This window comes from Plantactinospora sp. KLBMP9567, from assembly GCF_033446045.1.
GTDB lineage: Bacteria > Actinomycetota > Actinomycetes > Mycobacteriales > Micromonosporaceae > Plantactinospora.
Map to the genome: position 1 here is coordinate 1 of NZ_JAWQRR010000047.1, position 113,559 is coordinate 113,559.

The 113,559-nt window shown below is 71.7% G+C and carries 100 protein-coding genes, 2 pseudogenes and 1 riboswitch; of the genes and pseudogenes, 68 read left to right on the forward strand and 34 right to left on the reverse strand.

Going from position 1 to position 113,559, the window contains the following annotated elements; translation table 11 throughout:
- The first annotated feature begins 247 nt into the window (after positions 1 to 247).
- Together R6Y94_RS35380 and R6Y94_RS35385 are read left to right on the forward strand one after the other, a co-directional pair.
- Positions 248 to 1,030 carry a helix-turn-helix transcriptional regulator gene (locus R6Y94_RS35380; protein ID WP_318400831.1) on the forward strand — a complete coding sequence of 261 codons (783 nt, stop codon included), beginning with the start codon at positions 248 to 250 and terminating at the stop codon, positions 1,028 to 1,030.
- Positions 1,027 to 1,218: a DUF397 domain-containing protein gene (locus R6Y94_RS35385; RefSeq protein ID WP_318400833.1), complete on the forward strand. Its 192-nt coding sequence runs from the start codon at positions 1,027 to 1,029 to the stop codon at positions 1,216 to 1,218. The genes R6Y94_RS35380 and R6Y94_RS35385 overlap by 4 nt, the downstream gene beginning before the upstream one ends.
- On the opposite strand, the gene R6Y94_RS35390 is transcribed toward R6Y94_RS35385, so the two are convergent.
- Together R6Y94_RS35390 and R6Y94_RS35395 are read right to left on the reverse strand one after the other, a co-directional pair.
- Complete coding sequence (locus R6Y94_RS35390; RefSeq protein WP_318400834.1) at positions 1,215 to 1,508, reverse strand: nuclear transport factor 2 family protein; 294 nt, start codon at positions 1,506 to 1,508, stop codon at positions 1,215 to 1,217. The two genes, R6Y94_RS35385 and R6Y94_RS35390, sit on opposite strands and share 4 nt — an antisense overlap.
- Positions 1,509 to 1,656: 148 nt before the next feature.
- The gene (locus R6Y94_RS35395; protein ID WP_318400836.1) at positions 1,657 to 2,877 is read right to left on the reverse strand and encodes a family 16 glycosylhydrolase; all 1,221 of its coding nucleotides are present in this window, start codon (positions 2,875 to 2,877) and stop codon (positions 1,657 to 1,659) included.
- Between the two features lie 272 nt (positions 2,878 to 3,149).
- On the opposite strand from R6Y94_RS35395, the gene R6Y94_RS35400 reads away from it, so the two are divergent.
- Complete coding sequence (locus R6Y94_RS35400) at positions 3,150 to 3,350, forward strand: hypothetical protein (protein ID WP_318400838.1); 201 nt, start codon at positions 3,150 to 3,152, stop codon at positions 3,348 to 3,350.
- On the opposite strand, the gene R6Y94_RS35405 is transcribed toward R6Y94_RS35400, so the two are convergent.
- Positions 3,328 to 3,804: a DUF488 domain-containing protein gene (locus R6Y94_RS35405; RefSeq protein ID WP_318400840.1), complete on the reverse strand. Its 477-nt coding sequence runs from the start codon at positions 3,802 to 3,804 to the stop codon at positions 3,328 to 3,330. The genes R6Y94_RS35400 and R6Y94_RS35405 overlap by 23 nt on opposite strands.
- A gap of 28 nt (positions 3,805 to 3,832) precedes the next feature.
- Positions 3,833 to 5,920, reverse strand: coding sequence for a S9 family peptidase (locus R6Y94_RS35410; RefSeq protein WP_318400842.1), 2,088 nt, complete (start codon positions 5,918 to 5,920; stop codon positions 3,833 to 3,835).
- 81 nt (positions 5,921 to 6,001) lie between these two features.
- Between R6Y94_RS35410 and R6Y94_RS35415 the strand changes: the two genes are divergently transcribed.
- From R6Y94_RS35415 to R6Y94_RS35425, 3 genes are all read left to right on the forward strand, one after another.
- Positions 6,002 to 7,543: an FAD-binding oxidoreductase gene (locus tag R6Y94_RS35415; RefSeq protein ID WP_318400844.1), complete on the forward strand. Its 1,542-nt coding sequence runs from the start codon at positions 6,002 to 6,004 to the stop codon at positions 7,541 to 7,543.
- 102 nt (positions 7,544 to 7,645) lie between these two features.
- The gene (locus R6Y94_RS35420; protein ID WP_318400846.1) at positions 7,646 to 8,335 is read left to right on the forward strand and encodes a class I SAM-dependent methyltransferase; all 690 of its coding nucleotides are present in this window, start codon (positions 7,646 to 7,648) and stop codon (positions 8,333 to 8,335) included.
- 44 nt (positions 8,336 to 8,379) lie between these two features.
- Entirely contained in the window at positions 8,380 to 9,534 is a 1,155-nt protein-coding gene (locus tag R6Y94_RS35425; RefSeq protein WP_318400848.1) for a glycosyltransferase, read from the forward strand.
- A gap of 121 nt (positions 9,535 to 9,655) precedes the next feature.
- Here R6Y94_RS35425 and R6Y94_RS35430 read toward each other — a convergent pair whose 3' ends face one another.
- A complete protein-coding gene (locus R6Y94_RS35430) occupies positions 9,656 to 11,758 on the reverse strand; it encodes a SpoIIE family protein phosphatase (protein WP_318400850.1) in 2,103 nt (700 codons plus the stop codon).
- Between the two features lie 342 nt (positions 11,759 to 12,100).
- Between R6Y94_RS35430 and R6Y94_RS35435 the strand changes: the two genes are divergently transcribed.
- Together R6Y94_RS35435 and R6Y94_RS35440 are read left to right on the forward strand one after the other, a co-directional pair.
- Entirely contained in the window at positions 12,101 to 16,471 is a 4,371-nt protein-coding gene (locus tag R6Y94_RS35435) for a HAMP domain-containing protein (protein WP_318400851.1), read from the forward strand.
- Positions 16,472 to 16,514: 43 nt separating this feature from the next.
- On the forward strand, positions 16,515 to 17,069 hold the full coding sequence (locus R6Y94_RS35440; RefSeq protein ID WP_318400853.1) for a two-component system response regulator: 555 nt from the start codon (positions 16,515 to 16,517) through the stop codon (positions 17,067 to 17,069).
- Positions 17,070 to 17,294: 225 nt separating this feature from the next.
- Here the strand turns inward: R6Y94_RS35440 and R6Y94_RS35445 are convergent, their stop codons facing one another.
- Positions 17,295 to 17,630, reverse strand: a complete 336-nt coding sequence (locus R6Y94_RS35445) for an STAS domain-containing protein (protein WP_318400855.1) — start codon at positions 17,628 to 17,630, stop codon at positions 17,295 to 17,297.
- Positions 17,631 to 17,794: 164 nt separating this feature from the next.
- On the opposite strand from R6Y94_RS35445, the gene hemL reads away from it, so the two are divergent.
- The 7 genes from hemL (at position 17,795) to R6Y94_RS35480 (ending at position 24,673) form a co-directional block, all read left to right on the forward strand.
- Complete coding sequence (gene hemL, locus R6Y94_RS35450; protein ID WP_318400858.1) at positions 17,795 to 19,132, forward strand: glutamate-1-semialdehyde 2,1-aminomutase; 1,338 nt, start codon at positions 17,795 to 17,797, stop codon at positions 19,130 to 19,132.
- Between the two features lie 5 nt (positions 19,133 to 19,137).
- A complete protein-coding gene (locus R6Y94_RS35455) occupies positions 19,138 to 19,788 on the forward strand; it encodes a histidine phosphatase family protein (protein WP_318400859.1) in 651 nt (216 codons plus the stop codon).
- A 1-nt stretch (position 19,789) separates the two neighbouring features.
- Positions 19,790 to 20,386 (forward strand): TlpA disulfide reductase family protein, encoded by a 597-nt coding sequence (locus tag R6Y94_RS35460; protein WP_318400860.1) that lies wholly within the window; start codon positions 19,790 to 19,792, stop codon positions 20,384 to 20,386.
- Between the two features lie 94 nt (positions 20,387 to 20,480).
- Complete coding sequence (locus tag R6Y94_RS35465) at positions 20,481 to 21,323, forward strand: cytochrome c biogenesis CcdA family protein (RefSeq protein ID WP_318400861.1); 843 nt, start codon at positions 20,481 to 20,483, stop codon at positions 21,321 to 21,323.
- Positions 21,323 to 23,071, forward strand: coding sequence for a cytochrome c biogenesis protein ResB (locus tag R6Y94_RS35470; RefSeq protein ID WP_412102956.1), 1,749 nt, complete (start codon positions 21,323 to 21,325; stop codon positions 23,069 to 23,071). The genes R6Y94_RS35465 and R6Y94_RS35470 overlap by 1 nt, the downstream gene beginning before the upstream one ends.
- Entirely contained in the window at positions 23,071 to 24,111 is a 1,041-nt protein-coding gene (gene ccsB, locus R6Y94_RS35475) for a c-type cytochrome biogenesis protein CcsB (protein ID WP_318400862.1), read from the forward strand. Before R6Y94_RS35470 ends, ccsB begins: the two co-directional genes overlap by 1 nt.
- Before the next feature lie 139 nt (positions 24,112 to 24,250).
- On the forward strand, positions 24,251 to 24,673 hold the full coding sequence (locus R6Y94_RS35480) for a VOC family protein (protein ID WP_318400863.1): 423 nt from the start codon (positions 24,251 to 24,253) through the stop codon (positions 24,671 to 24,673).
- Here R6Y94_RS35480 and R6Y94_RS35485 read toward each other — a convergent pair.
- The 4 genes from R6Y94_RS35485 to R6Y94_RS35500 all read right to left on the reverse strand — a co-directional run bounded on the left by R6Y94_RS35485 (position 24,639) and on the right by R6Y94_RS35500 (position 27,493).
- Positions 24,639 to 24,821 (reverse strand): hypothetical protein, encoded by a 183-nt coding sequence (locus tag R6Y94_RS35485; protein ID WP_318400864.1) that lies wholly within the window; start codon positions 24,819 to 24,821, stop codon positions 24,639 to 24,641. The two genes, R6Y94_RS35480 and R6Y94_RS35485, sit on opposite strands and share 35 nt — an antisense overlap.
- A 102-nt stretch (positions 24,822 to 24,923) precedes the next feature.
- Entirely contained in the window at positions 24,924 to 26,216 is a 1,293-nt protein-coding gene (locus R6Y94_RS35490; RefSeq protein WP_318400866.1) for an RNA polymerase sigma factor, read from the reverse strand.
- Positions 26,217 to 26,347: 131 nt separating this feature from the next.
- Positions 26,348 to 26,719 (reverse strand): YciI family protein, encoded by a 372-nt coding sequence (locus tag R6Y94_RS35495; RefSeq protein WP_318400868.1) that lies wholly within the window; start codon positions 26,717 to 26,719, stop codon positions 26,348 to 26,350.
- Between the two features lie 30 nt (positions 26,720 to 26,749).
- Complete coding sequence (locus R6Y94_RS35500) at positions 26,750 to 27,493, reverse strand: DUF998 domain-containing protein (protein ID WP_318400870.1); 744 nt, start codon at positions 27,491 to 27,493, stop codon at positions 26,750 to 26,752.
- Between the two features lie 199 nt (positions 27,494 to 27,692).
- On the opposite strand from R6Y94_RS35500, the gene R6Y94_RS35505 reads away from it, so the two are divergent.
- The 4 genes from R6Y94_RS35505 (at position 27,693) to mqnP (ending at position 31,683) form a co-directional block, all read left to right on the forward strand.
- Positions 27,693 to 28,043: a LysE family transporter gene (locus R6Y94_RS35505; RefSeq protein ID WP_318400872.1), complete on the forward strand. Its 351-nt coding sequence runs from the start codon at positions 27,693 to 27,695 to the stop codon at positions 28,041 to 28,043.
- Positions 28,044 to 28,548: 505 nt separating this feature from the next.
- The gene (locus tag R6Y94_RS35510; protein WP_318400873.1) at positions 28,549 to 28,953 is read left to right on the forward strand and encodes a hypothetical protein; all 405 of its coding nucleotides are present in this window, start codon (positions 28,549 to 28,551) and stop codon (positions 28,951 to 28,953) included.
- A gap of 199 nt (positions 28,954 to 29,152) precedes the next feature.
- Positions 29,153 to 30,616: a menaquinone biosynthesis decarboxylase gene (locus R6Y94_RS35515; protein ID WP_318400875.1), complete on the forward strand. Its 1,464-nt coding sequence runs from the start codon at positions 29,153 to 29,155 to the stop codon at positions 30,614 to 30,616.
- A gap of 164 nt (positions 30,617 to 30,780) precedes the next feature.
- A complete protein-coding gene (gene mqnP, locus R6Y94_RS35520) occupies positions 30,781 to 31,683 on the forward strand; it encodes a menaquinone biosynthesis prenyltransferase MqnP (protein WP_412102957.1) in 903 nt (300 codons plus the stop codon).
- Positions 31,684 to 31,778: 95 nt separating this feature from the next.
- Here mqnP and R6Y94_RS35525 read toward each other — a convergent pair whose 3' ends face one another.
- On the reverse strand, positions 31,779 to 33,065 hold the full coding sequence (locus R6Y94_RS35525) for a terpene synthase family protein (protein WP_318400879.1): 1,287 nt from the start codon (positions 33,063 to 33,065) through the stop codon (positions 31,779 to 31,781).
- 189 nt (positions 33,066 to 33,254) lie between these two features.
- Here R6Y94_RS35525 and R6Y94_RS35530 point away from each other — a divergent pair, with 189 nt between their 5' ends.
- Entirely contained in the window at positions 33,255 to 33,884 is a 630-nt protein-coding gene (locus tag R6Y94_RS35530) for a UbiX family flavin prenyltransferase (protein ID WP_318400881.1), read from the forward strand.
- Positions 33,885 to 34,011: 127 nt separating this feature from the next.
- Here R6Y94_RS35530 and R6Y94_RS35535 read toward each other — a convergent pair whose 3' ends face one another.
- On the reverse strand, positions 34,012 to 34,293 hold the full coding sequence (locus R6Y94_RS35535; protein WP_318400883.1) for a BldC family transcriptional regulator: 282 nt from the start codon (positions 34,291 to 34,293) through the stop codon (positions 34,012 to 34,014).
- A 248-nt stretch (positions 34,294 to 34,541) separates the two neighbouring features.
- Between R6Y94_RS35535 and R6Y94_RS35540 the strand changes: the two genes are divergently transcribed.
- Both R6Y94_RS35540 and R6Y94_RS35545 read left to right on the forward strand, forming a co-directional pair.
- Positions 34,542 to 34,994 carry an Lrp/AsnC family transcriptional regulator gene (locus R6Y94_RS35540; RefSeq protein ID WP_318400885.1) on the forward strand — a complete coding sequence of 151 codons (453 nt, stop codon included), beginning with the start codon at positions 34,542 to 34,544 and terminating at the stop codon, positions 34,992 to 34,994.
- 38 nt (positions 34,995 to 35,032) lie between these two features.
- On the forward strand, positions 35,033 to 36,124 hold the full coding sequence (locus R6Y94_RS35545) for a PLP-dependent cysteine synthase family protein (RefSeq protein ID WP_318400887.1): 1,092 nt from the start codon (positions 35,033 to 35,035) through the stop codon (positions 36,122 to 36,124).
- Positions 36,125 to 36,145: 21 nt separating this feature from the next.
- Here R6Y94_RS35545 and R6Y94_RS35550 read toward each other — a convergent pair whose 3' ends face one another.
- The 4 genes from R6Y94_RS35550 to R6Y94_RS35565 form a co-directional block, all read right to left on the reverse strand.
- Positions 36,146 to 36,766: a putative glycolipid-binding domain-containing protein gene (locus R6Y94_RS35550; RefSeq protein WP_318400889.1), complete on the reverse strand. Its 621-nt coding sequence runs from the start codon at positions 36,764 to 36,766 to the stop codon at positions 36,146 to 36,148.
- Between the two features lie 333 nt (positions 36,767 to 37,099).
- Positions 37,100 to 39,046 carry a DEAD/DEAH box helicase gene (locus R6Y94_RS35555; protein WP_318400891.1) on the reverse strand — a complete coding sequence of 649 codons (1,947 nt, stop codon included), beginning with the start codon at positions 39,044 to 39,046 and terminating at the stop codon, positions 37,100 to 37,102.
- A 241-nt stretch (positions 39,047 to 39,287) separates the two neighbouring features.
- Complete coding sequence (locus tag R6Y94_RS35560; protein ID WP_318400892.1) at positions 39,288 to 41,654, reverse strand: hypothetical protein; 2,367 nt, start codon at positions 41,652 to 41,654, stop codon at positions 39,288 to 39,290.
- 199 nt (positions 41,655 to 41,853) lie between these two features.
- The gene (locus R6Y94_RS35565) at positions 41,854 to 43,368 is read right to left on the reverse strand and encodes a C40 family peptidase (protein ID WP_318400893.1); all 1,515 of its coding nucleotides are present in this window, start codon (positions 43,366 to 43,368) and stop codon (positions 41,854 to 41,856) included.
- A 252-nt stretch (positions 43,369 to 43,620) separates the two neighbouring features.
- On the opposite strand from R6Y94_RS35565, the gene R6Y94_RS35570 reads away from it, so the two are divergent.
- The gene (locus R6Y94_RS35570; protein ID WP_318400894.1) at positions 43,621 to 44,787 is read left to right on the forward strand and encodes a radical SAM protein; all 1,167 of its coding nucleotides are present in this window, start codon (positions 43,621 to 43,623) and stop codon (positions 44,785 to 44,787) included.
- Between the two features lie 21 nt (positions 44,788 to 44,808).
- On the opposite strand, the gene R6Y94_RS35575 is transcribed toward R6Y94_RS35570, so the two are convergent.
- Entirely contained in the window at positions 44,809 to 44,946 is a 138-nt protein-coding gene (locus R6Y94_RS35575; protein WP_318400895.1) for a hypothetical protein, read from the reverse strand.
- 82 nt (positions 44,947 to 45,028) lie between these two features.
- On the opposite strand from R6Y94_RS35575, the gene R6Y94_RS35580 reads away from it, so the two are divergent.
- Together R6Y94_RS35580 and R6Y94_RS35585 are read left to right on the forward strand one after the other, a co-directional pair.
- Positions 45,029 to 45,457, forward strand: coding sequence for a hypothetical protein (locus R6Y94_RS35580; protein ID WP_318400897.1), 429 nt, complete (start codon positions 45,029 to 45,031; stop codon positions 45,455 to 45,457).
- Positions 45,458 to 45,471: 14 nt separating this feature from the next.
- Complete coding sequence (locus R6Y94_RS35585; RefSeq protein WP_318400899.1) at positions 45,472 to 45,771, forward strand: DUF4229 domain-containing protein; 300 nt, start codon at positions 45,472 to 45,474, stop codon at positions 45,769 to 45,771.
- Between the two features lie 101 nt (positions 45,772 to 45,872).
- Here R6Y94_RS35585 and R6Y94_RS35590 read toward each other — a convergent pair whose 3' ends face one another.
- Complete coding sequence (locus tag R6Y94_RS35590; RefSeq protein WP_318400901.1) at positions 45,873 to 47,231, reverse strand: C39 family peptidase; 1,359 nt, start codon at positions 47,229 to 47,231, stop codon at positions 45,873 to 45,875.
- 211 nt (positions 47,232 to 47,442) lie between these two features.
- Here R6Y94_RS35590 and R6Y94_RS35595 point away from each other — a divergent pair, with 211 nt between their 5' ends.
- On the forward strand, positions 47,443 to 49,353 hold the full coding sequence (locus tag R6Y94_RS35595; protein WP_318400903.1) for a M14 family zinc carboxypeptidase: 1,911 nt from the start codon (positions 47,443 to 47,445) through the stop codon (positions 49,351 to 49,353).
- Between the two features lie 44 nt (positions 49,354 to 49,397).
- Here R6Y94_RS35595 and recQ read toward each other — a convergent pair whose 3' ends face one another.
- Positions 49,398 to 51,236, reverse strand: a complete 1,839-nt coding sequence (gene recQ, locus R6Y94_RS35600) for a DNA helicase RecQ (protein ID WP_318400905.1) — start codon at positions 51,234 to 51,236, stop codon at positions 49,398 to 49,400.
- A 188-nt stretch (positions 51,237 to 51,424) separates the two neighbouring features.
- Positions 51,425 to 51,522, forward strand: a riboswitch (cobalamin riboswitch).
- A gap of 108 nt (positions 51,523 to 51,630) precedes the next feature.
- On the opposite strand from recQ, the gene R6Y94_RS35605 reads away from it, so the two are divergent.
- The 3 genes from R6Y94_RS35605 (at position 51,631) to R6Y94_RS35615 (ending at position 54,502) form a co-directional block, all read left to right on the forward strand.
- A complete protein-coding gene (locus tag R6Y94_RS35605) occupies positions 51,631 to 52,563 on the forward strand; it encodes an ABC transporter substrate-binding protein (protein ID WP_318400907.1) in 933 nt (310 codons plus the stop codon).
- 86 nt (positions 52,564 to 52,649) lie between these two features.
- On the forward strand, positions 52,650 to 53,684 hold the full coding sequence (locus R6Y94_RS35610; protein WP_318400964.1) for an iron ABC transporter permease: 1,035 nt from the start codon (positions 52,650 to 52,652) through the stop codon (positions 53,682 to 53,684).
- Positions 53,681 to 54,502 carry an ABC transporter ATP-binding protein gene (locus tag R6Y94_RS35615; RefSeq protein WP_318400909.1) on the forward strand — a complete coding sequence of 274 codons (822 nt, stop codon included), beginning with the start codon at positions 53,681 to 53,683 and terminating at the stop codon, positions 54,500 to 54,502. Before R6Y94_RS35610 ends, R6Y94_RS35615 begins: the two co-directional genes overlap by 4 nt.
- A 123-nt stretch (positions 54,503 to 54,625) precedes the next feature.
- Here R6Y94_RS35615 and R6Y94_RS35620 read toward each other — a convergent pair whose 3' ends face one another.
- The 5 genes from R6Y94_RS35620 to R6Y94_RS35640 all read right to left on the reverse strand — a co-directional run bounded on the left by R6Y94_RS35620 (position 54,626) and on the right by R6Y94_RS35640 (position 59,544).
- Positions 54,626 to 55,363 (reverse strand): ABC transporter permease, encoded by a 738-nt coding sequence (locus tag R6Y94_RS35620; protein WP_318400911.1) that lies wholly within the window; start codon positions 55,361 to 55,363, stop codon positions 54,626 to 54,628.
- A 14-nt stretch (positions 55,364 to 55,377) separates the two neighbouring features.
- Positions 55,378 to 56,322: an ABC transporter ATP-binding protein gene (locus R6Y94_RS35625; RefSeq protein ID WP_318400912.1), complete on the reverse strand. Its 945-nt coding sequence runs from the start codon at positions 56,320 to 56,322 to the stop codon at positions 55,378 to 55,380.
- Complete coding sequence (locus tag R6Y94_RS35630; protein WP_318400914.1) at positions 56,319 to 56,639, reverse strand: transcriptional regulator; 321 nt, start codon at positions 56,637 to 56,639, stop codon at positions 56,319 to 56,321. Before R6Y94_RS35630 ends, R6Y94_RS35625 begins: the two co-directional genes overlap by 4 nt.
- Positions 56,636 to 57,370 (reverse strand): transporter, encoded by a 735-nt coding sequence (locus tag R6Y94_RS35635; RefSeq protein ID WP_318400915.1) that lies wholly within the window; start codon positions 57,368 to 57,370, stop codon positions 56,636 to 56,638. The genes R6Y94_RS35630 and R6Y94_RS35635 overlap by 4 nt, the downstream gene beginning before the upstream one ends.
- A 176-nt stretch (positions 57,371 to 57,546) precedes the next feature.
- Positions 57,547 to 59,544, reverse strand: a complete 1,998-nt coding sequence (locus R6Y94_RS35640) for a HelD family protein (protein ID WP_318400916.1) — start codon at positions 59,542 to 59,544, stop codon at positions 57,547 to 57,549.
- A gap of 401 nt (positions 59,545 to 59,945) precedes the next feature.
- Here R6Y94_RS35640 and R6Y94_RS35645 point away from each other — a divergent pair, with 401 nt between their 5' ends.
- The 3 genes from R6Y94_RS35645 to R6Y94_RS35655 all read left to right on the forward strand — a co-directional run bounded on the left by R6Y94_RS35645 (position 59,946) and on the right by R6Y94_RS35655 (position 62,758).
- The gene (locus tag R6Y94_RS35645) at positions 59,946 to 60,527 is read left to right on the forward strand and encodes an ArsR/SmtB family transcription factor (RefSeq protein ID WP_318400917.1); all 582 of its coding nucleotides are present in this window, start codon (positions 59,946 to 59,948) and stop codon (positions 60,525 to 60,527) included.
- Positions 60,528 to 60,590: 63 nt separating this feature from the next.
- Positions 60,591 to 61,913, forward strand: coding sequence for an MFS transporter (locus R6Y94_RS35650; RefSeq protein WP_318400918.1), 1,323 nt, complete (start codon positions 60,591 to 60,593; stop codon positions 61,911 to 61,913).
- Entirely contained in the window at positions 61,910 to 62,758 is an 849-nt protein-coding gene (locus R6Y94_RS35655) for a menaquinone biosynthetic enzyme MqnA/MqnD family protein (RefSeq protein WP_412102958.1), read from the forward strand. The genes R6Y94_RS35650 and R6Y94_RS35655 overlap by 4 nt, the downstream gene beginning before the upstream one ends.
- A 63-nt stretch (positions 62,759 to 62,821) precedes the next feature.
- Here the strand turns inward: R6Y94_RS35655 and R6Y94_RS35660 are convergent, their stop codons facing one another.
- On the reverse strand, positions 62,822 to 63,778 hold the full coding sequence (locus tag R6Y94_RS35660) for a serine hydrolase (protein ID WP_318400919.1): 957 nt from the start codon (positions 63,776 to 63,778) through the stop codon (positions 62,822 to 62,824).
- Positions 63,778 to 64,737, reverse strand: coding sequence for a hypothetical protein (locus R6Y94_RS35665; protein ID WP_318400921.1), 960 nt, complete (start codon positions 64,735 to 64,737; stop codon positions 63,778 to 63,780). Before R6Y94_RS35665 ends, R6Y94_RS35660 begins: the two co-directional genes overlap by 1 nt.
- Before the next feature lie 397 nt (positions 64,738 to 65,134).
- On the opposite strand from R6Y94_RS35665, the gene paaA reads away from it, so the two are divergent.
- From paaA to R6Y94_RS35795, 26 genes and pseudogenes are all read left to right on the forward strand, one after another.
- Positions 65,135 to 66,205, forward strand: coding sequence for a 1,2-phenylacetyl-CoA epoxidase subunit PaaA (paaA, locus tag R6Y94_RS35670; protein WP_318400923.1), 1,071 nt, complete (start codon positions 65,135 to 65,137; stop codon positions 66,203 to 66,205).
- Complete coding sequence (gene paaB / locus R6Y94_RS35675) at positions 66,202 to 66,504, forward strand: 1,2-phenylacetyl-CoA epoxidase subunit PaaB (RefSeq protein WP_318400924.1); 303 nt, start codon at positions 66,202 to 66,204, stop codon at positions 66,502 to 66,504. The genes paaA and paaB overlap by 4 nt, the downstream gene beginning before the upstream one ends.
- Positions 66,501 to 67,247 (forward strand): 1,2-phenylacetyl-CoA epoxidase subunit PaaC, encoded by a 747-nt coding sequence (gene paaC / locus R6Y94_RS35680; protein WP_412102959.1) that lies wholly within the window; start codon positions 66,501 to 66,503, stop codon positions 67,245 to 67,247. Before paaB ends, paaC begins: the two co-directional genes overlap by 4 nt.
- A complete protein-coding gene (paaD, locus tag R6Y94_RS35685; RefSeq protein WP_318400928.1) occupies positions 67,244 to 67,732 on the forward strand; it encodes a 1,2-phenylacetyl-CoA epoxidase subunit PaaD in 489 nt (162 codons plus the stop codon). Before paaC ends, paaD begins: the two co-directional genes overlap by 4 nt.
- Positions 67,729 to 68,841 (forward strand): 1,2-phenylacetyl-CoA epoxidase subunit PaaE, encoded by a 1,113-nt coding sequence (gene paaE, locus R6Y94_RS35690; protein ID WP_318400930.1) that lies wholly within the window; start codon positions 67,729 to 67,731, stop codon positions 68,839 to 68,841. Before paaD ends, paaE begins: the two co-directional genes overlap by 4 nt.
- Positions 68,842 to 69,022: 181 nt before the next feature.
- A complete protein-coding gene (locus tag R6Y94_RS35695) occupies positions 69,023 to 69,298 on the forward strand; it encodes a hypothetical protein (RefSeq protein WP_318400931.1) in 276 nt (91 codons plus the stop codon).
- A 61-nt stretch (positions 69,299 to 69,359) separates the two neighbouring features.
- On the forward strand, positions 69,360 to 70,625 hold the full coding sequence (locus R6Y94_RS35700; protein ID WP_318400933.1) for a phospholipase D-like domain-containing protein: 1,266 nt from the start codon (positions 69,360 to 69,362) through the stop codon (positions 70,623 to 70,625).
- A 128-nt stretch (positions 70,626 to 70,753) separates the two neighbouring features.
- Complete coding sequence (gene mqnC / locus R6Y94_RS35705) at positions 70,754 to 71,944, forward strand: cyclic dehypoxanthinyl futalosine synthase (protein ID WP_318400935.1); 1,191 nt, start codon at positions 70,754 to 70,756, stop codon at positions 71,942 to 71,944.
- A gap of 459 nt (positions 71,945 to 72,403) precedes the next feature.
- Positions 72,404 to 73,114 (forward strand): demethylmenaquinone methyltransferase, encoded by a 711-nt coding sequence (locus tag R6Y94_RS35710; RefSeq protein ID WP_318400936.1) that lies wholly within the window; start codon positions 72,404 to 72,406, stop codon positions 73,112 to 73,114.
- 67 nt (positions 73,115 to 73,181) lie between these two features.
- Positions 73,182 to 73,979 carry a hypothetical protein gene (locus R6Y94_RS35715; RefSeq protein ID WP_318400938.1) on the forward strand — a complete coding sequence of 266 codons (798 nt, stop codon included), beginning with the start codon at positions 73,182 to 73,184 and terminating at the stop codon, positions 73,977 to 73,979.
- 192 nt (positions 73,980 to 74,171) lie between these two features.
- The gene (locus tag R6Y94_RS35720; RefSeq protein WP_318400939.1) at positions 74,172 to 75,449 is read left to right on the forward strand and encodes a geranylgeranyl reductase family protein; all 1,278 of its coding nucleotides are present in this window, start codon (positions 74,172 to 74,174) and stop codon (positions 75,447 to 75,449) included.
- Positions 75,450 to 75,569: 120 nt separating this feature from the next.
- Positions 75,570 to 75,935, forward strand: coding sequence for an NADH-quinone oxidoreductase subunit A (locus R6Y94_RS35725; protein ID WP_318400941.1), 366 nt, complete (start codon positions 75,570 to 75,572; stop codon positions 75,933 to 75,935).
- A gap of 13 nt (positions 75,936 to 75,948) precedes the next feature.
- On the forward strand, positions 75,949 to 76,623 hold the full coding sequence (locus R6Y94_RS35730) for an NADH-quinone oxidoreductase subunit B family protein (RefSeq protein ID WP_318400942.1): 675 nt from the start codon (positions 75,949 to 75,951) through the stop codon (positions 76,621 to 76,623).
- Complete coding sequence (locus R6Y94_RS35735) at positions 76,620 to 77,378, forward strand: NADH-quinone oxidoreductase subunit C (RefSeq protein ID WP_318400943.1); 759 nt, start codon at positions 76,620 to 76,622, stop codon at positions 77,376 to 77,378. The genes R6Y94_RS35730 and R6Y94_RS35735 overlap by 4 nt, the downstream gene beginning before the upstream one ends.
- Positions 77,375 to 78,709 carry an NADH-quinone oxidoreductase subunit D gene (locus R6Y94_RS35740; protein ID WP_318400944.1) on the forward strand — a complete coding sequence of 445 codons (1,335 nt, stop codon included), beginning with the start codon at positions 77,375 to 77,377 and terminating at the stop codon, positions 78,707 to 78,709. Before R6Y94_RS35735 ends, R6Y94_RS35740 begins: the two co-directional genes overlap by 4 nt.
- Before the next feature lie 108 nt (positions 78,710 to 78,817).
- Positions 78,818 to 79,828 (forward strand): annotated as a pseudogene (gene nuoE, locus R6Y94_RS35745) (NADH-quinone oxidoreductase subunit NuoE); the annotation flags it as partial.
- 149 nt (positions 79,829 to 79,977) lie between these two features.
- Positions 79,978 to 81,297 carry an NADH-quinone oxidoreductase subunit NuoF gene (nuoF, locus tag R6Y94_RS35750; protein WP_318400946.1) on the forward strand — a complete coding sequence of 440 codons (1,320 nt, stop codon included), beginning with the start codon at positions 79,978 to 79,980 and terminating at the stop codon, positions 81,295 to 81,297.
- A 111-nt stretch (positions 81,298 to 81,408) separates the two neighbouring features.
- The gene (locus tag R6Y94_RS35755) at positions 81,409 to 83,907 is read left to right on the forward strand and encodes an NADH-quinone oxidoreductase subunit G (protein WP_318400948.1); all 2,499 of its coding nucleotides are present in this window, start codon (positions 81,409 to 81,411) and stop codon (positions 83,905 to 83,907) included.
- Positions 83,904 to 85,289 (forward strand): NADH-quinone oxidoreductase subunit NuoH, encoded by a 1,386-nt coding sequence (gene nuoH, locus R6Y94_RS35760; RefSeq protein WP_318400950.1) that lies wholly within the window; start codon positions 83,904 to 83,906, stop codon positions 85,287 to 85,289. The genes R6Y94_RS35755 and nuoH overlap by 4 nt, the downstream gene beginning before the upstream one ends.
- 1 nt (position 85,290) lies before the next feature.
- A complete protein-coding gene (gene nuoI, locus R6Y94_RS35765; RefSeq protein ID WP_318400951.1) occupies positions 85,291 to 85,884 on the forward strand; it encodes an NADH-quinone oxidoreductase subunit NuoI in 594 nt (197 codons plus the stop codon).
- 64 nt (positions 85,885 to 85,948) lie between these two features.
- Positions 85,949 to 86,719, forward strand: coding sequence for an NADH-quinone oxidoreductase subunit J (locus tag R6Y94_RS35770; RefSeq protein ID WP_318400953.1), 771 nt, complete (start codon positions 85,949 to 85,951; stop codon positions 86,717 to 86,719).
- Position 86,720: 1 nt separating this feature from the next.
- On the forward strand, positions 86,721 to 87,038 hold the full coding sequence (gene nuoK / locus R6Y94_RS35775; protein ID WP_199187664.1) for an NADH-quinone oxidoreductase subunit NuoK: 318 nt from the start codon (positions 86,721 to 86,723) through the stop codon (positions 87,036 to 87,038).
- Positions 87,039 to 87,051: 13 nt separating this feature from the next.
- Positions 87,052 to 88,968: an NADH-quinone oxidoreductase subunit L gene (nuoL, locus tag R6Y94_RS35780; protein WP_318400954.1), complete on the forward strand. Its 1,917-nt coding sequence runs from the start codon at positions 87,052 to 87,054 to the stop codon at positions 88,966 to 88,968.
- An 82-nt stretch (positions 88,969 to 89,050) separates the two neighbouring features.
- Entirely contained in the window at positions 89,051 to 90,586 is a 1,536-nt protein-coding gene (locus R6Y94_RS35785) for an NADH-quinone oxidoreductase subunit M (protein ID WP_318400956.1), read from the forward strand.
- A 34-nt stretch (positions 90,587 to 90,620) separates the two neighbouring features.
- A complete protein-coding gene (gene nuoN / locus R6Y94_RS35790; protein ID WP_318400966.1) occupies positions 90,621 to 92,180 on the forward strand; it encodes an NADH-quinone oxidoreductase subunit NuoN in 1,560 nt (519 codons plus the stop codon).
- A gap of 66 nt (positions 92,181 to 92,246) precedes the next feature.
- Positions 92,247 to 93,290, forward strand: a complete 1,044-nt coding sequence (locus R6Y94_RS35795; protein WP_412102960.1) for a polyprenyl synthetase family protein — start codon at positions 92,247 to 92,249, stop codon at positions 93,288 to 93,290.
- A 99-nt stretch (positions 93,291 to 93,389) separates the two neighbouring features.
- On the opposite strand, the gene R6Y94_RS35800 is transcribed toward R6Y94_RS35795, so the two are convergent.
- Entirely contained in the window at positions 93,390 to 94,685 is a 1,296-nt protein-coding gene (locus R6Y94_RS35800) for an MFS transporter (protein ID WP_318400957.1), read from the reverse strand.
- A 152-nt stretch (positions 94,686 to 94,837) separates the two neighbouring features.
- Between R6Y94_RS35800 and R6Y94_RS35805 the strand changes: the two genes are divergently transcribed.
- Positions 94,838 to 95,620, forward strand: a complete 783-nt coding sequence (locus R6Y94_RS35805; protein WP_318400959.1) for an IclR family transcriptional regulator — start codon at positions 94,838 to 94,840, stop codon at positions 95,618 to 95,620.
- Positions 95,621 to 95,738: 118 nt separating this feature from the next.
- On the opposite strand, the pseudogene R6Y94_RS35810 reads toward R6Y94_RS35805, so the two are convergent.
- Positions 95,739 to 97,850 (reverse strand): annotated as a pseudogene (locus R6Y94_RS35810) (PhoX family protein); the annotation flags it as partial.
- A gap of 306 nt (positions 97,851 to 98,156) precedes the next feature.
- Between R6Y94_RS35810 and R6Y94_RS35815 the strand changes: the two are divergent.
- From R6Y94_RS35815 to R6Y94_RS35825, 3 genes are all read left to right on the forward strand, one after another.
- Complete coding sequence (locus R6Y94_RS35815; protein WP_318398889.1) at positions 98,157 to 98,729, forward strand: sigma-70 family RNA polymerase sigma factor; 573 nt, start codon at positions 98,157 to 98,159, stop codon at positions 98,727 to 98,729.
- The gene (locus R6Y94_RS35820; RefSeq protein WP_318398888.1) at positions 98,726 to 99,421 is read left to right on the forward strand and encodes a zf-HC2 domain-containing protein; all 696 of its coding nucleotides are present in this window, start codon (positions 98,726 to 98,728) and stop codon (positions 99,419 to 99,421) included. Before R6Y94_RS35815 ends, R6Y94_RS35820 begins: the two co-directional genes overlap by 4 nt.
- Positions 99,422 to 99,578: 157 nt before the next feature.
- The gene (locus R6Y94_RS35825; RefSeq protein ID WP_318398887.1) at positions 99,579 to 100,169 is read left to right on the forward strand and encodes a DoxX family membrane protein; all 591 of its coding nucleotides are present in this window, start codon (positions 99,579 to 99,581) and stop codon (positions 100,167 to 100,169) included.
- A gap of 359 nt (positions 100,170 to 100,528) precedes the next feature.
- Here R6Y94_RS35825 and R6Y94_RS35830 read toward each other — a convergent pair whose 3' ends face one another.
- Complete coding sequence (locus R6Y94_RS35830) at positions 100,529 to 102,139, reverse strand: ABC-F family ATP-binding cassette domain-containing protein (RefSeq protein WP_318398886.1); 1,611 nt, start codon at positions 102,137 to 102,139, stop codon at positions 100,529 to 100,531.
- Between the two features lie 86 nt (positions 102,140 to 102,225).
- Between R6Y94_RS35830 and R6Y94_RS35835 the strand changes: the two genes are divergently transcribed.
- Positions 102,226 to 103,008 carry a TetR/AcrR family transcriptional regulator gene (locus R6Y94_RS35835; protein ID WP_318398885.1) on the forward strand — a complete coding sequence of 261 codons (783 nt, stop codon included), beginning with the start codon at positions 102,226 to 102,228 and terminating at the stop codon, positions 103,006 to 103,008.
- Here R6Y94_RS35835 and R6Y94_RS35840 read toward each other — a convergent pair.
- Entirely contained in the window at positions 102,971 to 104,569 is a 1,599-nt protein-coding gene (locus tag R6Y94_RS35840) for a glycosyltransferase family 2 protein (protein ID WP_318398884.1), read from the reverse strand. The two genes, R6Y94_RS35835 and R6Y94_RS35840, sit on opposite strands and share 38 nt — an antisense overlap.
- A gap of 316 nt (positions 104,570 to 104,885) precedes the next feature.
- Here R6Y94_RS35840 and R6Y94_RS35845 point away from each other — a divergent pair, with 316 nt between their 5' ends.
- A complete protein-coding gene (locus R6Y94_RS35845) occupies positions 104,886 to 105,944 on the forward strand; it encodes a glycosyltransferase family 2 protein (protein WP_412102903.1) in 1,059 nt (352 codons plus the stop codon).
- Complete coding sequence (locus R6Y94_RS35850; protein ID WP_318398882.1) at positions 105,941 to 107,116, forward strand: glycosyltransferase; 1,176 nt, start codon at positions 105,941 to 105,943, stop codon at positions 107,114 to 107,116. Before R6Y94_RS35845 ends, R6Y94_RS35850 begins: the two co-directional genes overlap by 4 nt.
- 60 nt (positions 107,117 to 107,176) lie before the next feature.
- Here the strand turns inward: R6Y94_RS35850 and rarD are convergent, their stop codons facing one another.
- The 4 genes from rarD to eccE form a co-directional block, all read right to left on the reverse strand.
- Positions 107,177 to 108,109, reverse strand: coding sequence for an EamA family transporter RarD (gene rarD / locus R6Y94_RS35855; RefSeq protein ID WP_318398881.1), 933 nt, complete (start codon positions 108,107 to 108,109; stop codon positions 107,177 to 107,179).
- Positions 108,106 to 108,660 carry a GNAT family N-acetyltransferase gene (locus R6Y94_RS35860; RefSeq protein WP_318398880.1) on the reverse strand — a complete coding sequence of 185 codons (555 nt, stop codon included), beginning with the start codon at positions 108,658 to 108,660 and terminating at the stop codon, positions 108,106 to 108,108. Before R6Y94_RS35860 ends, rarD begins: the two co-directional genes overlap by 4 nt.
- A 109-nt stretch (positions 108,661 to 108,769) precedes the next feature.
- Positions 108,770 to 109,156: a phage holin family protein gene (locus R6Y94_RS35865; protein WP_318398879.1), complete on the reverse strand. Its 387-nt coding sequence runs from the start codon at positions 109,154 to 109,156 to the stop codon at positions 108,770 to 108,772.
- Positions 109,157 to 109,241: 85 nt separating this feature from the next.
- Positions 109,242 to 111,116, reverse strand: coding sequence for a type VII secretion protein EccE (eccE, locus tag R6Y94_RS35870; protein WP_318398878.1), 1,875 nt, complete (start codon positions 111,114 to 111,116; stop codon positions 109,242 to 109,244).
- A 100-nt stretch (positions 111,117 to 111,216) separates the two neighbouring features.
- On the opposite strand from eccE, the gene eccB reads away from it, so the two are divergent.
- The 3 genes from eccB to R6Y94_RS35885 all read left to right on the forward strand — a co-directional run bounded on the left by eccB (position 111,217) and on the right by R6Y94_RS35885 (position 113,507).
- The gene (gene eccB, locus R6Y94_RS35875) at positions 111,217 to 112,614 is read left to right on the forward strand and encodes a type VII secretion protein EccB (protein ID WP_318398877.1); all 1,398 of its coding nucleotides are present in this window, start codon (positions 111,217 to 111,219) and stop codon (positions 112,612 to 112,614) included.
- A 254-nt stretch (positions 112,615 to 112,868) separates the two neighbouring features.
- Positions 112,869 to 113,189, forward strand: coding sequence for a WXG100 family type VII secretion target (locus tag R6Y94_RS35880; protein ID WP_318398876.1), 321 nt, complete (start codon positions 112,869 to 112,871; stop codon positions 113,187 to 113,189).
- 24 nt (positions 113,190 to 113,213) lie between these two features.
- Positions 113,214 to 113,507 carry a WXG100 family type VII secretion target gene (locus R6Y94_RS35885; RefSeq protein WP_318398875.1) on the forward strand — a complete coding sequence of 98 codons (294 nt, stop codon included), beginning with the start codon at positions 113,214 to 113,216 and terminating at the stop codon, positions 113,505 to 113,507.
- Positions 113,508 to 113,559: the final 52 nt, after the last annotated feature.

A 113,559-nucleotide genomic window follows, 5' to 3' on the forward strand; every position in this document is an offset into this window, starting at 1 on the left:
CCAAGCGCCGCTGCTGTCCTGGCTGGAAGCGGGGACCGTCCCCGAGGCGGGGGAGGCGTTCCGGGGACGGTCCCCGCGCGGTTCCGCCCGAGCCGGGCCAGCATCGAACGGTTCCGCTGCCGACACTCTGGACGGATGGTGCCTACGTTCGGTAGACATTGCGGGACACTGGGCGACCGTCCGACTTGTCGGGTGTGGTCGGGTAGCCCCGAGCCGGATGTGGAGGGAGCGTGGGCAGGTCATGGGCATGCTGGCAGACTTCTTGATCGCGGAGCTTCGGGCGGCTCGGGCGACCCGGAAGATGAACCAGGACGAGTTCGGCAAGATCGCGAACTACTCCGGCTCGCACGTGAGCGCGGTCGAGACCGGTGGCCGGCCACCGACCGAGGACTACGTCGCGGCGGTCGACGAAGGGCTCCAGACCGGCGGCATCTACACCCGGCTGCTCGCCAAGGTCACCGCCTTCGACGACGCACCCGTCTGGCTCCGCCCCTGGCTGGAGTACGAGCGCGAGGCGGTCGCCCTGCGCGCCTGCAACCCGCTGCTCGTCCCCGGCCTGCTCCAGACCGAGGCGTACGCGCGGGCCGTCATGTCCACCGGCCTGCACACCATCGAGGAGGTGGAGCGGATCGTCACAGGTCGGCTGGAGCGGCAGCGGGCGATCCTGGACCGCGACGACCCGCCACTGGCCACCTTCGTCATCCCCGAGGCAGTGCTCCGCAGCGGCGAGTCGAAGATGCTCCGGGAACAACTCGAAAATCTGCTCAACCTGAGTGAGCGTCCCCGGCTCTTCATACACGTGGTCCCGGCAACGGCCGGACTGTGGCTCGGCCAGTCAGGTCCGTTCATCATTGCCTCGTTCGACGGCAGCGACGACGTGGCATTCATGGACGACCAGTTGCAGGGGCGGGTCGTGACGGACCCGACGCAGGTTGCTCGGCTCAACCGGATATGGGAGGTTGTGAGGGCGGTTGCGCTGCCGCGTGACCTCTCGCGTGACCTGATTCTGAAGCTGGTGAACGAGTTGTGAGCACCGAGCCGCGCTGGAAGAAGTCGAGCCGAAGCAACGCTGGCTCGGCCGAGTGCGTGGAGGTTGCCGACGATCTGGGCGGGGCGGTCGGCGTACGGGACTCGAAGGATCCGGGCGGTCCGGTGCTGGCCTTCGCGCCTGAGGCGTGGCGCGCGTTCGTCGCTCAGGTACCGGACCGGCGGCCCTAGCTCCGTCCCGAGCCGGTACCTCGGCCGCGCAGGTGGTGGCTGGCGTCGCCGAGGAAGTCCGTGCTGACCCACCGCTCCACGAAGCGCCATCCGGCGTCGCGCCGCTCGAATCGGTCCCGGCACCGCCCACTCGCCACCGCCTGGAGCGGAAATTCGGGCAGCGCCTGGAAAACGGTGACGTAGCAGCGGGATTCGGCGGTACCGGCCGCCTCGTCGACCTCGACGGCGAGGTTGCTGGTGACATGCCTGGTACGCGGAGCCGGCGGTCCGGGTGGGACGGACCGGGCCATGCCTGCGGGCTAGCCATGCCTGCGAGCTGGCAATACCTGTGGACCGGGTCATGCCGGTGGACCGGGCGTACCAGCGACCGGCCCCGCACCGGGTTCGGTGCGGGGCCGGTGTCGCGGCGGGTCGGCGTGCCGCCGCGCGTCCGCCGGGTCAGGCGCGCCGCCACTTCTGGTTCGCGCCGCCCGTGCACTCCCAGAGCTGGAGTTTCGCGCCGTTGGCCGTGCTCCGGTCGCGTACGTCGACGCACTTGTTCGCCTGCGGGTTCACCAGGTCGCCGGCCGCACTCAGCACGAACTGCTGGGCCGGATTGCCGTTGCAGCCGACGATCTGGATATTGGCGCCGTTGGCCGTCGAGCCGTTCGCCACGTCCATGCACTTGCCCATCGCCCGGACCGTGCCGCCGGTGAAGGCCCAGCTCTGCGCGGCGGTACCGTTGCAGTCCCAGATCTGCAACTGGGTGCCGTCGGCCGGGTTCGCGCCCGGCACGTCGATGCACTTGTTGCCGATCCCGACGATCTGGTTGCCGGTGCCGGGGTTGCCGCCGCCACCGGTGTTCCAACCCCAGACCCGGACGTAGTCGACCAGCATCTGCTGCGGGAACGTGGTGCTGGCGTCGGGGTAGCCCGGCCAGTGGCCGCCGACCGCGATGTTCATGATCATGAAGAACGGGTGGTCGTAGACCCAGCGGTTGCCGTTCAGGTCCGCCGGGGTCTTGCGGCCGTACTGGATGCCGTCGACGTACCAGGTGATCGAGTCCGGCGCCCAGTCCACGGCGAAGGTGTGGAAGGCGTCGGCGAACGCCTGGCCGCCGGGGAGGGTGTAGCGGGAGCTGATCGCGCTGCCGCCGGAGTAGCCGGGGCCGTGCAGCGTGCCGTACAGGTTGCCGGGCTCGCGGCCGATGTTCTCCATGATGTCGATCTCGCCCATGTCCGGCCAGGGCATGCCGCCGAGCATCCAGAATGCCGGCCAGATGCCCTGGCCGCGCGGCAGCTTCATCCGGGCCTCGAACCGGCCGTACGTCTGGGTGAAGCGGTCCGCGGTGAGCAGCCGGGCCGAGGTGTACTGGCAGCGGCCGTAGTGGCACTGGTAGTTGGCCGGGTTCTCCCGGCGGGCGGTGATCACCAGGTTGCCGTTGCCGTCGTGCGCGGCGTTGCTGGTGCTGTTGGTGTAGTACTGCTGCTCGTTGTTGCCCCAGCCGCCGCCGCCGATGTCGTGCTTCCACTTGGTGCCGTCGGGGGCGGTGCCGGCTGGCGCGTTGAACTCGTCGCTCCAGGTGAGCGCGCCCGGCTCAGCGACGGCCGGGCTGGGTGGGGTGACCACCAGCGTTGCGGCCAGCAGGGCCAGGACGAGGGTGGCTCGGCGTGTACGCATGTCAATGTTTCTACGCCAGAGAGCGCTTTCTTGCAAGGTTGTTAACTAAAAAGAAAGTTGCGGAGCCGCAGTCTGTCGAGAGGATCGCCCCTGGATCGAATCGCCCTGCTGTGCGAGCGGGGTCCGTCGTAGACGGTGGCGCGCTTGTGGGGCATCGGCGATCGAAGCGTACGTCAGCCAACTCGACCTGCTCGATAGCCGCGACCGGACGCCACTTGAGGCACCCCGATTTCGAGCGGCCTACCACTACCACTGCCACGAACCGGGCTGCGGTGGGCACCGGCAAGGGCATCCTGGACTGGGAACTCGTCGCCCTGCAACGCAATCTGCGGGGCCGCTACGACGACGAGGTGCGGCGAGCCGTGGAACAGAAGTTCCTGCACGAACTCTGCGGGCCTGGTCGCGATGTCGCCTTCTACGTCGGCAACCAGGCCAAGCGGGTCAATACGTTCAGCGTCCTCGGGGTCTACTGACCGCCCCACCGATAGGACGCCGCTCGTGTGCCGCTTGGAGCACCAGGTCCCGGTGACACTGCCGCTGGTCAGCCTCGAAACAGAGCAGCGCGACGAGTTTCCGCTGGCTCGCGGCGGCGAGCGCGTCGAGTGCGTCGACGGCCTCCGGCCGGGCGAGCAGTCCGGCGTAGATCGCCCGGGCCTGGGCGATCGTTTCCGGAGAGCCGGTGAATCCAGGCCGGTTGTCCTTCGGATTTCCCAGCTCACGTCGGTGTTCGTAGGCGATCCCCGCGTCGCCGAGCGCCTGCCCGAGCGCTGACTTGCTGAACCCCCGCTTCCGGGAGATCGGGGTGAGCCGTACGTCCACCAGACGTGACACGCCCATCGTGACCAGGTCTGCCACGAAGTCCCCGATGTCCCGGCCCTCGTAACCCACGCCGACCAGTCCGGAGCGGTCGTCCGTCAGGACCGTCATGCGAGTCACCCTTCCACAACCTTGCGCTCTACGCGGCCACGCCCAGCCGGTCGAGGATCCAGGCGGCGACGAACGCCTCCTCCTTCCAGGAGTCGTAGCGCCCGCTCGGGCCGCCGTGCCCGGCACCCATCTCCGTCTTGAGCAGGTACGACCCCTGCGGTGCGACGGCCCGGAGCCGGGCGACCCACTTCGCCGGCTCGTGGTAGAGCACCCGGGTGTCGTTCAGGCTGGTGACGGCGAGGATCGGCGGGTAGTCCTGCGCGGTGACGTTCTCGTACGGCGAGTACGACTTCATGTACGCGTACACCTCGGGGTCGGCCAGCGGGTTGCCCCACTCCTCCCACTCGGTGACGGTGAGCGGCAGCGACGGGTCGAGGATCGAGTTGAGCGGGTCGACGAACGGCACCTGCGCGACGATCCCGGCGAAGGCGTCCGGGGCGATGTTCGCCACGGCGCCCATCAGCAGCCCACCGGCCGAGCCACCCCGGGCGACCAGCCGGTCCGCCGAGGTCCAACCGGTCTTGACCAGGTGCCGGGCGGTGGCCACGAAGTCGGTGAAGGTGTTCTTCTTGCTCAGCAGCTTGCCGGTCTCGTACCACCGGCGGCCCAGCTCGCCGCCGCCGCGCACGTGCGCCACGGCGAAGACGACGCCCCGGTCCAGCAGGGAGAGCCGAGGGATGGAGAACCACGGGTCCATGCTGGCCTCGTAGGAGCCGTAGCCGTAGAGCACGCACGGCGCCGAGCCGTCCCGGGGCGTGCCGGCCCGGCAGACCAGCGAGATCGGCACCCGGGTCCCGTCGTCAGCCAGCGCCCAGTCCCGGTGCTGCTCGTAGCCGGCCGGGTCGAAGTCGCCGAGCACCGGCTTCCGCTTGCGCAGCACCATCTCCCGGGTGACCAGGTCGTAGTCGTAGACCGAGTCGGGGGTGGTCAGCGAGGCGTAGTGCAGCCGGACGCTGGTGGTCTGGTATTCGGGGTTGCTGTCCAGCCCGACGTTGTAGAGCGGCTCCGGGAAGTCGATGTCGTACGACTCGGTGCTACCCACCGGCAGCACCCGGATCCCGGTCAGCCCGGCCGTACGCAGCGACACCACGAGGTGGTTGGCGAAGGCGTCGACCGCCTCCAGCCGGGTGCCGGGAGTGTGCTCGATCATCGGCACCCAGTCCCCGGGCGCGTCCGCCGAGGTGTACGCGAGCGCGAAGTCCTCCGCGCCGTCGTTGTGCAGGATCAGGAAGCGGTGCCCGTGGTGCTCGATGGAGTATTCGACGCCCTGCCGTCGGGGCGCGATCACCGCCGGGGCGCCGCTGGGATTGCTGGCCGGGATGACCCGTACCTCGCTGGTCACCTTGCTGTGCGAGTCGATGACGACGAAGTTCTCCGAGCGGGTCAGCCCGACGCCGACCCAGAACCGCTCGTCGTCCTCCTGGTAGACGATCTCGTCGGCGCCCGCCGCCGTGCCGACGGTGTGCCGCCACACCCGGTAGGGCCGCCAGCTCTCGTCCACGGTCAGGTAGAACAGCGTGGAGCCGTCGGCCGACCAGGCGCTGCCGTAGAAGGTGTCCGGTACCTCGTCGGCGAGCACCTCTCCGGTGGAGAGGTCCTTGACTCGCAGGGTGAACCGCTCGTCGCCGGCGAAGTCGGTGGAGTAGGCGAGCCAGCGCCCGTCCGGGCTGACGTCGAAGGTGCCGAGTGAGAAGAAGTCGTGCCCCTGCGCCAGCGCGTTGCCGTCGAGCAGGATCTCCTCGCCGTCGAGTGGTGCGCCGTCCTCCGGCATCGGCGGGGCCGTCCCGCCGTCCCGCACCGATCGGCGGCAGTGGATGCCGTACTGCTCGCCTTCGACCGTCCGGGTGTAGTACCAGTGGCCGTTCTTGCGGGTCGGCACTGATAGATCGGTTTCCTTCGTCCGCCGCTTCGTCTCGTTGAACAGCGTCTCCCGCAGCAGGCCGAGCCGGGCCGTGGTCTGCTCGGTGTAGGCGTTCTCGGCGGTCAGGTAGCCGATCGTGTCCGGGTCGTCCTTGTCGGCGAGCCAGGCGTACTCGTCGATCACCGTGTCGCCGTGGTGGGTGCGCTCGGTCGGCACCCGCTTGGCGACGGGGGCGGCGGTCGTCTCAGTGGTCACCCGGTCACGTTACCTGTCCGGCTGGCCGGTGGGCCGTCCGGTGCGGTCCGGGGCGTTGCCGAAAATTAGCACATGTGTACGATGACCAAGGTGGGGGAGATTTCGATAGAACGACGCGGGGGCGCTGACATCGCACGGCGACTGGCGGGCATCTGCGGTGCCCACTTCGCCCGGGCCGCGGGGGCGGCCGACGGGGTGGCCGGCGCGGCGGCCCGCTGGGTCGCGGCGCCGGGCAGTCCGGAGGCGGTCACCGAGGTGGTCCGGCTCGCCGCCGAACACGACCTCTCGGTGGTCGCCCGGGGGGCCGGCACCAAACTCGACTGGGGCATGCCCCCGTCGCAGGTCGACATCGTGCTGGACACCGGGCGGCTCGCCGGGGTCTGGCAGCAGCCGGAGGGCGAGCTGGTCGCCGAGATCGGGGCCGGGACACCGGTCCGGGCCGCCGAGGCGATCCTGGAACGGACCGGGCGCAGGCTGCCGATCGACGTGCCCTCGGTCGGCGCCACCGTCGGGGGCGTGGTCGCGGCCGACGAGAGCGGTCCGCTGCGGCACCTGCACGGCCGGCCCTGCGACCAGCTCGTCGGGGTGAGCTACGTGGACGCCTCGGGGGTGCTCGCGCACGCCCGGGCCGGCGCGACCGGCCGTCCCGGGGAGCGGCCCGATGCGGTGCCGGCCCATCCCGACGTCGCCCGGCTGCTCTGCGGGTCGCAGGGTGCGCTCGGCGTGCTGGTCTCGGCGACCCTGCGGGTGCAGCCGATTCCGGCGAGCCGGAGTTGGGTGGTCCGTTCGGTCTGGACCCCGCTGGAGGTGCACGACCTGGTCCTTGCCGTCCTCGACGCCGAGCTGCGGCCGACCGCGATCGAGGTCGACCTGCCCGGCGGTCGGGCGCCGACGACCGACCGCGGCGTCCGGCGCCTCGGCTCCGGTGGGCACCTTCCGCCGGACGGACCGGGTGCCACGGGGGCACCCGGCCCGTCCGGCCGGGCCGGTGGGCGAGGCTGGTTCGAGTCACCGGGCCGGCCCGGTGTGCCGAGCCGATCCGCGGGCGCAGGCGGATCCGGTGACCGGGGACAGCCCGGGCTCGGCGGTGGTCCCGGGTCGCGCGGCCGGTTCGGCGAGCCCGGTTCCGGCAGCCTGGCCGTGCTGCTCGAAGGCGGGCCGACCGAGGTGGCGCAACGGGCGGCCCGGTTGACCGCGCTGCTCGGCGGCGACGCCCAGGTGGTCGGGGCGGCACCGGGGTGGTGGCGCCGCTATCCGTTCCAGCCCGACCAGGTGGCGCTGCGCATCGAGGTGCCGATCGGTGACCTGCACGCCGCCGTCTACGCGCTGCGGGACGCGGCCGGGGCGCCGGTGCCGGTACGCGGCTCGGCCGGGCTCGGTGTCGTGCACGCCGCGCTGTCGGCCGACTCGTCACCGGAGCGGGTCGGCACCATCCTGAACGGGGTACGCGCGGTGCTGCGCGCCCGCTCCGGCCGCTGCGTGGTGGTCGCCGCTCCGGCCCGGATCCGGGAAGCCGTGGATGTCTGGGGCGAACTGCCCGACCTGCCGATGCTGCGCCGGGTCAAGGAGCACTTCGATCCGGCCCGACGACTCGCCCCCGGGCGCTATCCGGGCGGCATCTGACCCGACAGGAGAACCCGCACGTCAACGGTGTGCGGCGCGGACGCCGCCACGAGACGGTAAGTAGCCCTCGGCCGCGCCCCCTTGTGGTTACTATGCGTGCTTATGGGGCTAACCAACCTTTCAGTGATTCATGAGACGTTCTTCGGAAAACAGGCAGATATTCGCCTCAACCTGGGCTGCGGACTACGGGCTCCCGCCGGCTGGGTCAACATCGACAGGTCGCCAAGTTTGACTCTGGCCCGCGTACCGGGTGCCAGATCGCTCCTCCGCCGAGCCGGGGTGCTGAGCAAGGAACACATGGTCCCCTGGCCACGGTCCATCAAGCAGTTCGACGTAACCAAGTCGCTGCCGTATCCAAACAGCTCGGTCACCGCGATCTACTCGTCGCACACGTTGGAACATCTCTATTACGACCAGGCCCTCCTGCTCCTGCGTGAGTGCCATCGGACGCTGCGTCCGGGCGGGACGATCCGGCTCGCTCTGCCGGACGCCCAGGTACTGGCCCGCCGACTTCTCTCCGCCGCAGGCGACGAAGCCGCCGCTGCCGGCCTGGAGTTCACCAAGAACCTGCTGATGGGTCCACTCTCCCGGCCGACCCGCAGAGAGCGAGTGGTCACCCGGTTCTCCAGCTCGTCCCATCGTTGGCAGCCGACGCCAGCACTGGTGCACGAGATGCTGCGCCAGGCCGGCTTCCCGAACCCACAACCACGCGAGTACCTGGTCGGCGCCCTACCCGGGCTGGCCGAGGTGGAGCATCGACCGGACAGCCTGTTCGTGGAGGCCATCCGCTGATCCCGAAGACCCTGGCCGAGAAGGAACGGGGGAAAGGTCCGATCATGATCGTCTTCGTCGTCGAGTGTCCCAGCCCATACCACACGCCTGTGCTGAACCGGCTACAGGAGGAGCTGGGCGACCAGCTCTGCGTGTTCTACCTCTACGGCGCCGACACCTCCCACGGCTGGGGCCATGTCGTGGCGACGCACCGCTACATCGTGCTCGGCCACCTCCGCGGCCGGGTCGCACTCGCCAAGGCTCTCCTGTCGCCGAGGCTGCGGGCGGTAGGCGTGTACGGATACCGCGGCCTGGCCAGGCTGGTCTCGGCGAACGTCGCCCGGCTGCGCGGTCTCCCGCTCGTGTTGCGGGGTGCGGCCAACGTCCGCGACGAATCGTCTCGCCCGGCGTTCCGCCGACTACTCAAACGCTGGTACCTCAGGATGCTGGTGGGGCAACCGGAGGTGTGGACGAACGGGTCGGCCAACACCGCATACTGGCGGCTGTTGGGCCTGCGACGGCACCATCTGATCCCCTACGCGCTGCAACAACTGCCGGGGAACGAGTCAGGAGCCGCGGCGCTACGAGCCGGGCTGGGGCTCACCGAGCGTTTCGTCTTCACCTTTGTGGGCAGGCTTGAATCGATCAAGGGCGTCAGCGACCTTCTGCAGGCGTACGACGTCGTACGCCAGGCGGTGCCCGCCGGCACCACCGCTCTCGTCATCGTCGGCAGCGGGTCGCTGGAGCCGCAGGTCCGCCAGTACGTCGACGCCCACGACGACTGCCGCTACCTTGGCACGATTCCCCAGCAGCGGCTGGGCGCCGTGTACGCCGCGGCAGACGTCTTCGTGGCTCCGTCCCACCGCGAGCCGTGGGGTTGGGTGATCAACGAGGCGTTGGGCTTCGGCACGCGGGTCATCGCGTCGGTCGAAATGGCCTCCGCCGACGATCTGTGCACCGAGGAGACGGGCCGCCGCTGCCCGGTGGCGGACCCGTCCGCGCTCGCCTCCGCGATGCTCGCCGAATACCGGGCCGGTCCGCGACGCGCTCGACGGCTGGAGTGCCAGGACACCGCCCGGATCATGGCGGACCGACTGCGCGAGCTGACCGGACACCGGATCTCCGTACGGTTGCAGCGGCTTCCCGAAAGCGACTCTGCCCCGGACGCCGCAACCGGTCCGGACCTGTCACCACCCCCGCAGGGTGCCCGCCAGCTCTGACCACAGTGGAGTTCGTGGGGACCGCCCAACGCGCCGGCGGGCGTTGTCGGTGCGGGTGGTGCCGGCGGCGAGGGGGTGGCGACGGGTTGGGTCGCGCTGAGCCGGACGGCTCCGGTGGAGGTCAGCCGGTCGAGTCGTTGCGCAGTACCAGGATGGCGATGTCGTCCCGGGGCGACTCGACCGAGAAGTTGATCGCGGCCGCGCGCAGCCGGGCGGCCACCACCTCCGCCGAGTAGCCGGCCAGCGGCGCCGCCGCGTCCCGAAGCCGCTCGATGCCGAAGAGCTCCCGGCCGCGCCGCCGCTCGGTCACCCCGTCGGTGTAGAAGACCAGCGCGTCGCCGGGGCCGAGCCGTACCTCCGCGGCCGGCGAGGTGATCGAGTCGAGCAGGCCGAGCGCCGTACCCCCGGAACCCACGAACGACGCGCGCCCGTCGGCGCGGACCAGTACCGGCCGGTCGTGACCGGCCAGGTAGAGCGAGACGGTGAGCCGGCCGGTCCGGTCCCGGTCCACGGCGGCCAGCGCCAGCGTGCAGTACCGACCGCCACCCCGCTCCACCAGCGTGCCGTTGAGCCGGGCCAACGCCTCCGGCAGCGGCTTGCCGTCGCCGACCAGGACCCGGATCACGTCCCGGACCAGCCCGGTCACCGCCGCCGCCTGCACGCCCTTGCCGGAGACGTCCCCGACCACCACCAGCCAGCGGTCCTCGGACAGCGGTACGACGTCGTAGAAGTCGCCGCCGACCTCGGCCGCGTCCCCGGTCGGCACGTACTCGGCGGCGAACCCGATCCCCTCCACCACCGGCAGCACGGGCGGCAGCAGCGACTGCTGAAGGGTGTGCGCGACCTTCCGCCGTTCGTCATGGATCCGGGCGTTCTCGATCGCCAGCGCCGCCCGCCGGGCCACGTCCTCCAGTACGGCGATCTCGTCCGGGTCGTGCCGGTGCCGCTGGTGCCGGCCGACCGCCAGGGTGCCGAGCCGCTGCCCCCGGGCGACCAGCGGGATGGCGAAGCCGTCCATCGGGGCGCCGATCGGCACCTGGCCCTGGCTGCGGGACGCCTCGCGCAACCGGGACTGCACCGACTCGGGACCGTCCTCCTTGAGCATCTTGTGCAGTTGCGGCAGCACCGCCTCGTCGGCGTGGGTGGCCGCGGCCAGCTTCAACCGTCCCCACTCGTCGGTGACGTGCACCGCGCACCACTGGCCGAGCCGGGGGACCACGAGCTGCGGGATCAGCGCCATCGTCAACTCGACGTCGAGCGACTGGGCGAGCAGTTCACTCGCCTCGGCGAGGAAGGTCAGCCAGGTCTGCCGGCGTACGTCGGCCCGGCGCAGCCGGTCGTTCTCCAGGTGCAGGGAGAGCCGCTCGGCGACCAGCGCGGCGAGCGGGCGGGCGTACCCCGACGGCGCGGCGTCGAGTTCCAGCTCCCCGGCGTACGGCCGGTGCACGGTCAACGGCACCCGGAGCAGCTCGTCACCGGGGCGGGGCTGCCGGCCGTACCGGGCCAGCAGTTGCGAGCCGGCGCCGTCGCCCCGGTCGAGGCGTACCGCCCCGCCGGCCGCGCCGACCATGTCGCCGACCCGGACCAGCAGGTCGGCGGCGAAGGTGGGCAGCGGATCGTCGGCGTACGGATCGGGGGCGGTCTGCATCAGCGCGCTCATCGCCCCGGCGCTCGGCGCGGACGGGCCGGGCGGGCCGGGCGGGCTGCCGGCGCCGCCGACGGACACCGCGTGCCCCGCCTCCAGCGGATGCTGCCCCGAGCCGGCCGGGTCCTTGCGGTTCAGCCGGAACCAGACGCCCTTGCCGGTGGCCTGGTGCGTGGTGCCCCACCGGCTGGCGAAGTGGTCGACCAGGAGCAGCCCCCGGCCCCGCTCGGAAACCTGCGAGATGTCCGTCAGGTCGTTTCTGGGCCGGGCCGTCACGTCGTCGATCGGTCCGGCCGCGAAGTCGGAGACCGTCACGGTCAGGCCCGAGGAGTCCGCGACGACCTCGATGTCCAGTTCGGTGCGGGCGTGCTCGACCGCGTTGGTGGAGAGTTCGGTGGTGAGCAGCAGCGCCTCGTTGAGCAGTTCCTCCAGGCCGACCTCGGCGAGTACCGACCGGACCAGGGCGCGGGCAGCCGCCGGAGTACGTCGGTCGGCGGGTAGCCGTACCCGGCGCAGTTGATCGCCGGTGCCCCCGGTGGCCGCTCCGCCGGTGCCCGTGCCGCCCGCCTCCGCTGACACCTTCCGTATCCTCCACCGATCCGAGACCCAGGCCACCCTATCCGGGCCGGGCACGTCTGCGCCGCGCTCGTGCCCGGCAGGCGGTCGGAGCGGGGCCGCGCTACGCTGAACCGTGCCCCACTTGACCGTTCTGCCCGCTTTACCTCCTGGCTGGTCCCGCCGACTGCCACTACCGACTCCGGTGTGCGCCGAGGGTGGCATTGGATGGACGAAAGGCACAATGATGGGTGTGGCCGCCGCTCGCGCGGAACCGCGCGGGCGCGGCAGAGCGGATTCGCCGACCACCTGGCGGCGCGGGCCGGCCGGGCTGGCCCACCTCCTTCGAAACCTGAGCGAGGAACGATGACCACGGCGAAACAGATCTCTGCCGAGGAGCGGTCCGCCGGCGAGGACGCGGTGCTGCTCAGTGAACTCGCCGACGCGTTGCGCCGGGTCCGGCGCGGCGATCTGAAGGTACGGCTGCCCCGCCGGGCCGGCGTCGCGGGCGAGGTGGCCGACGCCTTCAACGAGGTGGTCTCCCTCCAGGAACGACAGCACCTCGACCTGCGCCGGATCAGCCGGATCGTCGGTCGGGACGGCCGGCTCACCGAGCGGCTGGACGAGGAGGGGCTGGACGGCGCCTGGGCCGAGGGGCAGCGGGCGATCAACCAGCTCATCGACGACCTGGGCCGGCCGACGACCGAGATCGCCCGGGTCATCGTGGCGGTCGCCGACGGCGACCTCTCCCAGCACATGGCGCTGGAGATCGACGGCCGGCCGCTGCGCGGTGAATACCTGCGGATCGGCCGCACCGTCAACACGATGGTCGACCAGCTCTCGTCCTTCTCCAACGAGGTAACCCGGGTGGCCCGGGAGGTGGGCACCGAGGGCGAGCTGGGCGGCCAGGCCGACGTACGCGGCGTCGCCGGCACCTGGAAGGACCTCACCGACTCGGTGAACACCATGGCGTCGAACCTGACCTACCAGGTGCGGTCGATCTCGCAGGTGACCACGGCGATGGCCCGGGGCGACCTGTCGCAGAAGATCACGGTCTCGGCCAAGGGCGAGGTCGCCGAGCTGGCGCACACCATCAACGGGCTGACCGACACGCTGCGGCTCTTCGCCGAGCAGGTGACCCGGGTGGCCCGGGAGGTGGGCACCGAGGGCAAACTCGGCGGCCAGGCCGAGGTGCCCAACGTCGCCGGGACCTGGAAGGACCTCACCGACAGCGTCAACTCGATGGCGTCGAACCTCACCGCCCAGGTCCGGAACATCGCCCAGGTCTCGACGGCGGTCGCCCGGGGCGACCTGAGCCAGAAGATCACGGTGGCCGCGCAGGGCGAAATCCTGGAGCTGAAGGACACCGTCAACACGATGGTGGACCAGCTCTCGTCGTTCGCCGACGAGGTGACCCGGGTGGCCCGGGAGGTCGGCATCGAGGGCAAGCTCGGCGGTCAGGCGCAGGTACGCGGCGTCTCGGGCACCTGGCGGGCGCTGACCGAGAACGTCAACCAGCTCGCCGGCAACCTCACCTCGCAGGTGCGGAACATCTCCCAGGTCTCCACGGCGGTGGCCAGGGGTGACCTGTCGCAGAAGATCACTGTCGACGCGCAGGGCGAGATCCTGGAGCTGAAGTCGACGGTGAACACGATGGTGGACCAGCTCTCGTCGTTCGCCGACGAGGTGACCCGGGTGGCCCGGGAGGTCGGCACCGAGGGCAAGCTCGGCGGCCAGGCCGAGGTGAAGGGGGTCTCCGGCACCTGGCGGGATCTCACCGACAACGTGAACTCGATGGCGTCGAACCTGACCGCCCAGGTCCGGAACATCGCCTCGGTCACCACCGCGGTGGCGAAGGGCGACCTGTCGCAGAAGATCACCGTCGACGCCCGGGGCGAGATCCTGGAGCTGAAGTCGACGGTGAACACGATGGTGGACCAGCTCTCGTCGTTCGCCGACGAGGTGACCCGGGTGGCCCGGGAGGTCGGCACCGAGGGCAAGCTCGGCGGTCAGGCCCAGGTACGTGGCGTCGCTGGCACCTGGCGGGACCTGACCGACAACGTGAACTCGATGGCGTCCAACCTGACCGCCCAGGTCCGGAACATCGCCCAGGTCTCGACGGCGGTCGCCCGGGGTGACCTGAGCCAGAAGATCACTGTCGACGCGCAGGGCGAGATCCTGGAGCTCAAGCAGACGGTGAACACGATGGTGGACCAGCTCTCGTCGTTCGCCGACGAGGTGACCCGGGTGGCCCGGGAGGTCGGCACCGAGGGCAAGCTCGGCGGTCAGGCCCAGGTGAAGGGGGTCTCCGGCACCTGGCGGGACCTGACCGACAACGTGAACTCGATGGGCTCGAACCTGACCGCCCAGGTCCGGAACATCGCCTCGGTCACCACCGCGGTGGCCCGGGGCGACCTGTCGCAGAAGATCACCGTCGACGCGCAGGGCGAGATCCTGGAGCTGAAGGACACCGTCAACACGATGGTGGACCAGCTCTCCTCGTTCGCCCAGGAGCTGACCCGGGTCGGCCGCGAGGTCGGCGTCGAGGGCAAGCTCGGCGGTCAGGCTCAGGTGAAGGGGGTCTCCGGCACCTGGCGGGACATCACCGAGAACGTCAACCAGCTCGCCTCCACGCTGACCACCCAGCTCCGGGCGATCGCCCAGGTCTCCACGGCGGTGACCACCGGCGACCTGACCCAGAGGATCGCCGTACAGGCGCAGGGCGAGGTCGCCGAGCTGAAGGACAACATCAACCAGATGATCGTCACGCTCCGGGAGACCACCAAGAAGAACGCCGAGCAGGGCTGGCTCGACTCCAACCTGGCCCGGATCGGCGGTCTGCTCCAGGGGCAGCGGGATCTCGGCGAGGTCTGCCGCATGATCATGACCGAGGTGACCCCGCTGGTCGACGCGCAGCTCGGCGCGTTCTTCCTGGCCGACACCGACGAGGCGGTGATGCGGCTGCGGCTCACCGCGTCGTACGGCTACGTGGCCCGGCACCACGACGTCACGTTCGGCCCCGGCGAGGGGCTGGTCGGGCAGGCCGCGTTGTCCCGGCGGACGATCCGGGTCGGCGCCCCGCCCAACGGCAGCCTCACGGTCCGCTCCGGACTCGCCGCCACGCCCCCGGCCGACCTGGTGGTGCTGCCGGTGCTCTTCGAGGGGGAACTGCTCGGCGTCATCGAGTTCGCCAGCGTCTCGCCCTTCTCCGACCTGCACCTGGCCTTCCTGGAGCGGCTGGTCTCGACCATCGGCATCGCGCTGAACACCATCCAGGCCAACCGGCGTACCGAGGAACTGCTCTCCCAGTCCCAGCGGCTCGCCCACGAGCTCCAGGAACAGTCCGCCGAACTCCAGCGCACCAACGCCGAACTGGAGGACAAGGCGCAACTGCTCTCCGAGCAGAAGGGCAACATCGAGACCAAGAACCGGGAGATCGAACTGGCCCGGATCGGTCTGGAGGACAAGGCGCAGCAGTTGGCCCGCGCCTCGGCGTACAAGTCGGAGTTCCTGGCCAACATGAGCCACGAACTGCGTACGCCGCTCAACTCGCTGCTGCTGCTGGCCCGGTTGCTGGCGGACAACTCGGAGGACAACCTGACCGAGAAGCAGATCGAGTTCGCCCGCACCATCCACAGCGCCGGCTCCGACCTGCTCTCGCTGATCGACGACATCCTCGACCTGTCCAAGATCGAGGCGGGCCGGATGGACGTCGAGCCGACCGAGGTGCGGTTCTCCGAAATCCGCAGCTACGTCGAGCAGGCGTTCGCACCGCAGGCCGAGGAGCAGGGCCTGGACTTCCAGGTACGCATCTCCAAGGAGCTGCCGCCGACCCTGGTCACCGACGCACAGCGGTTGCAGCAGATCCTCCGCAACCTGCTCTCCAACGCGGTCAAGTTCACCGACAACGGGGCGGTGACGCTGCGGATCGGTCCGGCGCCGGAGGGAGCGTTCTTCGACGTACCGGCGCTGGCGACCGCGAACCAGGTGGTGGCGTTCACCGTCATCGACACCGGCATCGGCATCTCGGACGACAAGCTCGGACTTATCTTCGAGGCGTTCCAGCAGGCCGACGGCACCACCAGCCGGCGGTACGGCGGCACCGGGCTCGGGCTGTCGATCAGCCGCGACCTGGCCCGCCTGATCGGCGGCACCATCACGGTGTCGTCGGCGCCGGGCCAGGGCTCGACGTTCACCCTCTTCGTACCGGACGTACTGGCCCCCGACGCGGTGGTCGCCCCGGTGCCGGTACCGCCGATGCAGACGCCCCGGGGCGGGCTGCCCGCCATGCTGCGTACCCAGAACGAGCCGGACCGGCCGATCACCCCGGCGGCCCGGCAGCTCGACGGCGCCACCGTGCTGATCATCGACGACGACGTCCGCAACGTCTTCGCCCTGACCAGCGCGTTGGAGCTGCACGGCATGACCGTGCTCTACTCGGACAACGGGGTGGACGGGGTGCGCCTGCTCGCCGAACATCCGGAGGTGGACATCGTCCTGATGGACGCGATGATGCCCGACCAGGACGGCTACGAGACAACCCGGGCGATCCGCCGCAACCACCGCTTCACCGACCTGCCGGTGGTGTTCCTGACCGCCAAGGCGATGCCGGGGGACCGCGAGTCGGCACTCGGCGCCGGTGCGAGCGACTACATCACCAAGCCGGTGGACCTGGACGAGTTGATCGAGCTGATGGCCTCCTGGGTCAACGGGAGCGGACGGGAGGTCGAGGGGTGAGCGCGGACGACACGGGCACGATCCGAGGCGGGGGGACGTTCGAGTGAGCGAGCTGGCCAAAGCCCTGCTGGTCGACGACCGGCGGGAGAACCTGATGGCGCTCGAGGCGATCCTCCAGGGGCTGCCCGTCCAGTCGGTCGCGGTGGAGAGCGGCGAGGCGGCGCTGAAGCAGCTCCTGGTGGAGGACTTCGCGGTCATTTTGCTGGACGCCCAGATGCCGGAGATGGACGGTTTCGAGACCGCCAGTCACATCAAGCGGCGGGAGCGTACCCGGCACGTGCCGATCATCTTCCTCACCGCCGCTGACCGGGACGCCCAGCTCGCCCTGCGCGGGTACGCCGTCGGTGCCGTCGACTACCTGACCAAGCCGTTCGACCCGTGGGTGCTCCGGGCCAAGGTCTCGGTCTTCGTCGAACTGTGGGTGAAGACCCGGCAACTCGCCGCTCAGTCCGAGCTGGTCCGGGAGCGGGACAACCAGTGGCGGACGATGGCCGAGGCGGTGGACGACGCGGTGGCGCTGCTGCGCTCGGACGACCCGGAGGGGCGGGAGCGGGCGGTGGAGGTGCTGGAGCAGGCGCGTTGGGGTGCGGCGGCCTGAAAGGGGTGCGGTGGCCTGAAAGGGCTGTCGGGCGGTGGTCCTGGGTCGTCGGGCTTGAAGAGGCGGTGGCTTGACGAGGCGGTGGGGTGGCTTCCGCGCCGTCGGGCGGGGGTTGGTGGCCGGATCGTCCGCTCTGGGCGGTCAGGCTTGATCCCGACGCGGGCGATCCGGCCCCCAACCCCGACCTGGTCGGGGTGGTCGCGTCGCCGTCGGTCGTGAGTGGCGTCAGCCGGTGGCCTGTTCGTTGCGGATCATCAGGGCGGAGCGCAGGCCGGTGATGTCCAGCACCCGGAGCAGGAAGTCGCCGACGTTGGTCAGCATCAGCAGGCTCTGCGCGTGGCTGGCCTTGCGACTGAGTACGACCAGGGTGCCGAGGCCTTGCGAGTCGCAGAACGTGACATCGGTGAGATCCAGCACGATTCGGGACGGTGCGTCGCCGAGCACCTCGTTGACGACGCTGGACAGCCTGGCGGCGGTGAGCATGTCGATCTCGCCGGCGAGGATGAGTGTCACCTCGTCGGTGCCGCGCTGCACGCCGATGGTCAGGTCCGCCCGGTTCACCCGTTCAGCCTATCGCGACCTAGCCGAACCGGCCTCTGATGGCCGTTCGCCCCGCCGGTCGGCGAGGGGACCGGCCCGGGGTGATCGGCTGTCGGCGTGACGTGGGCGACGGCCCGAGGGGTGGGTGCCGGGCGCACAGGTACCGCTGACAGAATGGCGGCACCGTGAGTGAGACGTACCCCGCCGGCCCCGGTCGCTATCCGGCTGCGGCACCGGCCTCCCAGGCCCTGTTCGACCGCGCCCGCACCCTCGTGCCGGGCGGGGTGAATTCTCCCGTGCGCGCGTTTCTGGCCGTCGGCGGTACGCCCCGGTTCATGGCCCGGGGCGAGGGCGCGTGGCTCTTCGACGCGGACGGGCGACGCTACGTCGACCTGGTCTGCTCGTGGGGCCCGCTGATCCACGGGCATGCCCATCCCGAGGTGGTGGCGGCGGTGCAGGCAGCCGCCGCCGACGGGACCAGTTTCGGCGCACCGACCGAGGCCGAGGTCGAGTTGGCCGCCGAGATCGTCGCGCGTACCCCGGTCGAGCAGGTCCGCCTGGTCAACTCGGGGACCGAGGCGACCATGTCGGCCATCCGGCTGGCCCGGGGCTTCACCGGCCGAGGCAGGATCGTCAAGTTCGCCGGCTGCTACCACGGGCACGTCGACGCGCTGCTCGCCTCGGCGGGGTCCGGGGTCGCCACGCTCGGCCTGCCGGACTCGCCCGGGGTCACCGGCGCGGCGGCGAGCGAGACGATCGTGCTGCCGTACAACGACGTGGCGGCGGTGGAGGCGGTCTTCGCGGCCCAGGGGTCGGAGATCGCCGCGGTCATCACCGAGGCCGCTCCGGGCAACATGGGCGTGGTGGCACCCCGGGACGGCTTCAACCAGGCGCTGGCCCGGATCGCCCACGCACACGGCGCGCTGCTGATCCTCGACGAGGTGATGACCGGCTTCCGGGTCTCGGCGGGCGGCTGGGCCGGGCTCGACCCGGTCGACGCCGACCTCTACACCTTCGGCAAGGTGATGGGCGGCGGGCTGCCGGCGGCGGCGTTCGGCGGCCGGGCCGAGGTGATGGGGCGGCTCGCGCCGGCCGGCCCGGTCTACCAGGCCGGCACGCTCTCCGGTAACCCGCTGGCCACGGCGGCCGGGCTGGCCTCGCTGCGGCTGGCCGACGTGGCGACGTACCGGCGGCTCGACGAGGTGGCCGCCACCGTGGGCAAGCTGGCGAGCGACGCGCTGGCCGCCGCCGGGGTGCCGCACCGGCTCTCGTACGCCGGGAACATGTTCTCGGTCTTCTTCACCGACGCGGACGTCTACGACTACGACACCGCGCGGACCCAGGACGTCGCGGCGTTCCGGGCGTTCTTCCACGCGATGCTGGCCGGCGGGGTCTACCTGCCGCCCAGCTCCTTCGAATCGTGGTTCGTGTCGACGGCGCTGGACGACGCCGCGCTGGAGCAGGTCGCGGCCGTGTTGCCGGTCGCGGCGGAGGCTGCGGCGGCGGCCGGTCACGGGGGGTAGGGAACGTGGGCAGCACAACGGTCGTGCACGTGCTCCGGCACGGTGAGGTGTACAACCCGGAGAAGATCCTCTACGGCCGGCTGCCCGGCTACCGCCTCTCCGAGCTGGGTGTGCAGATGGCGAAGGCGGCCGCCCAGGCGCTCGCCGAGCGCAACGTCACGCATGTGGTGGCGAGTCCGCTGGAGCGGGCCCAGCAGACGGCGGAGCCGATCGCGGCACAGTTCGGGCTGCCGGTCGGGGTCGACGAGCGGCTGATCGAGAGCGCCAACTGGTTCGAGGGGAAGCGGGTCTCGCCCGGCGACGGTTCGTTCCGGGACCCGCGCAACTGGTGGGTGCTACGCGACCCGGTCACCCCGTCCTGGGGCGAGGCGTACACGCTGATCGCCGAGCGGATGTTCGCGGCCCTGCACGCGGCCCGGATCGCCGCCGAGGGGCGGGAGGCGGTCTGCGTTTCGCACCAGCTTCCGATCTGGACCCTGCGCCGGTACGTCGAGCACAAGCGGCTCTGGCACGACCCGCGCAAGCGGCAGTGCGGGCTGGCCAGCCTGACCTCGTTCCACTTCGACGGTGCCAGGATCGTCGGGATCGGCTACACCGAACCGGCCGCGCACCTGGTCGCCATGTCGCCGACCGCTCGGACGGCCAAGGGGGCATGAGGTGAGTCTCCCCCGGTGGTCCGCCGGCATCGGCGCGCTGCTCGCCGTCGCCGTGGCGCTGGCCGTGGCCGGCTGCTCGGGCGGCGACGGGGGCGGGAACGACTGGAAGGACGACTGCGCGACCACGGACGGCATCGTCGAGTGCGCGCCGGAGCACCGCCCGGCGGCTCCGCCGGTCTCCGGTGAACTGCTGACCGGCGGGACGTACGACCTGGCGGGGGAGCGCGGCCGGGTGGTGGTGGTCAACTTCTGGGGTTCCTGGTGCGCGCCGTGCCGGGCCGAGGCCGACGATCTGGAGGCGACCTACCAGGCGACCAAGGACCGGGACGTCCGCTTCCTCGGCATCAACATCCAGGACGGGCGGGACAAGGCGAAGGCGTTCGAGGCGGCCTACAAGGTGAGCTATCCCAGCCTCTTCGACCCGCCGAGCCGGCTGGCGCTGGCCTTCGACATCCCACCGAACTCGATCCCGGCCACCATCGTCCTCGACCGGGAGAACCGGATCGCGGTGGTGATCCGGGCCGGCACCACCCGGGACAGGCTGGAGCCGATCGTCGCCCGGGTGGCCGACGAGAAGCCGCCGGGCGGGCCCAACTGATGGCCGGGCGGGCCGAGTTGACGGCTGGGCCGGGTGCGGATCGGCGGCCGGCGCGGACGGGCCGGAGCTGCACGGTGCCGGGCGGGGCGGGCTGATGGGCGAGACCTTCGCCGAGCTGGCCGAGAGCGGGCCGGTGCTGCTGGCGATCGGGGCGGCCGCGCTGGCGGGCCTGGTCAGCTTCCTCTCTCCGTGCGTGCTGCCGCTGGTGCCCGGCTACCTGTCGTACGTGACCGGGCTGGCCGGCAGCGACCTGGAACAGCGCCGGGCCGCGACCGACCGCGCTCCGGACGGGCCGGGCGGGGAGTCGGCCGGTGGCGGGGTGGCGGTGGCCACCCGGCCGGTCCGGACGCCCCGGGCGGTCCGGGGTCGGGTGCTCGCCGGCACGCTGCTCTTCATCGCCGGCTTCACCGTCGTCTTCACCCTGACCGCGGTGCTGGTCACCGCCGTCGGGCAGGCGCTGTTCGCGCAGCGGCGACCGCTGGAGATCGGCATCGGCATCGTGATCATGGTGTTGGGGCTCTCCTACCTCGGACTGGTCCCCGGGATGCAGCGGGAGTTCCGGATCCGCCGGCTGCCCTCGGCCGGCCTGCTCGGTGCGCCGGTCTTCGGGGCGGTCTTCGCGCTCTCCTGGGTACCCTGCGTCGGCCCGACCCTCGGTGCGGTGGTCGGGATGGGCACGGCGAGCGGGCAGGCGGACCGGGCCGCGCTGCTCGCCGTCGCGTACTGCCTGGGGCTGGGGTTGCCGTTCGTGGTGTTCGGGCTCGGCTTTTCCCGGCTGCTCGGACTGTTCCGGGCGGTGCGCCGGAACAGTCGCTGGGTCACCCGGGTCGGCGGCGCACTGCTGATCGCGATCGGGCTGGCCCTGGTCACCGGCGGCTGGCAGGACCTGGTCATCTGGTTGCAGACCACGTTCGGGGTCGGCGAGGTGAGCATCTGATGTCGACCGGGGAGCGGGAGACGGTGACCGGGTCGGGTGGCGCGCCGGCCGGCATCGCCGAGGCCGAGCCGTCGGCGGCCGGCGGCCCGACCGGTGGTGCGCAACCGTCCCGGGTACGCCGTACGCCGCTGCCGCTGGCCCTGCTGCGCAACTCGTGGCGGCAGCTCACCAGCATGCGTACCGCGCTGATCCTGCTCTTCCTGCTGGCCGTGGCCGCGATCCCCGGCTCGGTACTGCCGCAGCGCAACATCAACATCGAGAACGTCAACCGGTACGCCGCCGAGCATCCCGACCTCTTCCCGATCCTGGACCGGGTCGGCGGCTTCGACGTGTACGCCTCGCCGTGGTTCTCGGCGATCTACGTACTCCTGTTCACCTCGCTGGTCGGCTGCATCGTTCCCCGGCTGCGCGACCACGTCCGGGCGCTGCGCGCCGCCCCGCCGCCCGCGCCGAAGCGGCTGGACCGGCTGCCCCGGCACGCGGTGCTGACCGACTCCGACGGTGACCTGGTCCGGATCGCGGCGGTGCTGCGCAAGCGGCGGTGGCGGGTGGTGGTGCGCGGCGACACCGTGTCGGCGGAGAAGGGCTATCTCAAGGAGACCGGCAACCTGCTCTTCCACTTCTCGCTGATCGGGGTGCTGCTCGGCATCGGCCTCGGCTCCTGGTACGGCTGGCACGGCAACCGGCTGCTGGTCGCCGGCCCGGACAACGCGCTCTGCAACACGCTCCAGCAGTACGCGGAGTCCAAGCTCGGGCACCGGGTGGACGGGAGTGATCTGCCGCCGTTCTGCCTGGAGTTGACCGACTTCACGGCGAGCTTCCTGCCGACCGGGCAGCCGTCGTCGTTCCGGGCGACAACACTCGTGGAGCAGGGTGACCGGGCACCGTACCGGGCGAGCTTCTCGGTCAACGACCCGTTGCGGCTGGACGGAGCGAGCGTCTACCTGCTCGGGCACGGTTATGCGCCGATCCTGAGCTACACCGACCGCAACGGCGAGTCGCTGGAGAGCGACGAGGCCTTCCTGACCATCGACGGCAACCTGACCAGTGAGGGCGTGGCGGCGTTCCCGGACGTCAACCTCGATCCGGTGACCGGGGCGCGTAACCCCGATCTTCAGGTCGCCTTCGAGGGGCTCTACTTCCCGACCGCGCCGGACGCGCCGCCGTTCGTCCGCTCGACGTACCCGGCGGAGCGGTCCCCGGCGGTGATGCTCTTCGCGTACCGGGGCAACCTCGGGCTGGACGCCGGGATCCCGGGTTCGATCTACCGGCTCGACCAGCGGCAGGTGAGCAGCGGCAAGCTCAAGCAGCTCGGCGACGGGAAGCTGCTGCGGCCGGGTGAGAAGTGGACGCTCGACGACGGCACGTCGGTGGAGTTCCTCGGCACCCGCCCGTACGTCACCATCTCGGTCCGGTACGACCCCGGCGAACGGATCGTGCTGATCAGCTCGGTACTACTGCTGGTCGGACTGATGTCGTCGCTGTTCGGGCGGCGGCGCCGGGTCTGGTTCCGGCTTTCTCCGGCACCGGCCGATGCGACCACGACAGGTCGTAGTAGTTTGGTGGAGGTCGGTGGCCTGCCGCGTACCGAGTACGCGGGGTTCGCCGAGGAGTTCGACCGGCTCGTCGCCGCGACGCGACCCGACGGGGCACGGGACGACGGGGCACGGGACGACGGGGCACGGGACGACGGGACGCACCCCGAGCGGGCGCGAACCGACGGTGCGACGGAAGAGGGGACCGACTGATGGCCGCGCTGTCCGACCAACTCCTGGTGGTCGCGATCCTGGGCTACCTGCTGGCGATGATCTGCCACGCCGTCGAGTACGCCTTCGGCAGCCGCAGCGTCATCGGTCGGGCGGCGGCGCGACCCGAGCGCGAGCGGGTGCTGGTCGGGGCCGGGGTAGGGGCGGCCGGCGGATCCGGCCCGGCCGAGGAGACCGGACCGGTCGACGAAGCCGGACCGGTCGGCGGGACCAAGCTGCCCGGTACCGACGCGCCGGTCCCGTCCGGCGGGTCGAGGTCGTCCCGCGCGGTGCTGGCCGGGCGGGCCGCCGTCGCGCTCACCGTGCTCGCCGCCGTGGTCCACCTCGCCGTGCTGACCACCCGGGGCATCGCCGCCGAGCGCATGCCGTGGGGCAACATGTACGAGTACCTGCTCTCGGTCACCTTTGTCGGGGTGGTCGGCTGGCTGGTACTGCTCTACCGGCGTGCGACGCTGCGGCACCTCGGGCTCTTCGTCGCGCTCGCCATGGTGCTGCTGCTGGCCGTGGCCGGGCTGGTGCTCTACGTGCCGATCGTGCCGCTGGTGCCGGCGCTCGACTCGTACTGGTTCGTCGTGCATGTGGCGACCATCGCCACCTCGTCCGGCATCCTGCTGCTCGGTGCGGTGCCGGCGGTGATGTACCTGATCCGGCACGGCTACGACCAGGGCAAGCGCAGCTTCCCGTACAGCCTGGGCGCGCGGGTGCCGGCCGCCGACACGCTGGAGCGGCTGACCTTCCGGCTGCACGCGTTCGCCTTCCCGATCTTCACCTTCGCGGTGATGGCCGGTGCGGTCTGGGCCGAGGCGGCCTGGGGGCGGTACTGGGGCTGGGACCCGAAGGAGATCTGGGCCTTCATCTCCTGGGTGGTCTACGCCGGCTACCTGCACGCCCGCGCGACGCCGAGCGTGAAGCGCCCGGTGGCGACCTGGATCGCCGTACTCGGCTTCCTGACCATGCAGATGAACCTGTACGGCGTGAACATCTTCTTCGAGGGTCTGCACTCGTACGGCGGCCTCGACTGATCCTGCTGGCTCCTCCGGTGAGCGACGATTTTCAGTCTTGACTTATATAAGCGAGGCGCCAAAGATTGGGTTGCGCGCGGTCGAATCGCGTGCCCACCCTGCCGCCTGTACCGCGAAGGAGTTCCGCGAAGTGTCTGGGATGGCGCCCCCGAAGGTCACCACGTTCCTGATGTTCCAGGACGGCAGGGCCGAGCAGGCGATGAGCTTCTACACGTCGCTCTTCGACGACGGCGAGGTGCTCGCCGTCGACCGGTACGGCCCCGGCGAGGACGGCGCCGAGGGGACGGTGCGGCACGCCACCTTCCGGCTCGGCGGCCAGCAGTACATGTGCATCGACAGCAGCGTCCCGCACGGGTTCGGATTCACCCCGGCGATCTCGCTCTTCGTGACCTGCGAGTCGGAGAAGGAGATCGACCACCTCTACGGCGCGCTGGTCGAGGGTGGCCAACCGTTGATGCCGCTCGGCTCGTACGGCTTCAGCGCCAAGTTCGGCTGGGTCAACGACCGCTTCGGCGTCTCCTGGCAGCTCACCCTGCCGACCGAGGCGGCTGCCGCGCAGTAGCGGCGGCTCCCTCGGCGGGTGTCGGGGGCAGCCAGCCGAGCAGGCGTACGGCCAGGGTGACGGCGTCGCTCTGCGGCTGGTCGGCCAGCGCGGTCAGCAGTTTGCGGCCCAGATGCAGGCGCAGGCCCTGCGGATCGTCCCGGTACATGAACAGCGGCCCTGGGCCGTGGTGTCCAGCCCGAGGCGCGGGGTGAGGAAGAGCTGCGCGCCGGCCATCGCTGCGCCGAAGTAGCCGTAGTCCGGACTGGAGTCAGCGCTGCTGACTGCCGGACCGGCTCGCCGCCTCGGCGGCCCGGTCGAGGAAGAGCGCCCGTTCCCGGGCGTTCCGGGTCAGCTCGGCGGCCCGGGCGAACTCGCGCCGCGCCTCGTCGTGCCGGCCCAGCCGGGACAGCAGGTCGCCCCGGACGGCCGGTAGCTGCGGATATGTCGCCAGGAGGGGCTCGGTGACCAGAGTGTCGACAATGGCCAGACCGTCGGCCGGGCCGGTGGCGTTCCCGACCGCGACCGCCCGGTTCAGCTCGATGATCGGCGACGGCGACACGTGCGCCAGCACCCGGTAGAGCGCGGCGATGCGTACCCAGTCGGTCTCGGCGGCGGTCCGGGCCCGCGCGTGGCAGGCCGCGATCGCCGCTTGCAGGGTGTACGGGCCGATGCCCAGCGACTCGGCCCGGTCCAGAGCGGCCAGCCCGCGCCGGACCAGCAGCCGGTCCCAGCGTCGGCGGTCCTGGTCGGGCAGCAGGACCGGCTCGCCGTCCGGCCCGGTCCGGGCCGGGATCCGGGACGCCTGCAGCTCCAGCAGCGCCACCAGGCCGTACACCTCGGACTGCTCCGGCATCAGCCCGGCCAGGATCCGGCCGAGCCGCAGCGCCTCGGCGCAGAGCGCCGGTCGCGTCCAGTCGTCACCGGCGGTCGCCGAGTAGCCCTCGTTGAAGACGAGGTAGACCACCTCCAGCACCGAGCCGAGCCGGTCGGCCAGCTCGTCCCGGGGCGGGAGCTCGAACGGTACGCGTTTCGCGGCGAGGGTACGTTTCGCCCGGGTGATCCGCTGCCCGATCGTCGGCTCCGGCACCAGGAACGCCCGGGCGATTTCGTCGGTACGCAGCCCGCCGAGCAGCCGCAGCGTCAGCGCCACCCGCCCCTCGGTGGGCAGCACCGGATGGCAGGCAGTGAAGACCAACCGGAGCAGGTCGTCGTCGATGCGCTCGGAGTCCAGCACGGCGGCCAGTTCCGCCTCGGTCGGGTCCGGCCGGCTCTCCACCTCCCGCCCCAGCTCCGGGAGCTTCCGCTGGTACGTCGTACGTCGCCGGATCAGGTCGACCGCCCGGTGTTTGGCGGTCGACATCAACCAGCCACCCGGATTCGGCGGTACCCCCTGCCGGGGCCACTGCTCCAGCGCGACGACCAGCGCGTCCTGGGCGAGTTCCTCGGCGAGCCCGATGTCCTGCACCAGCCGGGCGAGCCCGGCGACGATCCGGGCGGACTCGATCCGCCACACCGCCTCGACCGCCTCCCGGCTCGCCCGCCCCGGTCCTCCCACCCTCATGCCTCCCGATCCAAGCACGCCGGGCCGGCGAGCGTCTCAGCTTGTAGATCTTGACGATTTGTCGTCGCCGCAACGACAACAAGTCGTCAAGATCTACTGGGAATCGGGTGTGCGGAAGGAGAGTGAGCGGGTCAGGCGGGTGGTGGGAAGTCCTCCGGGCCGAAGACCCGGAGCACCTCACCCTCGCCCTCCCAGCCGGGCCACATCTCGCGGTGCAGCTCCAGGAACCGGGAGACCCACTCGACGGCCTCCTCCTTCGAGCGCACCTCGTACAGTGCGTAGCTGATCGTCTCCTTCGCCTCGGCGAACGGCCCGTCGGTCACGCTGAGCTTGCCGGTGGCGACCTGCATCCGTGCCCCCTCCGCGCTCGGGGCCAGCCCGCCCTGGTCGAGCAGGGCGCCGGCCGCGGTCGCCTCCTCGCCGAGCTGCATGATCGCCTCCATCAGTCCGGGCGGTGGCGGGGTCGTGGTCCGGGTCGCCCGCAACAGTGCCAGGTAACGCATCTCTTCTCCTCCGATTGGTTGTCCGCTCTGCTACGCCGTCTGCCGCCGGTCGGATCGGTCGGCCCGGGCGGGGGTGGCCCGGCGGTACAGGTGCGCGGCCAGGGCCGAGAGCCAGGCCCAGGCCAGCATGATCGCCCCGGTGAAGGCGAGGTTGGACCAGACGGCTCCGGCACCGGCGGCCATCGCCAGGAAGCCGGCGAGGAACAGCACGCCGGTCAGCCGGGAGAAGGCCGCCCAACCCCGTCGTCCCTCGGTCGAGAACCGCCGGCCGAGGACCAGACATGCCGCGATCAGGCAGCCGAAACCGATGGCGCCGGCCACGAAGTGCAGCGTGCCGTGCCACGTTACCGCCGTGCCGGTCTCCGGAGTGCCGATCGGAAAGCCCAGAGCGGGGTCCGCCCGGAACGCCCCGGCGGCGAGGAGGCTGATCCCGTACGCCCCGATCAGTCGCGGCGCCCAGCCGGCCCCGGTGACCGGGGAGGGGCTACGGCGCAGTCCGACCGCGAGTGCGCAGGTCATCAGCCCGGTCAGCACCAGGTTGGTGATCTGGATCCAGCCGAGTGCGCCGTTGGCCAGCAGGCTCCAGGCGTGCCGGGTCAGGTCGAATCCGTCCCGGGTCAGCGCCTGGGCCAGCGACACCAGGACGTAGAACGGCCCGGCGAGCACGCCGTACGCCAGCAGGGTCCTGGTGACGCTGGTCGCCGGGTCGCACGGCTGTCCGCCCGGCCGGGCAGCCGCCCCGGAAACGGTGCTGTGCTGGCTCATCGTCTTCATCGTCGTCCTCCTTCGGTTCCACCGGTCCGGTTCGGTGCTCGGACCGGCCGCTACCTCTGCCTCGAACGGGCGACGGCGGATCCGACAGGTGGGCCGAACTTTTTCGGGGAATTTTCCGCGAGCCGGCTGGTGCGGCTCTGACCTGGTCGGATCCGTCCGTCGCGTGCCGCCGAGGGAGAGCGGTCGTAGGCTCGGAACCATGTCCTGGACGACCTATGGCAGCTCCCTGGCCTTCGCGGTGGTGCTGATCGTGGTGCCCGGCCCGGACTTCGCGGTGGTCACCAGGAACACCCTCGCCGCCGGTCGCGGGCGGGGCTGGTGGAGCGCGCTCGGCATCGCCTGCTCCAACGCCGTACAGGGCAGTGCGGCCGCGGCCGGGCTGGGCGCGGTGATCGTACGGTCCCAGCCGCTGTACCTGCTGACGCTGGTCGGGCTGCCGCACCGGGCACGCCGGGTGCTCCCCCTGCGCCGGGCACGCCGGGCGATGGATGCCGGTACCGGTGTCGCGATGCTCGGCTTCAGCGTCCGGCTCGCCACCGAGCGGGCCTGACCCCCGCGCCAGCCCCGGCCCGGACCCGGCCGGCCTGTCCGGCTGCCTCTAGGGGTATCCATCAGTGGCGGATCAGGGAGCTTTCCGGGTCGGCACCCCGGTGTGTGTCCCGGCGTGTCGCCCGGCTAATTCCGGCACTCGTGGGTGTTCGGCAAGTTCGCCATCACCATCGTCCAGCTCAACCTCGGCATCTTCGTACTCAGCCCGTAGCTTGAGGCGGCGACGCCGGGCAGGTCGGGATCGTCGGTCGTCGCGTCGCTGCTGATCGCGCGCGGCTTCCCGTTCTGGCGCCGGGCCAGACGGCACCGGGCCCGGATACCGGTCGGCCAGCAGGCCACATAGCGGAGACGGGCCGCCCTTGGCGGAGAACAGCGGGTAGGCCACCTCCACGGCCGGTGGCTCCGAGCCGGATGGAGAGCAGTCTTGCTGTTGACAAGATACTGTGCCGGGGGGCAATCTTGACGGCGCCAAGTTCGGTCCGCCGTACCGCCTCGGGAGCCCTGTGATGTCGTCCGCCACCCAGAACACCGCCGCCATCCTGCTGATCACCGTCTCGACCGTCGCCTTCGGCGGGTTGTCCCTGCTCATGCACCTGGTCCGGCGGATACCCGGCTATCTCGACAACCCCGTCCGGCGGGCGCTCTGGACCGCCGGGCACGCCCACGCGGGCGTACTCGTGCTGTTCGCCCTCGTCGCACTCCTCTACCTGGACCGGGCCGACTACGGCGACGGCATGCGGATGCTGATCCGAGTCCTGCTGGTCGCCGCGCCGATCCTGATGCCGATCGGCTTCTTCCTCTCTGTCGTACGCCCCTCGGACACCCGACCCAACAAGCTGATCTGGCTGGTGGGAGTCGGTGGGGCGGGCCTGATGGCCGGCACCCTGCTGCTCGGCGTCGGCCTGCTCTGAGGTGCCGGGCTCGGCCTTTGCTGAGACGCCGGGCTCGGCCTGCGCTGAGGTGCCGGGCTTGGCCTGCTCCGAGCTGTCGACCGACGCTGTTCCGGGGCGCCGCACCGGGCCGTGCCGGTGGGACCCATCGACGGGAGCCCGGTCACGGCGGGGGACCCGGCCGTGCCGCCCCGACCGGCGGTGCGACAGACTAGCGGCCATGGCGGCTCGTGGCTTCCCGTACACCGACCTCCGGGAGTACCTCACCGCGCTGGAGGGCGCCGGCGAGTTGCGCCGGGTCCCGGTGCCCGTCGACCCCACGCTGGAGATCAGCGAGGTGGTCACCCGTACCGTCCGGGCGCACGGGCCGGCCCTGCTCTTCGAGCGCCCCACCCGGGGTGAGATGCCGGTCGCGATCAACCTGTTCGGCACCGAGCGGCGGATGGCGATGGCGCTCGGCGTCGACCGGCTGGACGAGATCGGCGAACGGATCGGCGCGCTGGTCAAGCCGGAGTTGCCGGTCGGCTGGTCCGGCATCCGCGAGGGCCTGGGCAAGGTGATGCAGCTCAAGTCCGTACCGCCGAAGAAGGTCAAGACCGCCCCCTGTCAGCAGGTGGTCTACCGGGGCGCCGACGTCGACCTGAACCGACTGCCCGGCCTCCAGGTCTGGCCCGGCGACGGCGGGATCTTCCACAACTACGGGCTGACCCACACCAAGCACCCGGAGACCGGCAAGCGCAACCTCGGGCTCTACCGGTTGCAGCAGCACTCGCACAACACCCTCGGCATGCACTGGCAGATCCACAAGGACTCCACCGCGCACCACGCGGTCGCGGAACGCCTCGGCCAGCGGCTACCGGTGGCGATCGCGATCGGGTGTGACCCGGTGGTCAGCTACGCCGCCTCGGCTCCGCTCCCCGGCGACATCGACGAATACCTTTTCGCCGGCTTCCTGCGCGGCGAGCGGGTCGAGATGGTCGACTGCCTGACCGTGCCGCTCCAGGTGCCGGCGCATGCCCAGATCGTGCTGGAGGGCTACATCGAGCCCGGCGAACGACTGCCCGAGGGGCCGTTCGGCGACCACACCGGCTTCTACACCCCGGTCGAGCCGTTCCCGGTGCTGCACGTCGAGGCGATGACCACCCAGCGGGAGCCGGTCTACCACTCGATCATCACCTCGAAGCCGCCGCAGGAGGACCACGGGCTCGGCAAGGCCACCGAGCGGATCTTCCAGCCCCTGCTCAAGCTGCTGATCCCGGACATCGTGGACTACGACCTGCCGGCCGCCGGGGTATTCCACAACTGCGCGATCATCTCGATCCGGAAGCGCTATCCGAAGCATGCCCAGAAGGTGATGAACGCGATCTGGGGCGCCCACCTGATGTCGCTGACCAAGCTGATCGTGGTGGTCGACGAGGACTGCGACGTGCACGACTACGCCGAGGTGGCCTGGCGGGCCTTCGGCAACGTCGACTACGCCCGGGACCTGCTGCTCACCGAGGGCCCGGTGGACCACCTGGACCATTCGTCGTACCAGCAGTTCTGGGGCGGCAAGGCCGGGGTGGACGCTACCCGCAAGCTGCCGACCGAGGGCTACACCCGGGGTTGGCCGGAGGAGATGACCATGTCGCCGGAGATCCGGTCGCTGGTGGACAAGCGCTGGAAGGAGTACGGCATCTCGTGAGCGCGAGGAGTGAGCTTGCGAGCCCCGCAGTCGTGAACGGAGGGTGGCGCAGGTGAGCGCGAGGAGTGAGCTTGCGAGCCCCGCAGTCGTGAACGGAGGGTGGCGCAGGTGAGCGCGAGGAGTGAGCTTGCGAGCCCCGCAGTCGCGAACGGGAGGTGGCGCAGGTGACGGCTGTGGCGGAGTCGCCGGGGCGGGTCAAGTCCTTCCTCCGGCTGGTGACGATCGAGCACTCGGTCTTCGCGCTGCCGATCGCGTACCTCTCCGCGCTGACCGCGATGCAGCGGCACGGCGGGCAGGTGCGCTGGCTCGAGCTGCTGCTGATCACCATCGCCATGGTCGGGGCGCGGACCTTCGCCATGGCGGCGAACCGGATCATCGACCGGCGTATCGACGCGCGCAATCCGCGTACCGCCGGGCGGGAACTGGTGACCGGGGCGGTGAGCGTCCGGACGGCCTGGACCGGCGCGATCGTCGCACTGCTGGTCTTCCTCGGTGCCGCCGCGGCGCTCAACCCGCTCTGTCTGGCCCTCGCCCCGTTCGCCGCGATCCCGCTGGTGGTCTATCCGTACGGCAAGCGGTTCACCGACTGGCCGCACGCGATCCTGGCCCTGGCCCAGGCGGTCGGCCCGGTCGGCGCCTGGCTCGCGGTGACCGGCACCTTCGACGGCTCCGGCCCGGCCTGGCTGCTCGGTGCGGCGGTCGGGCTCTGGATCGGCGGCTTCGACCTGATCTACGCCTGCCAGGACATCGAGGTCGACCGCCAGATCGGGGTACGCAGCGTCCCCGCCCGCTACGGCCTCCGGTTCGCCCTGCACGCGTCGATCGTCGCCCATGTGGTGACCTTCGGCCTCCTCTTCTGGTACGGCGAACTTGTCGGGCTGGGCTGGCTCTGGTGGGTCGGGCTGGCGCTGACCGCGCTCGCCTTCGGCTACCAGCACGTGGTGGTCACCCCGACCGACCTGTCCCGGGTCAACCGGGCCTTCTTCACCGCCAACGGTTTCGTCGGGATCGCGCTGTTCGTCTTCGCCCTGCTCGACCTGGTGATCCGGCTCCACCTCGCCGGTTAGCGGTGAGCGGCTCCGGTTAGCGGAAAGCTGCCCGGTTAGCGATGAGCGGCTCCGGTTAGCGGAAAGCTGCTCCGGTTAGCGGAGCGCGGCCTCGGCTAGCCGGACGGCTCGGCCCGGGCGCCGATGCCGTTCGGCGGCCGGTCGGGGCGGCGGCGCGGCTCGGCCTGGCCGAGCGGTCCCGCCGGGCGCGGGGCGGCCACGACGTCCCGGTAACGGGCACTCTCCATGGACCAGTCCATGGTGCCGCGCACCGAGTTGCCGAGCCCGTCCAGGTACTCCCGCAGCGGCCTGTCCATGGCCGGCCCGAACGACGGCACGGCGTCGCGCAGTTCGACGAACCGTCGCATGCTGCGCTGCCAGCGCCGGACCACCGCCTCGATCGCCGCCTCGACCGGGATCCCTTCTTCCCGGGCCACCGCCAGCACCAGGTTGTGCCCGCCGGAGGTGGCCGCGTCCCGCTCCAGGGAGAGCAGGTCGTTGAACCAGCTGAGTAGGTCGTTGGCGGTGTCGGCGACCTTGCGTACCACCGGGTGGTGGTAGATCGCGTCCGGCACCGGCTGGCCGGTGGCGAACTCGATCAGGGCGTACGAGACGTACGCGGCGGAGGTCGCCCGGCGCAGCGGGATGTACTCGGCGACGCCGGGCAGCCGCCCGCTCGCCTTGTTGGTGGCCTCGGTGACCACGCCGACGAGGTGGTGCGCCACCGCGTCGACGAAGCGGTCCCGCCAGGCCGCCGACATCCGCTGGTACGGGGTACGCCAGGCGTCGGCCAGCATCCGCCGGAGCGGCCCGTCGAACGCCTCCGGCCTCGCCGCCGGCTTGTTGGCCGCCCGGCTCTGCGGCGGGGTGGTGAGCCGGGCCGCAGGCTGGTTGGTCGACCGGGCACCCGTCCCGGCCGCCGGGTGGTGGGCGGGCCGGGACTGCGCCGCCGACGGGTGTCCGGTCCAGGGACCCGGACCGGCGGCGGGGGACGGGCGACCGGGGGTGACCGCGGGTGTGGGCTGCCCCGCGCGGGGCGGCGACCCGGGTGGTGGCGGCCCGGCCGGCGTGGACCGGAGCAGCCGCAGCACCCCGTCGCAGAGCGCGGAGACCTCGGCCGGCCGGGGGCGCCGGGTCGCGTCGCAGGCGTCGTCAAGCAGGAAGAACCAGGTGAAGAGGGCGGCGATGACCCGCAGGTCCGCCTCGCTGGCGTCCGGATACAGCCGGCCGGCGTACCGGGCGACGCCGCTGCGGGTGAGCCGGTCCCGGGCCGTCGCGTCGAGTGGGCCGATGATCAGGTCTGCCCAGTCGACCAGCCACTCCTGCACGGCGTCGGCGTGCGGGCAGAGGCGTGCCGGTATCGGACAGCTCAGCTCGGCCGCCCACGAGCTGATCCCGTACATGCCCCGCCCCCTTCGTCGTTGCCGCGGGCAGACGTGAGCAGCATTGCAGTTTCCGGCCGGTCTGTGATCGCCGTCGGGTACGCCCTATTTCGCAGTAAGTGATGATCTGGTCACACCATGGGCCGGCGCCGCAGGTCGCGGCCGGGGCCGGTCGGCGCCGGCTTCGACGCTTGCGGCAGGCTGGTGGGCATGAGAAGGCCGTGGGTGGTCGGCGTCTCCGGGGCATCGGGTACGCCGTATCCGGCCGCCGTGCTCGGCGGGCTGTTCGACGCGGGTGAACCGGTGGACCTGGTCGTCTCCCGGGCGGCCCGGCTGACGATCCTCGACGAGACCGGCCGTCCGTTCCGGGACGCGCACTGGAAGGACGACCTCGCCGCCTGGCTGGGCCGGGACCTGGACGGTGCCGACCTGGCGTACTGGCCGGCCGGAGATCTCGCGGCCGGGCCCAGCAGCGGGTCGTACCCGACCCGGGGCATGGTGGTGGTGCCGGCGAGTACGGCGGCCTGCGCCGGAATCGCGATCGGCCTCTCCAAGGACCTGCTGCAACGGGCCGCTGAGGTGAACCTCAAGGAGCATCGGCCGGTGGTGGTGGTGCCCCGGGAGACTCCGATCACCCGCAGCCACCTCGAGCACCTGATCACCCTGCACGACGCCGGAGCGGTGGTGTTGCCGGCGAGCCCCGGCTTCTACGGTGCCGGGGCCGCCGCCTCCGCGCGACAGCTCGTCGACTTCGTGGCCGGAAAGGTGCTCGACGCGCTCGACGTGCCGCACTCCCTGTTCCGGCGCTGGTCCGGCGAGCTGGGGGCCGATCGGGGCTGAGCGCCCCCGGTGCCGACCCCCTGCCCGGTGTCGGTCAGTGAACCCTGTCGACCCTCACCGTGCGGTCGTGGTGGCCGCAGGTGGACGTCGGGGCGCAGGCGCCGCGCTGTCCAGGCCGGAAGAAGGTTCAGTGCAGGCCGACGTTTCCGGCGCCGGCCGGGCCGGGACCACTCGGCGTGGCGGGTCCGGCGTTGCGCGGCCGGTTCGCGAGGCCCTCGTCCACCTCGTCGAGCATGCCCTCACCCTCGAGCAGTGCGCGTACCTCCGACTCGCGGAAGCGGCGATGTCCACCCGGTGTTCGGATGCTGCCGATACGCCCGGCCGCGGCCCAGCGTGTGACGGTCTTCGGATCGACGCGGAAGAGCGCTGCCACCTCGCCCGGCGTCAGCAGACGATCTCCAGTGTCCACAGCCCCCTCCTCGCGTCTACGAAGCCCCCGGACTGGTAGGACCGCCCCCAGAACACATGCTTGCCAGAGCCTTCGTTTAAGGGACGTACGGCAATTACAACACCGCCGGAGTGCCGTGTCCGGCAAACGCGAAAACGTACCGTGTGTGAGGTTAGCCGGGACGATTCACGGCATTTACGCGTTATGTCAGCAACAATGCTGCCGACCCCGGGCGGCCCGTTCACCCGCCCGGACTAGGGTCTCAGAACGTGGACGCGATCGACCTGAGCCTCGTCGAGCTGCTGCGCGGCAATGCCCGCCTTTCGTACGCCGAGCTGGCCCGGCAGGTCGGCCTCTCCGCGCCGGCGGTGCACGAGCGGGTGGGCAAACTGGAGTCCGGCGGCGTCATCCGGGGCTACCGGGCGGACGTCGAGCCGGAGGCGATCGGGCTCGGCGTAACGGCGTTGATCGGCATCGTGCAGGACTCCGGCGGCGACACCGACGACGTACTCGAGGCGATCCGGGGCATGCCGGAAATCGAATCCTGTTACTTCATGGCCGGAGTGGAATCGTTCCTGCTCAAGGCGCGAGTTGGCACAATTGCCGAGTTGGAGCAGCTCATCCTGCGGCTGAACCGGACCGCCGGAGTCGCCTCGACCCGGACGGCCGTCGCACTCTCGACGAAATGGGAGAACCGCCCCCAGCCGGTCGGCCCGTCCTGACCCGGCCGGCCGCCGGGCGGCTTGCTACGTTCCTGGTCATGGAACAGCTCGACCGGTGCGACGACGCCGAACGCACCTGGGTCACCGAGGCGATCGCGGCGGTGGAGGCGGACGCGAACCGATCCGCCGACACCCACCTGCTCTGCTTTCCGCTGCCCCGCCAGTGGGGGATCGACCTCTATCTCAAGGACGAGTCGGTGCACCCGACCGGGTCGTTGAAGCACCGGCTGGCCCGGTCGCTGTTCCTCTACGGGCTCTGCAACGGCTGGATCGGACCGCGTACCACCATCGTGGAGGCGTCGTCGGGCTCGACCGCCGTCTCGGAGGCGTACTTCGCCCGGATGCTGGGGGTGCAGTTCATCGCCGTGATGCCCGCCGCCACCTCGCCGGAGAAGATCGCCCTGATCGAGTTCCAGGGCGGCAAGTGCCATCTGGTGGAAGATCCGGCCGCCGTCGTGGTCGAGGCCCGCTGGCTCGCCGAGGACCTGGGCGGGCACTTCATGGACCAGTTCACGTACGCCGAACGCGCCACCGACTGGCGGGGCAACAACAACATCGCCGAGTCGATCTACGCGCAGCTCGCCCTGGAACGGCACCCCGTGCCGGACTGGATCGTGGTCGGCGCCGGTACCGGCGGCACCAGCGCCACCATCGGGCGCTACCTCCGCTATCGGCGGCTGGCGAGCCGGCTCTGCGTGGTCGACCCGGAGAACTCCGCGTTCTATCCCGCGTGGACCTCGGGCGACTGGTCGGCCACCACCGACGCCGGCTCCCGGGTCGAGGGGATCGGCCGACCCCGGGTCGAGGCGTCCTTCCAGCCGAGCGTCGTCGACCGGATGGTGCGGGTGCCGGACGCGGCCTCGCTGGCCGCCATGCGCGTCGCGTCGACGGTGCTGGGCCGGCGGGTCGGCGGATCGACCGGCACCAACCTGTGGGGCGCGTTCGGCCTGATCGCCGGGATGCGGGCCGCCGGCCGGACCGGGTCGGTCGTCACACTGCTCTGCGACGGCGGCGAACGCTACACCGACACGTACTATTCGGACGAGTGGGTGGCCGACCGGGGCCTCGACCTGGCGCCGCACCGGTCCGCGGTGGAACGTTTCCTGATGACCGGCGAGTGGTCCGGATGACGGACATCTGGCCGGCTCGGGTCAGTGCCGGTGCGCCAGCCCTGGATAGTGCAGCACGTAGCCGTCGGCGTCGAGGGTCAGGTCGGCGGTGAAACTCTCGCTGGTGAACCGGACGTTGCCGCCCTCCAGCACCGTGTAGGTCTGCTCGGCCGGCACCACCTGGAGGCTGGGCACCAGCACCCAGACCGCGACGACCCGGTGTGAGCTGCCCGGCGCGGCCTCGCGCAGCCGGAGGCGGCGTACCGGAAGGGTGTTGAACAGCGGCGAGGCGCTCAGGTCGACGTCGACCGCCTCGGCGAGCCGCTCCGGCTCCTCGGTGCCGGGCAGCCCGGCCCCCGGCTGGCCGGCGGCGGCCAGCGCCGCGTCCAGGTCGCCCTGCTCGGCCGTGCTCGCCCGCCAGCGGCCGGCCGCCCGCTCCAACCGCAGTGTGCGCAGCCAGCCGGCGCCCTCGCAGCTCACCTCCAGCCCCTCCGTCGCCCAGTGCTCGTCGGTGCGCAGAGCGTAGCGGCAGGTGAAGGCGATCGGGTCGACGGCGACTGCGGTGCCCCGGGCGGTCAGCCCACGGTGGTCGGTGACGAGCGTGTGATCGGCACCGGGCACGTCGGTGCGGCTCCAGAACAACGTCTTCGGCATGCTCGGCATGTCCATGGACGTTACCGCCGCCGACCGACAGGAATGCCCGGGCGCGGCAATTCCATGCCGGCCGCCGGCCCGGCGGCCCGACCGGGGCCCGCGCCGTTCGACGGCGGCGGGCCCTGGTCGGCGGCCTTGTTACCGGCAAGCGTCCCAATCCGCGACGCGCGGTGGGCGATCTCCGTGCGCCGGGCCCGACGGCAGCCCGTCAGGCTCCCGTTGCCCGACCCGACAGTGGGACCGGCCGGCACCGAGCGACGATGCCGGACCGTTCGGCGGGTCGGGTCGGGCAGCGATGCCGGACCGTTCAGCGGGTCGGGTCGGGCGGCGATGCCGGACCGTTCAGCGGGTCGGGGTCGGACGCCGGCCGTCGAACCGGTGGTCGCGGCGGCCCCGCCGGTCGTCCGGCCGGTCCCCGGCGGCCCGGTCGTCGCGCGGGCGCTCGTCCCGGGACCGGTCCCAGACCGGCCGGTCGGTGTGCGGCCGGCCCTCGTGCCGGAAGCCGCCCTGCCGCCCCCCGCCGGAGCGCCACTCGCCGCCCCGCTCGGCACGGCCGCCCTGCGGGGTACCACCGCCGTCGCCGTAGCGGCGGTCGCCGTAGCGGCGGTCGGACTGCGGCCGGTCGCCGTAGCGGCGCTCGCCCTGGAAGCGGTCGCCGTAGCGGCGCTCACCCTGCGGACCGTCGCTGTGCCGGCGCTCCTCCTGCGGCCGGTCACCGTAACGGCGGTCAGCCCGGGGCCGGTCGCCGTACCGGCGGTCGGAACGGGGACGGTCCGGGCGCGTACCGGACCCACGGCGCGGTGCCGGCTCGTCCACCACCGGTACGCCACTCGGCTCTCGGGCACCCGTCACCTCGGCCAGCGCGGCGTCGCCGGAGCGTACCCGGGTCTGCTCCGGCTCGACACCGGCCTTCTGCAACATCGCCAGGGTGGACCGGCGCTGCTTCGGCAGTACCAGCGTGGCGACCGCACCCGACTCGCCGGCCCGGGCCGTACGGCCGGCCCGGTGCAGGTAGTCCTTCGGGTCCTTCGGCGGGTCCACGTGTACCACCAGCGAGACGCCGTCGACGTGGATGCCCCGGGCCGCCACGTCGGTGGCGACCAGCACGTTCGTCCGGCCCTCCTTGAACTCGGCCAGGGTGCGGGTGCGTACCCGCTGGGTCTTGCCGCCGTGCAGCGCGCCGGCCCGGACGCCGACCGCCGCCAACTGCTCGACCAGCCGGTCGACGCCCATCTGGGTCCGGGCGAACATCATGGTCCGGCCCTGCCGGGCCGCGATCGAGGCCGCCACCGCGAACTTGTCGTGCGGCGGAATCAGCAGCATGTGATGGTCCATCGTGGACACGGCGGCGGTCGGCGGCGCCGTCGAGTGGGTGACCGGATCGGTCATGAAACGCCTGACGAGCGAGTCGACGTCGTTGTCCAGAGTGGCGGAGAAGAGCAGCCGCTGGGCATCCGCCGGCGTCTTGGCGAGCAGTTCGGTGACGTCCGGCAGGAAGCCCATGTCGGCCATCTGGTCGGCCTCGTCCAGCACGGTGACCTCGATGTCGTCGAGGCGGCAGACGCCCCGCTCGATCAGGTCGGCCAGCCGGCCCGGTGTGGCCACCACGATCTCCACGCCACGGCGCAGCGAGTCGATCTGGCGGTCGTACGGCACACCGCCGACAGCGGTCTTGAGGAACACCCCGACTGCCCGGCCGAGCGGCATCAGCGCATCGTTGACCTGCATCGCGAGTTCCCGGGTCGGCACCAGGATCAGCGCCCTCGGGTGGTGTGCCCGGGCCCGGGGGCCGGCCGCCATCCGGGCCAGTACGGGCAGCCCGAAGGCGAGCGTCTTGCCGGAGCCGGTCTGCCCCCGGCCGAGTACGTCCCGCCCGGCGAGTGCGTCCGGCACGGTGGCCCGCTGGATCTCGAACGGCGTGTCGATGCCCTCCCGGTGCAGCGCCCGGACGAGCTGCCGGGGCAGCCCGAGGGTGGCGAAATCAACCGGCCCGGACTCATCAACCGGCCCGGGCTCGGCCTGGGCGGGCTTGGCCTGGGCGGGCTTGGCCTGGGCGGGCTTGGCCTGGGCGGGCTCGGAGTCGACCGGCTCGGAAATGGTGTTGTTCTGCCCGGCAATGGCGTCCGGGGCGGCCACGATGAGCGGGCCGGAGTCGTCGGCGGTCACCGTGTCGGCGGAATCAGCGTGCGCACCGGCAACAGCCGGCACACTCAGAACGGCTTGCTCATCAGACGCGGAGGTGCCTGCGGAAGCGGAACCGGATTGCGCGTCGAATACGGACGGAAACATGCTGTGATCAGCAAAGGTGGTCAAAGATACCTCTCAAGCGGGGCGCATCTTCGCGATGGCCCGCCGCGACGAGGTCGCCGCTGATTCGCCCGCAAGATCGCCCAGAGGCGCGTGGCACGCGCCAGGTCAACAATCCATCCGAGTGTACGGGGACCAGCCGCCACCGCCACCTCGGCGCGCACGCCAGTGGGCAGGCTCACCCACCCGCGCCCGCCGACCCGCCGGGTACCGGGCGGCTCCGTCAACTACTCAGCAGACCGTCGAAGAGGCTGCTGAACGCGTCTCCGGCCAGCAGCACCACCATCAGTCCGACCGCGAGGAGGATGCCGAGCCCGATCAGCAGTACCAGCACCACCTTGCCGGTGTTGGTCTTCTGCGTGGGGGTGTCCGTCCAGCCCTGAGCCAGGATGTGCCCGGTCAGCGAGCCCGAGTTCTCGAGCTGGTTGGTGGGCATCGAAACGGTGACGTGGCCCTCGGGGCCGCCGTACACGGTGCCCTCCGCCCGCTGGTCCCGGGCCCAGTCCCGGTATCCCGGGGAGTGCGGTGTCGTCGGGCCGGCGCTCGGCTGGTGCGGCGAGGCCGGGTTGGCGCCCGACGGGCGGCCACCGGCCGGGATCCGGCCGGCTGGTTCGGCGGCGACGGCCGGGCCCGGGTCGGCGGTGGGCAGCGAGTAGCCCGGCGTACCGCCGCCGACCAGGTTGGCCGAGGACATCGGGTTGGTCGGTGGTGGCCAGCTCGGCAGGGCGGGCGCCGGAACCACCAGCGGGGCCGGTGGCGGGGGATCCGCCGGCCGGCCAGCCGGCCCACCGGAGACCGGCGTGGCCGGGTACGCCGGCGAGGCAGCCGCTGACGTCGGCGGGTACGGCACCGGGCCCGGGGGTATCGGGCCGGGGCCCGGGGGTACCGGACCGGGTGGAGTCGGGCCAGGGTTCGGCGGGTACGGCGCGGGGCCTGGCGGCACCGGAGCGGGCCGGGGCGGCGCGGGCGGGTACGGCGACGGAGTCGGTGGCACCGGGGTGGGTACCGGAGGCGCCGGTGCCGGGAACGGCGTGGGCGCCGGGCCCGGGTCCGGCGGTTCGGGTGCCGGCGGTGCCGACGGATGCGCCGGCTCGGGCGGTCCGGCCGGCTCCGGTTCGGTACTCCGGTAGACCTTCGCCACTCCCGGCGCCGCGGCTACGGCGGCGGCCTCGTTCGGCAGTACTGGAGACAGGCCCGGCACCGAGGCACTGGCCCGGGTCGTACCGGCACTGCTCCGCGGAGCGCTGCGCTGCGGCGGCACCGTGTACGACGGGGTGCCGCCAGCGGGCGACCCGGCGTCCCGCGACGACTGGCCGGGAGTGGCCGGCGGTGCTGACACGCTGGCTGCGGGCGGGGCCGTGAAGTGCACGGCCCCGGGCCGCTCCCGGGTCTGGCGTACCGGCTCGGCCGGGGTCGACCCGGAGAGTCCGGCGGCGACCGGCGAAACCGATGCCGACCCGACGGGCGGGGCGGACGCCGAGCCGGCCGGCGATCCGACGGCCGATCCGCTCGACGGGGCCGGCGGGGACTTGACGGCGTTGGCGAACGCCGACCACGGGGAGTCGACCGCCGGAGTCTGCGGACGCCGCCGTTGCAGCGGCGGCACCGGAGTCCCCGGGGGTGCCGGGGCCAGCACCGGTGCGGGTGCAGCGGCGGCCGGTGCGGACGGGGCGGCCGCCGCAGTGCCCGGTGTCGAGGACGCGGCGACCGGAGCGCTCGGTGTCGAGGAGCCGGCAGCCGCAGTGCCCGAGGCCGAGGAGGCGGGTGCCGAGGACGCCGGTGCCGGGGTGGCGGCCGCCGCGTTGACGGGTTTGGCCAGTTCGCCGGCGCGGTAGGTGCGGCTGCCCGAGGCAGCGGCGGGCATGGCGGCGATTTCGGCTGCGGTAGGGGTGGTGGCCGCCGTACTCACGGCGCGACCGCGGACCGGCTCTGCCGTGGCGCTGTCATCGGCCCGCTCCGGTACGGCGACCGGCTCTGCGGCGGCGCTGTCGCCGACCTGCTCCGGTACGGAGACCGGCTCCGACCCGGGCACGTCGGCGACCTCTGCACCACCGCGAGGATCAGGGCTGACCGGTGGCTCAGAGCTGTCCGGAGACTCGGAGTCGACCGGCGGGCCCAGCCCGGCGTCGGCGTCCCGAACGGTGGCGGGATCTGTCCCAGGGCCGGCGTCGGCGGCGGAGCCGACCTCGTCGGACGGGGCGCCGGAATCGTCGGACGGGTCGGCAGAACTCGTCTCGGCCTCCGGGACGGCATCCGCGTTCGGTGAGACCGACGGTTCGTCGGCCGAGTCGGCGGTGGGACTCGCCTCGCCGCCCGGAACAGCGTCGGGATCGTCCCGGATCGAGCCTGGATCGTCCCCGATCGAGCTGGAAGCGTCCCGGGCCGAGTCGGAGCCTGTGGAACCGGTCGGGTCCGCTGCGGTCGGATCTGCTGCGGCCGGGTCCGGCGGCGCGTCCGCCCAGAGCGCTCCGGCGGCGGGCGGCGGTGGCGGCTGGTAGGCCTCGGGAAGCCCTTCCTCGGCTGGCGGTTCCGGCAGCGCGGTACCGACCGGCGGGGGCGGCGGCAGCGGGGACAGTTCGCTCTCGTCCACGCCGTCCCGTCCGGACCGGGTGGCCGCAGCCCGACCGTCAGTATCCGGAGATGCCTCCCCGATAGCCGGTCTGACCTGCGATTCGTCCATTGTTGCCTCCCGCGCCCACACCCGGGCCGGTAGGCCGGGTCGGAAGTACGTCAACCCTCACCGTGCCACATCTCAGCACGGGCGCACAGCCGGCCGGTGACCGGCACCCTCAGTCGCTGTCGGAGCTACCCTCCGCAGCCGGAGTCGACCGGCTGGCGCTGGACGTACCACCGGTCGGCTGGCCGCCCGAGGTGCTGACCGGCGGTGCCTGTGGCGTCGAGGTATCCGGCGGGTTCGGGGTCGGTGCCGGCGTCACCGGCGGGGTCGCCGGAGGCGTGGTCGGCGTGGTGGTGGGCGGCTTGGTCGCCGGAGGCGTGGTCGGCGTGGTGGTGGGTGGCTTGGTGGTCGGCGGCGGCGTCGTGGGTGGCGGGGTGGTCGGCGGCGGGGTGGTCGGCGGCCTGGTGGTCGGCGGCGGGGTGGTCGCGTTCGGGGCCGGCACCGCCGGGAAGATCCGGGTCGCGGCGTAGAACCGCGACCACCAGACGGTGGAGACCTTGACCACATCGCCGGTGGTCGGGGCGTGCACCATCTTGCCGCCGCCGATGTACATGCCGACGTGGTGGATGCTGGTCCAACTGCTGCCGGAGGCGAAGAAGACCAGGTCGCCGGGGAGCAGGGCCTCCCGGGCGACGCTCTGGTTGCGGGTGCCGTTGTACTGCTCGCGGGAGACCCGCGGGATCCGCTTGCCCACCGAGAGATAGGAGGCGAGCATCAGCCCGGAGCAGTCGAACCGGTTCGGACCCTCGGCGCCCCAGAGGTAGGGGTCGCCCCGCTGGGCGAGCGCGTAACGCATCGCGGCCAGCGCCTTGGGGTGCGCGACCATCCCGGCGACGCTGTCGCTGCCGATCGTCGCGCCGATTTGCTGCTCGGCGGCTTCCCGGGCCCGCTCGATCGCCTTGAGCTGGTCCGTGTTGTCGCGCTTGAGCTTCACCAGAGCGGCGGAGCGTGCCTTGTACCGCGTCTCCGCAGTCGTGAAGGCGGCGACCTTCTGCTGGTAGGTGCTGGACGCGGTCTGGTATGCCGTCTCCGCCTGCTGTTCGGCCTGCTGCGTCCGGGCCACCTCACCGGCGGCCAGTTCGGTGTCGCCGGCCCGCTCCTCACCGCGCTGGATCCGGCCGAGTAGGTCCAGCCCGTGCAGGTCGGAGCCGAACGCACCCGGTGGCAGCCCGGCGGCGTCCTTCAGCGCGCCCGCCGCCGCGTTGTCGGCCGCCGTACGGGCGTTGGCCAGTTCCAGCCGAGCCGTCTGTCGTACGCCGTCGGCGGTGGTCAGCTCGGTGGTGGCCTTGTCCCGCTCCTGCCGTAGTTGCAGCAGTTGGTCGCCGAGCTGGGCGACCTCGACCTCCAGCGCCATGATCTGGCTGGCCAGCGGACCGTTCACGCTCGGCGGCAGCGGATAGGGCGTCGTCGGCGTGCCGGTGCTGGTGGGCACGCTGGGCGCTCCGGCCGGCAGCGGGCGTACCCCCGCGTCGGGGACCGTGTTCGGCAGCGGCGGGTCGGCGTAGACCGGGGTCGCCATCGCGCCTGCCACGATCGCGCCGACCAGGGCTGACCAGACCAGCGGCCGTAGCACCGGCGAAACCGCGTCGACGGGCCGGTCCGGTCGTCCGCGCCTGCTGTTGGCCATGCCGCTCCCGTCCGTGCACAGCAGCGCGCCCGGCGCTGCTGTGGTATCGCCATTAGTGGTGCATCGCGTCCTACTTTGTCTTACCTCAATGCACCGGGGATGTCGATGCGACGGGGGTAACGAGACGCTGAGAAGCGGGTTAAGGGTACCTGGGCAAGGTGAACCAGGCCGCTGCCGCCACCGCCTCCGCCGGCACCTCGGGCGCTCCACGTAGGCTCGTGGCGGAGATCGTGCCTGGAGGGACGTGCTGCGATGGACGCCGGACGCAAGCGTGAGCTGGAAGAGAAGGTCTACGCGGGAGTTCGGCTCAGCCGTGTTGACGGCGAGGCGCTGTACGCCAGCGACGACCTGGTCTGGCTCGGCCGGCTGGCGCACCACCGGCGTACCGGGGCGGGGGGCGACGACCGGGTGCTGTTCGTCGTCAACCGGCAACTGAAGCTGACCGACCTCTGCGCGGCCGGCTGTGCGTACTGCTCTTTCCGCCCGGAACAGGGTGAGAAGGACCCGTACCCGATGCCGGTCGACGAGGCCGTCCGGCAGGCCACCGAGCTGGCCGCCGACGGGCTCACCGAGCTGGAGCTCGTCAACCCGGTGCACCCCGCGCTGCCGTGGCAGCACTATCCGGAACTGCTGCGCGCGCTGACGGCGGCGTTGCCGGACGTCCGGCTGACCGGCTTCGCCGCGACCGAGCTGCGCTGGTTGGAGAGGAACACCGGACTGCCGGCCGACGAGATCCTCGACGAACTCGTCGCGGCCGGGCTCGCGTCGCTCAGCGGCGGCGGGGCCGAGATCTTCGACCCGGAGGTACGCCAGCGGCTCGGCCTCGGTGACCGCACCTGGGAGGACTGGTCCCGGATCCATCGGCTCGCCCACGCCAAGGGGCTCGGTACCCCGGCGACGATGCGCTTCGGTCACGTCGAGGAGCCCCGGCACCGGGTCGACCACGTGCTGCGGCTGCGCGAACTGCAGGACGAGACCGGCGGCTTCACCAGCTTCCTGCCGCTGCGCTACGAGCACGACCTCGTGGCACCGGCCGGCGGCGGGCTCCAGTCGCAAGCGCCGGCCGAGACGGCGTCGCCGGCCGAGTCGCTGAAGACCTTCGCGGTGTCCCGGCTGCTCCTCGACAACGTGCCGCACCTGACGTGCTGCTGGGCGACGCAGGGGCCTTCCGTGGCGCAGCTCGCGCTGCACTTCGGCGTGGACGACCTGGCCGGCGCGGCGGCCGAACACCGGATCGGCCACGCCGCCGACCCGGCCGGTACGCCCGCCGCGCTGTCCCGGGAGGAACTGCTCCAGCTCGTCTGGGACGCCGACCTCCGTCCCGCCGAACGGGACAGCCGGTACGCGGTGCTGCGCGAGTACGATGCCCCGCCGAGCCTGGCCGAACGCCGGGCCGAGCCGCAGCAGGTCTGGGCCTGATCCGGGGCGCTCCGGGGCGGGTCAGCCGAAGGCCAGGTCGGCCCGTACGTCGCCCACCGAGGCGCTCCGGGCCGGATAGGCCGGCCATCGGTGCTCGGGTACTCCGCTGTCGTCGTGCGCACGGCCCGGCCCGGCACGGGTGGTTCCGCGCCCGCTCACGTACCCTCGAAAGGTCATGAGCGGGCGGAGCGGGCGCGGATCGGGGTCGACGTCTGCCGGTGGAGCACAGCGGAGAGGCGGCATGACCGAGCGGAGCGAGCGGGCACCCTTTCCCCGCCGGGACGACCAGGGGCGGATCGTGGTCCTGGCCGACCTGCTCGGCGTCGCCCTGGTCGGGGTGGTCGTCGGGCTGGTGGCGCTGCTCGTCATCGATTTCGGTGCCTCCCTGGTCGGCCTCGGCGAGTTCGGCCGGGCGAGCGGGTGGCTCGCGGTGGTCCTGCCGGCCTGGATCTTCGTCGAGGAGTTCCGGGCCTGGCGGTTCGGTCCCGCCCGGGTCGCGGCGGCGCTGGTGGCCGCGGCCGTCGGGATCGCCGCCGGGCTGCTCGCCGCCGGGCTGGCCGAGTCGACCCCGCCGCTGGTCTCGGGCGGGGTGGCCGCGGCGGTCTTCGCCATGGCGTACGCGTTGGTCTGGTTTGCCGGCGTCCGCTGGCTCGCCGGCCGGACGAACTGATCGGAGATGCGCAGATGAGTCCCGCGGTGAAGTACACGCTGGGCCGGATCGGGCTGTTCGTGGCGGTCGCCCTGGCGCTCTGGCCGGTCGAGATGAACCTCTTCCTCAAGCTCATGCTGGCGGTGGCGTTCTCCGCCGCGCTGGCGTTCTTCCTGCTGCGCGGCTGGCGGGACGAGATGGCCCAGCAGTTGGCCGGGGCGGCGGAGAAGCGCCGGGCCGAGAAGGAGCGGCTGCGCGCCGCGCTGGCCGGGGAGGAGAAGCCGACCGACGCGGAGAAGCCGACCGACGGGGAGAAGCCGACCGACAGGTCCTGAGCCGTGCTGCGCGGATCCGGCACGGCACCGACCCGTACCCGGACGCCGTTGGCCGGGCACGGGTCGGGTGATCCTCCCCAGGTGAGCTGGCGTCGGTGCCGCTACCAGTTGGTGGAGCCGGCCAGCTTCGGCCAGGGCCTCCCGCACGGCTTCATCAGGTACGCGATCCCGCCCGACCCGCCGGAGACCCCGCCACTGGCGTTGATCCGCTTGGTCCGCTGCCAGATCTGCTCGAACTGGTCCCGCCGGTAGACGTTGCGCACCGCGTCGTTGGCCAACGACGCGGGGTCGTTGACGACCACGTCGCCGTCGGCGGTGAAGCCGACCACCACGAACAGGTGCCCGGAGGTGCCGTAGTTGGCCCCGTCCAGCTCCTCGGCCAGGAAGGACTGGCTGGTGACCACCGGAATGCCGGCGGCGATGAAGTGCTCCAGCTCGTCGAGCGAGTGCAGCCGGGTCACCTTGGCGTCCAACCCGTACGAGGCGGCGTACGCGGTGTTGAACGGCCAGTTGCCACAGCCTTCGTACGCGTAGTCGTAGGTCATCCGGGCGGCGTGGTTGACCGACGGGTCGGGGTAGCTGGGGTCGACCCAGGAGGTCTCCTCGGCGGACGGCTTCCGGCCCCAGTACTCCAGCACCATCGTGGTGGAGGTCGGCGAGCACCAGGCCTGGCCGCCGCCGTTGTACTCGGGGTAGTGCCCGGCGTGGATGTTCTGCGAGTAGCGGGGCACCGCCAGCTCCCGGCCCCAGGCGATCCGGCCGGCGCTGGCCGGCACGGTGAACCGGTCCGGCACCAGCGAGCTCATCGCGCCGAGCAGCCAGACCCGGGGTGACCGGCGGCTCTCCGGCGCGCGGTAGAGGGTCAGCCGCAGTTGGTACGCCCGCAGCAGCACCCCGGCAGCGACGTCGTCGATCGAGAAGGTGTCGGTCCAGATCGTCGAGTACGGGTCGCCCTGCCGGTTCACGCTGGTACGCCGGATGTCCTGGTCGCCGGCGGCCCACCGACCCATGACGTACCACGGGGTCAGGGCGCCGGTGTTGTAGGTGCCCTGGAGTTCGACCTGGATCCAGGTGCCGGCCGGGGTCTCGGCGTTCCACGAGGCGACCAGTTCGCTGGCGTCGAAGCCGACCGGGGTGACCGGCGAGGTCCAGGTGGCGTACGACCAGGTGCGGGTGGTGCCGGTGTGCGGGTCGGCGTACTCGGTGGTGCCGGCCGGGCGCAGCATGGCGATCCCGGTGCGCGCGCCGGGAAGGGCGACGGTGCCCTGGTGGGTGCCGCGCCGCCAGTCGGCGTAGCGGGAGAAGCCCTGCCAGGTGATCTGCTCGTCGTGCGGTGCCGGGCGGGGGCGACCGGTCGCGGCGCCGGCCCGGGCCGGCACGCCGGTGCCGAGCAGGGCCAGGCCGGAGAGGCCGGCGAGGGTGAAGGTGCGTCGGCTGATCTGGTTCGGCGAACTGGCCATCGATGCTCCGCAGGGGGACGAAGGTCGGGGTCCTGTCGCCACTATTCCGCTCGGCAGGAAGTTTCGCCAGATGTTCAAGCCAAGAAAATCTTTGCCGAGATAAGGGTCGAACTGGCATTGGACGTCAAGTGATCCATATTGATATGACCATGATACGGATGGTGCAGTGTGCACTACCCAGCGGAGTCCTCCCTACCCCCAGGAGGTTTACATGCCCTTCCGCACCTGGATGTCCGGGCCGTCGATCCGGCACCGGGCCCGGGCCGGCGCGCTCGCCGGCACCGTCGTACTCGGACTCGTCGTGGCCGGTATCGGCCCGGCGGCCGGCGCCGCCAGCGCCCGACCGGACCGGGCCGACACGGAACCGGCCACCAGCGCCGAATACCGGGTGACCGGCCCACGCACCCTGGCCGACCGCAACGCGGTGGCCGCCACCGGCACCAGCATCGACTACGTCGAGCACGGCGCGCTCTACGTCACCGCGACCGCCGCCGAGGTGAAGGCGATCACCGCGCTCGGCTTCGAGGTGGCGGCCGTACCAGCGGCGCCGGACCGGGGTCAGCACGAGCACGCCGATGTCGGGGTGCTCGACTTCCCGCCGGCCGACTCGGCGTACCACAACTACGCCGAGCTGAACGCGGTGCTCAACCAGGTGGTCGCCGACCATCCGACCATCGCCCGCCGGTCCAGCATGGGTACCTCCTACGAGGGACGCGACCTGCCGGTCATCAAGATCTCCGACAACGTCGGCACCGACGAGAACGAGCCGGAGATCCTGTTCAACTCGCAGCAGCACGCCCGCGAGCACCTGACCGTCGAGATGGCGATCTACCTGCTCAACCTCTTCACCGACAACTACGGCTCAGACTCCCGGATCACCAACATCGTCAACAGCCGGGAGATCTGGATCGTCCCGACGGTCAACCCGGACGGCAGCGAGTACGACATCGCCACCGGCTCCTACCGGTCCTGGCGGAAGAACCGGCAGCCGAACAGCGGATCGTCGAACGTCGGCACCGACCTGAACCGGAACTGGGGCTACAACTGGGGCTGCTGCGGCGGCTCGTCCGGCTCGACCTCCTCGGAGACCTACCGGGGCCCGTCGGCGTTCTCCGCGCCGGAGACCGCCCGGCTGCGTGACTTCGTCAACAGCCGGGTCGTCGGCGGCACCCAGCAGATCAAGGTCAACATCGACTTCCACACGTACTCGCAGCTCGTGCTCTGGCCGTACGGCTACACCACCGCGAACACCGGTCCGGGGCTGAACGCCGACCAGGAGCGGACCTTCCGGACCCTCGGCCAGCAGATGGCCGCCACCAACGGCTACACCCCGGAACAGTCCAGCGACCTCTACATCACCGACGGGGACAGCCTGGACTGGATGTGGGCGACCCACAACATCTTCGCGTACACCTTCGAGATGTACCCGGGCTCGTCCGGTGGCGGCGGCTTCTACCCGCCCGACGAGGTGATCCCGGCGCAGACCTCCCGCAACCGGGAGGCGGTGCTGATCCTGAGCGAGTACGCAGACTGCCCGTACCGGGTGGTCGGGCTCCAGGCGACGTACTGCGGCACCGGCGGGGGCACCACGGTCTGGTCGGACACCTTCGAGGCCGCGACCGGCTGGACCGTCAACCCGGCCGGTACCGACACCGCGACCTCGGGGGCGTGGGAACGGGGCACCGCGCAGGCGACCACCTCCAGCGGCGCCAAGCAACTCGCCCCGTACGCCGGCAACAACGACCTGGTCACCGGCCGGCTGGCCGGCGCGGCGGCCGGTGACCATGACGTGGACGGCGGGCTGACCAGCGCACAGTCGCCGGCGATCACGCTGCCCGGGAGCGGCACGTTGACGCTTTCCCTGGCCTGGTATCTCGCGCACGGCTCGAACGCCTCGTCCGCGGACTACCTGCGGGTGAGCGTGGTGCACAGTGGCGGGACCACCCAACTGCTCAACCAGGCCGGCGCGGCCAGCAACCGCAACGGCAGTTGGACCACCGCCACCGCCAACCTGTCGGCGTACGCCGGGCAGTCGGTGCGGCTGCTGGTGCAGGCCGCCGACGCCTCCGGGGCCAGCCTGGTGGAGGCGGCGATCGACAACGTGACAATCACCAGCTCGTAGCGGCCCGACCCCCGAGCCCGCTCGCTGGCGGGCTCGGGGGCGCCTCACTCGGCGAGGGTGTCCAGGATCTGCTGCCCGTACTTCGCGAGCTTGTTCTCCCCGACGCCGTTGACCCGGGCCAGCTCGGCCAGGGTGGCCGGCGGCTCGGCCGCGATCTGCCGCAGGGTCGCGTCGTGGAAGATGACGTACGCCGGCACGCCCTGCTCCTTGGCGGTGGCCGCACGCCAGGCCCGGAGCCGTTCGAAGACCGGTTCGGCGGTCGGCGGCAGCGCGACGGCGGCGGCCCCGGCGGCCCGGGGCTTCGCGGTCCGGCCGCTCGACGCGGCCCGGGGCGCCTCCCGGCGCATCATCACCTCGCGCCGCTTGCCGAGGACGTCCGCGCTGGTCTCGGTGAGCACCAGCGTGCCGTAGTCGCCCTCGACCGCCAGCAGCCCCTGGGCGAGCAGTTGCCGGACCACCCCGCGCCACTCGGACTCGGTCAGCTCGGTGCCGATGCCGAAGACGCTGAGCGTGTCGTGCCGGTGCTGGGTGACCTTCTCGGTCTGCCGGCCGAGCAGGATGTCGATGGACTGGCCGGCGCCGAATCGCTGGTCGCGCTCGCGGTGCAGGCGCAGCACGGTGGAGAGCAGCTTCTGCGCCGCGATGGTGCCGTCCCAGGACTCGGGCGGGGCCAGGCAGGTGTCGCAGTTGCCGCACGGCCCGCTCTGCTGGCCGAAGTATCCGAGCAGTTGGACCCGCCGGCACTGGACCGTCTCGCAGAGCGCCAGCATGGCGTCGAGGTGTGTGCCGAGCACCCGGCGCCGGGCCAGGTCGCCGTCGGAACCCTCGATCAGCTTGCGCTGCTGCACCACGTCCTGCAACCCGTACGCCAGCCAGGCGGTCGAGGGCAGGCCGTCCCGACCGGCCCGGCCGGTCTCCTGGTAGTAGCCCTCGATCGACTTCGGCAGGTCGAGATGGGCGACGAAGCGTACGTCGGGCTTGTCGATCCCCATCCCGAAGGCGATCGTCGCGACCATCACCAGCCCGTCCTCGCGGAGGAACCGCTGCTGGTTGGCGGCCCGGATGGGCGCGTCCAGCCCGGCGTGGTAGGGCAGTGCCGGGATGCCGTTCTGCACGAGGAACTCGGCGGTCTTCTCCACCGAGGCCCGGGACAGGCAGTAGACGATGCCGGCGTCACCGGGATGCTCGGTGCGGAGCAGGTCGAGGAGCTGCTTCTTCGGCTCCCGCTTCGGCACGATCCGGTACTGGATGTTGGGCCGGTCGAAGCTGGCGACGAAGTGCCGGGCGTCCTTGAGGTTGAGCCGTGCCGCGATCTCGGCATGGGTGTCCGGAGTGGCGGTGGCGGTCAGCGCGATCCGGGGGACCGTCGGCCACCGCTCGTGCAGCATCGACAGGGCCAGGTAGTCCGGGCGGAAGTCGTGGCCCCACTGGGCGACGCAGTGCGCCTCGTCGATCGCGAACAGCGCGATGGTGCCGCGGTCGAGCAGCCGGAGCACGTGCTCGGAGCGGAGCGCCTCGGGGGCGAGGTAGAGCAGGTCGAGGTCGCCGGCGAGGAAGGCCGTCTCGACCAGCCGGCGGGCCTCGAAGTCCTGGGTGGAGTTGAGAAAGCCGGCGCGTACCCCGAGGGTGGTCAGGGCGTCGACCTGGTCCTGCATCAGGGCGATGAGCGGCGAGATCACCAGTCCGACCCCGTCCCGGACGAGCGCGGGGATCTGGTAACAGAGCGACTTGCCGGCGCCGGTCGGCATCAGCACCAGCGCGTCGCCGCCGCTCACGAGCTGGTCGATGATCTCGTGCTGGTCGCCTCGGAAGCTGTCGTAGCCGAAGATCCGGCGCAGCACGTCGAGGGCCTCGCCGGTCGGCTGCTCGGTGGGGAGGGCCATTCGGCGGATTCTACGAGGCCCACCCGACGGAAACCCGTCCCCGGCCACGTGCCCCCGGAGAAAGTCCGCCGTCCTGAGCGGCCGCCCAGACAGCTTCTGATCAGCGGGAACGGTGTGCGGATGGCGCTGTGCCGCTGCCGGGTCACGGAACGGATGCGCTACCGTTGCCCCGACCACCCCGCAGCGAAGCCGGTGTGAAACCGGCGCTGTCCCGCAACTGTGATGCCTCCCGCACCCGCTCGCCGCCCTCGGGCGGCCCGAGCCGGCATGCGGAGGATGAGCCAGGTCGCCTGCGGTGCGGTCGCGGAAAGCGCCTTCGAGGAAGGGCGCCCCGTGGGCGGGGGGCACAGGCACCTGTCGGCGGAGCACCAGACCTCACCCGACAGGAGGACCGATGACCCGACGTACGCCACGACTGCTGGCCGCGCTGCTGGCCGGCGCGGCGCTGGCCCTGACCGGCTGCGCCGCCGACGACCCCGGCCAGGAGGCGGCCCCGAGCGCCAGCGGTGCCAGCTATCCGGTGACCGTCGGCGCGCTCACCCTCGACGACCGCCCCGAGAAGATCGTCGTACTCGGACCGACCGCCACCGAGATGCTCTTCGCGATCGGCGCCGGTGGCCAGGTCGCCGCCGTCGACGACAACTCGAACCATCCGGCCGAGGCGCCGAAGACCGAGTTGTCGGCGTTCACCCCGAACGCCGAGGCGATCGCGGCGAAGAACCCCGACCTGGTGGTACTCACCAACGACCTGAACAAGATCGTGGACCAGCTCGGCCAGTTGAAGATCCCGCACTACCTGGCACCGGCGGCGAAGACGCTGGACGACACGTACCGGCAGATCACCGACCTCGGCACGCTCACCGGGCATTCGGCCGAGGCGGCCGACCTGGTCACCCGGATGAAGGGCGACATCGGGAAGCTGGTGGCGGACGTGCCGCAGCGGCCGGCGAAGCTGAGCTACTTCTACGAACTCGGTCCGGAGTACTACTCGCTGACCAGCAAGACCTTTGTCGGTTCGCTGTTCGGGATGGTCGGGTTGGAGAACATCGCCGACCCGGCCGACGCCGACGGCTCCAAGGGCGGCTATCCGCAACTCGGCGAGGAGGCGATCATCAAGGCCGACCCGGACCTGGTCTTCCTGGCCGACACCAAGTGCTGCCAGCAGTCCGCCCAGACGGTCTCGGCCCGCAAGGGCTGGTCCGGGATGACCGCGGTGAAGAACAACCAGATCGTCGGGCTCGACGACGACATCGCGTCCCGGTGGGGCCCCCGGGTGGTCGAACTGCTCCGGGTCATCGTGGACGCGGTCGCCAAGGTGCCCGCTTGAGCACAGCCGGCGCTCCGGTCCGCCCCGACGCCCCGGTCGCCCCCGGCCGGGCCGCCCGGGAGGGCCGGCCCGCCCGGCCCGCCGGGCTGCGCCGCCGGTGGCTGGTCGCCGGCCTCGCGGCGGTACTGGTCGCCGGGGTGGCCGGCATCGCGTTCGGGCCGGTCAGCCTGCCGCCGGGCGGCGTCGCGATCGAGCTGCTCAATCTGGTACCCGGGGTGCACCTGCACAGCGGCCTGAACGAGCGTGAGATCGCCATCGTCACCGAGCTGCGGCTGCCCCGGGTGGTGCTCGGCCTGCTCGTCGGCGGGATGCTGGCCCTGGCCGGCGGCTGCTACCAGGGCGTCTTCCGCAACCCGCTGGCCGACCCGCACCTGCTCGGCGTCGCCGCCGGAGCCGGTCTCGCGGTTACCGCCGTGATCGTGGTTCGCGGGGTCACCGGCGCCGACGTCACGGTCGGGCTTCCGGTCACCGTGCCGCTGGCCGCGTTCGTCGGCGCGCTCGGCGCGGTGCTGCTGACCTACCTGCTCGGCGCGGCCGGCGGCCGGGACCGCTCCCCGGCCACGCTGATCCTGGCCGGGGTGGCGGTCTCCGCCTTCCTCGCCGCCGGTCAGACCTACCTGCTGCAACGCAACGCCGAGAGCATCCAGGAGGTCTACTCCTGGATGCTCGGCCGGCTCGCCACCGCCGGCTGGCACGACGTACTGGTGGTGCTGCCGTACGCGGTGTTCACCACCGCCGTGGTGCTGGTGCACCGGCGCGAACTCGACGTACTGGCGCTCGGCGACGACGAGGCGAGCAGCCTCGGGCTGCACCCGCAGCGCTCCCGGCTGCTGCTGGTCGCCGCCGCCTCGCTGGCCACCGCCGCCGCCGTCTCGGTCTCCGGGCTGATCGGCTTCGTCGGCGTCATCGTCCCGCACGTCGTACGGATGCTGGCCGGGGCGAGCTACCGGGCGGTCCTGCCGCTGTCGGTGCTCTTCGGCGGCGCCTTCCTGACCCTGACCGACCTGGCGGCGCGGACCGTCGCCGCACCGGCCGAGATCCCGATCGGCGTGGTGACCGCGCTGCTCGGTGGCCCGTTCTTCGCGATCGTGCTGCGCACCACCCGGCGGGTGGCGGAATGACCGCCCCGACCCGGGCGACCGCCCCGACCGGCGTCGCCGTCGAGGTGACCGACCTCGGCATCACCCTCGGCGGGGCACGCATCCTGACCGGGGTCAGCCTCTCGGTCCGGACCGGGGAGTGGGTCACCGTGATCGGACCCAACGGCGCCGGCAAATCCACCCTGCTCCGCGCGGTCGGCGGGCTGTTGCCGGCCAACACCGGGTCGGTCTCCCTCTTCGGTACGCCGATCGCCCGGCTCCGCCGCCGGGACCGGGCCCGGACGGTGGCGACGGTGCCGCAGTCCCCGGTCGTGCCGGCCGGAATGGCGGTACTCGACTACGTGCTGCTCGGCCGTACCCCGTACGTGCCGCCGCTGGGCCGGGAGTCCGCCGCCGACCTGGCGGTCGCGTACGACGTTCTGGACCGGCTGGACCTGACCGGATTCGCCGCCCGGCCGCTGGCGACCCTCTCCGGGGGCGAGCGGCAGCGGGTCTTCCTGGCCCGGGCACTGGCCCAGGGCGCCCCGCTGCTGCTGCTCGACGAGCCGACCAGTGCGCTGGACATCGGCCACCAGCAGGAGGTGCTGGAACTCGTCGACCAGCTCCGCACCGACCACGGCCTGACGGTGCTGGCCACCATGCACGACCTCTCGGTCGCCGGCGAGTACGCCGACCGGATGGTGCTGGTCGCCGCCGGTGCGGTGGTCGCCGACGGCCCGCCCCGGGCGGTGCTCACCGATGACCTGCTCGGTACGCACTACCGGGCCCGGGTCCGGGTGATCGAGGGCGAGCACGGCCCCCTCGTCGTCCCGGTCCGGACCCGCCGTGCCGCCTCCTAGCAGGTCGGGATCCGGCGGTGCGGCAGCCATATGCCCTTCGAGCGTGATACCACGGTGTCATCAGGATGACTCCCTGGTATCAGCGCGAAGAGGGAGGTGCGCGCCCGGCGGGCGACACCGCGACTAGCTGAACCGCCGCCCCTCGTCCCGCTGGTACGCCCAGCCGGCGACCGTGGCCAGCAGCGCGATCCAGACGCCGAGCATCACCAGCGAGAGCCGGTCGACCGGGAAGTCGCCGACGGCCGCCCACATCAGCTCGACCGCGCCGCGGGTCGGCAGGTAGGGAGCGATCGCCTCGATGAACCCTGGCGAGTCGCCGGGCGGAAAGAGCAGCCCGCCGCCGAAGGCCAGTGGGAAGAAGACGACCTGGGCGACCACGATCGCCGCCTTGCTCGGCAGCGAGTAGCCGATCGCGAGCCCCATCAGGGTGAACGGCACCGCGATCACCAGGACCGTACCGAGCGCGGCCAGGAAGGCCGGGCCGGTCAGCCGGGCCTCGGTGGCCACCGCCGCGATCACCACCACCGGGAGCAGCGAGATCAGGGTCAGGATCAGGCCGGCGAGGATCCGACCGGCGAACCGGGGTGCGGCCCCGGCGGGCAACGTCCGCAGGTACGGGTCCCAGGGCTGCGCCCGGTCCTCGGCCACCCCGATGCCGTACTGGAAGATGTTGGTGCTCATCACCGAGAAGGTGACCATCGAGGCGGTGGCGTAGGTGGCGATCGCCGGATCGTCGCCGCTGAACGGGACGACGAAGAAGAGCATCGAGGCGGCCGGGAAGAAGGCGCTGCCGACCAGCGCGATCGGGATCCGGACCGTCTCCAGCAACTGGTATCTGGCGTGCACGAGCGAGAGTCGCACGATCGGTTCCTCCGTCACACGTCGGCGGGCTGGGGAGCGGGCTGTGGCTGGGGGGCGGGCTGTGGCTGGGGGGCGGACCGCGCCTCGGGGTCGGACGACGCCTCGGTGATGGCCAGGAAGGCGTCCTCCAGGCTGCTCGGCCGGATCTCCAGATCGGCGAAGGGGGTACCGCTGCGCACCAGGTCCCGGACGAGTTGGTCCGCGTCGGTGGTGAGCAGGTGGGTGACGCCGTCGACCTGCTCCACGGCCCGTACTCCGGGCAGTGCCGGCAACTCCGGGGCGACCAGGCTGACCCGGCGTACCCCGACCAGGTCGCGGATCGCGCTGACGCTGTCGTCGGCGAGTACCCGGCCGTGGCCGAGCACCACCACCCGGTGCGCCAGCGCCTCGATCTCCTCCAGGTAGTGGCTGCTCAGCAGCACCGTGCCGCCGTCGGCGTGGAACTGGCGGATGCCGTCCCAGAGTTCGCGGCGGGCGGTCACGTCCAGTCCGGTGGTCGGCTCGTCCAGGAAGACCAGCCGGGGACGGCCGACGAAGGCGAGCGCGACCGCCAGCCGGCGCTTCTGCCCGCCGGAGAGGCCACCGGTCTGCCGCCGGACCAGGTCGTCGATGCCGAACCGGCCGAGCAGCTCGGCCCGGGGGACCGGGTCGGCGTAGTGCGCGGAGACGAAGTCGACCACCTCGCCGACCCGCAGGGTGGGCGGCAGCCCGGTCTCCTGCGGCGTCATCCCGATCTGCCGGCGGCACGCCGGGTCGCGGGGGTCGCCGCCGAAGAGTTCGACCCGGCCGGAGCTGACCCGGCGCAGCCCGACCAGCAGGCTCAGCAGGGTGCTCTTGCCGGCGCCGTTCGGGCCCAGCAGGCCGACCAGTTCGCCGGCCGGGAGTTCGAGGTCGACCCGGTCGAGGGCGGTGACGTCGCCGTACCGGCGGGTGGCCTGGACGGCGCGGGCGAGAATCATGGCTTTTCCTCCGTCTGGGGCGGATCGAGCAGGGCGCGTACCGCCAGGGTGTATTCCTCGAAGGCGAACCGGCCGCGTTGGGTGAGCCCGACGAGCGTGGTCGGGGTGCGGCCCTGGTGGGTCTTGACGATCTCGACGTAGCCGGCCTCTTCGAGCTTGCGCAGGTGCACCGAGAGGTTGCCGGCGGTCATCTGGAGGATGTCCTGGAGCCGGGGGAAGGTGATCCGGTCGCCGCCCCGCAGGGTGGCGAGGGTCGCGGTCACCCGTAACCGGGCCTGTGCGTGGATCACGGGGTCGAGTTCGGGAAGGCCGGTCACGAGATGCTCCGGGCGCTCCCGCTCGGGGTGCCCGACATGCCGGCGGCGAGGTTCCGGCTGCGATGGCGGTCGCGGAGCAGGAAGTGGACCCCGGCCACCAGCATCCCGCCACCACCGAGGACCGAGATCACCAGGGCGTGCCAGCCGGATCCGGCGATCAGTCCGGCGATGTTGATGACGCTGATCCAGACGCCGAGCCGGAACAGGTTGCGGTCCAGCCAGATCGCGCCGCCGGCCATGTGCAGGGCGCCGGTGAGCCCGACGGCCACGCCGGCCCAGAGCAGTCCGGCGACGTCCTCGGGCAGGTGGTCGGAGACCCGGCCGAGCACCGTGCTGATGCCGCTGAACCCGAGGCCCCAGGCCAGGCCGTACCACAGGCCGCGCCGGCTGGAGTCGCCGGTGACCTGCCCGTACGTCCGGCCGCCGACGATCCCCGAGATGATCCCGGCGGCGACCAGCAGGGTGAGCAGGGTGAGCAGTGGCAGCCAGGTGGGCAGGTCGACGAAGACCCGGCCGTCCGGCCCGAAGCGCAGGAAGAACAGGCCGAAGCCGATCAGCCAGGCGAGGCCCCAGGGCCAGTAGTACCAGAGCAGGTTGGGGCTGAGCCTGCGGGCCGCCTCGGCCTGCTGCTCGGCGATCAGCCGCAGTGCGGCGGCCGGGTCGGGGGGCGGCAGTTCGTCGCGGTCGTCGGTGGGGCTTCCGGTGCGGTCGTCGTCAAAGTTCCCGGTCACGTAAACAAGTTTACAATACAAAGTCCATGACCGCACCAAGTAGTTTTCGGACGGTCGAAGCGGGCGTCAGCCGGCCGGCAGCGGGATGTTGAGCAGGCCGAGCCCGTACTGGACGCCGTCCGGGCCGGTCCCCCCGGGATTCGGACCCCGGACCGGACGGCGCTCGGCGCGGCCGGTCAGAGCGGCGCGGGCAGCGGTTCGCTGTGCAGCACGGCGAGCCGGGAGACCGCCCGGGTCAGCACCACGTAGAGCCGGTGCAGACCGCGCGGTTCCGCCGCCACGATCCGGGCCGGCTCGACCACGATCACGTGGTCGTACTCCAGGCCCTTGGCCAGGGTGGCCGGCACCACGGTGACCCGGGCCGCCGTCTCGACCTCGTCGGTGGTGGCGGTCGGGATGCCGGCGCCGGCCAGCGCGGCGCGCAGCCCGTCCGTCTCGGCCTCGGCGGCGATCACCGCGATCGAGCCGTCGTGAGCCAGCGCCGCCCGCACCTCGGCCACCGTCGCCGCCGGTAGGTCGGACACGGTACGGATGTCCAGCGCACCGTCGGAGCGCAGCGACTCGGCCGGCGGTACGTCCACGGCCAGCGCCGGCAGCAGCCGGTTCGCCAGCGCCACCACCGCGGCCGGTACCCGGAACCCCATGGTCAGCGGCACCACCGAGGCGTCCGGCTTGCCGAGGTGCCGCAGCGACTCCCGCCAGTCGGTGGCGGCCCACGGGGCGGTGCCCTGGGCGAGGTCGCCGAGGAGCGTGACCGAGCCGTGCTCGCTGCGCCGGGCGATCACCCGGCACTGCATCGGGGAGAGGTCCTGGGCCTCGTCGACCACCACGTGCCCGAAGCTGGACAGCCGCTCGACCAGCCCCGCCGCCTCGTCGACCAGTACGGCGTCGGCGGCGGTCCACTTCGTCGCCTTCGGGGTGCGGGGCGGCTTCGACCAGGTCAGCAGGGCCTGCTCGGCCTCGGTGAGCAGCCCGTCGGCGGCGGCCGCCAGCGTCTCGGGGTCGGCCAGCAGCCGGTGCACCAGCCCGTCCGGGGTGACCGCCGGCCAGCAGTGGTCGAGGAACTCGGTGACCGGCTTCGCCCGGCCCATCCGACGCAGCCAGCCCTCGCCGGGTGAGTCGCCCCTTCGGGCCTCCGACTGCCGTTGCAGCAGGCCGACCACCCGGGCCCGGACCCGTTCCCGGCCGGTGGCGTACGGCAGCCCCTCCCGGCGGGCCTCCTCGACGATCCGGCGCAGCGCCTCCGTCGTCACCCGCCATCGGTACGAGCCGTCGGAGACCACGATCGGCTCCTCCGGTGCCCGCAACAGCCCGGCCAGGGCCCGGCGCAGCACCTCGGCCATCCGGGGATCGTGCTTGAGCGCAGCGGTGGCCGGGGGGTCAACGGCACGTACCGGGGTGCCGAGCAGGTCCTCCACGGTCGCCTGGGTCACCTCGACCTCGCCCAGCGCCGGCAGTACCGCCGAGATGTACGACAGGAACGCCCGGTTCGGCCCGACGACCAGCACGCCCGATCGGCGCAGCCGCTCCCGGTGCAGATAGAGCAGGTACGCGGCCCGGTGCAGCCCGACCGCCGTCTTCCCGGTCCCCGGCGCCCCCTGTACGCAGATCGAGTCGGCCAGCTCGGCCCGGACCAGCTCGTCCTGCTCCGGCTGGATGGTGGCGACGATGTCCCGCATCGGCCCGACCCGGGGGCGTTCGATCTCGGCGGTCAGGATCCGGCTGGCGATGCCGTACTCCTCACCCCGGTCGAGGTGTTCGTCCTCGAAGCTGGTGAGCTGGCCGACGCCGAAGCCGAACCGCCGCCGGACGCGTACCCCCTGCGGGTCGCGGACGGTGGCCCGGTAGAACGAGCGGGAGATCGGAGCCCGCCAGTCCAGCACCATCGGCTCGCCGGCCGGGTCGGTGACGTGCCGCCGCCCGATGTGGTGGCTGGCATCGGCGAAGTCGAGGCGGCCGAAGAAGAGCGGGGTGCCCGGGTCGTCGGCGAGTTCGGCGACCCGCCGGGAGAGGGTCCGGCCGAGCGTCTCGGCCGCGTACGCGTCACCGGCGACGTCCTGGCCGGTCCGGAAGAGCGACTCGGCGTGCTCCCGCATCCGCCGCAGGGCAGCCCGGGAGGCGGCCAGGTGTGCGCGTTCGTGGTCCAGGTCGGTGTCGAGGTCCTGTGCGGGCATGCTGGGTTCCCATCGGCGCGTCAGCGCGTCGGCTGCTCGCTCGCGTATCCGGGGGCGGATGGCCGGCACCCGGCGCGGGGACGTCCGCTGCGGTGCTTTCTCACCTCGGCCGTCAAGCGGCCAGCAAGCCTACCTGCGGCTCAGCTCCCGTTCCACCGAATTTCACCCGCCGCGCCGGCCGGACCGCCGGCCGGGTGCGCTCGCCAGCATGTCCGCCGGGGTGAAGGTGCGGACCTCCGGGTGGCGTGAGCGGTCTGGTCCGCCAGCGGGCCTCGCCGACTACAAACTGTTTGTAGCGCTGGCTGGTTGTACTACAAACAGTTTGTGCCACTCGTTCGCCGGACCTGCCGTGCCGCCCGGGTCGCTGCCGTCCGGTGGGCCGGAGACGGAATCATGGGCCCATGACCGAGCAGCCCGTCGAGCAGCGGCCGATGATGATCAGTGACCCGCAGGTGATGCGGGCGCTGGCGCATCCGGCCCGGCTCGAGATCATGGAGCATCTCACCACCACCGGGGCGGCGGTCACCGCCACCGAGTGTGCCGAGATCGTCGGGCTCTCGCCGAGCGCGGTCAGCTATCACCTGCGGGAGCTGGCGAAGTACGGGCTGGTCGAGCAGGCGCCGAGCCGGGGCGACGCCCGCGAGCGGCTCTGGCGCAGCAGCGTCGGCTCCTGGGGGGTGGAGGTCGGCCAGGACGCCTCACCGGAGGCGCGGGCCGCCGAGGAGACCCTGATCGAGGTCTACGCCGCCCGCGACATGGACCGGATCCGGAACTGGGCCCGGCGGGCCGGCGCGGAGCCGAAGGAGTGGTACGACGCTGCCCGGTACGGCGGTGCGGTGCTGATGCTGACCGCCGAGGAGTTGGTGGAGCTGAACGACCGGATCCGCGAGCTGATGCGGCCGTACCGGCGGCGGGAGCGGGCCGACCCGCCCGAGGGTTCCCGGCCGGTGATGGTCCACTACGCGGCGCTGCCGATGGAGTGAGCTGATCGGTTCGGGTCGGGTGGCTGGTTGCGTACGGAAGTTGTGAAGGATTACTTTCGAAGTATGTCCTTCACAACTTCCGGTCCCGCCTTGCCCGATGACGGCACGCCGGTGGTCTCCCGCTGGCGGGACGTCTACCTGGCCGCCGGTGCCCGGGCGGTGTCGAGCTGCGGCGACTTCCTCGCGGCGACCTCGCTGGCGCTCGCCCTGCAATCCGCCGGCGCCGGTGGGCTGGCGGTGTCCGGGGTGATGTTGGCCGCCACGCTGCCGCTGGTGCTGCTCGCCCCGCTGACCGGTCGACTGGCCGACCGGATGGACAGCCGCACCCTGCTGGTCTGGGCCGGTGCCGGCCAGGCGGTGGTCTGCGCCGCACTCGCCTTCGCCGGGAACACCGTCCTGATCCTGCTGCTCGCCGCGCTGCTCGCCTGCGGGCTGGCGGTGACCCAGCCGACCCTGGCCGCCCTGCTGCCCGAGATGGTGCGCCGGGACGACCTGCCCCGGGCCAGTGCGATCAACCTGACCGCCGGCTCGGTCGGCATCCTCGTCGCGCCGGCCCTGGCCGGGCTGCTGGTCGGCCAGTTCGGTGCCCGGATCCCGCTGCTGCTCGACGCCGGCAGCTACCTCGCGTTGATCGCGGCCGGGCTGCTGCTGCGTACCCGACGGGGTGGGCGACGGCCGACCGGAGCGGCCGGCGGGGCGAGCCCGGCACCGACGGCCCCGGCCTGGCGGCTGCGCCGCGACCCGCTGCTCTGGGCGATGGTGGCCGCGATCGCCGCGACGGTGGCCGGGGTGGGCGCGGTCAACGTGATCGAGGTCTTCTACGTACGCGAGACCCTGCACTCCTCGACCGCGATGTTCGGCCTGGTCAGCGCGGCCTGGACCGCCGGCATGCTGGTCGGCGCCTGGCTGCTGGCCGGTACCGCCCGGCGGGCCCGGGACGACGGTGCCCGGGTCACGGGCGTGCTGGGCATGCTCGGCGCGGCCTGCCTGCTCGTCGGGCTCGGCGCCACCGTGCCGGCCGCCGGCTGGCTGGTGCCGCTCTGGCTGGTCGGCGGCGTCGCCAACGGCGGGCTGAACGTCTTCAGCAACCTGGTACTGGCCAACCGGGTCCCGCCGGAGGCACGCGGTCGGGCCTTCGCCGCGCAGGGTGCCGCGATCCAGGGCGCCGGGATGTTCGGCTACCTGGCCGGCGGCATCCTGCTCGCCGGCTTCCCGCCCCGGCCGCTGGTCGCGGTGGCCGGGCTGGCCGGGCTGGCCGTGGTCGCCGCGGTGGCGCCGGTGGTACTGCGGGCCGCCCGGCTCGAGCGGGCCACGATGCGTCCTGGGCCACTTCCGCCCCGGTCGGCCGAGCGGCCGGTCGAGCCGGCGGCTACGGTCGGATCATGACCGAGCTGCGGCGACCCCGGGTAGGCCATATCCAGTTCCTCAACTGCCTGCCGATCTACTGGGGGCTGATGCGCTCCGGTGCGCTGATCGACGTCGAGCTGCACAAGGACTCGCCGGAGCGGCTCAGCGCCGCCCTGGTCGCCGGTGACCTCGACATCGGGCCGATCACGCTGGTCGAATATCTCAAGCACGCCGACGAGCTGCTGCTGCTCCCGGATCTCGCGGTCGGCAGCGACGGCCCGGTGCTCTCGGTCAACATCGTCTCCACCCGGCCGCTGGCCGAGCTGGACGGCGCCAAGGTCGCCCTCGGCTCCACCTCCCGGACCGGGGTGCTGCTCGCCCGGATGCTGCTCGCCCAGCAGTACGGCGTCGACCCGGAGTACTTCACCTGCCCGCCCGACCTGACCACCATGCTGCTGGAGGCCGAGGCCGGGGTGCTGATCGGCGACGTCGCGCTACGCGCCCTCTACGAGGCGCCCGGGCGCGGGCTGGCCGTCACCGACCTCGGCCTGGCCTGGCGGGAGTGGACCGGACTGCCGATGGTCTTCGCCGTCTGGGCCGTACGCCGGGACTTCGCAGCCAGCCATCCCGGCCAGGTCAAGGACGTGCACCAGGCGTTCCTGCGCTCCCGGGACCTCTGCCTGGCCGAACTCGACGAGGTGGCCGAGGCGGCGGCCCGGTGGGAGACCTTCGACGCGGCCACCCTGGCGTCGTACTTCCGGACGCTCGACTTCTCGCTGGGCGAGCGACAGGTGGCGGGGCTGCGGGAGTTCGCCCGCCGTGCCGTCGACCTGGCCGGCGTACCGCCGCTGCCGGCGGGCGGGCCGGTCTTCTTCTCCGCCTGACACTCGGCCCGCACCGCCGGCCGCGCCGCCTGGCGGCCCACCCCTCAGACCGCCGGGGCCTGGTCAGGTGGCGTCCGAGGCGGCCCGGAGTTGCCGGGCCACGTCCTCGCAGATCTTCGCCCCGTACGTGTAGCCGAGGTTGATCGCGTACCGGGTCTCCACCGCCATCGTCCAGCCGTCACCGATGGCCAGGCAGTTCACGGTGTACTTCTGCTCGCGTTGCCGGTCCACCCAGCCGTTCTTGACCCCGATGGTCTTCTGCTCGGCGGCCGGGAACGCCTTGCGGATGCCGAAGTTGCCCACTCCGCGCACCGCGCGCATCTCGTCGAGCAGCCACTCGGTCCACTTCGGCCCGGCGGCCCGGCCGTCGGCGATGCAGGCGCCCATCCGTGCGGTGTCCCGGGCCGAGAGCGCGGTCCGGCTCCAGCCTCCGTCGGCGGCCGGGCTGCTGTCGGTCAGGTCGCAGATGCTGATCAGCCGCTTGATCGACGCCGTACCGCCGTTGATTTCATAGAGGGTCTGCGCGGCGTTGTTGTCGCTGTCCCGAATCATGATCGAGACCTGGTTCATCCGGGCGTCGCTCGGGGTGTCGTCCTTCTCGGCGGCGCGGCGCAGGAAGTCCGCCCCGATCCACGCCTTGATCATCGAGGCGGTCGGGTTGGTCTCGTCCATGTTGGCCGAACCGGAGATCTTGCCGGTCCGGGTGTCCATCAGCGCCCAGTTCCACCAGCCGGCTTTGTCGATCTTCACGTTGGCCGGCGCCACCGGCAGCGGCGGCAGTTCGGGGCTGGGCGTCGGGGTGGGTGTGGCCGGCTTGCCCGGGGTGGTGGCGGTGGGACCGGCCGGGCCGGACGGTTCGCCCCACTTGGCGGCGGCGGTACTCGCCAGCGGCGAGCCCGGCATCAGCCGGAGCCCGACCAGCACCAGCACCAGCAGTACGCCCGCGATCAGGCTCAGCCGCAGCAGGGTGGACCGGTTGGCCCGGGCCTGCCGCTCGGCGGCGCGTTCCTCGGCGCCCATCAGGACTGCTTCACGGTGAGCGGCTGCGGCACCCTGAGCACGGCGCCCGGCTGCTCGGTGACCAGTTGGCTGGCGACGCTGGCGCAGACGTCGGCGCCGTAGTCGAGACCCTTCCGGCCGGAGTATCGGGTCATCACGGAGAGCACCCAGTCATCGGTGATCGCAAGGCAGTTCAGGTGCCACTTGCCGTCGGCGTTGATCAGTGTCCAGCCGTTCTTGATGCTGACCGGCCCCTGCGCGAGGATCCCCTTTGGCAGGCCGTCGATGATGCCCCAGCGGCCGCCGCCCTGCCGAGCCCGCTGATCCTTGGCGGCGGTCGTACCGCGTACCTTGGTCATCTCATCCAACACCCATTCGGTCCACTTCGGCCCGGCTGCCGTGCCGTCCTTGACGCACTCTCCCATCCGGACCGCGTCCCGAGGGGACATACTGGTGTAACTCCACCAAACGCGGCCCTCGCCGGCAGGAATCTCCTTGGCGGTCTCGGTGAGGTTGCACATCTTGATCAGGCGGTCCAGGGTGCTCGCGCCGCCAGCGGCGCTGTACAGGGCGTTCGCGGCGTCGTCGTTGCTGTCCCGGATCGCCGTGCTCGCCATCTTCAGGTACGCCGCGGGCGGCGTCTTGTCGCCGAGCCGGCGGAGGTAGTCCGAGACGATCCAGACCTTGATCATCGACTCGGTCGAGTTGGTCGAGGTCATGTTCCTGGAGCCGGAGATCTTTCCGCTCTCCCGGTCGAGCAGGGCCCAGGAGAAGAAGCCGTCCACCCCCTTCACCGTGACCGGCGCGGCGGCAAGGGTCGGCGGCGGCGGCGCGGACGGCTCGATCCCGACCGGCGCCTCCTCGGCCGAGGACGTGCTTCCGCCGGAGTCGGCCAGCCGGGCGTACGCGGCGGGCACGAGCAGCAGGCCGCCAAGCACGACTGTCGTGATGGCGAGCACCAGGGTCACGCGGGGACGCATGAGGATGGGGCTCCAAGGGTGAAGGTGAAGGCCGGGGGGCCGCTGTGTCCAGGGCGCTGTGCGTCTTGCTGTGTCGGCGGTGCCTCCGCCAGCCCCACACCGGCGGTCTGCTCCGCGCGCCCGAACTGCCGGGGGAGGTGGCAGGTCGGAACGGGGAAAGTTTACGTGGCCGGGTCCAATCCGCCAGATAGCGAAGGCCGGGAGTTATTCAGTGGCGCCTGGAAATGAGCCGTTATGTCGGTATAGATGCCGAATCTATGAGGCGGTGTGACCAGCCTCATTCACCCATCAGTGCGGACATTTGGTGCCGGGTAGCCGCCCAGCTCAGGGTCGGGTCTGTGCGGCATTTCTATTACACGTCTTGGTTACTCACTAGTTGGGCTGTAACACTTGCTGCGTGTACGGACATGACTTCCCGGTCCCGGATGACGGACCCGCCGGCGGCCTGCTCGATCAGGTCGAGGCGGCGGAGGCGGCGCTGCGGGCGGCCGCCGACCGTGGCCGTCCCGGGGACGACCCGGCCGTCGAGACCGACCCGCAGGACCACTTCACCGCCCTGATCGATGCGGACCAGAAGATCGAGCCCCGGGACTGGATGCCGGAGGCGTACCGGAAGACCCTGATCCGGCAGATCGCCCAGCACGCCCATTCCGAGATCATCGGCATGCAGCCGGAGGGCAACTGGATCAGCCGGGCACCCTCGCTCAAGCGCAAGGCGATCCTGCTCGCCAAGGTGCAGGACGAGGCCGGGCACGGGCTCTATCTCTACGCCGCCGCCGAGACCCTCGGGGTGACCCGGGACGAACTGGTCGAACTGCTGCTCGCCGGCCGGCAGAAGTACAGCTCGATCTTCAACTACCCGACGCTGACCTGGGCCGACGTCGGCGCCATCGGCTGGCTGGTGGACGGCGCCGCCATCGTCAACCAGGTCCCGCTCTGCCGGTGCTCGTACGGGCCGTACGCCCGGGCCATGATCCGGGTGTGCAAGGAGGAGTCCTTCCACCAGCGGCAGGGTTACGAGATCCTGCACACCCTCGCCCACGGCACCCCCGAGCAGCACGCGATGGCCCAGGACGCGGTGGACCGCTGGTGGTACCCGTCGCTGGCGATGTTCGGGCCGCCGGACGGCGACTCGACGCACTCCCGACAGTCGATGACCTGGAAGATCAAGCGGTTCTCCAACGACGAGCTGCGGCAGCGCTTCGTCGACATGTGCGTACAGCAGGCCGGTGTGCTCGGCCTCACCCTGCCCGATCCCGACCTGCGGTGGAACGAGTCCCGGCAGGCGTACGACTACACCCAGCCCGACTACGCCGAGCTGATGCGGGTGATCGCCGGGGACGGGCCGTGCAACCGGCAACGGATCGCGCACCGCCGCCGGGCGGACGCCGACGGTGCCTGGGTACGCGAGGCCGCGCAGGCGTACGCGGCCAAGCGGGCCGCCGCGCGTACGGCGGTGCCGGCGTGACCGCCCCGAGCCAGGGCCGGGCCGGCTGGCCGCTCTGGGAGGTCTTCGTCCGGGCCCGGCGCGGGCTGTCGCACACCCACGTCGGCAGCCTGCACGCACCCGACGCCGAGCTGGCGCTGCGCAACGCCCGGGACCTCTACACCCGGCGGCAGGAGGGGGTCTCGATCTGGGTCGTACCGGCCCAGGCGATCACCGCCTCCAGCCCGGACGAGAAGGACGCCTTCTTCTCCCCGGCCGCCGACAAGGTCTACCGGCACCCGACGTTCTATCCGGTGCCGGACGGGGCGGCGCACCTGTGAACACCCCTGGGGCACCTGTGAATACCACCGTCGACTACCTGCTCGGGCTCGGCGATGACGCCCTGGTCGCCGCGCAGCGGCTCGGCGAGTGGGTCGCCGCCGCACCCGAGCTGGAGGAGGACGTCGCGCTGGCCAACATCGCCCTGGACCAGCTCGGCGCCGCCCGGCTGCTGCTGAGCTACGCCGGAGAGCTGGAGGGCGCCGGCCGCGACGAGGACACCCTGGCGTACCTGCGCACCGACCGGGAGTACCGCAACTGCCTGCTGGTCGAGCTGCCGAACGGCGACTTCGCGATGACCATGGCGAAGCTGCTCTTCCTGTCGGCGTACCAGCTCCCGCTCTACACCGCGCTGAGCGGCTGCGCCGACGAGCGGCTCGCCGCCATCGCCGGCAAGGCCCGCAAGGAGGTGGCCTACCACCTCGACCACGCCAGCCTCTGGACGGTACGCCTCGGCGACGGCACCGCGGAGTCGCACCGGCGGATGCGGGCGGCGGTGGAGGAGCTGTGGCCGTACACCGGCGAGCTGTTCGCGGCCGACCCGGCCGCGCCGGTCGACCCGGCCGGGCTGCGCTCCGCCTTCCTGACGGGCGTCGAGCCGGTGCTGGAGACCGCCACGCTGGAGCGCCCGCCCGACGGCTGGGGGCCGACCGGCGGCCGGGCCGGGCTGCACACCGAGCACCTCTCCTACCTGCTCGCCGAGATGCAGGTGCTGCACCGGGCGCATCCGGGAGCCCGCTGGTGAGCACGGTCCGATCCGCGCGGGCGCGCCGGGCCGCGGCGGCGGTGGTCGACCCCGAGCTGCGGGTGCTGACCATCGAGGACCTCGGCGTGCTGCGGGACGTGACCGAGGACCCGGCGACCGGCCGGGTCACCGTGACCATCACCCCGACCTACACCGGCTGCCCGGCGATGGACGTGATCCGGGCCGACATCCGGGCCGCGCTGGCCGCCGCCGGGCATCCGGACGCCGAGGTCGTCACCGTCTTCGCCCCGGCCTGGACCACCGACTGGATCTCCGAGGCCGGCCGGGCCAAGCTGGCCGCCGCCGGGATCGCCCCGCCCGGGCCGGCGGGCCGGCGCCCCGTCCCGGTCACCCTGAGCGTCCGCTGCCCGCACTGCGGTGCCGCCGACACCGAGCAGGTCAGCCGGTTCGGCTCGACCGCCTGCAAGTCGCTGTGGCGGTGCCGGGCCTGTCGGGAACCCTTCGACCATCTGAGGGCGTTTTGAGCGTAACCATCAACCGGCCGGTCCGGCGCCGCCCGGTCTTCCACCCGCTGCCGGTCCGGGCGGTCGACCGGCTCACCGAGGACGCGGCCGCGGTCACCTTCGAGGTGCCGGCGCAGTTGCGGGAGACCTTCGCCTTCCGGGCCGGGCAGCACCTCACGGTGCGGCGGATCCTTCCGGACGGGGCGGAGGTGCGGCGGTCATACTCGATCTGCTCGACCCCGGCCGAGCTGGCCGCGACCGGACAGCTCCGGATCGGGGTGCGGGAGGTGCCGGGCGGCGCCTTCTCCAGCTTCGCGGTCTCGACGCTGCGGGCCGGCGACACGGTGGAGGTGCTGCCGCCGCTGGGGACGTTCGGCACGGCGTTCGCGCCGGACCGGGTCCGGCACTACGCCGGGGTGGTCGCCGGGTCCGGCATCACCCCGGTGCTGTCGCTGGTCGCGACCGCGCTCGCCGTCGAACCGGCCAGCACCTTCACCCTGGTGTACGGCAACCGCCACGGCCGCACCGTGATGTTCGTGGAGGAGCTGGCCGACCTGAAGGACCGCTACCCGGAGCGGCTGCACCTGGTGCACGTGCTGTCCCGGGAGCCGGGTGAGTCGCCGTTGCTCTCCGGCCGGGTCGACGCCGAGCGGCTGGGCCGGCTGCTCGACACCATCGTGCCGACCGGGCGGATCGACGAGTGGTTCCTCTGCGGCCCGTACGGCATGGTGCTGGACGCGCGGCGGGTGCTCGCCGAGCGTGGGGTGCCGGAGCGGGCCGTACACGCCGAGCTGTTCCACGTGGACGCGCCGCCCGCGCCGCCGGTCCGGCCGGCCGACACGGCGGCCGACGCCGGCACCGAGGTGACGATCCGGCTGGACGGCCGGGCGTCGAGCTTCCGGATGGGGCGGGACGAGCGGGTGCTCGACGCGGCCCTGCGGGTCCGGGGCGAGCTGCCGTACGCCTGCAAGGGCGGGGTCTGCTCGACCTGCCGGGCGAAGGTGGTCGCCGGCGAGGTGTCGATGGCCCGCAACTATGCCCTGGAGCCGGACGAGGTGGCCGCCGGGTACGTGCTGACCTGCCAGGCCAGCCCGGTCACCGACACGCTGGTGGTCGACTACGACGGCTGAGGCGGGGTTGTCCCGGGTCCGTTGTGATGCGGGCGGACATAGATCGCCATCGGTTGGTTCGACGCGTTGCGCGGATGACGGAAACCTTGCCGAACGCGGCTGCCGAAAGATAGACCGGCCTCTATCTTGAGTCGGTAGCGCCCCGGCGACTCGGCGGCGCCGCGGATCACGAGGAGAACCTATGCGTCGAGTTCGGACTGTCGTGGCGCTCGCCTTCGTCGGCGCGGCATTGCTGGTCGGGGCCGGTGTGCCGTCCCAGGCGGCGGTGTCGGGCGACCGCCGGGCCGTGGCCGACAACCCCTCCCCCTACCCCTTCGGTTCCTACTACACCCTCGACGCCTGTCGCTACTACGGGGAAAGCCTCGTCGCGGGTGGCGCGTGGCGTTACTACAACTGCGTCTACGAGTGGCGCAGCGGCCAGCCGCAGGGCTATTACTACCTCTACATGTACAACTGAGCCTGAAAAAATTCTTCTTTGGCCGTTGCTCCATTGAAGGATGTGTACTACCAAGGTATTCATGAGGATGCTCCGTACGCGTCGCGCCCGGGCCGGACTCGCGTCCTTCGCGGCGCTCGGCCTGCTGGCCACCAGCCTGCTCACCCCGCCCGCCGTGGCCGCCGGCCCCACCCCGGCCGACGCCGGTGACGGTGCGGCCACCGCGGCCGACCCGTTCCCGGCGTACACCCGGTTCAACGTCCCGGCCGAGGACGGCACCCGGGACCGGACCATCGAGGACGAGCTGGTCCGGCTGGCCGACGGCGTACCGGCCGGCAGCTACATCCGGGGCATCATGTACAGCTGGAGCTCTCCGGTGGTGGCCGAGGCGCTGAAGCGGGCGGCGGCCCGGGGGGTGATCGTCCGGATCGTGCTGGACGAGACCGGCGGCGGGGTGAACACCCGGGCCGACAACACCGCGGTACCGCTGCTCAAGTCGGCCAACCTCGACGACCTGGTGATCTGCGGCAAGACCTCGTCGACGGTGGCCGGCTCGACGGCGTGTATCGGCAACAAGAGCAACTCGATCAACCACAACAAGGTCTTCACGTTTTCCACCAGCGGCACCATGAAGCGGGTCGTCTTCGTCAGCTCGCAGAACCTCACCTTCAGCCAGAACAACCTCTTCAACAGCGCCCTGATCGTGCACGAGGACTACGACCTGTACGACCACTTCACGGCGTACTTCAACGACATGCGGGCGCAGCGGAAGAACAACGACTACTTCAACGCCGCCAACGGCTACTACAAGTCGCCGAACACCGCCGTCACCGTCTACCACTCGCCCCGGGCCGACAGCGACACCCTGGCGAACCGGCTGGCCGAGGTGAACGCGTACGCCAGCGGCTGTGCGGTGGACGTGGCGCACGCCCAGTTCACCGACGCCCGCCCGCAGGTCGCCACCCAACTGCGCCGGATCGGCCGGATGGGTTGCCGGGTCCGGGTCGTCTACGGCTCGATGGGCAGCACCGCGTACGCCACCCTGAACGGGCAGCCGAACGTCTCGCTGAAGAAGTACCACGACGCCGAGGCCAGCAACTACGACGGCCGGGTGGTCACCGTGCACTCGAAGAACATCATCATCAAAGGCACCTTCGCCGGGCTCGCCGGGCGCAGCGTCGTCTTCACCGGCTCGCACAACGTCACCGACCCCGCACTGACCGACCACGACGAGACCCTGGTGAAGATCGAGCACCCGACGGTCTGGAACGACTTCCACAACAACTTCGAGACGCTCTGGAGCCGGGCCAAGTGCGTCAACCCGGAGAACGGCAGCTGCACCACCTGAGCCGTTCCGGCGAGTTCATGATCACGCACGATCGGGGGAAGTGATGGCATCCCTTCCCCGTCGGGCCCACTACTTCGGCGACGTGGTGGGCTCGATTGTGCGCAGGCCGGGCGGCGTACCCTCGGGATGTGACGGTGAGCCGGGAAATCGACAGCATCCTGCAACGCGGCGCGGACGGCGGGCGGATCACGCCCGAGGAGGCGCTGCTGCTCTACACCGACGCGCCGCTGCACCCGCTGGGTGAGGCGGCCGACGCGGTACGGCGGCGGCGCTATCCGGACAACATCGTGACGTACCTGATCGACCGCAACATCAACTACACCAACGTCTGCGTGACCGCCTGCAAGTTCTGCGCCTTCTACCGGGCGCCGAAGCACAGGGAGGGCTGGACGCACCCGACCGAGGAGATCCTGCGGCGCTGCGCCGAGGCGGTCGAGCTGGGCGCGACCCAGGTGATGCTCCAGGGCGGCCACCACCCCGACTACGGCGTGGAGTACTACGAGGAACTCTTCTCCTCGGTCAAGCGGGCGTACCCGCAGTTGGCCATCCACTCCATCGGGCCGAGCGAGATCCTGCACATGGCGAAGGTCTCCGGGGTCAGCCTGGACGAGGCGATCAGCCGGATCAAGGCGGCCGGGCTGGACTCGATCGCCGGTGCCGGCGCGGAGATGCTGCCCGAGCGGCCCCGCAAGGCGATCGCCCCGCTGAAGGAGTCCGGCGCGCGCTGGCTGGAGGTGATGGAACTCGCACACCGGCAGGGCGTCGAGTCCACCGCCACCATGATGATGGGCACCGGGGAGACCAACGCCGAGCGGATCGAGCACATGCGGATGATCCGCGACGTGCAGGACCGCACCCGGGGCTTCCGCTCCTTCATCCCGTGGACCTACCAGCCGGAGAACAACCACCTCAAGGGCCGTACCCAGGCGACCACCCTGGAGTACCTGCGGCTGGTTGCGGTGGCCCGGCTCTTCTTCGACACTGTGCCGCACCTCCAGGCGTCCTGGCTGACCACCGGCAAGGACGCCGGACAGCTCGCCCTGCACATGGGGGTGGACGACCTCGGCTCGATCATGCTGGAGGAGAACGTCATCTCCTCGGCCGGTGCGCGGCACCGCTCCAACCTGCACGAGCTGATCTGGATGATCCGCTCCGCCGGCCGGATCCCCGCGCAGCGGGACACCCTCTACCGGCACCTGGCGGTGCACCGCACCCCGGCCGACGACCCGACCGACGACCGGGTGGTGTCGCACTTCTCCTCCATCGCGCTGCCCGGTGGCGGCGCGGGCCGGAGTCTGCCGCTGGTCGAGGCCCGCTGAACTACCCTCGTCCATTCGGTCACCGCCGGCTGGGCGAGGGGCCGGTCCTTGGCTCCGATTCGGCGGCAAAACGTCCAGCGCGCCGGATAAATGGCCTCTGACCAGGACATTCTTGGAAACCGGGCGGGCTCGGGCGGTCATAACGGTTGGATCAAGGGGAGCGCGACCGGGCCGGTCGAACCGATAACGTGCCGGCACACGTACCCGCTGACCGTCGTGGACGGACCGGCCTCCGGGTCGGGACGCGGCGCACCGGGGTCGTCCTCTATCGGTCCATGAGGGCCGTTCACATAACGCACGGCATCGCGGGCGAGGTGGTCTCCCATCTCGCCCGCGGTGTGTTCCGGCTCGGGCGCGGCAGGCGCCGGACGGTCGCCCGGAGCGCCGGCCGCGTTCCGGCAGGGTGCCGGCCCGCCCCGGGCCGACCGGCCGGGCCGGTGGCTGGCAGACTGTTCCGGCGTGACCCGTACCCCGTCCGGACGCCGGGCCAGCCTGGACAAGCAGCCGCACGAGGTGGCGGCGATGTTCGACGAGGTGGCGTCCCGGTATGACCTGACCAACACCGTGATCTCGTTCGGGCAGGACCGGCGGTGGCGCCGGGCCACCCTGGCCGCCCTCGACCTGCGTCCCGGTGACCACGTGCTCGACGTGGGCGCCGGCACCGGAGTCTCCACCGCCGAGCTGGCCACCTCAGGGGCGTACGCGGTGGGCCTGGATCTCTCCATCGGAATGCTCCGGGCCGGCCGACGGAGCCGGCCCGAGGTGCCGTTGCTGGCCGGTGACGCACTCCGGCTGCCGTTCCCGGACGAGACGTTCGACGCGGTCACCATCTCGCTGGCGCTGCGCAACGTGGTGGACACCGGGGCGGCGCTCCGGGAGATGGCCCGGGTCACCCGGCCCGGCGGCCGGCTGGTGGTATGCGAGTTCAGCACCCCGACCAACCCGGTCTTCCGGACGGTCTACCTCTCCTACCTGATGCGGTCGCTGCCGGCGGTGGCCCGGGCGGTGGCGAGCAACCCGGACGCGTACGTCTATCTGGCCGAGTCGATCCGGGCCTGGCCGGACCAGGCCGGGCTGGCCGGGCAGATCGGCCGGTCCGGATGGCACCGGGTCGGCTGGCGGAACCTGACCGGCGGCATCGTCGCGCTGCACCGCGCGATACGTTCCTGATTTTCCGTCTCATGCTGCTTTAGCCAGTTTTGATCCGCGAGCGGCTTTCCCGCCGTAGGCTGCGCCCATGGCGGGGGCAGACCGGCGGGTCGACGGCGACGAGCAGCCGGCCGAGGAGACGCCGGCGGTCGCGGGCCCGCCGGACGCGCGGCACCGGAGCGGCGACGCCCCGAACAGCGACGCCGCCGAGCCGGCGCGCGGCGCTGCCACCGAACCGAGCCGCGACGCCGCCGAGCCGGCGACGGAGAACGTCGATCCGGAGGCCGAGGCGGCCGAGTTGATCGCGCAGATCCGGGAACTGGCCGGGCCCGACCCGGTCGCGGTCCGGACCGTGGTCGCCGAGGTACTGGCCGCGCTCGACCGGGTCAGTGGCGGCACGCTACGGGAGCAACTGCCGTACGAGCACGAGCGCGCTCCGGACGACGACCCGGCGCCGCCCGGCAGCTATCCGAGAGAGCGGCCGCCGGAGACCGGCGGCCGCCCGGCGGAGGGGCTGTCGGAGAACGGCGGTGCGGCGGCGGGCGGTGCTTCGGCCGCGCGGCTGTCGGGAAACGGTGCGGGGCCGGCCGAGGGGCATGCCGCGGCCGACGGGTATCCGGTCGAGCCGCATCCGGTCGAGCCGAACCCGCCGGAGCCGCATCCGGCGCAGCCGCAGCCGGGGCAACCCCAGCCGGGACGGCCCGGCCCGGCCGATCCGCATCCGCCGGCACCCGGGCCGGGACAGCCGCATCCGGCCGATCCGCACCCCTCCGATCCGCACCCGGTGCGGCCTCCGGCCGATCCACATCCGGCCGAACCGGGCCCGGTCACTCCGGGACCGATCAAACGCCGTCCGGCGCAACGCAGCGGCGAGGACCGGACCTGAGGTGAGGCAGGCCCCGACCGGCCGGGACCACGGGCCGCGACCGGGGCCGGAACGGGTCCGGCGAGGTAGCCAACACGCCTACCTCGGCAACTTAGGGTCGCCTAACCGGTCGCCGGCCTCTTCGCGGTTCTAGACTCCTCCCCGGACGAGGCTTGTGAAGCATTTCACGAGCGATCGGGAGGGGAGGCGCGGATGACCACGGTCGACTACGACGCGGACGTCATCGTTGTCGGCGCCGGTCCGGGTGGATCGACAACCGCCTATCACCTGGCCCGACACGGCGTACGCGTGCTGCTGCTGGAGAAGACCGAGTTCCCCCGGGAGAAGGTCTGCGGCGACGGGCTGACGCCACGGGCCGTCAAGCAGCTCGTCAAGCTCGGCGTCGACACCTCGCCCGAGGCGGGCTGGCTGCGCAACCGGGGACTGCGGGTCATCGGCGGCGGCGTACGGCTCGAACTCGACTGGCCCGAGCTGGCCAGCTTCCCCAACTACGGACTGGTGCGGACGCGGCTCGACTTCGACGACCTGCTGGCCAAGCGGGCGGTCGAGGCCGGCGCGGAGCTGCGTACCGGGGTGAACGTCACCGGCCCGGTGCTCGACGAGAGTGGCCGGGTGGTCGGGGTCACCGCCGAGAGCGGCCCGGACAAGGCCGCGGCCCGCTTCTCCGCCCCGCTGGTGATCGCCGCCGACGGCGTCTCCGGGCGGCTTCCGCTCGCGCTGGGCATCAACAAGCGGGAGGACCGGCCGATCGGCGTCGCCGTCCGTCGCTACTACCGCTCACCGGCCAAGCACGACGACAACTACCTGGAGTCGTGGCTGGAGCTGCGCAGCAAGGAGCACCCCGACAAGCTGCTGCCCGGGTACGGCTGGATCTTCGGCATGGGGGACGGCCGGGTCAACGTCGGGCTGGGCGCGCTGAACTCCTCGGCCGCGTTCGGCAAGACCAACTACCGGCGGCTGCTGGTCGACTGGCTCGCCGGCACCCCGGCCGAGTGGGGCATGACCGACGAGACCAACGCGGACGGGCCGATTCTCGGCGCCGCCCTGCCGATGGGCTTCAACCGGGTGCCGCACTACACCCGGGGCGTGCTCCTGGTCGGCGACTCCGGCGGCATGGTCAACCCGTTCAACGGCGAGGGCATCGCGTACGCGATGGAGTCCGGTGAGCTCGCCGCCGAGATCGTGGTGCAGGCGCTGGCCCGCCCGGCGGGTGCCGAGCGGGAACGCGCGCTGGCCGGCTACCCCGCCGAGCTGAAGGCCCGGTACGGCGGCTACTACCGGCTCGGCAACATCTTCGTGAAGATGATCGGCAATCCGCATGTGATGCGGATCGCCACCAAGCACGGCATGCCGCATCCGACCCTGATGCGGTTCGTGCTCAAGTTGCTGGCGAACCTGACCGATCCGCGCGGCGGGGACGCGATGGACCGGGTCATCAACGCGATGACGAAGGCGGCTCCGGCCGTGTGAACCGCCGCCGGCGCCGGCAGGGGGCGCCAGTGGCACCCCGGGCAGCGTCGCCCGGACGACTGTGAATAGTGTGAATTTGGAAATTGACCGAGGGCCGGGAAGGACGAGCAGGGGAAAACAATGTCGCTCTCGCCGTACGTACCCATCATCGGGCTGTTCGCCCTCGCCGCGGCGTTCGCGCTGTTCTCCGTCGCCGCGGCGCGCTTCGCCGGCCCCCGGCGCTACAACAGAGCCAAGCTCGAGGCGTACGAGTGCGGCATCGAACCGAGCCCGCAGCCGGTCGGCGGCGGCCGGTTCCCGATCAAGTTCTACCTGACGGCGATGCTGTTCATCGTCTTCGACATCGAGATCATCTTCCTGTACCCGTGGGCGGTCAACTTCGACGTCCTCGGGCTGTTCGGCTTCGTGGAGATGATGCTGTTCATCGTCGCGGTCTTCGTCGCGTACGCCTACGTGTGGCGGCGCGGCGGCCTGGACTGGGACTGAGGGAGGTCGTCAGATGGGTATCGAGGAGAAGCTCCCGTCCGGGATCCTGCTCACCTCGGTCGAGAAGCTGGTCAACTGGTCCCGGAAGTCGTCGTTCTGGGGCGCTACCTTCGGCCTGGCCTGCTGCGCGATCGAGATGATGGCGGCCGGTGGTTCCCACTACGACCTCGGCCGGTGGGGCATGGAGGTGTTCCGCGCCTCGCCGCGACAGGCGGACCTGATGATCGTGGCCGGCCGGGTGAGCCAGAAGATGGCCCCGGTGCTGCGCCAGATCTACGACCAGATGGCCGAGCCGCGCTGGGTGATCTCGATGGGCGTCTGCGCCAGCAGCGGCGGCATGTTCAACAACTACGCGATCGTGCAGGGCGTCGACCACATCGTCCCGGTCGACATGTACCTGCCCGGTTGCCCGCCGCGGCCGGAGATGCTGATCGACGCCATCCTCAAGCTGCGCGAGAAGATCGGCCACGAGCCGCTCGGCCCGAACGGGCGGAAGATGCTGGAGGCGCGTCGGGCCCGGGGCGACATCCCAGTGGTGGCGCCCGGTTCGATGCCTTCGTCCTACCACAACAACAAGGCGCGGCGGGCCGAGTGGACCCGGGCGGTCGCCGAGGGGCGCGAGGAGCAGCTCCGGATCGAGAACTGGATGAAGGCGCAGAACCACCTGGTGGGAAGGGCTGACCGGTGAGCGAGGCCAACGGAAACCCGCCCAACAAGACCAGCGAGCAGCCGGGCGGCGGCGTGCCGGTGGCCCGGCCGCCGATCGGGGCGACCAGCGGGGCGCCGGCCGAACTGCCCCCGGCCAGCCCGGCCGGGCGGGGCATGTTCGGCATCCACGGCAGCGGCGACACCTCCGGCTTCGGCGGCTTGGTCCGGCAGCGGGTCGGCGTGGTCAGCAGCCCCCGGCCGTACGGCGGCTACTTCGACGAGGTCGCCGACGCGCTGGAGGAGGCGTACCCGGGCTTCGCCGACGCGATCGAGAAGGTCGTGGTCGACCGGGGCGAACTCACCCTGCACATCCGCCCCGAGCGGATCGCCGAGGTCTGCCAGGTGCTCCGGGACGACCAGGCGCTCCGCTTCGAGCTCTGCTCCTCGGTCTCCGGAGTCGACTACCTCGGCTCCGACGCCCGCCGGCTGCACGTCGTCTACCAGCTCACCTCGATGACCTACCGCCGGCAGCTCCGGCTGGAGGTCGCGGTGACCGCCGAAGAGCCCCGGGTGCCGAGCGTCACCTCGGTCTACCCCACGGCGGACTGGCAGGAGCGGGAGGCGTACGACATGTTCGGCGTCGTCTTCGACGGCCACCCCAGCCTGACCCGGATCCTCATGCCGGACGACTGGGAGGGCCACCCGCAGCGCAAGGACTACCCGCTCGGCGGCGTGCCGGTCGAGTACAAGGGCGCCGAGATCCCACCGCCCGACCAGCGGAGGTCGTACCAATGAGCACCTCGACCAACCCGAGCTACGCCGAGTCCCGGGAGACCACCGAGGGCCGGGTCTTCACCGTCACCGGTGGCGACTGGGACCAGGTGGTCAGCGGGCACGACCCGATCAACGACGAGCGGCTCATCGTCAACATGGGTCCGCAGCACCCGTCGACGCACGGGGTGCTCCGGCTGATCCTGGAGCTGGAGGGCGAGACCGTCCGGGAGGCCCGGGCGGTGGTCGGCTACCTGCACACCGGGATCGAGAAGAACCTCGAATACCGCAACTGGGTGCAGGGCAGCACGTTCGTCACCCGGATGGACTACCTCTCGCCGCTGTTCAACGAGACGGCGTACAGCCTGGCGGTGGAGAAGCTGCTCGGCATCACCGACGAGGTGACCGAGCGGGCCACCACCATCCGGGTGCTGATGATGGAGCTGAACCGGATCTCGTCGCACCTGGTCTGGATCGCCACCACGGCGATGGAGCTGGGCGCGGTCAACGTGATGCTCTACGGCTTCCGCGAGCGCGAGTACGTGCTGGAGATCTTCGAGCTGATCACCGGCCTGCGGATGAACATGGCGTACGTCCGGCCGGGCGGGGTCGCCCAGGACGTCCCGGACGAGGCGATCGTCAAGATCCGTGAGTTCCTGAAGCTCCTGCCGAAGAAGCTGAAGGAATACGAGGACATGCTCTCCGGCCAGCCGATCTGGCTGGAGCGGACCAAGGACGTCGGCGTACTCGACGTCACCGGCTGCCTGGCGCTCGGCGTCACCGGCCCGGTGCTCCGCTCGGCCGGGCTGGCCTGGGACATCCGCAAGACCATGCCGTACTGCGGCTACGAGAACTACGAGTTCGACGTGCCGACCACCGAGAGTGGCGACGTCTGGGGCCGCTACCTGGTCCGGATGGCCGAGATGCGGGAGTCGCTCAAGCTCGTCGAGCAGGCGCTCGACAAGCTCCGCCCCGGCCCGATCATGGTGGCCGACAAGAAGATCGCCTGGCCCGCGCAGCTCGCCATCGGCGTCGACGGGATGGGCAACTCGCTGGAGCACGTCGCCAAGATCATGGGTCAGTCGATGGAGTCGCTGATCCACCACTTCAAGCTGGTCACCGAGGGCTTCCGGGTGCCACCGGGCCAGGTCTACGTCGGAATCGAGTCGCCCCGCGGCGAGTTGGGCGTGCACGCGGTATCCGACGGGGGCACCCGGCCGTACCGGGTGCACTACCGCGAACCCAGCTTCGTCAACCTCCAGGCGCTGCCGGCGATGGCCGAGGGCGGCCTGATCGCGGACGTGATCGCGGGCGGCGCGTCGCTGGACCCGGTGATGGGTGGGTGTGATCGCTAAATGACTCAGTCTCAGTTTGGCAACGCGGCGTCCCGGCTCGACGGTCTGGTGACCGGGCCGGGCGAGGTGCCGGCACAGCGTAACGGCGGCGGCTCGCGCAGCGCCGACCTGCACGCGAAGCTCGACGAGCGGGCGCGGGAGATCGTCGCGCGCTACCCGGCCGACCGGTCCCGTTCGGCGCTGCTGCCGCTGCTGCACCTGGTGCAGTCCGAGGAGGGGTACGTCTCCCCGGCCGGCGTGGAGTTCTGCGCCGACGTCCTCGGGCTGAACAAGGCGCAGGTCGGCGCCGTGGCCACCTTCTACACCATGTACAAGCGCCGGCCCACCGGCGACTGGCTGGTCAGCGTCTGCACCAACACCATGTGCAACGTGCTCGGCGGGCAGCAGGTCTACGACGCGCTGACCGAGCACCTCGGGGTCGGGCACGACGAGACCACCCCGGACGGCAAGATCACCCTGGAGCACGCCGAGTGCCTGGCGGCCTGCGACTACGGCCCGGTGATGACCGTCAACTACGACTTCTTCGACCAGGTCGACCCGGACGCGGCGGTCGCGGTCGTCAACGAGCTGCGCGCGGGCGGTCGTCCGCAGCCCAGCCGGGGCGCCCGGCTCTGCACCCTCAAGGAGATGTCGCTGCAACTGGCCGGCTTCGCCGACCCGCGCGAGGAGGCGGTGGCCGACGGGCTGGCCGGCGACCCGACGCTGGCCGGACTGCGGCTGGCACAGCAGCACGGCATCTCGGTGGCCGGCTACGACCCGAACACCCCGATCAAGGGCAGCCAGACCGGTGACAAGCCGGCCCCGGCGACCACCCGACCGGCCGCCGCCACCGGCAGCACCGCGCCGGACGTGAAGTCGCCGGACGACAAGTCGCCACAGGTGCGTACCGCCGAGACCCGGAACCCGGACGCGAAGACCGCGGCCCCGGATGCGCCGGGGACGAAGGCGCCGGTCGACGGCGTACCTGCCGGACCGGCCGACGCGAGGTCCGCCGAGCAGGCCGGCGCCGCCGCCAACAAGCCGGCCAGCGACGCCAAGCCGGCCGGCGACGGTACGGAGGCGCAGGAGCGCTCGCTGAAGTCGGCCGCGAGCGAGGAGGCTGCGAGCGCGAGGAGTGAGCTTGCGAGCCCCGCAGTCGCGAGCGAAGAGGAGGCTGCGAGCGCGAGGAGTGAGCTTGCGAGCCCCGCAGTCGCGAGCGAAGAGGAGGCTGCGAGCGCGAGGAGTGAGCTTGCGAGCCCCGCAGTCGCGAGCGAAGAGGAGGCTGAGAAGTGACCACGACGCCTCGGCGGGAGACGCTGGAGAAGCTGACCCCGGTGCTCACCAAGCGCTGGCTGTCGCCGGACGCCTGGCGGCTCGACGTCTACCAGCGGCTGGACGGCTATGCGGCGCTGCGCAAGGCGCTCACCGCCCACCCGGACGACCTGATCCAGCTCGTCAAGGACTCCGGCCTGCGCGGCCGGGGCGGCGCAGGTTTCCCGACCGGGCTCAAGTGGGGCTTCATCCCGCAGGGCGACGGGAAGCCGCACTACCTGGTGGTCAACGCCGACGAGGGCGAGCCGGGCACCTGCAAGGACCTGCCACTGATGACCCACGACCCGCACTCGCTGGTCGAGGGCGTGATCATCGCCTCGTACGCGATCCGGGCCAACCGCGCCTACATCTACATCCGGGGCGAGGCGGTGCACGCGGCCCGGCGGCTGCGCAACGCCGTGCAGGAGGCGTACCGGGCCGGGTATCTCGGCGAGAACATCCTCGGTACCGGCTTCGACCTGGAGCTGGTGGTGCACAGCGGGGCCGGGGCGTACATCTGCGGCGAGGAGACGGCGCTGCTGGACTCGCTGGAAGGGTTCCGGGGTCAGCCCCGGCTGCGCCCGCCGTTCCCGGCGACCCACGGCCTGTACGCCTGCCCGACCGTGGTCAACAACGTCGGCACCATCGCCAGCGTGCCGTACATCGTGCTCGGCGGGGCGGCCTGGTGGAAGAGCATGGGCACGGAGAAGTCCTCCGGGCCGATGATCTACTCGCTCTCCGGCCGGATCAACAACCCCGGGCAGTACGAAGCGGGGCTCGGCATCACGCTGCGCGAGCTGATCGAGCTGGCCGGCGGCATGCAGCCCGGGCACGACCTGCGGTTCTGGACCCCGGGCGGCTCCTCGACGCCGCTGCTTACCGCCGAGCACCTGGACGTGCCGCTGGACTTCGAGGGGGTGGCGGCGGCCGGCTCGATCCTCGGCACCACCGCGACCCAGATCTTCTCCGACCAGGACTGCCCGGTCTACGCCACCTACCGGTGGCTGGAGTTCTATCACCACGAGTCGTGCGGGAAGTGCACGCCGTGCCGGGAGGGCAACTACTGGATGGTCCGCACCTACCGGCGGATCCTGGCCGGGCAGGGCACCCACGAGGACCTGGACACCCTGCTGGACACCTGCGACAACATCCTCGGCCGCTCGTTCTGCGGTCTCGGTGACGGCGCGACCAGCCCGGTGACCTCCTCGCTGAAGTACTTCAAGCAGGACTACCTCGACTACATCGAGGGCCGGACGGCTCCCAAGCTGTCCGAGAAGACCCTGGTAGGAGCGCACTAATGGTGAGCGCGAGGAGCGAGTGTTCCGGGGCGGCTCGCGTGGGACGCGGTCGCGCCGGAACACGAGTTGAGCTTGCGAGCCCCGCAGTCGCGAACGGAAGGCGGCTCTGACATGACGGACGTTGCGAAGCAGACCGAGACCGTCACGCTCACCATCGACGGCATCGAGGTGACGGCGCCGAAGGGTGCGCTGCTGATCCGGGTCGCCGAACAACTGGGCATCGAGATCCCCCGGTTCTGCGACCACCCGCTGCTCGCCCCGGCCGGTGCCTGCCGGCAGTGCCTGGTCGACGTGGAGGGGCAGCGCAAGCCGGTCGCCTCCTGCACCCAGACCGTCGCCGACGGCATGGTGGTACGCACCCAGCTCACCTCTCCGGTCGCCAAGAAGGCGCAGGAGGGGATCATGGAGCTGCTCCTGGTCAACCACCCGCTCGACTGCCCGATGTGCGACAAGGGCGGCGAGTGCCCGCTCCAGAACCAGGCGATGTCCACCGGCCGCACCGAGACCCGCTTCCACGAGCCCAAGCGGGAGTACGAGAAGCCGGTCAACATCTCCACCCAGGTACTGCTGGACCGGGAGCGCTGCGTGCTCTGCCAGCGCTGCACCCGGTTCTCCGAGGAGATCGCCGGGGACAAGTTCATCGACCTGATGGGCCGGTCCAGCGCCGAGGAGATCAACGTCTACCGGGACGAGGTCTACGGCGGCGAGGAGGGTGACTCCGGCGACGTCCCGTTCAACTCGTACTTCTCCGGCAATACGGTGCAGATCTGCCCGGTCGGCGCGCTGACCGGCGCGCAGTACCGGTTCCGGGCCCGCCCGTTCGACCTGGTCTCCACCCCGAGCGTCTGCGAGCACTGCTCGGCCGGCTGCGCCCAGCGCACCGACCACCGGCGCGGCAAGGTGATGCGCCGGCTGGCCGGCGACGACCCGGCGGTGAACGAGGAGTGGAACTGCGACAAGGGCCGCTGGGGCTTCCGGTACGCCACCGCCAACGAGCGGATCACCAAGCCGATGGTCCGGGACGCCAAGAGCGGTGAGCTGCGCGAGGCGTCCTGGAGCGAGGCGTTCGCCGTCGCCGCCGACGGGCTACGTGAGGCACGCGACTCCGCACGCGGGATCGGGGTGCTGACCGGCGGCCGGCTCACCGTCGAGGACGCGTACGCGTACGCCAAGTTCGCCCGGGTGGCGCTGCACAGCAACGACATCGACTTCCGGGCCCGGCCGCTCTCCGCCGAGGAGGCCCAGTTCCTGGCCAGCACGGTGGCCGGGGCGACCGAGGTGACCTACGCCGACGTCGAGCGGGCGCCGGCCGTGGTGATCGCCGGGCTGGAGCCGGAGGAGGAGTGCCCGATCCTCTTCCTGCGGCTGCGCAAGGCGTACAACAAGCGCGGGCTGAAGGTACTGGCGCTGGCCCCGTTCGTGACCCGGGGACTGGCCAAGATCGGCGCGACGGTGCTGACCGCCGCCCCCGGCGACGAGGCCAAACTGCTCGCCGGGCACGCCTCGGTCACCGAGGCGCTGCGCCAGCCCGGCGCGGTGCTGCTGGTCGGCGAGCGACTGGCCACGGTGCCGGGCGGCCTCTCCGCCGCCGCCGAGCTGGCCGAGCGTACCGGTGCCAAGCTGGCCTGGGTGCCTCGCCGGGCGGGCGACCGCGGCGCGGTCGACGCCGGCTGCCTGCCGAACCTGCTGCCCGGCGGACGCCCGGTGACCGACGCGGCCGGCCGGGCGGAGTTGGCCGGCGCCTGGGACCTGGCCGCCGGGGTCATCCCGAGCCAGCCCGGCCGGGACACCGACGGCATCGTCGCGGCCGCCGCCGAGGGCTCGCTCGGCGCGCTGGTGGTGGCCGGCGTGGACCCGGCCGACCTGGCCGACCCGAGGCTCGCCGACGCGGCGCTGGAGAAGGTGCCGTTCCTGGTCAGCCTGGAGCTGCGGCACAACGCGGTGACCCGCCGCGCCGACGTGGTCTTCCCGGTCGCCCCGGTGGTGGAGAAGGCCGGCAGCTTCCTCGACTGGGAGGGCCGACTGCGCACCTTCGAGGCGGTGCTGAACACCACCGCGATGACCGACGCCCGGGTGTTGGACGCGATCGCCGCCCAGCTCGACGTGCGGCTCGGCACCGGCGACGTGAACAGCGTCCGCCGTGAGCTGGGTGCGCTGCCGGCGACCAAGGCCAACCGGACCGCCGCCCCGGCCGTCGAGCCGGCCGCGCCGGTCCGACCCGGCCCGGGCGAGGCGGTCCTCGCCACCTGGCACCAGCTCATCGACGCCGGCACGCTGACCGAGGGCGACCCGGCACTCGGCGGCACGGCCCGGCCGCCGGTGGTCCGGCTCGGCAAGGCCGCCGCCGAGGCGCTGGGGGTGGCCGAGGGCGACGCGGTCACGGTCGGCACCGACCGGGGCGCGCTGACCCTGCCGGCGGCGATCACCGACCTGCCGGACGACGTGGTCTGGCTGCCCACCAACTCGCCCGGCGCGAGCGTCCGGCGCAGCCTGGGCGCCACGTCCGGCGCGGTCGTCCGGCTCAGCGCCGGCCCGGCCACCCCGGTCGCCGCCGATGCGGCGGGCAAGCCGGGGCCGCTGCTGAACAGCGCTGGAGGTGGTACCCGATGAAGCTCCTCTACCTGGCCCAGGATCCGACGCTGCAGGACTTCGGCAAGGATCCGTGGTGGCTCGTCCTGATCAAGATCGTGGCGGCGTTCGTCTTCGCGGTGCTGGCCACCCTGCTCGGCGTCTGGTTCGAGCGCCGGGTGGTGGCCCGGATGGCGCAGCGGCCCGGCCTGAACCAGATCGGCCCGTTCGGTCTGCTGCAGACCCTCGCCGACGGTCTCAAGATGGCCTTCAAGGAGGACATCCTGCCGAAGGCGGCCGACAAGGTCGTCTACTTCTTCGCGCCGACCATCTCGACGATCTGCGCGGTGACAGCGCTGTCGGTGGTGCCGTTCGGCCCGATGGTGAGCATCTTCGGCGAGCGGACCCCGCTCCAGGTCACCGACGTCTCGGTGGCCGTACTGGTGCTGTTGGCCTGCTCCTCGATGGGCGTCTACGGCATCGTGCTCGGCGGCTGGGCCTCCGGGTCGACGTACCCACTGCTCGGCGGTCTGCGCTCCAGCGCCCAGATGATCTCGTACGAGGTGGCGATGGGCCTGTCCATCGTCGCGGTCTTCATGACCGCCGGCACGATGTCGACCAGCGGCATCGTCAGCCAGCAGGCCGACGGCACCCGGCTCAACCTCTTCGGCGTGGTCGACCTGCCCGCCCCCGGCTGGTACGCGATCCTGCTGCTGCCGAGCTTCATCATCTTCTTCATCTCCACCGTCGGTGAGACCAACCGGGCGCCGTTCGACCTGCCCGAGGCCGAGTCGGAGCTGGTCGCCGGCTTCATGACGGAGTACAGCTCGCTGAAGTTCGCGCTCTTCATGCTCAGCGAGTACGTCGCCATGGTGACGATGTCGGCGGTCACCACGACGCTCTTCCTCGGCGGCTGGCGGGCACCCTGGCCGATCACGCTCTGGGAGGGCGCGAACTCCGGCTGGTGGCCGCTGCTCTGGTTCATGGGCAAGGTGATCGGTCTGGTCTTCATCTTCATCTGGCTGCGCGGCACGCTGCCCCGGCTCCGCTACGACCAGTTCATGCGGCTGGGCTGGAAGGTGCTGTTGCCGATCAACCTGGTCTGGATCCTGGTCCTGGCCGGCATCCGCACCCTGCAGAAGGAGGACCTCGGCGACTCCACCCGCTACTCGGTGATCGCCGGTGCGGTGCTGGTGGTCCTGCTGGTGACGCTGCTCTGGCCGAGCAAGAGGCGGCCGCCGCAGCGGACGCTCCAGGAGAAGGTCAACCGGCGGCCGGCCGGCAGCTTCCCGCTGCCGCCGATGGATCTACAGGTACCGCCGAGCCCCCGGATGAAACGGGCGGTCGCCGAGCGGGAGCCGGCGAACGTGGGAGCCGGGCAGCCGGGCGACGCCGGTACCGGACACGACGAGAAGGAGGTGTGACGTGGGCGCGATCACCGGATCGTTCAAGGGTTTCGGGGTCACCTTCTCGCACATGTTCAAGAAGGTCGTCACCACCGACTACCCGTTCAAGCCACCGGTCTCCGCCCCGCGCTACCACGGGCGGCACATCCTCAACCGGCACCCGGACGGGCTGGAGAAGTGCATCGGCTGCGAGCTGTGCGCCTGGGCCTGCCCGGCCGACGCGATCTACGTCGAGGGTGGCGACAACACCGAGGAGCAGCGCTTCTCGCCCGGCGAGCGGTACGCCAGCACGTACCAGATCAACTATGCCCGGTGCATCTTCTGCGGGCTCTGCATCGAGGCCTGCCCGACCCGTTCGCTGACCATGAGCAACGAGTACGAGCTGGCCCGGGACAACCGGCAGGACCTGATCTTCACCAAGGAGCAGCTACTGGCACCGCTGCTGCCGGGGATGGAGCAGCCGCCGCACCCGATGCGGCTCGGTGACACCGAGAAGGACTACTACGTCGGCGCGCTGACCAACCCGGGCACCTCGGCCGGCGCGGAGCGGGCGCCCTGGTCCGAGACCGGCACGGTCGACGGCTCGGGCCCGACCGGAGAGAAGACGTCATGAGCGAGCGAATCAGCCAGCTCAGTGCTCGAGGTCATGACGCCGACGAGCGGAGCGAGGAGGGGTCATGACCACATCAGCGGTGCTCGCTGCGGCGGGTGGGGTGACCGGCGGTGAACAGGTGACCTTCTGGATCCTGGCCCCGCTCGCCCTGATCGGCGCGATCGGCACGGTGTGGGCCCGCAACGCGGTGCACTCCGCGCTCTGGCTGGTGCTGACCATGCTCTGCCTGGGCGTCTTCTACGTGATCCAGTCCGGGCCGTTCATCGGCTTGGTGCAGATCATCGTCTACACCGGCGCGATCATGATGCTCTTCCTCTTCGTGCTGATGCTCGTCGGCCGGGACGCCTCGGACTCGCTGATCGAGACGCTGCGCGGGCAGCGGATCGCGGCGATCCTGCTCGGCCTCGGCTTCGGCGCGCTGCTCGCCAGCGGGATGTGGCGGGCGCTCGGCCAGGCGGACGCGGTCGGCCTGGAACAGGCCAACGCGAACGGCAACGTGCAGGGGATCGCCGCGCTGCTCTTCACCAGGTACGTCTTCGCCTTCGAGGTCACCTCGGCCCTGCTGATCACCGCGGCGGTCGGCGCGATGGTGCTGGCCCACGTCGAGCGGCGCCGCCAGGACCGGATGGACCAGGTCGCCACGATGAAGGCCCGGTTCCGCCCCGGCAGCTACCCGGGACCGAAGCCCGGCCCCGGCGTGTACGCCACCTCGTCCTCGGTCGCCACCCCGGCCCGGCTGCCGGACGGCGGGCTGACCGAGCGGAGCGTGCCGCGGATCCTGCCGCAGCGTGAACTCTCCGCGGAGGAGACTGCGCTGAAGGGGACGGAGAAATAAGATGTCGGACTTCCTGTCGGTGTCGCCGAACCACTACCTGATCCTCGCCTGCCTGCTCTTCACGGTCGGTGCGGTCGGGGTGCTGATTCGGCGCAACGCGATCGTCCTCTTCATGTGCATCGAGCTGATGCTCAACGCGGCCAACCTCGCGCTGGTCACGTTCAGCCGGATCAACGGCGACCTGAACGGTCAGATCATGGCGTTCTTCGTCATGGTGGTGGCCGCCGCCGAGGTCGTGGTCGGGCTGGCCATCATCATGACGATCTTCCGGACTCGGCGCTCGGCGAGCGTCGACGACGCCAACCTGTTGAAGTACTAAGAGGGGCCCACCAGTGGAACATTCTGTGGAGTACGCCCACGCCACGGGGTTGCTGGGCAGCGTGTGGCTGCTGGTGGCCATCCCGCTGGTCAGCGCGGCGATCCTCCTGCTGCTCGGCCGGCGTGCCGACCGGTGGGGGCACTGGCTCGGCGTGGCCAGCGTCGGCGCCATCTTCGTGCTCGGCCTGACCTACTTCTTCTCGCTGCGGGGCCTGGAGAACCGCTCGGTCGAGCTGAGCCTCTGGGACTTCATCGCAGTCGGCGACCTGCACGTCGACTTCGGACTGCTCTTCGACCCGCTGGCCGCGGTCTTCGTACTGCTGATCACCGGCGTGGGTTTCCTGATCCACGTGTACGCGGTCGGCTACATGTCGCACGACGCCGGCCGGCGGAAGTTCTTCGGGTTCTTCAACCTGTTCGTCGCGGCGATGCTGCTGCTGGTGCTCGGCAACAACTACGTGATGCTCTACGTCGGCTGGGAGGGCGTTGGTCTGGCGTCGTACCTGCTGATCTCCTTCTGGCAGGACCGGCCGAGCGCGGCCACCGCCGGCAAGAAGGCGTTCCTGATGAACCGGGTCGGCGACGCCGGCCTGGCCATCGCGATCTTCATCATGTTCGCCACCCTCGGCAGCACCCAGTACGCCGACGTCTTCAACGGCGCCAGCCAGCTCGCCGGCGGTACGGTGCTGGCGCTCGGCCTGCTGCTGCTGCTCGGCGCGGCCGGCAAGTCCGGCCAGTTCCCGCTCCAGGCCTGGCTGCCGGACGCGATGGAGGGCCCGACCCCGGTCTCGGCGCTGATCCACGCCGCCACGATGGTGACCGCCGGCGTCTACCTGATCGCCCGGTCCAACCCGATCTTCTCGCTCGACCCGACGCTGCAGACCATCGTGGTCAGCGTCGGCGCGCTCACCCTGCTGATGGGCTGCATCATCGGCGCGGCCAAGGACGACATCAAGCGGGTCCTCGCCTGGTCGACGGTGAGCCAGATCGGCTACATGTTCCTCGGCGTCGGCCTCGGCGGCGGCGCGTACGCGCTGGCCATCATCCACCTGCTGGCACACGGCTTCTTCAAGGCCAACATGTTCCTCGGGGCCGGCTCGGTGATGCACGGCATGAAGGACCAGGTGGACATCCGCCGGTTCGGCGGGCTGGCGAGGTACATGAAGATCACCTGGATCACCTTCGGGCTGGGCTGGCTGGCGATCATCGGTATGTGGCCGTTCTCCGGCTTCTTCACCAAGGAGCCGATCATCGTCGAGGCGTTCGCCCGCGACGACTGGACCGCCTGGCTGTACGGCGGCGCCGCGCTGCTCGGCGCCGGGCTGACCGCCTTCTACATGACCCGGCTCTTCGTGCTCACCTTCCACGGTCCGAAGCGGTGGACCGAAGACATCGAGCACCCGCACGAGTCCCCGGCGGTCATGACCGTGCCGCTGATCCTGCTCGGCCTCGGCTCCGTGGTCGCCGGTGGGCTGATGGCGACCCCGGTCGCCGACTGGCTGACCCCGGTACTCGGCCATGCCGAGCACCACGAGCCGGTGCTGTCGCACACGGTGATCACCGTGCTCTCGCTCGGCCTGACCGTGCTCGGCGCCGGCCTGGCCTGGCTGCTGTTCCGCAACGGCACCGCGCTGGTGGAGCAGCCGGCCGGCCCGGTGGTCCGGGCGGCCCGGCGCAACCTCTACACCGACGCGATCAACGAGGCGGTCTTCGAGAAGCCGGGCATCTTCCTCACCCGGGCACTGGTCTTCCTGGACAACCGGGGCATCGACGGGCTGGTCAACGCGCTCGCCGCCGCGGTCGGCGGTGGATCGGGCCGGTTGCGCCGGCTCCAGACCGGCTACGTCCGGTCGTACGCGATGTCCATCCTCACCGGCGCGGTGCTGGTGGTGGCGGCGTTCCTGGCGGTCCAACTGGGGTGGTTGGCGTGACCCACCACAACCCACCGGCCGCGCTGAACCGGCCGGGCGACCTCGACCGGCCGGGCACTGACGACGGAGGTAAGGCCGAATAATGTCCGACTTCCCCTTCCTCTCGGTGCTCACCGTCGCGCCGCTGGTCGGCGCGCTGGTGGTGGTCTTCCTGCCGGCCAGCCGTGCCGAGCTGGCCAAGCGGATCGCGCTCGGCTGGTCGCTGGCCGTGCTGGTGCTCTCCGTCTTCATGTGGATCGCCTTCGAGGCCGGCGGCGACCGGCTCCAGCTCCGCGAGTCGTACTCGTGGATCCCGCGCTGGGGGGTGAACTTCACCTTCGCCGCCGACGGCATCGCGCTGGTCATGCTGATGCTGATCGCCCTGCTGGTGCCGCTGGTGATCCTGGCCTCCTGGCACGACGCCGAGAAGTCCAAGCGCTCCGTGCCGGTCTACTTCGCGCTGCTGCTCTTCCTCGAGTGCACGATGATCGGCGTCTTCGCCGCCGCCGACGTCTTCCTCTTCTACGTGTTCTTCGAGGTCATGCTGGTGCCGATGTACTTCCTGATCGGCAGCTACGGCGGTCACCAGCGGCAGTACGCGGCGGTGAAGTTCTTCCTCTACTCGCTGGTCGGCGGCCTCTTCATGCTGGCCGCGGTGATCGGGCTCTGGGTGGTCGGCGGCAAGACCTTCGACTGGCAGGCGCTGACCCAGATCGACATCTCCACCGGCACCGAGCGCTGGCTCTTCCTCGGGTTCTTCATCGCCTTCGCGATCAAGGCACCGTTCTTCCCGTTCCACACCTGGCTGCCGGACGCCGGCGGCGCGGCCCCGGCCGGTTCCGCCGCGCTGCTGGTCGGCGTGATGGACAAGGTCGGCACCTTCGGCATCCTGCGGTACTGCCTGCCGCTCTTCCCCGAGGCGTCGAAGTGGTTCGCCCCGTACGCCATCGCGCTGGCGCTGATCGGCATCATCTACGCCGCCCTGCTGGCGGTCGGGCAGAACGACCTCAAGCGGCTGGTGTCGTACACCTCGATCGCGCACTTCGGTTTCATCGGCGTCGGGCTCTTCGCCTTCACCACCCAGGCCGGCACCGGCGCGGTGCTCTACATGGTCAACCACGGCCTCGCCACCGGGCTGCTCTTCCTGGTGGTGGGCATGCTGGTCGCCCGGCGCGGCTCCGCGCTGATCACCGACTTCGGCGGCGCCGGCAAGCTGGTACCGCTGCTCGCCGGGGTGTTCTTCTTCGCCGGTCTCGCCTCGCTGGCGCTGCCCGGCACGGCGCCGTTCATCTCCGAGTTCCTGGTGCTGATCGGCACCTACACGGTGAACAAACCGGTCGCGATCATCGCCACCGTCGGGATCATCCTGGCCGCCGCGTACGTGCTGTGGATGATCCAGCGGACCACCCAGGGCACGCTGAACCCGGCGCTGTCCGGGGTGGAGGGGATGCGGCGGGACCTGTCGGTACGGGAGAAGGTCGTGGTCGCCCCGCTGATCGCGTTGCTGCTGCTGCTCGGCTTCTATCCGAAGCCGGTCACCGACGTCATCAACCCCGCCGTCCAGGCCACCATGGAGCAGGACCTCGGCACGCAGGATCCGGCGCCGACGGTGGGCACCGTCCAGGAGGCACACCGGTGAGCCGGCTGCCAGTCGCGTACGTAAGGAAGGTCCGATAATGGATCTCAAGCTGCCGGACATCGACTACGCGGCTCTGGCACCGATCCTGGTGCTCTTCGGAGCCTCCGTGCTCGGCATCCTGGTCGAGGCGTTCGTCCCCCGGAAGAGCCGGCACTACACGCAGCTCGTCCTCGGCCTGCTGGCCGTGGCCGGCGCGCTGGTCGCGGTGGTGCTGAACGCGCACGACCGGCTGGTCACCGCCAGCTCGGCGATCGCGGTCGACGGCCCGACGCTCTTCCTCCAGGGCGCGATCCTGGTGCTCTCCGGGATGGCGCTGCTGCTGATCGGTGAGCGGTCGGTGCAGCGCGGCGGCGCGTTCGTGGCGCACGCCGCGGTCACCGTCGGGTCGCCGGAGGACCAGCGGCAGGCCGCCGACGAGGGCGGGGCGACCGAGGTCTACCCGCTGACCCTGTTCGCCATCTCCGGCATGCTGCTCTTCGTCGCCGCGAACGACCTGCTGACGATGTTCATCGCGCTGGAGGCGTTCTCGCTGCCGCTCTACCTGCTCTGCGCGCTGGCCCGGCGCCGGCGGCTGCTGAGCCAGGAGTCGGCACTGAAATACTTCCTGCTCGGCTCGTACGCCTCGGCGTTCTTCCTCTTCGGCATGGCGCTGGTCTACGGCTTCACGGTCGGGGCCGGCGGCACCGGCTCCGGTGGCGGCGTCGACTTCGGCACCATCCGGACCGCGGTCACCGACTCGGCCGCCAGCGAGGTGCTGCTCTTCGCCGGGCTCGCGCTGCTCTCCATCGGCCTGCTCTTCAAGATCGCGGCGGCGCCGTTCCACGTCTGGACCCCGGACGTCTACCAGGGCGCACCGACCCCGATCACCGGCTTCATGGCCGCCTGCACCAAGGTCGCCGCGTTCGGCGGTCTGCTCCGGGTGCTGCACGTCGCGTTCTCCGGGGCGAGCTGGGACTTCACTCCGGTGCTCGGCGCCATCGCGGTACTGACCATGCTGGTCGGGGCGGTGCTCGCGGTCACCCAGACGGACATCAAGCGGCTGCTCGCGTACTCCTCGGTGGCGAACGCCGGTTACCTGCTGGTCGGTGCCCTGGTGCTCTCCAAGGACGGGCTGTCCAGCACGATGTTCTACCTCGTCGCGTACGGCTTCACGGTGCTCGCCGCGTTCGGCGTGGTGACCCTGGTCCGGGACGCGGACGGCGAGGCGACCCACCTGTCCCGGTGGGCCGGGCTGGGCCGGCGTTCGCCGCTCTATGCCGGGCTCTTCACCTTCCTGCTGCTCGCCTTCGCCGGTATCCCGCTGACCAGCGGCTTCACCAGCAAGTTCGCGGTGTTCGGGGCGGCGCTCGACGCCGGTCAGGTCTGGCTGGTGATCGTGGGTGTGCTGACCAGCATGATCCTCGCCTTCCCGTACCTGCGGGTCGTGGTGATGATGTGGCTCTCCGAGCCGGGCGAGTCCACTCCGACGGTGTCGCTGCCGGGTGGGCTGACCGCGGCAGCCCTGATGATCGGGGTCGTCGCCACGCTGGTACTCGGGGTGGCCCCGGCGCCGCTGCTGGATCTCGCCAACGGCGCCGCCGAATTCGTCCGATGACGGGCCGCCCCCGCGCCCGTTCCGAGGTCAACCGCCCCCGACCAGGGGTTGGCCGGCGGGTGTGGCATGGTTGAAGGCGTGGGGGGAACGGCTGGCGGCATGGCGGCGCTCGGGCTGGACACGATCGGGCTCGAGTTCGCGGATGCCCGCGTGGAAGCATCGGTGGCCAGCGTGCTGGCCAGAGTGGAGACGGAGCTGCGCGACAACGTCGCCAGCGCCGATCCCATGGTGGACGAGGCGGCCCGGCACCTGGTCGATGCCGGCGGCAAGCGGTTCCGGCCACTGCTGGTGGCGCTGGGCGCCCAGTTCGGTGATCCGGCCGCCCCGCAGGTCGTACCGGCGGCGGTGGTGATCGAGCTCACCCACCTCGCCACGCTCTACCACGACGACGTGATGGACGAGGCGTCGGTGCGTCGGGGTGCGCCGAGCGCCAACTCCCGGTGGGGCAACTCGGTGGCGATCCTGGTCGGCGACTACCTCTTCGCCCGGGCCGCCGACATCGCCGCGGACCTCGGCACCGAGGCGGTCCGGTTGCAGGCCCGGACGTTCGCCCGGCTGGTGCACGGGCAGATCGCCGAGACCGTCGGCCCGCGCGACGCCGACCCGGTCGCGCACTACCTGAACGTGATCGCCGAGAAGACCGGTTCCCTGATCGCCACCTCGGCCCGGTTCGGCGGCATGTTCGGCGGCGCCCAGGCCATGCACATCGAGGCGTTGGCCGGGTACGGCGAGACCATCGGGGTCGCCTTCCAGCTCTCCGACGACCTGCTCGACATCTCCTCCGAGTCGGTGCAGTCCGGCAAGACCCCCGGCACCGACCTGCGGGAGGGCGTGCCGACCCTGCCGGTGCTCTACGCGCTCGGCGCCGACGACGGCGACGCGGCCTCGGTGCGGCTGCGCGAGATCCTCTCGCTCGGCCCGATCACCGACGACGCGCTGCACGCCGAGGCGCTCGGCCTGCTCCGCGAGTCTCCGGCGCTGAAGCGGGCCCGGGAGACCGTCCGCAGCTACGCCGAGGAGGCCCGGTCCTGCCTCGCCCCGCTGCCCGACACCGGCCCCCGGCAGGCTCTCGAATCGCTCTGCGACTTCATCGCCGACCGCACCGGCTGAGCCGCCCGGGACGCCGCTCGGAACCTGTTCGCGATACCGGCTGACGGCGCCGCACGACGCGGTGGCGGCGCTGTCCGGTCGGGGGTGGACGGGCGGGGGTCAGGCCACGGCGGAATCCGTCTCGCCGGTCTCGTGGTGTTCGGCCGGCCTACGACGCTGCCGGGGCACCCGGGCCGAACCACCGACCGGCGGGGTGGCGCCGCCGACCCGGCGCCGGAGCGAGGTCAGCAGCATCCGCCGGCCGACCAGCATCAGCCCGGCGGCGAGCAGCATCGCCGCCGCCGCGACCAGCCACATCGTCGGGTACCCGAGGTGTTCGGCGAGGGTACCGAGGCCGAGCGGGCCGAGGCAGCCGCCCGCGTACACCCCGGTCTGGGTGATCGAGGTGGCGGTGGTCGGTGCCTGCGGATGCAGCCGGACCACGGCGAAGTTGAGCACCCCGGGCCAGGCCCAGCCCAGGCCGAACGCGAGTACCACGCCGACCACCAGGGCCAGCGGAGCGGCCAGGTGCAGCAGGCCCAGCCCGGCGGCACCGACCACCAGCATCGCGGCGACGGTGTTGAGGTGGCCGCCGGAGCGGCGGTCCGCCAGTGCGCCCATCAGGATCCGGGAGAGCAGGCAGACGGCGCCGCCGAGGGTGAGCACCAGCCCGGCGACTCCCGGGGAGAGTCCACGGGCCGCCGCGGAGTCGACCAGGAAGGTGCCGAGGGCGTTCGCCGAGCCGGCCGCCAGGGTGCCGGCCACGCCGAGGGCGACCAGCGCCCCGGTCGCCCGGCCGCCGCGCCGCGCTGCCGGGTCCGCCACCTGCCGCTGACCGGTCGGTACGACCGGCAGGATCGCCAGTGCCAGTACGGCGGCGGCGACGAACGCCCAGCGCCAGCCGACGGTCAGCGCCAGTGCCGGTACGGCGGCCCCGGCGAGCAGGGTACCGGCCGGAATGGCGGCCTGTTTGATCCCGAAGGAGAGGCCCTGCCGGCCGGGCGGTACCCGGTGCGCCAGGGTGGCGTTGCTGGACATCTGCCCGAGCGGGTTGGCCACGGCGACCGCCGCCAGCAGGGCGAGCAGCACGGGGTAGGAGCGGGCCACGGCGGCGACCGCCAGCATCGCGGCGGCGACCAGCAGCAGGCTGGCCCGGGCGGCGGCGGTCGGGCCGTACCGCTCGACGAGGGCGCCGGACGGGACGGAGGCGAGCGCGCTCACGCCGAAGTAGACCGCGACGGCCAGCCCCAGCCCGGCGGGAGAGAAGTCCAACTCGGCGCCGAGTTGCACGGCGAGTCCGCCGATCAGGAAGACCGGCAGTACGCCGGCCACCGTGATGACCGCGGCGGCGAGCACGGTACGAGTCGGCCGGGCAAAGGTTACGGATTCCGGGGTGTCAGCGGTTAGATCGGCCATTTGGGACGAGCCTACGCGAGCTACCCGTATGAACCGATCGTGTCCGTCGCTGTACGCACGGTCGCTGTAGATCTGGCATCCTCAATCCGATCGGGCATTTCGCAGGCGCCCGGTTTTTCATATTCTGTAAGTCCCCGGCGGCGGAGGTGGTTGTGCGCGACCCCTTGGCGGAACCTTCGGACCTGATCCGCAGCGTGTCGCGTGCCTTGCGCGTGCTCGAAGCGGTGGGACGGGCACCGAAGGGCCTGACCGTGAAACAGATTGCCCGGCGTTGCGAGTTGACTGTGGCCACCACGTACCACCTGGTGCGCACGCTCGCCTACGAGGGCTACGTGATCAGGCGCGAAGACGGCACGTACATCGTCGGGTTGGAGGTGGCGGACCGGTACCGCGAACTGGTCACCGCGTTCCGTGGGCCGCCGGCGGTGGGCGAGTCGCTGCGTCGGGCCGCCTCGGACACGGGCTACAGCCACTACCTGGGGCGGTTCGTCGGCGGGCAGGTGGCGATCACCGCGCTCGCCGAGGGGCCCCGGTCGCCGTACCTGGAGGACCTGGTGCCCGGCTTCGACGAGGGCGCTCACGCCACCGCGCTCGGCAAGGCGCTGCTGGCCACCCTCACCCCGGAGCAGCGGTTCCGCTACCTCCGCGAGTACGGCATGCGGCCGTTCACCTCGGCGACCCTGGTCGCCGCCGACGCGTTCGAGGCGGACCTGGCGGCAGGCGACCGGCGCGGGATGCACCTGGAACTGGGCCAGTTCCGGCACGGCGTCGCCTGCGCGGCCGTGCTGGTCACCCCGGACAAGGACATGGAACGGCGGGTGGTGCTCGCCTGCGCGCTGCCGGCCGCCGAGATGATGACCTCGGCCCGGGTGGTCCGCGCCAAGCTGCTCGCGGTGGCCCGCGCCGTCGCCGACGGCCTCGCCTCGGAGGCCTAGCGGCTGCGCCGGACCGGTCCCGGAACCGGAACGTGGTCTCCTGCCACCCCGCGAAGGGGGGCAGGAGACCACCGGGGGGGCGGTGCTCCGGTTTCGGCGGGCACCCTACCCCGACGTCGCCGTCGAGGCGCCAGGTGACCACCACGCCGGGCTTGGCGAAGTCGCCGTCCGGCCAGTTCGACGCCGGGTTCTCCAGCGACGCCCCGGTCAGCTCGCCCGGGTGCTGCACGGCGACGAAGACCGAGCGGTTGTCCGTGGTGATGAACGGCCCACAGGTCTCCGCGCCGAGCGGCACGGTGAGGAACTGCTTGAGGTGCCCGCGCTCCGGTCCCTCGATGGCGGTGGCGAAGAGGCCGTCGTTGCTGCCCAGCGCGTTGCCGTCGGTGGAGATCCAAAGGTTGCCGGAGCCGTCGAACGCCACGTTGTCCGGGCAGGAGATCGGCGACACCTTGGTCTTGTCGTAGCCGGCGAAGTACGTCGACGGGTCGGTCGGGTCGCCGCAGACGATCGGCACCGACCAGGCGAAGGTCTCCGAGGTGTTGTCGCCCCGGTCCTCGACCAGCTCCAGCACGTGCCCGTGCTTGTTGTTGGTCCGCGGGTTCGCCTCGTCGGCCTTCGGGTTGGTCCCGACCCCCCGGTTGGTGTTGTTGGTCAGCGCCACGTACACCTTGCCGGTGAGCTGGCTCGGCTCGACGTCCTCCGGACGGTCCATCTTGGTCGCCCCGACCGCGTCACCGGCGAGCCGGGTGAAGGTGAGCACGTCGGCGGCGGTCATGCCGGGGACGTACGACGTGTTGCCCCGGACCAGCTTGATCCACCTACCCCGGCCGTTGAACGCGCCGTCGGCCGGCAGCTTGCCCGAGCCGTCGATCTCACCGGCGCTGGTCTGGTCGAGCTTCGCGACGTAGAGGGTGCCGGACTCCAGCAGGGTGAGGTTGTGCTCCCGGGCGGTCCAGGAGTCACCCTTCTTGAACTTTTTGTCCGAGACGAACTTGTAGAGGTAATCGAACCGCTCGTCGTCGCCCATGTACGCCACGACCCGGTCGTCCTTGGCCACGATGACGTTCGCGCCCTCGTGCTTGAACCGGCCCAGCGCGGTGTGCTTGCGCGGCTTCGACTCCGGGTCGAACGGGTCGACCTCGACGACCCAGCCGAACCGGTGCGCCTCGTTGGGGTGCTTCGCCAGGTCGAACCGCTCGTCGGCGCGCTCCCACTTGCGGCTGTCCGACGGGTAGCGGGCGGTGGTGCTGATGCCGTACCGGGCCAGCTTCGGCTTGAGCGTCTCCGGCGCGCCGTCGGCGCCGACGAAGTACTGGTTGAAGTTCTCCTCGCCGGAGAGCACCGTGCCCCACGGGGTGATCCCACCCGCGCAGTTGTTCAGGGTGCCGATCGCGGTCCGGCCCCTCGGGTCGGCTGCGGTCTTCAGCCAGGCCGAGCCGGCCGCCGGGCCGGTGAACTCGAACTTCGTCGTGTGCGCGGTGATCCGCCGGTTGTACTTCAGCCTGCCCTTGCGGACCGGCTTCCACGCGCCGCTCTCGCCGACCCGCTCCAGCTCCAGCACCGAGAGCCCGTGCGCGGCCATTGCCACCCGGATCTGCTCGACGCTCATCGCGTCGAAGGTGGTGAAGTTCGGGAACATCAGGTTCTCGTTGGTGTACTCGTGGTTCACCACCAGCAGGGCCCGCTCGCCCTTGCGGTCCAGCGGGAGTACGCCGACGAAGTCGTTGTTGTAGCCGAACTGCTGGGACTGCCGGGCGGCGGTCTGCTTGTGCACATCCAGGCCGGGTGCGCCGGGCAGCACCGGGTCGCCCCAGCGGATCACCACGGAGTGGTCGTACCCGTTCGGCACCACCAGGTTGTCGAGCTTGTTCGGCGGGATCGGCTTGAAGGTGAGCGCCGAGTTGCCGGGCCGCCGGGCCGGCGTGAAGCTGTCCACCTCGGGCAGTGCCGGGCCGGATCCGTTCCCAGGAGCGGCCATCGCCGGCGATCCGGCGAGCGCGCCGGCCGCCGCGCCGCCGAAGCCGAGCACCAGCGCGCCGACCGCGCCGGCCCGGACGACTCCGCGCCGGCTCACCTCGGCCTGGACCACGTCGCCGAAGTACGGGTTGTCGGACTCGTTGGGCACCGGGTGCGCACAGGCGTTTCCGCAACGGTATATGCAGGTCATGGCGTCGCGCCCGCCGTGGCCCGAGGGGCCGAGCAGGGGGAGCAGCCGGGGTCGCTCGGTCATGGAGATGGAGCCTCCTCGCCAATGTCAGGGATGCGCGCCCTTGACGCCTCGGGTAATGCGCACGAGGGCGCGTGCCTGCCGGACGCTAGGAGCACGCCGTGAGCGGCGTCCGGCGGTCCGGTGAACCACGGGTGAACATCCCCAGGAAGCGGGCTGTTCCGGACGCTGTCGTCCGTCGGGCTGACGCAGGGGTGTCCGGCAGGGTGATCGGGCCCGGCCGGTAGGCCGATGCCGCCCGCCGTCCCGTCCTGAGTTCACCCCGTCCGAGCATCTCGCCCGCCTTCGGTTGAACCGTCCTGGCGGCGGATGCGTGAAACCGAGAGCCGGGGCTGGTCGGACGGAGCGGGCGGGAGGCGGAGAGACATCAGCGACCAGGACGCCGAACTGCTGCGCGCCATGCACGACGAGCACGGTGACGCGCTGCTGGCGCATGCCCTGCGACTCACCGGCGGCGACCGGCAGCGGGCCGAGGACCTGGTGCAGGAGACGCTGTTGCGGGCGTGGCGGCATCCGGAGGCGCTCGACCCGCAGCGGGGGCCGGTGCGGGCCTGGCTCTTCACCATCGCCCGCAACCTCGCCATCGACGCCTGGCGGCGGCGCAGCGCCCGGATCGGCGAGGTGATCACCGACGAACTGCCCGAGCCGCCGCAGGTGGTCGACGAGGCGGACCGGGCGGTGGAGGCCTGGACGGTGGCGGAGGCGCTCAACCGGCTCTCGCCGTCGCACCGGGAGGTGCTGGTGGAGTGCTTCTACCAGGGCCGGTCGGTGACCGAGGCGGCCGCCCGGCTGGGCGTACCGCCGGGCACGGTGAAGTCGCGGACGCACTACGCGCTGCGGTCGCTGCGACTGGTACTGGCGGAGATGGGGGTGACCGGGTGACGAATTGCGAGTACGCCCACGATGACGGGGCGTACGTGCTGGGCGCCCTGTCTCCCGCCGAGCGGGCCGCGTACGAGCGGCACCTGGCCGGCTGCCCGGCATGCCGGGAGGCGGTCGCCGAGATCGCCGTACTGCCGGGACTGCTGGGCCGGCTCGATCCGGCCGGGCTGGAGGAGATCGCCACCGCACCGAGCACCGGTGAACGGCTGCCGAGGCTGCTCGACGAGGCCCGGGCCCATCGGCACCGCGAGCGCCGACGCGGCCGGCTCCGCACCGGTGGACTGGCCCTGGTCGCCGCCGCGCTGGCCGCCGTGCTCGGGTTCGGGGTCGCCGTACCGGTGGTCGGGGACCGGAACCCCGGCACCGACGTCGAGGTGCGGATGGTCGCCATGCAGCCGGTCCGCGGCAACGTGCCGGTGAGTGCCGAGATCGGCTTCGACGGTACGCGCTGGGGCACCGTGATCACGATGCGCTGCCAGTACGCGAAGACCAGGGACTACACCAAGGCGTACACCTTCCGGCTGGTGGCGCACGGCCCGAACGGCGAGACGGAGCAAGTCGGCTCCTGGCTCGCCGCTCCCGGCGACGACGCCACCTTCACCGGCGTCACCCGGTTCACCAGGTCCGAGCTGATCCGCCTGGAACTCCTCCGGTACGACAACACCCCGCTGCTCGCCTACGACGTGCCGTAGGTCGCGGTGATCCGGTCCCGGGACGCCGTCGGGCCTTTGGTCCCGGATCCGGCCCGGTCCTTGGTCCCGCCCATTGAGGTGTTCGGACCCGGGTGCGGCGGCGCCGGGCCGAGCAGAGTGATGGGTGTCAGGACAAGGGTCGACCTCGGAGGCCACGATGACCACCCGCCACTCCATCCGCCCGATCACCACGCCGCTGGAGCGGGCCGACTCGCCCGGCGCGATGTTGACCAAGACCGGCGCCAAGGCGCTCGCCGTGCTGCGTATCTCGACCGGCTTCGTGTTCCTCTGGGCCTTCCTGGACAAGGCCTTCGGCCTTAACTATTCGACGCCGTCGGCCAGGGCCTGGATCAACGGCGGCTCGCCGACCGAGGGCTTCCTCTCGCACGTCTCGGTCGGCCCGTTCGAGTCGATCGCGCACAGCATCGCCGGCACCTGGTGGGCCAACTGGCTCTTCATGCTCGGCATGCTCGCCGTCGGCGTCGCGTTGATCGCCGGCATCGGCCTGCGGGTCGCCGCAGCCTCGGGCGCACTGATCATGGTGCTGATGTGGTTCGCGGAGTTTCCCCTCGCCCAGCACACCAGCGCCGGTGAGCCCACCGGCTCCACCAACCCGCTGACCGACTACCACTTCGTCTACGCCGCGGTGCTGATCGTGCTGGCCGCGACGTACGCCGGCCACACCTGGGGACTGGGTCGAGTGTGGGCGCGGCTGCCCTTCGTGCAGCGGCACCGCTGGATGATCTGACCAACCAGTGGCCGCCCCGGCGGCGGCCCACGACTCCCCAGCCGTGGGGGGGGGGCCGCCCCCCCCCCCCCCCGCCCCGCCGGGGTGGGGGGGGGGGTGGGGCTCGTCCCACCCTGGGCCCCCCCCGGCGGCGCCCCACCACTCCCCCGCCGTCTCGCGGACCGTACCCCCCACGGTCCGCGAGACTCGTTCTGTGGTCAGGTGTGCGGCCGAGCTGGCGCTTCGGCACCGATGATCGCTGGTCGGTCGGTGGCCTGGCGGATCCGCCCCGGACGAGGTCGTTTGTCCAGACACGACCCTTATCGAGACACGGGCAGTAGTGTCAAGACTCCAGGCCGAAGCTGCCGCCGGCAGATAACTCAGCGCTCCCGTTCCACCCGGCCCTCGGTCCAGACTGGTTCGTCGGTCTCCACCACCCGGCCGTCGGCGCCGAACAGCAGGTAGCGGTCGGTGTGTGCGGCGAACCAGCGGTCGTGGGTGACCGTGAGGACCGTGCCGGCGAAGCCCTCCAGGCCGCGTTGCAGCGCGTCGGCGCTGGCCAGGTCGAGGTTGTCGGTCGGCTCGTCGAGCAGCAGCAGGGTCGCCCCGGCCAGTTCGAGCAGCAGGATCTGCAACCGGGCCTGCTCGCCGCCGGAGAGGCTCTGGAAGGGCTGGTCCCAGGCGGGCGCGATCTCGTAGCGGGCCAGGGCCGCCATCGCGTCGTTGCGGGGCAGGGCATGCCCGGTCATCAGGATCTCGGCGGGGGTGCGGCCGTACAGGTCCGGGCGGGCGTGGGTCTGGGCGAAGAGCCCGGGTACGACCCGGGCACCGAGCCGTACCGTGCCCCGATGCGGGACCTGATCGGCCCCGGCCAGCAGCCGGAGGAACTGGGACTTGCCGGAGCCGTTGGAGCCGAGCACGGCGACCCGCTCGCCGTACCAGATCTCCAGGTCGAACGGGCGCATCAGCCCGGTCAGTTCGAGTTGCTGGCAGACCAGGGCCTGCTTGCCGGTACGCCCGCCGCGCAGCCGGATCCGCACGTTCTGCTCCTTCGGCGGCCGGGTCGGCGGTCCCGCCTCCTCGAACCGGGCCAGTCGACTCCGCGCCGCCCGGTACGCCGAGGCGAGCGCGTCGTTGCGGGCGGCGCCCTGCCGGGCGGTGTGCACCAGGTGCCGGAGCCGGGCGTGCTCCTCCTCCCATCGGCGGCGCCGGTCGTCGAGCCGGTCGACCCGGTCCTGCCGGGCGGCCGGATAGCTGGCGAAACCGCCGCCGTGCACCCAGACCTGCCGGTCCTCGACGGTGACGATCCGGTCGGCCGCCTCGGCGAGCAGTTGCCGGTCGTGCGAGATCAGCAGCACCGTCTTGGCGCTGGCCCGCAGTTGCCGCTCCAGCCACTGCTTGCCGGGTACGTCGAGGTAGTTGTCGGGCTCGTCGAGCAGCAGCAGTTGGTCGGGGCCGCGAAGCAGCGCCTCCAGTACGAGTCGCTTCTGTTCGCCGCCGGAGAGGGTGTTGACGTCCCGCCCGGCAGCCCGCTCGTACGGCAGCCCGAGCGCCTCGGTGGTCACGGCGTCCCAGACGACTTCGAGGTCGTAGCCGCCGGCCTCGACGTACTCGGTGACGGCGTGCGCGTAGCGGAGCTGGGCCGGCTCGTCGTCGCGTTCGCGCAGGCTGTGCTCGGCGGCGGCGAGTTCGGCGGTGGCCTGGCGGATCCGCGCGGGTGCCACCGAGAGCAGCAGGTCGCCGACGCTGCGGTGGTCGCGGATGGTGCCGATGAACTGCCGCATCACGCCGAGCCCGCCGGAGGTGACGATCTCGCCGGCGGTCGGGGTCAGGTCTCCGGCGACCAGCCGGAGCAGGGTGGTCTTGCCGGCGCCGTTCGGCCCGACCAGCGCGGCGGTGCCCCCGTCGGCGACCCGGAACGAGACGTCGTCGAGGAGTGGCCGCCCGTCCGGCAGCCGGTGGTGCAGGTGCCTGATCTCGACGTGTGCCACGGGGACCTCCGGCGAGGCATCTAGACCGACGTTCTAGAGTCTAGAACGACGTTCTAGAGCCGGAACGCCGGACTAGAATCCGGGCCATGACAGGTGTGTGGTTGCGGCCTCCGCGCTCCCCGGGCCGCAGCGGGCCGCCGCTGCACCGGGACCGGATCGTCGCTGCGGCGGTCGAGCTGCTCGACCGGGAGGGCGTCGCCGGGCTCACCATGCGCCGGCTCGCCGAGCGGCTGGGTGCCGGGTCGACCACGCTCTACTGGCACGTGACCAACAAGGACGACGTACTCGACCTGGCGCTGGACCAGATCTTCGGCGAGGTGCTCCTCCCCGAACCGGATTCGACGACGACGGCGACGACGGTGGCGACGACGGATCGGACGACGGCGTCGACGACGACCGAGGAGCCGCCGACCGGGGACTGGCGGGCCGACGTCGAGACGCTGCTGCTCGGCTGGCGGGCGGCGATGCTCCGGCACCCGTGGTCGGCGGCACTGGTCGGCCGGCCGCTGCTCGGGCCGAACGTGTTGACCCGGACCGAGTTCCTCCAGTCCGCGCTGCGTCGGGCCGGGCTGGTCGAGCCGGACCTGAGCGCCGCCACGCATGCGCTGGCCAACTACGTCATCGGGGCCGCCGTCACGCTCTCGTCGTGGCGGCGGCTCGGCGATCCCGGGTCGCGGCAGGCCGCCCGGCAGCACCTCGCCGCCCAGCGGGAGCGCTATCCCACCCTGGTCGAGACCGGGCACCTGGACGACCGGGACGAGGACGGCACCTTCCGGCGCGGGCTGGCGTACCTGCTCGACGGCCTGCCCGCCGATCGCCGGCCCGGAGCGGTCAGCGGCGGCGGAGCTTCTGGCGCAACCGGGCGGTGACCCGGCCGGGGGTGACCGGCACGACCGAGATCATCAGCCGGCCGGACTCGTCCCTGGTCGGGGTGAGCAGATAGAGCCGGGCGCCACGGCGGCGTACCAGCGGCACCGCCCGGTCCAGCCGGGGCGCCCGCAACGCGGCCGCGCCACCCGCACCCGCCGCGCTGTTCGCGCCGAGCGCCCGGTCGGGGTCGAAGGGGCCGACCTGGGCCGAGACGATCCGGCGCCGGCCGGTCGCGATTCCGCCGTCGAGCAGGTCGGCGGCGCGGAACCTGACCCGTACGGTGCTGCCGGCGTCGCCCCGGGCGATCACCACGGTCTCGGCCGGGATCTCCTCCGCGCTCACGGTGAGCGGGTCGGCACCGGCCCCGGTCAGGTCCGGCAGCGGCGAGTACCCGGTGATCGTCAGCACCCGCTCGCCCCGCTCGTCGTCCTCCCAGCCGAAACCGGTGGCGTCCAGCTTGGCCGGCCACTCCGGCACCGCCGTCACGTCGAAACAGGAGTCCGGCAGGCCACGCGCCGGATCGCGGAAGCCGGGGTACGCCGCGTACCGCCGGGCACCCTCGACCAGCGTCGCCGGCACCCCCACCTCGGCATCCTGCCGGATCACCGCGAGCAGGTCGTCGAGGCTGCCGTCCCGGGTCAGCGCGTACCGGATCCGGGTCTCGGCGCCCAACTGCTCGGCGATCTCCTCGGTCAGGTGTTCCGCCACCAGCCGCCCGACGCCGTCGTGCACCGCCTGCTGAGTGGCCCGGTCGAGCCGGAGCAGGTCGTCCTCGACCAGCTTGGCGACCTCGTGGTCGAACCGGCGCACCAGGATTGCGTCGCGGCGCTTGCCCGGCTCGATCAGTTCGGCCACGAACGCGAGGTTCGCCTCGACGGTACGCAGCCGTTCCAGGTGCCGGCTCAGATAGGTGATGTTGGTGGCGCTGAACCGGCGTACGGCGTAGTAGAACTCGTAGTCGGCCAGCACCGAGATCCGCCGGGCCCGGTAGCACGCCTCCAGGGTGAACGGCAGGTCGCTGGCGATCCGGAGCTCCTCCCGGTAGCGGATGGCGTGCCGGTCGAGCAGCTCCTTGCGGAACAGCTTGGTGTTGGCCAGCGACCGGGGCAGGGCTGAGTCGAAGAGGTCCACGTCGACCGCGCTGCGGGCGAAGATGTCCTGGTAGATGTGTCGGCTGTTGACCCCGACCACCTTGCCGAGCACCACGTCGGAGTCCCAGGCGTCGGCGGCGGTGACCAGCCGGTCCAGTGCCTCCGGGCCGAGGTGGTCGTCGGCACCGACGAAGAAGACGTACCGGCCGGTGGCGGCGTCGAGGCCCCGGTTGCACGGGCCGGCCGGGCCGCCCGAGTTCGGCTGGTGGATGACGGTGAAGACCTCGGGATAGCGGGCGGCGTACCGCTCCAGCTCGGCGCCGCTGCGGTCGGTCGATCCGTCGTCCACCGCGACGACCTGCATCCGGGGCAGGCCGATGGTCTGCCGGACCAGCGAATCCAGGCACCGGGTCAGATAGGGCATGGTGTTGTAGACCGGCACCACCACGCTGACGTCCGGCGCGCTCATCGGGCGTTGGCCTCCATTCTCCGCAGGTTCACCTGCCCGATTCCTCGAATTCACCCATTCGATTTCCCGGACCTCGGCTGAATTGACGGCGAGTGTACGTCAACAACCCGTCCCAGGCCTCCGCCACCGTTGTTCATCTAGTGTTCACCCAATTCGCCAAGGCTGCCGCCTGGCGGCCCCGACACCGTACGGTCGGCTGCCGCCCCACCAATGTACGCGCATTCTCCGCTTTGAATTAACCTGCGCATCCTGTTCGCCAAATAACGTTCACGTCCGGTATTGCCCGACAGAGATCCTCGACGAGTTAGCGGGTCCCATGTCCTCCACACCTGACGTCAGCGTCGTGATCCCCACCCGCGGTCGGCCGGACCTGGTGACCCGGGCGGTCCGCAGCGTACTGGCGCAGACCGTGACCGATCTCGAGGTCGTCGTCGTGGTGGACGGGCCGGACGACGCGACCCGGGACGCGCTGGCGGGACTCGGCGACGACCGGCTCCGGGTGATCGTGCTGCCCGAGTCGGGTGGGGCGCCGAACGCCCGAAACGTCGGGGTCGGTGCGGCGCGGGCCCGCTGGACGGCCCTGCTCGACGATGACGACGAGTGGCTGCCGACCAAGCTCGCCGTGCAGTTGGAGCTGGCCGAGGGCGCCCGGGTGGCGATGCCGATCGTGGCCTGCCGACTACTGAACCGGACGCCCCGGGCCGAGTTCGTGATGCCGCGCCGGCTGCCGGCGGTCGGCGAGCCGCTGACCGAGTACCTCACGGTGCGGCGCGGGCTGTTCCACGGCGACGGTTTCATCCAGACCTCGACCATCCTGGCCCCGACCGAGCTGCTGCGCCGGGTGCCGTTCACCGTCGGCCTGCGCCGCCTCCAGGAACTCGACTGGACGTTCCGGGCGTTGAGCCACGCCGACGTCGACCTCGTCTACGCCGCCGAGCCGCTGGTGATCTGGCACCAGGACGAGGACCGGCCCCGGATCACCTTCGACACGGTCTGGGAGGAGCAGTTCGAGTGGCTCCAGCGGAGCCGACCGCTGCTCACCCGCCGGGCGTACGCTGCGCTCACGATGAGTGTGATCAGCTCGATGGCGGCGCCGACCCGGAGCGCGTCGGCGTTCCGCACCCTGCTGCGCGAGGCGCGTCGGCACGGTCAGCCGGGGATCTTCGACTACCTGGCGTTCGGGCAGATCTGGCTGATCCCGCCGCAGTTGCGGCGTACCCTGCGGGACCGGATCCTGCGTAAGCCCGGCGCCAGCCGCGCGGCGGCCCCGGCGGCCCGGCCCGGCCCGGCCGCCAGCACCGACGCCCGGCAGCCGGTCGGCCCGACCCGGCGGGTCTCCGGTGACTCCGGCAGGCCGAGCGAGATCGGCGCGTGAGCACGCCGTCCCTGCCCGGTACGACCGGCCCGGCGCCGACCGTGGTGATCTGGCGCAGCGGCCTGCTCGCCGGATCCGAGACGTTCATCCGCAACCAGGGCCTCGCGCTGCCCCGCTGGCAGCCGAGGTTCCTCGGCGCCACCCGGGTCGGCTCGCCGCTGGCCGCCGACACCGACGTGATCGCATTCCCGGACGGTGGACCGGACCAGCGGGCCTTCCTGCGGCTCCGGCTGACCGGCGAGTCACCGAGGCTGCGGCGGCTGCTGGCCGGCCTGCGTCCGGCGGTGGTGCACGCGCACTTCGGCAACGACGGCTGGCTGATCAGCCGCACGGCCGCACAACTCGGGGTGCCGCTGGTGGTGACCGTGCACGGCTACGACGTGACGCGGCAGCCGCACGCGCCGGGCCTGCGTGGCGTGCGCTACCGGCGCAACCTGCACCAGGCGTTCGACCGGGCCGCGCTGATCCTGGCCGTCAGCGGGTTCATCCGGGAGAAGGCGATCGCGGCCGGTGCGGACCCGGCGAAGGTCCGGGTGCACCACACCGGGGTACCGATCCCGGCCGAGGTGCCGGACGTGCCGAAGCACTGGGACGTGGTCTTCGTCGGCCGGTTCGTCGAGAAGAAGGGCGTTGACGACCTCGTCGAGGCACTCGGCACGCTGACCGACCGGCGTCCCCGGGTGCTGCTGATCGGCTCCGGCCCGCTGGAGTGGCCGATCCGGGAGCGGGCCGCCGCCCTCGGCCTGGACGCCACGTTCCTGGGCGCACAGGAGCCGTCGGCGGTCGCCCGCTACCTGGCCGAGTCGAAGGTCTTCGTCTCGCCGTCCAAGACGGCTGCGGACGGGGACGCCGAGGGCCTGCCGACGACGATCCTGGAGGCGGCCAGCCTGGGCCTGCCGACGGTCTCGACCTACCACAGTGGAATTCCGGAGGCGGTGCTGCCGGGCGAGACGGGGCTGCTCGGCGCCGAGGGCGACCGGGCGGCCCTGGCCGGCAACATCCGGCAACTCCTCGCCGACGACGACCTGCGGACCCGGCTCGGCGACCAGGCCCGCCGGTTCGTGACCGAGCACTTCGACCTGCACAAGCAGACCCGGCTGCTCGAAGAGCTGTACGAGTCGGTGGCCGCCGGCCGCCCCGGCAGGCCGGACCGGGTGCGGTTGCCGGCGTAGCCCCAGCCGGGTCGGCGGGCCGTCGTCGGCGTGGCCGCCAGGCAGGCCGGGTAGCCCCGGTCAGCGGACGGCGGTGGCCGCCGCGGGCTCCGGGGTGGCGGAGAGCAGCGCGGTACGGGACCGCCGGACGTTGCGGATTCCGTCCACGGTGAAGACCACCAGGGCCAGCCAGACCAGCGCGAAGCCGGCCAGCCGGGCCGGAGGCATCGGCTCGTGGAAGACGAGTACGCCGAAGCCGAGCTGGAGGATCGGCGCCAGGTACTGCAACATGCCGAGCGCGGTCAGCGGGAGCCGGTTCGCCGCACCCGCGAACATCAGCAGCGGGATGGCGGTGGCCGCGCCGGCCAGCATCAGCAGGGCGGTGTGCCCGGCGGAGACCTGACCGAAGCTCGACTCGGCGTGCCAGGTGAGCCAGCCCAGATAGCCGAGCGCCGGCAGGGTGAGCGCCGCGGACTCGATGAACATGCCCTCGGCGGCCGGCAGCCCGAGCCGCTTCTTCACCAGGCTGTACCCGCCGAAGCTCGCCGCCAGGGTGAGCGCCAGATAGGGCAGCCGGCCGTAGTCGACGGTCAGCACCGCGACCGCGATGCCGCCGATGCCGAGCGCCACCCACTGGCCGACGCGCAGCCGCTCGCGCAGCACGGTGACCCCGAGGAGGACGACGAAGAGCGGGTTGATGAAGTAGCCCAGCGCGGTCTCGACGACCCGTTCCGAGTTGACGCCATAGATGTAGGTGCCCCAGTTGACCGCGATCAGCGCGGCGGCGAGCCCGATCCCGGCGAGTTTGCCCGGGCGGTGCCGCAGCGCGCGCAGGAAGCCCCAGTTGCGGGCCACCGCGAGCAGCAGCGCGACGAAGACCATCGACCAGACCACCCGGTGGGCCAGGATCTCGATCGGCCCGGCCGGTTTCAGTAGCCGGATGTAGAGCGGAAAGAACCCCCACAGGGTGTACGCGCCGAGCCCGTAGAGGTATCCGCGCCGCACCTGGTTCATCGCTCTACCGTAAGGGGCTGACTCGGACCAGAGTCCTTTCCAGTGAGCGGTCTCACCGGATCGGGGCCGGGCCCGCCGACCGACCCGGCACCGGCGCCGTCCGCCTCGGGCGGCAGCGGTCGCAGGATCAGCTCCATCCACTGCGGGGGGTTGGCCAGCGGGGTGAAGCCGACCTCGGCGTACACGCCGTGCGCGTCCGAGGTGGCGAGCAGGATCCGGCGTACGCCCAGCCGGCCGAGATCCTTTCGGACGGTACGCACGATCCAGCGGGCCAGCCCCCGACCCCGGGCGGCCGGGTCGACGTAGACGTCGCAGAGCCAACCGAAGGTCGCCCCGTCGGTCACCACCCGGGCGAACGCCACCTGACGGCCGTCGCCCGGGGCGTACACCCCGTAGACGGTCGAGCCGTCGATCGCCCGGAGCAGGACCTCACGGGGCCGGCCGAGCGCCCAGTACGCGTCGGTGGCGAGCCAGTGGTGCACCCGGTCGACCTCCACCCGCCGGGGATCGGTGCAGAGCTCGTACCCGTCGTCTCGTGTCACAGTCAGCACGCCGCGACGCTATCCCCGCCCCGCCAGGTCGGCCCGAGCCAATTCCCGACCAGTGGTCGGCGTGCGCCCCGGGCCGGCCGACGGTCGGCGCCGTCCCGGGGCGGACGGCTCAGTCCCGGTCCATCAGCAGGCCGAGCAGCCAGGTGACCAGGCTCACGAACAGTGCGCCGAGCACCGCCGCCGGCCAGAACCCGTCGACCTCGAACGGCAGGCCGAGCCCGCCGGCGATGGCGCCGGTGAGCAGGAACAGCAGCGCGTTCACCACCAGTGCGATCAGGCCGAGGGTGAGCAGGTAGAGCCCGCAGCCGAGGGTCTTGATGATCGGCTGGAGTACGCCGTTGACCACCCCGAAGATGATCGCCACCAGGACCAGCGTGCCTACCGCCCCGCCGATCGAGTCGGTGTCCAGGGTGATCCCCGGGATGATCAGCGTGGCGAGCCAGAAGGCCAGGGCGGTGCTGCCGAGTCGGACGAGAAGACCTGTCAGGAAACCCATGCCCGCAGATAGTGCCACGTGATCCCAAATCCGCCCAGATCAAACACTGGCCGGATCACATCCGACGGCCCTCGCCGCGATGTGGCTACCGGGCCGGTGGACCGATCAGTTGGGCCTCGATCGGGGTGGCCGAGAGCAGCGCCCAGCGCAGCACCCGACGGTTGATCACTCCGACCATGTCGGCCCGGATCCGGGTCAGCCAGTCCGCCGAGTCGCCGAGCCCGAGCGCCACGCCGGCCAGTTGAGCCTCGTGCGACCGGAGTGGCTGCAACACCACCAGGTCGGCCCGGGAGACGGCGTCGACGTCGACCGGGGCCAGTTCGTCGCGTACGACCAGGCTGGTCTGCCAGCCCGGCCCCGGCTGCGAGTCGGCGGCCACCGGGCCGACGTCGACCACCACCAGCAGCGGGTGCAGTTGGGTGCCGGGCGGGCCGCCCACCGGCCGCCCCGGCGGGATCATCGCGATCGGCGAGCCCGGCCCGCTGGCCCCGCGGACGAACGGCTCCCAGGCGCGTGGCCTGGCCGTCTGCACCACGATCCGGGCGCCGAGCGCCATCGCCCGCAGCGCGATGAGCTGCGCGGCGCGTACGCCGCCGATCAGCACCACCCGGGTGGTCTCGGCCCGGAACAGTCGGGCGACCACCGCCGCGCCGTGCCGGTTGGCGCCGAGCATCAGCCCGGCCAGGCCGATCGGCAGGTCGAGTGAGTCCACAGAGGATGCCGGCAGGGTGGTGGCCGGTGCCGGGGCGGTCGGGCCGGCACCCAGCACCCCGAGCGGCAGGGTGGCGGCGACGCCGTCGAGCTGTTCGCCGTCCAGCCGCCGGGCCACGGCGTGCTCGGCGGAGAGCAGCCGGCGCAGCGCCTGGACGGCGGTGCCGAGCGCCTGGGGAGTGTCGGCGGCCAGCCGTACGGTGACGTCCACCCGGATGCTGTCGATGCCGCCGCCCGCCCACGGGCCGGCGCTCACCGAGACCGTGGTCGCGGTCGCCGGCAGCGCCAGCAGCCGTGGGATGAAGCGGCGCCCGGTCTCGGTCCGCAGGTCCGGCCAGCGGCGCAGCCGGAAGGTGGACTGCAACAGCCCGCCCAGGCTGACGCCCTGCCAGTTCTCCCGAGCCGGTTGCGCGCCGTCGTGGTGCACCATCTCCGCGAGTACGCCGAGCGCGGCGCGTTCGCCGAGCGCCCGGGTCGGCACCGGGGCGAGCCGGCGGCGCACCTTGCGTACCGCGCTGGAGAGCGCACGGCGCAGGTCCTCGTCGGACCAGCCGTCGGCGCGCAGCACCCGGACGGCGAGCAGGGCCCGCTCGTGCCCGAGCAGCCGCCCGTCGGTGAGCTGCCGGTACGACGTGGCCGGCGTGCCGGTGCCCGCGCCCAGCATCGGCGCCGGAGCACCGGTCAGCACCAGTTGCACCCGCATCGGCGGGGTCTCCGCGCTCGCCGCCGGCAGCAGGCTGGCCGGGGAGAGCAGCGACTGCGGAGTGTCGGCGAGCATGCCGACCTGGTCACCGAGTTCGAGTACGGCGGTCAGGCCGTAGGCGTCGCTGACCATGCAGGCGGCGTCGCCGGCGAGGTCGACCGGCAGCACCACGGCACCGGGGTTGACCAGGTCGAGCAGGGCCTCCGGCGGCGCGGCCTGCGGCAGCGTCCGCTGCCGGGCGGAGTAGCGCACCCCGATGGCGATCCACTCGAACAGCCAGCGCCGGCGCATCCGGATCCAGGTCAGCAGCACCAGGGCGACGGCGAGCAGCGCCGCCCCGACGAGCAGCAGTGGGCCCTGACCGGCGGCGGCGAGCACGAGCGCCAACGCCACCTGGATGGCCACGATCTGCCCCGCCCGTACGCCGAACAGGCCGGACCGGGTCGGCGTGGACGAAGCCGGCAGTGGCGCCGGTGGCGACCGGTCGATCCGGCTGCCCGGGGTGCCGGTGGGCCGGGTCCGGTTGTCTGCCGCAGTTAGCGTCACCGCGATAGCCTCCCCTGGATGGGCGTAGGCCGTGGGCCCGCCCCCCGCAATTCGCTCAGAGGCCTATCGTATGGGCCGGACAACCGGAGAGGGGGCCCGCATGCCGTCGCGGCAGGATCAGTTGCACTCCTACCAGTTCATGGTCCAGCGGGTGGTGGGCGCGCTGGTGATGCGGGAGACCGATCCCGCGCAGTCGCCGTTCCGGCGGGCGGCCGGCGCCACCCTGGCCAGTGTGCTGATCGCGCTGATCGGGATCGGCGGTTCGGTGGTCTACGGGGTCTTCGTCGGCGGCGGTGCCACCAAGTGGAAGGACTCCTCGGTGGTGATCGTCGAGAAGGAGTCCGGCGCGCAGTACGTCTACGTCGACAACACCCTGCATCCGGTGCTCAACTACGCCTCGGCGCTGCTCATCGTCGGCCAGCCCGCCCCGAAGACGGTGTCGGTGTCGCGCAAGTCGCTGGAGGGGCAGCCGCGCGGTGTGACGCTGGGCATCCGCGACCTGCCGGAGTCGCTGGCCCCGAGCAACCGGCTGGTCTCCGGCGGCTGGACGATCTGCTCCGAGCCGCGTACGGGTGGCGGCGGCGGGCAGCCACAGTCGACACTGCTGGTCGGCAGGGCGGCGCCCGGCGGTCAGGAGCTGGGCGACGAGGGACTGCTGGCGGAGCACCCCAACGGCCAGCTCTTCCTGATCTGGCACAACCGCCGGCACCTGATCCAGAATCCCGAGCTGGTGGTCGGCGCCCTGTGGGGCAGCCAGCGGCAGGTGGCGGTGGCACCGGCTCTGCTCAACGCCCTGCCCGCCGGGGCGGACCTGGGCGAGATCCGGATTCCCGACGCGGGCGAGCCGTCCGACGCCGTGGACGGCGCGAAGATCGGTCAGGTCTTCCTGGTCGAGCGGCAGGGCGGCGACGGCCAGTACGCGGTGGCCAGGCGGGACGGCCTCTACAACATCACCGAGGTGCAGGCCAACATCCTGTTGACCACGGACGCGGTGAAGCAGGGCGACGCCACCCGGCTCTCCCAGGGCCAGTACGGCGCACTGCCGAAGAAGGGCGACCTGGTGCCCGGCAACGACGCGGCGGCACCGGCGGACACGCCCGAGATGGCGACCGCGGAGGGCGGCGTGATCTGCGGCGACGTGCCGGACGACCGTGGCGTGCAGGGCATCCGGATCGGCGCCGACATGTCCGGGATCCCCGATCCGCCCGCGACCTCGGCACAGTCGGCCCGGGGCGGTGCGCTCGCCGACCAGGTGGTGCTGGAGCCCGGCCGGGGTGTGGTGGTCGAGGCGGCTGCCGCGCCCGGTGCCACCGGCGGTGCCATCTCGATCGTCACCGACCAGGGACGACGGCATCCGGTGACCAGCGGCGAGGTGCTGGGCAACCTCGGCTACGCCGCCGCCAAGCGGGTACGGATGCCGAGCATCCTGGTCACGCTCATTCCGGACGGACCGGCCCTGGATCCCGAGAAGGCCCGCGACCGGGCCGGCGTGCAATAGGCGAGCGGGAAAATGCGCTGGTGGGTAAGAATGTCGGTGACCGTCGGTAACCGCCGGTCCGGTTCATTGCGGTACGGGTTTGTCCACAGGGTGGCCCGAAGGGGTATCCAAGGCTTGCCCTGGCCCGCTACCGTCGGCTACGGAAGTAATTGCCAAGTTGTGCCGTGACCCGTCGGGGGAGCGGACACGAGCCGGGAAGTCCACAGTGGGCGTTCCGGTTGACGACGAGTTAAGGGAGCGGGGTGACTTCGGGGGTGTCCCAGACGCAGGCAGAAGCCGCGGTGATGGAACAGACCGCCACGAAGTTCGAGTCGGTCGACCAGTCGCTGCAGAGCATGCTGAGCAGCCTGATGGGTCAGCTTGAGGTGCTGCAGAGCGCGTGGCGTGGTGCTGGTGGCCGGTCGTTCGAGCAGGTCAAGCAGCAGTGGTCGCAGAACCAGGAGCAGATCCACCGCGCGCTGCGCGAGACCGCGACTGCGATCCGTACCTCCGGCCAGCAGTACGACGCGTCCGACACCGAGGCGTCGAGCCGGATGAACGCCACCAACGCCGGCGGCATGACGCTGCCGCTCTGATTTGGACCGGGGAGGGAAGATCCGATGAGTGACGGCCTTCTTGTCGTCAATTTTGCCGCGTTGCAGCAGGCCAGCGCGGACATCCAGAAGGCGCTGAACACGCTCGACTCGCAGCTCGACCAGCTCGAGTCGGACGCCGCGCCGCTCGTCAACACCTGGGAGGGTGACGCGCAGCAGGCGTACTTCCAGCGCCAGACCAAGTGGCGTCAGGGTGCGCAGGACATGTCCAACATGCTGCGCGACATCAAGATGGCGCTGGACGAGTCCGCCGCGGACTACCTCAGCACCGAGAAGAAGAACACCGGCCTGTTCCAGTAGGGCCTTCCGTACCGCCCAGACTGCCCCGGGCTGCCGCGCGATCCGTGCCGCA

Coding starts and splice junctions, on each gene's coding strand:
- recQ (WP_318400905.1), bottom strand. CDS start 51,236: ATGGCCCTCCCCACCGAGCAGCCGACCGGCGAGGCCCTCGACGTGCTG.
- R6Y94_RS35425 (WP_318400848.1), top strand. CDS start 8,380: ATGATCGTCTTCGTCGTCGAGTGTCCCAGCCCATACCACACGCCTGTG.
- R6Y94_RS35835 (WP_318398885.1), top strand. CDS start 102,226: ATGACAGGTGTGTGGTTGCGGCCTCCGCGCTCCCCGGGCCGCAGCGGG.
- R6Y94_RS35465 (WP_318400861.1), top strand. CDS start 20,481: ATGGGCGAGACCTTCGCCGAGCTGGCCGAGAGCGGGCCGGTGCTGCTG.
- R6Y94_RS35550 (WP_318400889.1), bottom strand. CDS start 36,766: ATGCCGAGCATGCCGAAGACGTTGTTCTGGAGCCGCACCGACGTGCCC.
- R6Y94_RS35720 (WP_318400939.1), top strand. CDS start 74,172: ATGACCACGGTCGACTACGACGCGGACGTCATCGTTGTCGGCGCCGGT.
- R6Y94_RS35585 (WP_318400899.1), top strand. CDS start 45,472: ATGAGTCCCGCGGTGAAGTACACGCTGGGCCGGATCGGGCTGTTCGTG.
- R6Y94_RS35840 (WP_318398884.1), bottom strand. CDS start 104,569: ATGAGCGCGCCGGACGTCAGCGTGGTGGTGCCGGTCTACAACACCATG.
- R6Y94_RS35390 (WP_318400834.1), bottom strand. CDS start 1,508: ATGGCCCGGTCCGTCCCACCCGGACCGCCGGCTCCGCGTACCAGGCAT.
- R6Y94_RS35565 (WP_318400893.1), bottom strand. CDS start 43,368: ATGGCCAACAGCAGGCGCGGACGACCGGACCGGCCCGTCGACGCGGTT.
- eccB (WP_318398877.1), top strand. CDS start 111,217: ATGCCGTCGCGGCAGGATCAGTTGCACTCCTACCAGTTCATGGTCCAG.
- R6Y94_RS35815 (WP_318398889.1), top strand. CDS start 98,157: ATGCGTGAAACCGAGAGCCGGGGCTGGTCGGACGGAGCGGGCGGGAGG.
- R6Y94_RS35500 (WP_318400870.1), bottom strand. CDS start 27,493: ATGAAGACGATGAGCCAGCACAGCACCGTTTCCGGGGCGGCTGCCCGG.
- R6Y94_RS35640 (WP_318400916.1), bottom strand. CDS start 59,544: ATGCCCGCACAGGACCTCGACACCGACCTGGACCACGAACGCGCACAC.
- R6Y94_RS35595 (WP_318400903.1), top strand. CDS start 47,443: ATGCCCTTCCGCACCTGGATGTCCGGGCCGTCGATCCGGCACCGGGCC.
- R6Y94_RS35665 (WP_318400921.1), bottom strand. CDS start 64,737: ATGCGTCCCCGCGTGACCCTGGTGCTCGCCATCACGACAGTCGTGCTT.
- nuoK (WP_199187664.1), top strand. CDS start 86,721: ATGTCGGACTTCCTGTCGGTGTCGCCGAACCACTACCTGATCCTCGCC.
- R6Y94_RS35530 (WP_318400881.1), top strand. CDS start 33,255: ATGAGAAGGCCGTGGGTGGTCGGCGTCTCCGGGGCATCGGGTACGCCG.
- R6Y94_RS35725 (WP_318400941.1), top strand. CDS start 75,570: ATGTCGCTCTCGCCGTACGTACCCATCATCGGGCTGTTCGCCCTCGCC.
- R6Y94_RS35435 (WP_318400851.1), top strand. CDS start 12,101: ATGACCACGGCGAAACAGATCTCTGCCGAGGAGCGGTCCGCCGGCGAG.
- R6Y94_RS35570 (WP_318400894.1), top strand. CDS start 43,621: ATGGACGCCGGACGCAAGCGTGAGCTGGAAGAGAAGGTCTACGCGGGA.
- R6Y94_RS35415 (WP_318400844.1), top strand. CDS start 6,002: ATGACCAAGGTGGGGGAGATTTCGATAGAACGACGCGGGGGCGCTGAC.
- R6Y94_RS35650 (WP_318400918.1), top strand. CDS start 60,591: ATGTCCTTCACAACTTCCGGTCCCGCCTTGCCCGATGACGGCACGCCG.
- R6Y94_RS35645 (WP_318400917.1), top strand. CDS start 59,946: ATGACCGAGCAGCCCGTCGAGCAGCGGCCGATGATGATCAGTGACCCG.
- R6Y94_RS35865 (WP_318398879.1), bottom strand. CDS start 109,156: ATGGGTTTCCTGACAGGTCTTCTCGTCCGACTCGGCAGCACCGCCCTG.
- R6Y94_RS35515 (WP_318400875.1), top strand. CDS start 29,153: ATGGCGGCTCGTGGCTTCCCGTACACCGACCTCCGGGAGTACCTCACC.
- R6Y94_RS35730 (WP_318400942.1), top strand. CDS start 75,949: ATGGGTATCGAGGAGAAGCTCCCGTCCGGGATCCTGCTCACCTCGGTC.
- R6Y94_RS35770 (WP_318400953.1), top strand. CDS start 85,949: ATGACCACATCAGCGGTGCTCGCTGCGGCGGGTGGGGTGACCGGCGGT.
- R6Y94_RS35525 (WP_318400879.1), bottom strand. CDS start 33,065: ATGTACGGGATCAGCTCGTGGGCGGCCGAGCTGAGCTGTCCGATACCG.
- R6Y94_RS35795 (WP_412102960.1), top strand. CDS start 92,247: ATGGTTGAAGGCGTGGGGGGAACGGCTGGCGGCATGGCGGCGCTCGGG.
- R6Y94_RS35590 (WP_318400901.1), bottom strand. CDS start 47,231: ATGGCCAGTTCGCCGAACCAGATCAGCCGACGCACCTTCACCCTCGCC.
- R6Y94_RS35800 (WP_318400957.1), bottom strand. CDS start 94,685: ATGGCCGATCTAACCGCTGACACCCCGGAATCCGTAACCTTTGCCCGG.
- R6Y94_RS35510 (WP_318400873.1), top strand. CDS start 28,549: ATGTCGTCCGCCACCCAGAACACCGCCGCCATCCTGCTGATCACCGTC.
- R6Y94_RS35505 (WP_318400872.1), top strand. CDS start 27,693: ATGTCCTGGACGACCTATGGCAGCTCCCTGGCCTTCGCGGTGGTGCTG.
- ccsB (WP_318400862.1), top strand. CDS start 23,071: ATGGCCGCGCTGTCCGACCAACTCCTGGTGGTCGCGATCCTGGGCTAC.
- R6Y94_RS35885 (WP_318398875.1), top strand. CDS start 113,214: ATGAGTGACGGCCTTCTTGTCGTCAATTTTGCCGCGTTGCAGCAGGCC.
- R6Y94_RS35615 (WP_318400909.1), top strand. CDS start 53,681: ATGACCGCCCCGACCCGGGCGACCGCCCCGACCGGCGTCGCCGTCGAG.
- R6Y94_RS35495 (WP_318400868.1), bottom strand. CDS start 26,719: ATGCGTTACCTGGCACTGTTGCGGGCGACCCGGACCACGACCCCGCCA.
- R6Y94_RS35715 (WP_318400938.1), top strand. CDS start 73,182: ATGGCGGGGGCAGACCGGCGGGTCGACGGCGACGAGCAGCCGGCCGAG.
- R6Y94_RS35845 (WP_412102903.1), top strand. CDS start 104,886: ATGTCCTCCACACCTGACGTCAGCGTCGTGATCCCCACCCGCGGTCGG.
- R6Y94_RS35555 (WP_318400891.1), bottom strand. CDS start 39,046: ATGTTTCCGTCCGTATTCGACGCGCAATCCGGTTCCGCTTCCGCAGGC.
- nuoH (WP_318400950.1), top strand. CDS start 83,904: ATGAAGCTCCTCTACCTGGCCCAGGATCCGACGCTGCAGGACTTCGGC.
- R6Y94_RS35605 (WP_318400907.1), top strand. CDS start 51,631: ATGACCCGACGTACGCCACGACTGCTGGCCGCGCTGCTGGCCGGCGCG.
- R6Y94_RS35480 (WP_318400863.1), top strand. CDS start 24,251: ATGGCGCCCCCGAAGGTCACCACGTTCCTGATGTTCCAGGACGGCAGG.
- R6Y94_RS35395 (WP_318400836.1), bottom strand. CDS start 2,877: ATGCGTACACGCCGAGCCACCCTCGTCCTGGCCCTGCTGGCCGCAACG.
- R6Y94_RS35700 (WP_318400933.1), top strand. CDS start 69,360: ATGAGGATGCTCCGTACGCGTCGCGCCCGGGCCGGACTCGCGTCCTTC.
- R6Y94_RS35625 (WP_318400912.1), bottom strand. CDS start 56,322: ATGATTCTCGCCCGCGCCGTCCAGGCCACCCGCCGGTACGGCGACGTC.
- R6Y94_RS35785 (WP_318400956.1), top strand. CDS start 89,051: ATGTCCGACTTCCCCTTCCTCTCGGTGCTCACCGTCGCGCCGCTGGTC.
- R6Y94_RS35825 (WP_318398887.1), top strand. CDS start 99,579: ATGACCACCCGCCACTCCATCCGCCCGATCACCACGCCGCTGGAGCGG.
- rarD (WP_318398881.1), bottom strand. CDS start 108,109: ATGAACCAGGTGCGGCGCGGATACCTCTACGGGCTCGGCGCGTACACC.
- R6Y94_RS35420 (WP_318400846.1), top strand. CDS start 7,646: ATGGGGCTAACCAACCTTTCAGTGATTCATGAGACGTTCTTCGGAAAA.
- R6Y94_RS35695 (WP_318400931.1), top strand. CDS start 69,023: ATGCGTCGAGTTCGGACTGTCGTGGCGCTCGCCTTCGTCGGCGCGGCA.
- R6Y94_RS35755 (WP_318400948.1), top strand. CDS start 81,409: ATGACGGACGTTGCGAAGCAGACCGAGACCGTCACGCTCACCATCGAC.
- R6Y94_RS35740 (WP_318400944.1), top strand. CDS start 77,375: ATGAGCACCTCGACCAACCCGAGCTACGCCGAGTCCCGGGAGACCACC.
- R6Y94_RS35490 (WP_318400866.1), bottom strand. CDS start 26,216: ATGAGGGTGGGAGGACCGGGGCGGGCGAGCCGGGAGGCGGTCGAGGCG.
- R6Y94_RS35380 (WP_318400831.1), top strand. CDS start 248: ATGCTGGCAGACTTCTTGATCGCGGAGCTTCGGGCGGCTCGGGCGACC.
- R6Y94_RS35545 (WP_318400887.1), top strand. CDS start 35,033: ATGGAACAGCTCGACCGGTGCGACGACGCCGAACGCACCTGGGTCACC.
- R6Y94_RS35660 (WP_318400919.1), bottom strand. CDS start 63,778: ATGGGCGCCGAGGAACGCGCCGCCGAGCGGCAGGCCCGGGCCAACCGG.
- R6Y94_RS35580 (WP_318400897.1), top strand. CDS start 45,029: ATGACCGAGCGGAGCGAGCGGGCACCCTTTCCCCGCCGGGACGACCAG.
- R6Y94_RS35485 (WP_318400864.1), bottom strand. CDS start 24,821: ATGTACCGGGACGATCCGCAGGGCCTGCGCCTGCATCTGGGCCGCAAA.
- R6Y94_RS35655 (WP_412102958.1), top strand. CDS start 61,910: ATGACCGAGCTGCGGCGACCCCGGGTAGGCCATATCCAGTTCCTCAAC.
- R6Y94_RS35470 (WP_412102956.1), top strand. CDS start 21,323: ATGTCGACCGGGGAGCGGGAGACGGTGACCGGGTCGGGTGGCGCGCCG.
- R6Y94_RS35405 (WP_318400840.1), bottom strand. CDS start 3,804: ATGACGGTCCTGACGGACGACCGCTCCGGACTGGTCGGCGTGGGTTAC.